This window comes from Brevundimonas sp. MF30-B, assembly GCF_004683885.1.
Lineage (GTDB): Bacteria > Pseudomonadota > Alphaproteobacteria > Caulobacterales > Caulobacteraceae > Brevundimonas.
Window position 1 is genome coordinate 771509 of the sequence record NZ_CP038440.1, and the last position, 111337, is coordinate 882845.

Genomic DNA, 111337 nt, shown 5'->3' on the forward strand with positions numbered 1-111337 from the left:
CAGGCGGCCAGATCATCCGGCGTCGCGTCGAACCATCCGGCGACGCGGCGGCGGTTTTCGATGACAGCGGCGGGATCGTCCTTGGATCCCACGCCCGTGTTCAGGCCCTCGTACAGGCCCTTCGAAACGCCGCCCCCGCGCGTGAAGAAGCCATGGCGAACGCCCGGCAGGTCGAGCAGCGGATGGGTGATCGGGTCCAGCATGATCGTCTTGTCCCATCCGCGTCCCGGTCGGGGCAAGCGCCGCCGCTCAGTCGAAGCCGGGAAGGGCCAGTCGGCTGGGGTGGAAGACAGCGGCGGCCTTGAACAGTTCGCCCATCTGGTCCGGCGCGGTCAGCCGTTCGACCTGGCGCGCCAGCACCAGCGCCGCCTCGGGCCGTGCGGCCGACAGGGCCTGGACCCGCGCCTCTACGCCAAGGCCGCGCAGGAAGTCGCCCTGACCGCGACATCCGGTGACGTCGGCGCCGGCGCGTACGGCGGCCTCAAGCACCAGCGGGAAATCGGCCCACTGGGTCAGGTCGGCCTGGCCCGGCTCGGCCAGGGGGTCGACCTTGGCGTGGCGTTTCAGCGCCTGCAGGGTGTCGCCCGCCTCGGGCCTTGCCCGCCCATAGTCGATCAACAGGGCCGCGCCGGAGGCCGCCCGCACCAGGGCCCCCAGGTCGCGGCCGAACAGCGCCTGCTGCTCGGACAGCTCGACCAACTGTCCAGGCTCGACCTCGAACGCGGGCGGGGCGAAGCCGCCCGTCACCGCCGTCAGGCCGAACACCAGCTCGCCGTCGTCCGACACCCCCACGCGCCGCTCGGCCCAGCCGCCGTCGGTGCGCACGAACTGGCGCGCCGGCAGGCAGTCCAGCACCTCGTTGGCGATCAGGATGACCGGCGTGTCGGTCTCGACCTGGGCCAGCGATCGGACCCAGCGCGGCGCGACGTCGGCGCTGGCCAGTCGCCGGGCCTGGGCGTCGCGCAGCGGAGGCGACGGCTCGATCAGCACCAGATCGCAGGCTTCCAGAAAGCCGGGCGCGACCCCGGCCGCACCGGCGGCCGCGCGCAGGGCGTCGTCCATCAGCGTCCCGTCGCCGGGCCCGACCTCGACCAGGCGGAACCGCTCGGGCGCGCCCAGGCGCAGCCAGACCTCGACCGCCCATAGGCCGATCAGCTCGCCGAACATCTGGCTGATCAGAGGCGCGGTGATGAAGTCGCCGCCCGGCCCCAGCGAGGGCCGTGTGGCGTAATAGCCGTCCCGGGGGTCGTGCAGACAGCGCGTGACATAGTCCGCCACCGTCATCGGCCCTGTCAGGGCGATCTCGCGCGCCAGCCGCGCCTTAAGACCCATCGGATCAGTCGGCGGCCACGGGTCGGCTGCGCGCCCGCCAGATCAGCCAGGCGCCGACCAGGATCATCGGGACCGACAGCATCATGCCCATGGTCAGGCCCAGCGGCAGGTTGTCCAGGCCGGCGTCGGGCTGACGCACCGTCTCCAGCAGCGCGCGCGACAGGCCGTAGCCGACCAGGAAGACGCCGGTGATCAGGCCCGGACGGGCCAGGGCCTTGCCCTTCCAGATCATGAACGACAGCACCGCCAACAGCAGCAGGCCTTCCAGCCCAGCCTCATACAGTTGGCTGGGGTGACGCGGCACGTCGCCGGCGGGGCAGAAGCCGTACATCTCGCGGATGCGGTCGTTGCAGAAGCGAATGGCCCACGGAACCGTAGTCTCACGGCCCCACAGCTCGCCGTTGATGAAGTTGGCGATGCGGCCGAACAGCAGGCCGATCGGGACCACCGGCGCGATCAGGTCGCCGACCTTGAGCATCGGCAGGCCGTTCCTGCGCGCGAAGATCACGATGGCTGCGACCACGCCCAGGAAGCCGCCGTGGAAGCTCATGCCGCCGGTCCAGAGCTGCAGAAGCTCGAACCGCTGTCCCAAGGTCTCGCCGGTGAACAGCTGGCCGAACATCTGGGGCTGATAGAACAGGGCGTAGCCGAAGCGGCCGCCCAGGATGATGCCGATCGCGATCCACAGCGCCAGGTCGTCCAGCTGCACCGGCGTCATCGGCGGCCGGCCCGGCAGCCAGAGGCGCTCGGTCTTGACCAGACGGGCGGCATACCACCAACCCAAGACGATGCCGCCGACATAGGCCAGGGCGTACCAGCGGATCGGCAAGGGACCGATCGAGATCAGGACCGGATCGAATTCGGGAAAGGGCACGGGCGCTCCGCTGGCGGTGATCGCTGAGCGGAACCCTTAGCAAGCGTCGCCGGCCTCGTCGCGGGGGTTTTGCACGGTCGCGGCACATCCGCGGCATGGACGGTAAGGTTTCGTTCACCATATCCGTCAGACCCTCGTTAACGGAATCGGCGTCGCCGAATCGGAGCCCTCCCATGCAGACCCGCAACCCCATCCTCGACGAGTTCGCCAAGCTGACCACCGGCGCCATGGGCCTGGCTCAGGCGGCGGGCGACGAGGCCAAGGCCGCCTTCCGCGCGCAGAGCGACCGGTTCGTGGCTGAGATGGACCTGGTCCGGCGCGACGAATTTGATGTCCTAAAGGCCGAGATCGCCGCGCTGCGGGCCGAAATCGCCACGCTGAAGGCGGCCGAAAAGCCCCGGAAAAAGCCTGAGACGGGAACGTCCACAGGCGCGGTTCCCCCTGCGGACGCAGCCGGTTGAGCCCGAGACCCGAACACCCTTACCGTCCGCTTAACCGTTCGTGAGTCGGGCGGTCCTTTAGTCAGGATTTTAATGCATGGACGCCGCCAGGCCTGAAGAGCTCGAGGCGCCGATGGACCCGCTCGATGTCGTCGAGCACGTCCTGACGGCCGAGAACCTGCCCTTCGACCGCACCGACGACGGCGACCTGGCCTTCGCCCTGGCCGGCGACTGGAAGGACTACGAGCTGTGGTTCGCCTGGCGGCCCGAAGGCGACTGCCTGCAACTGTGCTGCGCCCTGGACCTGCGCGCGCCCAAGAGCCGGCGCGGCGCGGCCTATGAACTGGTCGGCCTGATCAACCAGAAGGCCTGGATGGGTCATTTCGAGGTCTGGGCCGAGGACGGCGAGATCGTCTTCCGCCACGCCCTGGCCCTGCCGCACGGCGAGCGCCCGACGCTGGCCCAGGCCGCGTCCATGATCGACGCGGCCATCGAGGCGGCGGATCGCTACTACCCGGCCTTCGACTTCATGATCCGCGGCTCCAAGAAGCCCCAGGACGCGATCGCCGCCTGTCTGTTCGAGACCGTCGGCACGGCGTGAGCGTGGGCCGGCCCGTCATTCTGCTGGGCCACGGCCGGCTGGGCTCGGCCATCGTCGAGGGCTGGCTGTCGACCCAGACCCTTCGCCCTGCCGATCTGATCATTCTGGCGCGCAGCGACAGCCCCGCCCTGAGGGCCCTGTCCGCGCGCGGCGTGCGCGTGAACCCTGATGCCGCCGATCTGCCGGCCGACGCCGTGTGGGTTCTGGCCGTCAAGCCGAAGGTATGGCGCGTAGCCGTCGAGCCCTGGCGCGCCCATGTCGGGCCGCAAGCCGTGGTGTTGTCGGTCATGGCCGGCGTTTCCCTGAGCCAGACCGCCGAGCCGTTCGAGGCGCCCGTGGTGCGTGTCATGCCGACGACCGGCGTGGCGCAGGGCCAGGGGATCGCCTCAGCCTGGGCCGAGGACGAGCGCGGCTGGGCGGCGGCGCGCGCCCTGTTCCAGCCGATCGCCGATCTGGTCGAACTGTCGGGCGAGGACCGGATGGACGCCGCAACCGCCGTGGCCGGGTGCGGCCCGGCCTATGTGCTGGCGCTGGCGCAATCGATGGCGCGTGCTGGACAGGCGCAAGGGCTGACGGCCGAGGACGCCGACCGCCTGGCCCGCGGCGCCCTGCGCTCGGCCGCCGCCGTGCTGGACGGCGAAGGCGCGCTGGAAGAGATGATCGGCCGCATCGCCTCGCCGGGCGGCGTCACCGAGGCCGGACTGAAGGTCATGGCGGCGGGCGGCGCGCTCGACGACCTGGCCGCGCGAACGATCCAGGCCGCCGTCGACAAGGCGCGCGCGGTCTAGCGCGTAACGTAGCGCCCCGCCGCCAGGTTGGACGCCAGGCGGGAGAAGGCGCGGTCGGCGTCGGTCCAGGTGGAATAGCCGCGAACCTCCGCCAGATTGTGCGAATACCATGCGTAGCGGATCGGCTGCACCGAGCCGTCAGCGAGGGTCGCCTGCCCCTCTATGGTCGCCCCTCCGATGGATCGGCTGCGAAAGCCGTCCAGACCAGGAGTTCGCGACATCTGCTTGATGGTCGGACGGTTGGGTTTCAGCTCCGACAGCACCAGCTCGATCCGCGCGCCGTCCAGGGGCCCGTGGGACGCAAGGGCCCGCTGGACGGCCTCGCGCAGCCGTTCGGACTGTTGGGCGACTTCCCGCTCTCCCAGCCGCTCGGCCTGCTCTTGAAGCTTGGGGCCCCAAGTGACGGTGACGCTGTCGGGTTGGGCGCGCGCCACGCTCGTGACGGCCAGCAAGGCGGCCAGAGGGGCGGCGAAAGCGAGTGTACGCACAGCGCGTCTCCTTCATGCGATCCCTGTCCTGGCGAAAGATGGTCTCTTCGGACCGGATGCGCCAGAGGCCTCAGCCCGGCAGGCGCATCACCGCCTTCAGTCCGCCGAGGTCGCTGCGCCCCAGGCTGATGTCGCCGCCGTGGCCGCGCGCCACGTCCCGCGCGATGGCCAGCCCCAGGCCGACCCCCTTGCGGTTCTGATTGCGCGCCGCGTCCAGGCGCGAGAAGGGCCGGAAGGCCTCTTCGTGCATGTCGTCGGGGATGCCGGGTCCGTCGTCCTCGATCGCAATCTCCAGCCCGCCCGAGGTCAGGATGCGGGCGCTGAGCCGCACCTGCTCGCCATGCGACGCCGCATTGCCCGCCAGATTGGTCAGGGCGCGCTTCATCGCCAGGGGGCGGACCTGCGCGATCAGCTCGTCTGCGGCGCGGATCTCGACCTCGGCGCCGGCGCGGCGTGCGTCCTCGGCCACCGCCCCCAGCAGGGCTGCGATCTCGACTGGCTGCAGCGCCTCGCCCGCCTCGCCGCGGGCGAAGGCGAGGTACTCGTCGATCATGTGCTCCATCTCGTCCATGTCGGCGCGCATGGCGTCCTGGCGCTTGAAATGCGGAGCCAGGGCCAGCTCCAGACGCAGCCGGGTGAGCGGCGTGCGAAGGTCGTGGCTGACCGATGCGAGCAGCGCCGTGCGCTGGTCGATGTGTCGCTGGATGCGGTCGCGCATGGCCAGGAAGGCGGTCGCGGCGGCGCGAACTTCTCGGGCCCCGTGCGGCTTGAAACGCGGCACGGTCTCCCCGCGCCCGAAAGCCTCGGCCGCGTCGGCCAGCCGCTCGATGGCGCGCACCTGATTGCGGATGAACAGCACGGCGATGCCCATCAGCAGCAGAGTTGCGATCAGCAGCCACAGCACGAAGATGTGCGCCTGGGTCGCCACCGCCCGCTCGCGCGGGGCGATGATGCGCAACACTCCGCCTGGGGCCTCCACCCGGATGTCAATGTAGGCGGGATAGCGGGTCGTATCGAACCAGAAGGGTTGATCAAGCCGTGACTGAAGCGCCCGCTCGACCGCGCGATCAACCACGCCCAAAGCGCCGCGTCGCTGTTCCTCGGGCAGGGCGGCGCCCGGCTGAAGCGCGATCGACAGCGACAGGGTCCGTTCCGCCCGGCCTGCAATGAGAGACAGGTTTTCGGGCGTCGGGTCGTCGCCGTAGGTCTCGACCGCCCAGGCGATGTCGCCGGCCAGACCGTCCGACAGCCGAGCCGTCACCGTCTGCCAATGGGCGTCGAAGAAGGCCCAGGTCACCGCCACCTGCATGACCGCGACCGGCAGGACGATGATCAGCAGAGATCGGCCCCACAGCGAGGTCGGCAGCCGCCGCTTGAGGAAGCGCGGCCACAGATAGGCCGGCAGCAGCCTCACCGGCTCAGTCCGGGGCCAGCATGTAGCCGACGCCGCGCACGGTCTGGAGGTAGCGCGGATTCTTGGGGTCGCTCTCCAGCTTGCGGCGCAGGCGGGTCACCTGGACGTCAACCGCGCGGCCGGTGATGTCGGCCGTATCGGGCGACAGGCTCATGCGCTCGACCGGGGCGTGGGCGTGGATGGCCAGGGTCCTGAGCAACTGCGCCTCGGCCTCAGTCAGGCGCTGGGGCTTGCCGTCACGGGTCAGTTCCAGACGCTCCATGTCGAACACCACATCGCCCAGCTTGATCTCGCGCGGCGTCAGGGGCTTGCCGCCGGTTCGGCGCAGGATGGCGTCGATGCGCAGCGCCAGCTCGCGCGGATCGAACGGCTTGGACATGTAGTCGTCGGCGCCCCGCGACAGGCCCTCGATGCGGTCCTCGGCGTCGCCCTTGGCGGTCAGCAGCAGGATCGGCGTCTTGGAGGCCATCGCCTTCTCACGCACCCAGGTGGTCAGGTCGAAACCGGTCTCGCCCGGCATCATCACGTCCAGAACGATGAGGTCGAACTCGATCAGTTCAATCAGGCGCTTGGCCGCCGCCGCGTGGGCGGCGCCGGTGACGCGGTAGCCCTCGCGCGCCAGGAACTCCTTGAGCAGTTCGCGAATGCGGTCGTCGTCGTCCACGACCAACAGGTGACGACCGACACCGGGTCCGGCGACGGGCCCCGAACGGCCCGAGCCGCGCGAATCGGACGCGCTCATACGACCGCTCCGGCGTTGACGGACGTGTGAGGGCGGGGTCTAACCCCAGACCAGACGCAGGAGACGTTCTTCAATGGCCTTCGTTCCTTTCGACGATCGTGACGGTTGGATCTGGTTTGACGGTGATTTCGTGCCCTGGCGGGACGCGAAAACGCACGTTCTGACCCATGCCCTTCACTATGGCTCGTCGGTGTTCGAGGGTGAGCGTATGTACGGCGGCGAAATCTTCAAGCTGACGCCGCATTCGGAACGTCTGAAACGGTCGGCGGAACTGCTGGACTTCGAGCTTCCCTACAGCGTGGCCGAGATCGACGCCGCCTGCAAGGAAACCTGCGCCAAGATGGGCCTTTCGGACTGTTACGTCCGTCCGGTCGCCTTCCTGGGCGCCGAACAGGTCAGCGTGACGGCCAAGAATTCCAAGGCCCACGTCGCCATCGCTGCCTGGGAGTGGCCCAGCTATTTCGACCCCGAGGTCAAGGCGCGCGGCATTCGTCTGGAGTGGGCCAAGTGGCGCCGCCCCGACCCCGCCACCGCCCCCTCGGCGGCCAAGGCGGCGGGCCTGTACATGATCTGCACCATGTCCAAGACAGCGGCCGAGAAGCGCGGCTTCGCCGACGCCATGATGCTGGACTGGCGCGGCTATGTCGCCGAGGCGACCGGCGCCAACGTCTTCTTCGTGCAGGACGGCGTGCTGCACACCCCGCCGATCGACGCCATCCTGGACGGCATTACGCGCCAGACCGTGATCGAGATGGCCAAGGCCAAGGGCATCGACGTGGTTGTGCGCCACATCCGCCCCGAGGAGTTGTCGGACTTCAGCGAATGCTTCCTGACCGGCACGGCCGCCGAGGTCACGCCCGTCAGCGAGATCGGCGACTACCGTTTCAGCCCGGGCGCGCTCAGCCTGGGCCTGATGGAGGACTACGGCCGCCTTGTGCGCCGTCAGCTTTGATCGGCCAATAATCCGCTTGCAGGCGGCCCTGGCCTGGCGTTCAACGGGCCTCTAGGGGAGCCGTCCGCATGTTCAGCCTGCTCAATCTTCAGAGCCTTCTCGGCCTGGCCGTGATCGTCGCCGTGTGCTGGGCGATGTCGGAGAACCGGCGCGTCTTTCCGTGGCGGCTGGCGATCGGGGCGGTGGCGGTTCAGGCGCTGATCGTGCTGGGACTGTTCGCCATTCCCGGCTCGCAAGTCGTGCTGGCGGCCGTGACCGGGGCGGTGGACGGCCTAGCCCAGGCGACCAGCCGCGGGACGCAGTTCGTGTTCGGCTATCTGGCCGGCGGCGACCAGCCCTATGAGGTGACCAACGACGGCGCCCTGTTCACCTTCGCGTTTCAGGTGCTGCCGCTGATCCTGGTGATCTCGGCCCTGTCGGCCCTGCTGTGGCACTGGAAGATACTGAAGTGGATCACCCTGGGCTTCGGCCTGCTGTTCCAGAGAACCATGGGCCTGGGCGGCGCTTCGGCCCTGGCGGTGGCGGCCAATATCTTCCTGGGCATGATTGAAAGCCCGCTGGTGATCCGGGCCTATCTGGACAAGCTGACCCGGTCGGAACTGTTTCTTATGATGGTGGTCGGGCTGGCCACCGTCGCCGGCTCGACCATGGTGGCCTATGCGACCATCCTGGGCCCGGTGTTGCCCAATGCGGCGGGCCACGTTCTAGTGGCCTCCATAGTGTCTGCGCCGGCGGGCGTTCTGCTGGCTCGCGTCATGGTGCCGGAAAAGCCGGGCGGAGGCGGCGCGCACGCCGACTACAGCTCGGGCTTGAAGTACGACAGCGCCGTCGACGCCATCGTCAAGGGCACGTCCGACGGCCTGATGGTGGTGCTGAACATTTCGGCGGTGCTGATCGTCTTCGTCGGCCTGGTGGCCCTGGTGAATGTCATGCTGGGCGGCTTCTGGCTGTTCGACGGCCCGGTGACGGTCGAGCGGCTGCTGGGCTGGATCTTCATGCCGATCGCCTGGCTGACGGGGGTGGAATGGTCCGAGGCGGGCCGCGCCGGCTGGTTGCTGGGCGTGAAACTGACCCTGACGGAGTTCGTGGCCTTCATCGAACTGGGCAAGGTGCCGCCCGCCGAGATGAGCGAGCGGACCCGCATGCTGATGACCTATGCCCTGTGCGGCTTCGCCAACATCGGCTCGGTCGGCATTACGGTGACCGGGCTGTCGGTGCTGATCCCCGAGCGCCGCGCCGAGGTGCTGAGCTTGGTGGGGAAGGCGCTGTTTGCGGGATTCGTCTCCACCTTGATGGCCGCCTGCATCGTGGGGGTCTTGCCCGCCGCAGTGTTTGGGCAATAAGTCTCTGTGACCTACGGAGGTCGGCGTTGAAGCTCTACACCTCTCGCCTCGCGCCCAATCCGCGCCGCGTGCGCTGGGTTCTGGCCGAAAAGGCCGTGACGGACATCGAGATCGTCGAGATCGATCTTCTGGCTGGCGAGCACCGCACGCCCGAATATCGCGCCCGCGTCGGCGCGCCTCACGTGCCAGCCCTGGAATTGGACGACGGAACCTGCGTGTCGGAATCCATCGCCATCTGCCGCTATATTGAGGCGATCTATCCCGAGCCCAACCTGTTTGGCCGCGATGCGCGCGAACAGGCGATCATCGAAATGTGGACCCGCCGGTGCGAACTCTACCTGGCCAATCCGCTGATGCTGACGGTGCGTCACAGCCACCCCGCCCTGGCGGCGCTGGAGGCGCCGCAGCCGCAGATCGCCGACTATAATCGCGCGGGCGCTGAACGCTTCATGAAGACGCTTGACCGCCGCTTGGCGGACACCGAGTTCGTCGCCGCCGACCGTTTCACCATGGCCGACATCGTGGCCGTGACCGGCCTGGAGTTCGGCCGGCTGATCAAATACCGGCCGCCTCAGGAACTGACGCATCTCGCTCGCTGGCGGGACGCCTGCTTGAGCCGCGAGGCGGCTGCGGCTGGCGGCTGACAGAGCCCGACGCGCCTCTCGGTCAGCTTTCGAAAATCGGCTGAAAGCCGCCCCACATCATGCGCTTGCCGTCGAAGGGCATGTCCATGTCCGAGAAGTCGGGGTCGCTCTGCATCTTCTCCCAGCAGGCATCGGCGGTGGCGCGGTCTGGCCATGTAAGCCAGGAGAAGACCACGGCCTCCCCGTCTTCCAGCTTTACGGCCAGATCGAACCCGGTGACCTTGCCGGGAGGAATGTCCTCGCCCCAGGTCTCGACCTGCTCGAGGCAGCCGTATTTTTGGAACAGCGGCCAGGACTTCTTCGCCGAGGCGATGTAGCGGTCCTTGTCGACGATCTTCACGGGGGTCAGGAAGCCGGTGATGTAGGACATGTTAGTTCTCCTTCGGAGGTTGAGACCGCTGCTCGCCTCGCGGGGGTTCGCGACTTGAGGGGCAAGGGCGGCAGGGTCGGCGGTTCGGGAAGTATCCGCCTTGGTTCGACGCGACAGTCAGCCTGATTTATCGGCCGCAGCCTCCAGGGCGGCGATGTCGATCTTCCCCATCGTCATCATGGCCTCAAAGGCGGCCTTGGTGCGGGCGGGTTTCGGATCGGCGTAGAAGTCGAGCAGGCGGCGCGGCGTGATCTGCCAGTTGACGCCCCAGCGGTCCTTGCACCAGCCGCACTGGCTTTCCTGGCCGCCGTTTCCCACGATGGCGTTCCACAGGCGGTCGGTCTCGGCCTGGTCGTCGGTGACGACCATGAAGGACACGGCTTCAGTCTGCGGGAACATCGGCCCGCCGTTCAGGCCGACGTAGCGCCGACCGGCGAGGGTGAACTCGACGACCAGCTCTTCGCCCTCGGCCGCCGATGGGTTGTCGGACGGCGCCTTCCAGGCGTCCTCCACGCGGCTGTCTGGCAGACCGAGAGAGACATAGAACTCGGCCGCCTGTCGCGCCTGACCTTTGTCGTACCAGATGCAGGGAAGGATCTTGTCGCTCATGACGGCGTCTCCTGATTGGTGTTGACCATCCAGTCCTTGCCGAAGCGGTCGCGCACCATGCCGAAACCGGACGTCCACGAGGTCGGACCGAAAGGCATCTGGACGGTTCCGCCATCGGCCAGTCGGTCGAAGACGCAACGGGCTTGGTCGGCTGTGTCGAAGTGCAGGGCGACCGAGCCTTCGCCGGGTCGGGTCCCGCTTGCTTGGCCGTCAGCGCAGACGCCCGGCGGACTGTCGGAGCCCATGATGGCCTGGTCGCCGATCTGCAGCCATGCGTGTGCGACCCTGTCTTTCCAGTCGTCTCCGACCGGAGCATCGGGCATGTCGGCGAAGGTGATCAAATGAAGCTGATCCGCGCCAAGAATATCCGCATAGGCGGTGAAGGCTTCACGCGCCTGAGTTTCGAACATGAGATTGGGGGTGACCTTCATGAGGCCTGCTCCAGACGCAGCGCTACCTCGGCGAGTTGATCGGCCGCCTGACCCCAGCCCTGTTCGAACCCCATGTCGCGATGTGCGCTCACGGCCTTGTCGTCCCAGTGGCGGGCCCGCGCGATATAGCGCGTGCCCTCGCCTTCAGGCTCGAACGTGTCGATGCGCACGAAGTTCATGTCGCCGGACTGTGGAATCCAGCCCTCGGTCAAGGCGCCGGTGGTGACCAGCCGACGGCCGGGATCGACCTCCAGCACCACCCCGCGATAGGCGTGGCGTTCGCCCTCAGGCGACTGCATCGTCACATCGGCGCGGCCGCCGGCGCGCAGGTCGTAATCGACGCTGGGCGTGGTCCAGGGACGGGGGGTGAACCACTCCTCGGCGTGCTCGACATAGGCCCTCCACACGGTTTCCGGCCTGGCGGCGATGAAGCGGCTGACGCTCAGTTCATGGGACGTGCTCATGGCGATCACGCAGGTTGTGGTTCTGCGTAGGCTTCCGGACCAGCTGCGGCGGCCGCCGGGTCCATCCACATGATTTCCCAGATGTGGCCGTCGGGGTCGGCGAAGGAGCGGCCGTACATGAAGCCGTAGTCCTGGACCGGCGTGGGGTCGATCGCCCCGCCCGCCTGGCGGGCGCGCCCGGCCACGGCGTCGACAGCTTCGCGGCTGTCCTCGGAGACGCAGATCAGCACCTGGGCGCTCTTGTGCGCGTCGGGGATGGCGCGGTCGGTGAAGGTGCGCCACTTGTCATGCGTCAGCAACATGGCGTGGATGGTGTCGGAGAACACCATGCAGGCGGCGGTGTCGTCGGAGAACATCGGGTTCTTCGTTGCGCCGACGGCCTCGTAAAAGGCGACGGCGCGACGCAGGTCGGCGACGGGCAGATTGACGAAAATCATTTTGGACATCGGGCGTCTCCCTCATGGACGCTGGACGTTTTGCGCTCATGAGTTATGATAGTCAACTATGAAGTTAGAAAAAGTAACCACCAGGTCGGACGGGCGATCCTCCAAGCGCTACCACGACGCGTGCGGGGCGGCGCACGGCCTGGATCTAGTGGGAGAGCGGTGGGCGCTGCTGGTGATCCGAGAGCTGATGATGGGGCCGCGCCGGTTCAGCGATCTGCGCGGCGACCTGTGCGGCCTTTCGGCCAATGTCCTCACCCAGCGGCTGGAGGGGCTGGAGGCCTCGGGCGTGGTCCGGCGGCGCAAGCTGCCGCCCCCCGCCTCGGTCCAGGTCTATGAACTGACCGACTGGGGCTATGAGATCGAACCGGTCTTCATGGTGCTGGGCGGCTGGGCGGCGCGCTCGCCGCGACATGATCCGACCCTGCCGATCAGCGCGGTATCGGTGATGCTGTCTTTCAAGACGATGTTCGACCCTGCGCGAGCCAAGGGCGTCGACGTCTCGGTCGGCTTCGTCATGGGCGACGATCATTTCGTGGTTCGGATAAAGAAGGGCGTGCTGAAGGCCCGCCGTGGCGAGACTGACGCCTGCGACGTCGTGGTGCGCGCCATGCCGTCTGCGGTGGCGGCGGCCGTTTACGGCAAGGCGCCGATCGCTGAATTGGAAGCCGCAGGCCAGATGCGGGTCGAAGGCGAGGCCTCCGTTTTCGCCCGGTTCATCGACTTCTTCCATCTGCCGGAGAAAGCGGCCTCGCCGCAGGCCTGAAGGCCGCCTTCTTTCCGGTCGTTCGGTCAGCTGTCCAGGAAGGAGCGCAGCTTGCGGCTGCGGCTGGGGTGTTTCAGCTTGCGCAGCGCCTTGGCCTCGATCTGGCGGATGCGTTCGCGGGTCACCGAGAACTGCTGGCCGACCTCTTCCAGGGTGTGGTCGGTGTTCATGCCGATGCCGAAGCGCATGCGCAGCACCCGCTCCTCACGCGGTGTCAGCGACGCCAGCACGCGGGTCGTGGTCTCGCGCAGGTTCGATTGAATCGCGGCGTCGATCGGCAGGACGGCGTTCTTGTCCTCGATGAAGTCGCCGAGGTGGCTGTCTTCCTCGTCGCCGATCGGGGTTTCGAGCGAGATCGGCTCCTTGGCGATCTTGAGGACCTTGCGGACCTTCTCCAGCGGCATGGCCAGGCGCTCGGCCAGCTCTTCCGGCGTCGCCTCGCGGCCGATCTCGTGGAGCATCTGGCGCTGGGTGCGCACGATCTTGTTGATCGTTTCGATCATGTGCACGGGAATGCGGATGGTGCGCGCCTGGTCGGCGATCGAGCGGGTAATGGCCTGACGGATCCACCAGGTGGCGTAGGTCGAGAACTTGTAGCCGCGACGGTACTCAAACTTGTCGACCGCCTTCATCAGACCGATGTTGCCTTCCTGGATGAGGTCCAGGAACTGCAGGCCGCGGTTGGTGTATTTCTTGGCGATGGAGATCACGAGGCGCAGGTTGGCCTCGACCATTTCCTTCTTCGCCTGACGGGCCTCGCGCTCGCCCTTCTGGACGGTCTGGACGATGCGGCGATAGTCGTCGATCGGCAGGCCGGCCTCGGTGGCGACAGCGGCGACCTTGCTGCGGATGTCGGCGATCTGGGCGGCTTCGTTTTCGCTGAACTTGGTCCAGCGCACGCCCATGTCCTTGATCTGCTCGCTCCAGTTCGGATCCAGCTCCGAGCCGAAATAGGCCTTGAGGAATTCGGGCCGCGAAATACCGTAGCTGTCGGCCAGGCGCAGCAGGCGGCCTTCCAGCCCGATCAGGCGTTTGTTGATGGCGTACAGCTGCTCGACCAGCGCCTCGATGCGGTTGTTGTTCAGCTTCATCGTCTTCAGACGATCGCTGATGGCTGCGGTCAGGGTCTCGTAGGCCTTCTGATCCTTGGCGGTAAGGATCTCGCCCTTCAGGCGCGCCTCGACCAGCTTGTCCTGCAGCTTGCGGAAGCCGCCGAAATCGGCCGCGATGGCGTTCAGGACCTCCATGACGCCGTCGCGCAGCTCAGCCTCAAGCGCCGAGATCGACATGCCGCCGCCGTCGTCGAAGTCGTCCTCGTCGTCCTCGTCCTCAAGGCCGCGTTCGTCGGTCTCGCCGGCGGCCGCGGCCGCTTCTTCCTTTTCCTTCTGCGCCGCATCCTGATTGTGGGGCAGGGAGGCGGGGTTCAGCACCCCATAGGTCGCATCCAGGTCGATGACCTCGCGCAGCAGGATGCGGTTGTTCTCGAGCTCTTCGCGCCAGACCATGATGGCCTCGAACGTCAGGGCGCTTTCGCACAGGCCCGAGATCATGGCGTCGCGGCCGGCCTCGATGCGCTTGGCGATGGCGATTTCGCCCTCGCGGCTCAGCAGTTCGACCGAGCCCATTTCGCGCAGGTACATGCGCACCGGGTCGTCGGTGCGGTCGTAGGCGGCCTTGGCGGGGGTCTCGGCTACGGCGGTTTCGGCGGCGGCGGCCACTTCCGTGCTCTGAGACTCGGCGGCCTCTTCCTCGTCTTGGACGACGTTGACACCCATTTCGGACAGCATGGCCAGGGTGTCTTCGATGGCGTCGCCGCTGACTTCCTCGCTGTTGAGGACCTTGTTCAGCTCTTCCATCGTCACATAGCCGCGCGTCTTGGCCTGTTTGATGAATTTTTTGACGGCGGCGTCGGTCAGATCGAGCAGGGGCCCGTCAGTGGCGGCTTCGGTTTCCTGCGTCTCGGTCTGCGCGTTCATTCAGTTCAGTCTCCAGGTGGAGGGCTGATCAGGCCCGCCGCCAATACAAACGTGTGGCGAGGTCGTTGGTTACGAACTCGAGCTGTCTTCCCAAATTTCTCCGGTCTTAATCGCACGACGCAACGCATCCCGCTCGGCCTTCAGCCGGCGGAACACCTCGTCCTGCCCCGGCACGCTGCGCGCCGACGACAGAGCGTCTTCCAGGGCGGCGACACGAATCAACGCATCATACGCCTGCGACCATCGGATCCTCGCCTCGCCGAGGGGCTTGTCTGCAGCCAGGAATGGCGCGCCGGACTTCGCCGCCGCCTTCTCGACCTCGCGCATCAAGGCGTCATGACCCGATTGCGCCAGATGGCGTCGCAGGGCCGCAGAGTCAAGGCTCTGGCCCGAGAAGCGCAGCCGCACCAGCTCCTGCGCCAGCCCGTCCAGCGCCGGGTCGCCGAAGCCGTGAGAGGCTATGGCCTCCAGATGATCGTCCATCCGCTCGGGGTCGTCGATGGCTCCGTGCGCCAGGGCGGCGGGCACTGGCTCGATCGCGCGCGACAGGGACTGCATGGCCTGGGCCCCCTCGGCCGTCTGGCCCAGCACAGGCGGCGGCCCGAACCGGCCGCGTCCGCCGCCCTGACCGGGCGTCCAGGGGGCGCGCTGCGGCGCGGCGCGCGGGAACAGGGTGTCGAACCGTTCGAACAGGTCGCGGCGGTATTGCTCGGCCAGGTCCTTGTCCTGCACGGCGTTGGCCGCCTGACGCAGACGGCCCTTCAGCCCGGCCTTGCGCTCAGGCGTGTCCAGCGGTTCGGCTTCGGCCTCGCGGCGGAACAGGACCTCGGCGAAGGGACGCGTGTCCGACAGCGCCTGGCGCAGCGCCGGGGCGCCCTTGTCGCGCAGGATATCGTCCGGGTCCTGGCCGGCCTCCAGTAGGGTGAAGCGGAACGACCGGCCGGATTTTAGCAGCGGCAGGGCGCGTTCGACCGCGCGATAGGCCGCGCGTCGCCCCGCCGCATCGCCGTCGAAACACAGCACCGGCTCGGCCGAGACACGCCACAGACGCTCCATCTGCTCCTCGGTCAGGGCCGTGCCCATCGGCGCGACGGCCGGCAGGCCCGCCCGCTGGCAGGCGATGACGTCCATATAGCCTTCGACCACGACGATGCCCTGCTCGCCCTTGGCCTCGGCCCCCAGGATGCGCCGCGCCTCGGGCAGGCCGTAAAGGGTCGCGCCCTTGTGGAAGAGGGGGCTCTCGGGGCCGTTCAGATATTTGGCGCGGTCGTCGGGGTTCATGGCGCGGCCGCCAAACGAGACGATGCGGCCCCGCGCGTCCAGGATCGGGAACATCAGCCGGTCGCGGAACCGATCATACGGCTGGCCGCCGCCCTCAGGCGCGATCAGCAGGCCCGCGTCGACCAGATCGCCGGGTCGTGCGCCGCGCTGGATCAGCGCCTGCTTCAACCCCTCGCGGTCGTTGGGCGCATAGCCCAGGCCGAACCGCTCCCACTGATCCTCGGGCAGGCCGCGCCGCTCCAGATACTCTCGCGTCGCCTTGCCGGTGGTCCGGCGCAGGTTGGCGGCGAACCACTTCTGGGCCAGATCCATCCAGTCGGTCAGACCCTGGCGCTTCTGCTCGCGTTCGGCGGCGCGCGGGTCCTCGGCCGGCAGGGCCATGCCGGCCTCAGCGGCCAGCCGCTCGACCGCCTCGACGAAGCTCAGCCGCTCTGTCTCCTGCAGGAAGCTGATGACGTCGCCGTGCTTGCCCGACGAGAAGTCGTGGAAGAAGCCCTTGTCGTCATTGACGAAAAACGACGGCGACTTCTCTTTGGTGAAGGGGCTGAGGCCGACGTATTCGCGCCCCTGACGCTTGAGCTTCACCGTCCGTCCGATGACGTCGGACGGCCGAAGGCGGGCCTTCAGTTCCTCAATGAAGCGATCGTCGAAGCGCACCTCACAGCCTTAGCGAGGGCGGCCTCATCAAGCGAGAGCCCCAGATGATTCACCCCCGGCGCTCCACCGCCACGTTAAGACAATATTAACCATAATGGCCGGATCGGGGCGCTAAGGCGCTGATTAGAGATGACATTTTTCGGTCACTGAGCGGAACTATCCACAAGGCCTGTGGTTAACTGGCCATGAGCCGCCGGGCGCAGAAGCGCCGCTCGTTTTCACCGAAAGATTCAGATGTTCATCACCATCGCCCGTCGGGCGGTGGAGCCCAGAGGCCCCGACGCCGTCGCCGTCCCCGGCTCTCCCGCCATCGCCGAACTGACCCCGCGCGCCCTGCATGCGCGCCTGCTCGACAACGCCGCCGCACGCAGACGTCGCGGCATGGAGCGTCGCCTGTCTCAACGACTGGACGATGCGGCCTACTGGATTTCCGCCGCACCGGTGGCGGTGCGCAAGGCGTGCGAGTTGCGCACGCAAACGCCGCTGGCGACCCTGCCCTGAGGCGGATCAGGCCCTCATGAAGTCCGAGAAACGGTTGAACAGATAGAGACTGTCCGTCGGCCCGGGCGAGGCCTCGGGGTGGTGCTGCACGCTGAAGACGGGCCGGTCCTTCAGGGCGATGCCGCAGTTGGTGCCGTCGAACAGGCTGACGTGGGTCTCCATAACCGCCTCGGGCAGGCTGTCGCGATCGACCGCGAAGCCGTGGTTCATCGACACGATCTCGACCTTGCCGGTGGTCAGGTCCTTGACCGGATGGTTCGCGCCATGGTGGCCCTGATCCATTTTCACCGTCTTAGCGCCCAGAGCCAAGGCCAGCATTTGGTGGCCCAGGCAGATGCCCATGATCGGCTTGCCGCTGTCGACCAGCTTCCTGATCTCGGGCACGGCGTAGGCGCCGGTGGCGGCCGGGTCGCCCGGACCGTTGGACAGGATCACCCCATCGGGATTGCGCGCCAGGATGTCCTCGGCCGAGGTGGTCGCCGGCACCACCGTCACCTGGGCGCCGGTCGAGGCGATGGCGCGCAGGATGTTGCGCTTCACGCCGTAGTCGATGACCACCACCGACTTGTCGGCGGCGTCGACGCGGGGATAGCCCTGGGGCCAGTCCCACACGCCCTCGCTCCAGTCGAACGACTGCAGGGTCGAGGCGTCCTTGGCCAGGTCCAGCCCGACCAGCCCGGTCCAGGCGCGCGCCTGGGCGACCAGAGCGTCCAGGTCGAAGGCGCCGTTGGGGTCGTGAGCGATGACGGCATGCGGCGCGCCGGCGTCGCGGATGCGCTGGGTCAGGGCGCGGGTGTCCACGCCGGCCAGACCGACGACGCCGCGCCGCTTCATCCAGCCGTCCAGGTCGCCCCCCGAACGCCAGTTGGCCGGATCGGTCGGCGCGTCGCGGAAGATCGCGCCGCGCGCCGAGGTGCCGGAGCCGTCGCCCATCTGCTCGATGTCTTCGACGTTGACGCCAACGTTGCCGACGTGGGGAAAGGTGAAGGCCAGGATCTGGCTCATGTAGGACGGGTCGGTCAGGATTTCCTGATAGCCGGTCATCGCCGTATTGAAGACGACCTCGCCTAGCGCCGATCCGACGGCGCCGCAGCCGATGCCCTGAAAGATCGTGCCGTCGGCCAGGGCCAGCACGCCCGTCGCGCCGGGGAGAAGCTTCTGCGTCATGACGATCTCCTTGGCGCCGGATTCCGGCAAGCAAACGGCGGCGTGACTATAGGGGGCGAGGGGTCGGGTCAACGCGCCGGGCGGAAGTCTTTCTAACCCAGATCCACCCGACCGACGCCACGGCGAAGAGAACGGTCGCGGGAACGACGTTTCCGGGCGCCGCCGCCGCCACCGCGCCGACCGAGAACACCAGGCCGACCACGGCCAGCGCCCGCCAGCCCGGCGCGTGGGTGAACCGGAACAGGCTGACGCAGCACAGCGCGTAAAGGCAGATGGTCAGCACCGTGCAGGCGCCGATCAACGAGCCGAACTGATCGGCCAGCGTCGGCTGGATGCTGGCCAGCACCATGACGGCCATCAGCGCGCCGTTGATCAGCGGATTGGTCAGCGGCAGCCGCCCTGGCCGCGCCGAAGAGCCGAAGACGCCGGGCAGATAGCCGGCCTCGGCCGCGCTGCGCGCTGTCTCTCCGCCCAGCATGGTCCAGCCGGAGATGGTGCCTATCGCCTTGATCACGGCGCAGACCGCGACCAGGCCGGCGATCGAGGCGCCGAACACGCGCGCGGCCAGGTCGGCGAAGGGGCTGGTCGAGGCGGCCAGTTGGCCGGCCGGGATCACGCCGAACACCGCCGTCGTCGCCGCCACATAGACCACGAGCGCCAGACCCACGCCGGCGACGCTGGCGCGCCCGACGTCGCGGCCGGGGTTGCGGACCAGCTGCGACAGCGCTGCGGCGCTCTCCAGGCCCAGGAAGGACCAGAAGATCACCACCAGCGCGGCCGGAATGCTCTGGCCCAGGGGGAGGCCGGAGGTGTTCCACGAGGCGGAAAAGGTGTCGCCGCTGAAGGCCACGGCCCCGGCGGCGATGGCCAGGACCCAGGGGCAGCAGGCCGATCACCAGGGTCGCCGCGCCCAGCCGCGCCGCCACCTTCGCCCCCATCGCATAGGCGGTGGTGGTGACCGCGATCAGGATCAGGTTGCTGACCGCGGCCGGTCCCGGTTGGGCCAGGGCGGGGAAGAAGAAGGCGAGATAGCCCGTGCCGGCGATGGCCACCGCCACATTGCCCGTCAGACAGACACCCCAATAGGCGATGGCGGTCTGATAGCCGATGAACCGGCCCAGCCCGCGCCGGGTGAAGTCCGACAGGCCGTCTGCGTCCGGCTGAAACCGGCCCAAACCGGCGAACACGGCCGCCAGCACCATCGCTCCAGCGCCGCAGATCAGCCAGCCGATCAGGCTTGAGCTGCCGGTCGACGCCAGCGCGACCGGCGCCAGATAGACGCCCGACCCGATCATGTTGCCCGCCACCACCAGGGCGGCCAGGCCCCAGCCGATGCGGCGGGCGGGAACGGGCAGGATCTCGGTCTGGCTCATGATTTCCGCTTTACGCGGGAATTCGCGATCCGTCCCAGGCGAAGACGCCGCCGCTGTCGGCGGGCGTCAGGCCATAGATGACCTTCAGCAGATGGGCCGCAGAAACCTCTGGGGTGAAAAGCTTGCCGGGCGCCACCCCCCGCTGGAACGGCTGGCTCAGTTCGGTGTCCACCGTGCCCGGATGCAGCCCGCAGACGATCGTCTGCGGGTGCGTGCGCGCCGCCTCCACCGCCAGGGTCTTCAGGATCATGTTCAGCCCGGCCTTGGAGGCGCGATAGGCGTGCCACCCGCCCAGCCGATTGTCGCCGATCGATCCTACCCGCGCCGACAAAACCGCGAACACAGTCCGCCGGTCGCGCGGCATCAGCGGCAGCAGGTGTTTGGCGAGCAGGGCCGGCCCGACGGCGTTGATGCGGTAGTCGCGCAGCAAGTGATCCGCCGACAGTTCGCGCATCGACCGCTCCGGCTTGAAGGCGCCGTGAAGCACGCCGGTCGCCACGATCACCAGCTCCGGCGCACCGTCTCGGACCACGCTCGCGGCGGCGGTCTGAATTGAGCTCTCGTCCTCCAGGTCCAGGACGCCGGCCTGAGCGCCGTCCACGGCGGCTCCGCTTCTCGACAGGGCGTGGATCGTCTGGGACGGCTGGCGTGCGGCCAGGCTCCGCACCAGCGCTGCGCCCACCCCGCCCGAGGCGCCGACGATCACGGCGGGCCCACGCGGCGCCTGCGTTTCCCTGTCCATTCGTCCGAACCTGTCCTGGCGGTCTTGCTCAAGCGCGACACTGACGGCAAAGCCTCGCCATGACCATCACCACGGTCGGCCTCGATGCCGACGACACCCTCTGGCACAACGAGACGATCTTCCGGCTGACCCACGCCCGGTTCGTCGACCTTCTGGCCGACCACGGCGACGAGCCGACCCTGCAAGCCCGGCTGGCCGAGGTCGAGAGCCGCAATCTGCGTCTCTACGGTTATGGGGTGAAGGGCTTCACCCTGTCGATGATCGAGACGGCGATGGAGCTGACGAACGGCGACCTGCCGCCGCATGTGGTGCGCGAAATCCTAGCCGCCGGACGCGAGATGCTGGCCCATCCGGTCGAGACCCTGCCCGGCGTGGACGAGGCCCTGGCCGAACTGTCCGAAAAATACCGCCTCGTCCTGGTGACCAAGGGCGACCTGCTGGACCAGGAGCGCAAGCTGGCCGCCTCGGGCCTGGGCGATCTGTTCGCCGCCGTGGAGATCGTGTCCGAAAAGACCCGCGCCACCTACGACCGCGTCTTCGCTCGTCACGGCACCGGACCCGAAGAGGCCGTGATGGTCGGCAATTCGATGAAGTCCGACGTTCTGCCCGCGCTGGAGGCCGGCGCCTTCGCCGTCCACATCCCCTATGTGGTGACCTGGGCGCACGAACTGGCCGACGCACCGGAGAACCACCCCCGCTACGGCGCCCTGGAGGCGATCGACCGCCTTCCGGGCTGGATCGCGGCGGCAGAGCGGGGCTAGGGTCGCGGGTGCCATCTGGGGACCGCCATGATCACCGTCCATCACCTCGCCGATTCCCGCTCGCAGCGCGTGCTGTGGCTGCTCGAGGAGCTGGGCCTGCCCTATGAGGTGAAGCGTTATGAGCGCGATCCCAAGACCATGCTCGCGCCGCCGGAGCTGAGGGCCATCCACCCCTTGGGCAAGTCGCCGGTGGTGGACGATGGCGACATCCGCGTCGCAGAGACGGGGGCGATCGTCGACTACCTGCTGGACACCCACGGCCAAGGACGGCTGAAGCCCGCGCCGGGCACGGCCGAGGCGCGGCGGTTCACCTATTGGCTGCACTATGCCGAGGGTTCGGCCATGACGCCTCTGCTGCTCAAGCTGGTCTTCAGCCAGCTGCCCAAGCGCGCGCCAGGCCTGATGAAGCCGGTCGTCAACGCCATCGCCGCCAAGGCCCAGTCCGGCTTCGTCGACCCGCAGCTGAAGTCCCACGTCGACTATTGGGACGCTGAGCTGGGCAAGTCCGAATGGTTCGCAGGCGACGCCTTCACCGCAGCCGACATCATGATGAGCTTTCCGGTCGAGGCCGGGGCCAGTCGGGCGTTTCGCCGACAGGACAGGCCGCGCCTGGACGCCTTCCTGAAGCGCATCCATGACCGCCCGGCCTACCAGCGCGCCCTGGAACGTGGCGGGCACTACGCCTACGGTTGAATGCAACTCCGAGGCTTGTCGCCCGTTTAGGGGCCATGCGCCTGAAAACCATCCAAGTCATTGCCGGCCTGTTCGCCCTCGTCGCCTTCGTCCTGGCCTTCATGGCCGCTGGGGCCGCTCTGGCCTCGGGCCTGTTCATGCTGTTGGGCATGGCGGCGCTGGCCTTCGTCGCCTGGAGCCTTATCAGAAGCATGGTGTCGCGCGGCCGTTCGAGGCCGCCCGCGCCGACCGCCTGATCGCGCCTTGAAGTTTCGGCCGCCCGGCCTTAGCCTATCTGCCCCGCTGCGAGCGCCCCGCAGCGGGCTTTGTGTCGCTTAAACGTCTTCTTTCTCAGCTTTCGGGCGAAAATAGAAAACTCACGCTCAATGGAAAAAGTGCCGATGACGGCCGGGGGCTATCGCGCCCTCGACGATCAGTTGAAGCAATTGAAGTCGGTCGAACGGCCGGCGGTGATCGCGGCGATCTCCGAGGCGCGCGCGCACGGCGACCTGTCCGAGAACGCCGAGTATCACGCCGCCAAGGAGCGTCAGGGCTGGATCGAGGGCCAGATCGCCGAGATCGAGGACAAGATCAGCCGCGCCCAGGTCATCGACGTGTCGAAACTGTCGGGCAGCCAGGTTAAATTCGGCGCCACCGTCACCATTGTGGACGAGGACACCGAGGAAGAAGGCGCCTATCAGATCGTCGGCGAGCACGAAGCCGACGTGAAGGAAGGCCGCATCTCGATCGCCAGCCCGATCGCCCGCGCCCTGATCTCCAAGGAGGTCGGCGACGTGGTCGAGGTCAACACCCCCGGCGGGGTGAAGGCCTATGAGATCCTCAAGGTCGAGTGGAAATAATCCGATGACCGATCCGACCGGGACGCGTCCGCCTCTGGTGTCGCATGTCTCGGTCGGCGTCACCGACCTCAGCCGCGCCGGCCTCTTCTACGACGCGGTGCTGGCGGTGCTGGGCGCGCGCCGGCTGATCGAGCACGGCGTGGGCATTGGTTATGGGCGCGCCTTTCCCGAGTTCTGGGCGGCTTCGCCCCATGATGGCCGCGACGCCCGCCCCGGGAACGGGACGCATGTCTGCTTCAACGCCGAGACGCCCCAGGCCGTGGCGCGCTTCCATGCCGCAGGTCTGACGGCGGGGGGGCTGGACGACGGCGCGCCGGGGCCGCGGCCGACCTATGCGCCCGGCTATTACGCCGCCTTTCTGCGCGACCCTGACGGCAACAAGATCGAGGCCATGTGCTGGGTGCGTCGCGACGATCCTGCGTCGTGACCCGGCCTCTGCGCATTTGGGCCGTATCGGATGGTCGAGCTGGGATCGCAAACCAAGCGCTGGGCTTGGCCGAGGCTGTGGGACGCCTCGTTCCGTGCGCCGTCACGGCCAAGACTGTCCGCTGGCGCAGCGCGTTCGATTGGCTGCCCGCCGCGCTGAAGGCGCCGGCCATGCTGGACCCTGCTTCCGATCCGGTCGCCCCCCCTTGGCCCGACATCTGGATTGCGGCGGGCCGGGCCACCCTGCCGCTGTCGATCCGCATGAAGGGCCGCGGCCCCCTCGTCGTGCAGGTCCAGAATCCCCGTCTGGATCCCGCTCTATTCGACGTGGTGGTCGCCCCGGCGCACGACGGTATCCAGGGCGACACGGTTTTCGAGATCACAGGCTCGCCGCACCGCATAACTCCGGGCCGCATCGCGGACGAGGCCCAGGCGTTCGCCGCCCGGCTTGAAGCCCTGCCCCGTCCCCGCGTGGCCGCGCTGATCGGTGGGCGCTCGACGGCGTTCGACCTGCCCGATACCCACGCTGCGGACCTGGCCGCGCAGATCGCCCAGGCGGTCGAGGCGGTCGGCGGCTCGCTCATGCTGACCTTTTCGCGCCGAACGCCGGAGGCGGCCCGCGCGATCATGACCCGCCGCCTCGACGCGCTTCCCGGCTGGGTCTGGGACGGGACGGGAGACAACCCCCTGTTCGCCTTCCTGCATTTCGCCGACCACATACTGGTGACCGAGGACAGCGCCAACATGGCCGCCGAGGCCGCATCGACAGGTCGTCCCGTTCACGTCCTTCCGATGGTCGCGCGCGGTCCTTCGGGCAAGTTTGCGCGCCTGCACGCCGACCTGGCGGCGCGAGGCGCCGCCCGAGCCTTTGAGGGTGAGTTGGAAAGCTGGCGCTACGAACCGCTGGCTGAAACGGATCGGGCGGCGCGGGCGGTGATCGAGGCCTGGTCGGCGCGCGGACAGCCTCAGGTCGTCAGCGGCCGGTCGTGAGGCGCACGACGATGAGAGCGGTGGTTTCGACGATCGCCGCATCATCATCGGCCCGTCGCAACAGGCCCATGCCCGCCGCCACGCCTTCGACGAGGCTTGCGATCTCGTAGGAGGCCAGGCGCGCGCTCATCGCCTCGGGCAGGGCGCCGCTGGACTGGGCCTGGGCTATGCGGCGCTCCAACGCCAGGTGGAGGCGGCGCAGGCGCCGGATGCGGCATTCTCCGAAGGCCTCGTCTCCCTCGTCGGCGAGCATGTGCTCGATCCGAAGCACCGGTCCATGCTCGCGCCAGAGCTCGATCATGTCGGCGACGAGCGCCCGGGCCCCTTCGATGGCCCGATCGCCGGACCAGTCGCTCTGCAGGTGACGCGCCAGACGATCGCCCTCGACGGCGACCTGTTCGCTGAGCGCCAGAACCGGCTCCTCGACCGACTTGAAATAGGTGTAGAAGTTCGAGGGCGAAACACCGGCTTCGGCCGCCAGGTCAGCAACTCGGATTTCGCTGAAGCGCTGTCGGGTCAACAGACGGCGGGTCGCTTCCGTGATCGCTTGACGCGTGCGCCCGCCCCTGGCGCCGATCCTGTGTCCCAGCTTGTTCGTTTTTTCGAACATGCGCCTTCCGCGGACGAAGTGGTGCCGGTTGCAGGAATCGAACCCGCGACCTTCGGTTTACAAAACCGCTGCTCTACCAGCTGAGCTAAACCGGCGCCGGCTCTCGCGGACGAGGGTCTTATGATGGCGTCAGTCGCGCCGCGCAAGAATGTCGTAAGCCGATCACCGAACGACCGCCAAAGAGTGTCAGCGCCCCGCTGTTGCGGCCGCCGCCATCTCGCGCCCGCCCTCGAAGGCCTCTCGCGCTCCCTTGTAGATGAAGCCGTAGGTCGGATAGGCCGTGGATCCCAGGCCGTTGATCGGGTTGTACCAGACCTTGACGCTGCTCCAGTCGCCGGAAGGCGACACGTCCACGACGGTGACGTTCTCCTCCACCTTGCCGCGGCTGCCGCCCCAGTTGGCGTGGGTGACGCGGATCACGCGGTCGGTCAGCACGTCTGAGACAACGGCGACGTGGCCCCGGCTCATGCGGCCTTCGGGGCGGAACACCAGCACCGAACCGGTCTCAGGCGCCGAACCCGTGCGGAAGTTGTTCACGGCCTGACGCCACCAAGTCCAGGCGTCGCCGAAGATCTGAATGCCGGAGAACATGCGGGCGAAGGTGACGCACTGCCAGTAGGGGTCGCTGGCCTGGGCCGGCTGGGGCGTGGCGCCCAGCGCAAAAAAGCCAAGGGTCGCTGCAACCGCAGCGGCTGTGAGCCGTTTCGCCATACGCTGTATTTCCGACTGTTACGCCCTGTGACAGTCCTAGCCGATAGTTTCCGAGGGTTGAAGAACCCTTTCGCCTGCTGATTTTTCGCCCTTTTTCGCGCGACGGCGATCAGCCAGATCGCGCAGAGCCTTGCGTGCCGGGCGTTCGACCAGGTGGTAGGAGGCGGCGGCGACGAGCGGAATGGCCGCAACGACGATTAGCCACACGAAAATGTGAAGACGCTTGTCCTCCGCGCCCGTCAACTGCGCGGCGAGGTTCACGGCCGCCAGCTTCCACGGAATGCAGACCATGTAGACCGAATAGCTGATCTCGCCGAGATAGACGGCTGGCTTCGACGCCAAAGGCCCGGCCTCGGCGTTGGGCAGCGACGCCAGCGCCAGAATCAGCCCGCCCGCCAGCAGCACGATGGCGCCATCCCAGGCCATCACCGATGACGCCACGACCAGGGCGACAAGGAAAACCGCCGCCGACAGGCCCGGCCGATGCAGAGGCGCGCGGCGATAGGCCAGGTAGAGCGCGCAGCCCAGGGCGAAGCACGGCACGATGCGCAGCGCCCCCCAGGCGATGGTCGCCTGGGTCAGCGGGAAGCCCGCCAAGGCCTCGAACGCGGCGTAGAGGCCCAGCATCAGCGCCGCCGCGCCGGCGACGGCAGCCGTGGGGCGATGACGCAGTTTCCAGGCGGCGAAGGCGAAGACCGGGAACAGCAGATAGGCGAACCACTCCGCCGAGATCGACCACGAGGGATGGTTCCAGCCCGCCTCAGGCGCGAAGCCCCAGGCGTGCACCATCAGCAGATTGGCCGGCAGCGACTTCCAGCTCAGCACGCTGTCGTCCACCGCCATGCCGGCCATGGAGGCGCCGAACGCCAGGGTGCCGACGCCGATCAGGGTCGCCAGATGCAGCGGATAGACCCGCGCGATGCGGGCCCACAGGAAGCCGCCATAGCTGAACCGCTTCTCGCCCGCCGCCGCCAGATAGACGTGGCACAGGATGAAGCCGGACAGGACGAAGAACAGCTCCACCCCCAGATAGCCCTTGGCCACGATGTTGGGCAGGAAGCCGACATCGAGATTGGGCCAGTAATGGAACATCACCACCCACATCGCCGCGACGAACCGCAGAGAGGTGATGGAGCGCAGATCATCGGGCGTCTGGACGGGGGTCATGCCGCCACGATGCAGATGACAGCTGCAGATCGCGTTAAGCGTCGTGATTGACGAAAGGTGTCAGCCCGCGCCTTCGGGGAAATCAAGGTGGTGAGGCGCATCGCCCTTGAGGGCCTCGATCACGCCCTTCAAATTTTGAGCCTCGGACAGGTCGCAGACCAGAACGGCGTCGCGTTCGGCGATTATGGCCAGGTTTCGCACGCCAACGGCGGCCACGACCATTCCCTCCGCCGCACGCACCACGCACCCCTCGGCGTCCTGCAGGATGCGACGTCCGCCGCCGCCGCATTCGACCGCAGCCAAGGCGTCCCAGGCGCCGAGGTCGGACCACTGGAAGTGGACCTCCAGCACCGAAGCGAGGTCGGTCTTTTCCATCACGGCGTAGTCGATCGACAGTTTGGGCGCATCGGCGAAGGCTGGGCCGAGCATCTGATCACTCTCCGACACCGGAAGGGCGGCGGCCGTCGCCTCGGCCATGCCAGGCGCGTGGCGGCGCAGTTGTTCGATCAGAGTGGCGGCCCTGACGATGAAGTTGCCGCTGTTCCACAGATAGCCGTCCAGGATGTAGCGGCCGGCGGTCTGGGCGTCGGGCTTTTCCACAAAGGCCTCGACCCGCGACAGGCCCCGTCCTGCGGGCTTGATGTAGCCGTAGGCCGAAGCCGGCGATGTCGGCGCCACGCCCAGGGTGACAATGCGCCCACGCTGGGCTTCGGCGGCCGCTTCGGTCACGGCGGCGCGGAAGGCCGAGGCATCAGGGATATGGTGGTCTGAAGCCACGAAGGCGTTGACGCCCTCGGGATCGACGCGCTGCGTCCACGCGGCGGCGGCGGCCATTGCGGGGCCTGAGTCCCTGGCCTGCGGCTCCAGCAGTATCTGGGCCTCGACGCCGATCTCGGCAAGCTGGTCAGTGATCCAGCGCGCATGGGCTTGGCCGCCGACAACGATCAGCCGTCCGCCCTCCGCCAAGGGCGCGACGCGCAACGCGGTCTCCTGAAACAGCGACCGGTCGCCGGTCAACTTCAGAAACGGCTTGGGCCGCGACGGCCGAGAGGCGGGCCACAGACGGGTGCCGGCGCCGCCGCACATGATCACGGGATAAAGAGCCATGCCCTGTCATACCGCGCCGGGCCGGCGCCACAACCCGCTTGGCGCCTAACCGCCGCCGGTGCGCCCCACCGCCTTGCCCGAGCCCTCGCAGACCGGACAGGTCTCGCCGGACGGCAGAGCGCCGACGCCCTGACATTCCGGACACAGGGTCGGATCGGGGTGCTGATGCGCGGCCGGATCGGCGGGATCTTCCGGCGTCAGGCCGCGGTCGTCGATGTCGGTGTCGCTCATGCAAGCTGAACGACCGACAGCGCTCTGGGTTTCAGGGTGACTCGACGGCCGACGGACGCTATTTCGCGCCCGATGGAAGAGAACGAGCGCCAATCCGAGGAACGCAGCTGGGAGACGGCCAAAACGCTGGCCGAGGCCCTGCCGTACATCCAAGTCTATGACCGCGAGACCGTGGTCATAAAATACGGCGGCCACGCCATGGGCGAAAGCGCCGTGGCCAAGCAGTTCGCCGCGGATGTCGTGCTGCTCAAGCTCATGGGTGTGAACCCGGTCGTGGTGCACGGCGGCGGGCCGCAGATCAGCGCCATGTTGGACAAGGCCGGGGTGAAATCCAGCTTCGTGGACGGCCTGCGTGTGACCGACCCTGACACCATGCAGGTCGCCGAGATGGTTCTGTCGGGCGCGGTCAACAAGGAGATCGCCCACTGGATCACCATGGCGGGCAAGGAGGCCGACGTCCGTGGCGTGGGCCTGTCGGGCAAGGACGCCGGCCTGCTGACGGTCGAGAAAACGCGCCGCACCAAGCGCGATCCCGACAGCATGATCGAACATGAGGTGGATCTGGGCTATGTCGGCGAGCCCACCAAGGTGGACCCCAAGCTGATCGCCGGCCTGATCGCGTCCGAGACCGAGGACTGGGTGCCGGTCATCGCTCCGATCGGCGTCGCCGAGGACGGCCAGACCTACAACGTCAACGCCGACACCGTGGCCGGCGCCATCGCCGGATCGCTGGACGCCAAGCGGATGCTGCTGCTGACCGACGTGCCCGGCGTCAAGGGCGCGGACGGCCAGATCATCCGCCAGATGACGCTGGAGGAGGCGCAGGCGCTGATCGACACGGGCGTCGCCACCGGCGGCATGATCCCCAAGCTGGAGACCGCCATGGCGGCCGTTCGCTCGGGCGTCGAGGCCGTGGTCATCCTGGACGGCCGCCGCCCCCACGCCATGCTGGTGGAGTTGTTCACCCAGTTCGGCGCCGGCACCCTGGTGAAGGCGTCTTGACCGGTCTGGACCACGTCCGGACCTGGGTGTTCGACATGGACGACACCCTGTACCCGCGCGAACAGGGTCTGATGTCGCTCGTCCAGGCGCGGATCAACGGCTATGTCGTCGAGGCCGTCGGCATGGCGCCCGAAGAGGCCGGCGTGCTCCAACGCCAGTTCCTTGACGAACACGGCACGACCCTGGCCGGGCTGATGGCCAACTACACGATCGACTCCGACGACTTTCTGGAGGTCGTGCATGACGTGCCGCTGGACGGCGTCGAGCCCAATCCGCGGCTGGCCGATCAGCTGATGCGCCTGCCCGGCAAGCGCTACGTCTTCACCAATGGCGCGCGGAGCTACGCCCATCGCGTGCTGGACCGGATCGGCATCGCCCACTGCTTCGACGGCGTCTTCGCCATCGAGGACGGCGACCTGACGCCCAAGCCGGCGCCCTCGGCCTTTCGCCGCGTGATCGAACGCTTCGGTTTCGAACCGCGCTCGGCCTGCTTCTTCGAGGACACGCCCAGGAACCTGGAGCCGGCAAAGGCGATGGGGATGGCGACCGTGCTGATCGGCGACGGCCACGGCAAGCCGCTGGGCGACCACATCGACCACATCGCGCCCTATCTGCTCGATTTCCTGACCGATCTAACCTTCACCGAGGCCGCTGCATGACCGACCTGACCCATCTCGAATCCGTCATCGAGGCCGCGTGGGAAGACCGCGCCGCCGTGTCCGCCTCCACCCACGGCGAGGTCCGCGACGCCGTCGAAAGCGCGCTGGAACTGCTGGACTCGGGCCAGGCGCGGGTCGCCTCGCGCGGCGCCGACGGCGTCTGGACCACGCATCAATGGCTGAAGAAGGCGGTGCTGCTGTCCTTCCGCCTGAACGACAACGTCATCCTGCGCGCCGGCGACCGGGGCCCGACCAGCGCTGCTCCGGGCGTCGGTCCCTTCTGGGACAAGGTGCCCAACAAGTTCGGCGACTGGACCGCCAGCGACTATCGGGACGCCGGCTTCCGCTCGGTGCCTGGCGCGATCGTCCGCAAGGGAGCCTACGTCGGCCGGAACGTCGTGCTGATGCCCAGCTTCGTGAACATCGGCGCCTATGTCGACGAGGGGTCGATGGTCGACGCCTGGGCCACGGTCGGCTCGTGCGCCCAGATCGGCAAGAACGTCCACCTGTCGGGCGGCGCCGGCATCGGCGGCGTGCTGGAGCCCCTGCAGGCCAATCCGACCATCATCGAGGACGGCTGTTTCATCGGCGCCCGCGCCGAGGTGGCCGAGGGCGTGATCGTGCGCGAGGGCGCCGTCCTGGCCATGGGCGTCTATCTGTCGGCCTCGACCAAGATCGTGGACCGCGCGACGGGCGAAGTGTTCCGCGGCGAAGTGCCGGCCTATTCCGTCGTGGTGCCGGGCTCGCTGCCCGATCCCAAGGGCGGGCCGTCGCTGTACTGCGCCGTCATCGTCAAGCGCGTCGACGCCCAGACCCGGGCCAAGACCGGCGTCAACGAACTGCTGCGCGACTAGACCCCTTCAGGGAACCTCAGCCAGAAACTGGAATATGGCCGAGCGCGATTCGGCCTCGTCCAGCATGGGGGCGTGGCCGACCCCGGAAATTTCGGCGAAGACCATCTTGCGCGCGGCCTTGCGCATCTTGACGGCGATCTCCTCGCTCAGCAGGTCCGAGGACTGGCCCCGGATCAACAGCACCGGCCGCCCGCGCGTCAGGCGGCGGAACATCGGCCACAGGTTCGGGACCAGCGCCTTGGCGCCCGCCGCCTTGATCGGAACCGAGATGTCGGGGTCATAGTCCAGCACGGGCGCGCCCTCCGTCCCCTCGCGGAACGTCCGGCGCGCGAAGGCTTCCCAGTCCGCGTCGGTGTAGTGCGGCAGGGCGGCGGCGTTGATCTGTTTGGCGTAGGCGGCGGCGTCGGCCCAGGAATTGATCTCGACCGGCTTGCCGGCATAGGCGGCGATGCGCGCCAGGCCTTCCTTGGCCACTTCCGGTCCGACGTCGTTCAGGATGGCCGCAGCGATCACCTTCGAGCGCTGCGCCGCCAGCGCCATGGTGATCAGCCCACCCATGGAGGTGCCCAGGAACACCGCCCGCTCGATGCCCGCCTGCACCAGCAGGGACTGGATGTCCCGCGCGTAAATGTCGGGCGTATAGGTCATGGGATCCGGCGCCCGGTCCGAACCCCCCCGCCCACGCACATCCACCGCAAGGACGCGACGACCGCTCTGGGCGATCAGGGGCGCGATGACCTCGAAGTCAGCGGCGTTGCGGGTCAGACCATGGATCGCGATGACCGGCAGGCGGGCGGGACCGGCGGCCGGGGCGTAGTCTCGCGCGTGCAGGCTCAGGCCGTCATGAGACGTCCAGCGGCGATCGACGAAGGCGGACATGGCGAGGTCTCCGGGGTTCGGGGCGGCGGTCGGCGGCCGCGTCTGAAGGGGGCGACCTATGTGCTGCCCGAGGGCTGGGCAAGGATGCGGGCGACAAAGGCGTCCAGATCGCCGCCCTGAAACAGATGGCCCGCCACATCGGCGCGACGCGCGGCCTCCAGGTCGCTGGGCTGGTCGCCAATCATCAGCGAACGCGCGGGATCGAGATCATGATCCGCCACGGCGCGCAGGATCATGCCGGGGTTGGGCTTGCGGTCGGGATGGTCGGGGTGGCGCCACTGCGGGTCGGCCGCGTCGGCGTGGTAGGGACAGGCGTAGACGGCGTCGACCACGCCCCCGTCCTGAGCCAGCCGCTCCAGCAACAGGGCGTTGAAGGCCTGCATCTGCTCCAGGCTGAAATAGCCGCGCGCCACTCCCGACTGGTTGGTGACGATGACGGTGACATAGCCCGCCGCCTTCAACCGCGCGACGGCGGCGCCGGCCCCCGGGGTCAGGCGCAGCTGATCGGGGCGATGCGGATAGCCGACGTCCTCGATCAGGACGCCGTCGCGATCCAGGAAGGCGGCCGGGCGGCTCATGCGCGGGCCGGCTCTCGGATCAGGGCCGAAAAGGCGGTCATCAGATGATAGAAGGTCGAGGCGGGCACGGTGCGGTCGGCGCTGCGACCCTGAGCGTCGTAGCTGTCGGTCCACAACCCGGGAACCGCAGTGGCCAGATGGGTGGCGAACACGCCGTCGAACAGCGGCCCGAACCGCCCCTCGGCGCCTACGAGGGCGAGCGTGCGCAGGCCCTCGGTCTGGGCCCAAAGCCGACGCCCGCCGTCGATGACGTCAGCGCGTCGATCGATCTCGCGCACGACAAACCCCTGCGCGTCCAGGCCCCGCGAGAGGGCGGTCTCCAGCAGCGGCTGGTCGGCGTCGCGCACCGGCAGACCGGCCCGCCGCGCCCGGTTCAGCAGCCACACCCATTCGAAGTGATGGCCTGGCTCGACCACCTGGCCAGGCGCCCCCTGAGCCACGGCCAGGCGGGCGTCGAAATACTCTCCCAGCGTGCCTGTGCGGACGTCGAAGAAGCGCTGGTGAAACAGATCCAGAACCGTCGAGGCGTAGGCGCGCATAGTGTCGTCGGGCGCCATCTCGAGCCAGGCCAGCAAGGCCTCGAGCAGGTGCATGTGCGGGTTCTGCCGACGCGGCAGGACCGGCGGCAGGCATTCGCTCCAGCCGCCGCCGGGTTCGCGCATCACGGCGTCGATCGCGGCCAGGGTCTGGCGCGCCAGATCCAGCGCACGCGGATCGCCCAGCACCCGGTGCGCGGCGGCCAGGGCGAACAGCACGAACGCCTGGTCATAGAGGTCGGGGCGTTCGTCCAGCGCCTGGCCGGCGTCGTCCGTGGTCAGCCGCCACAGGCCGTCTTCGCGGCGACACGTCGCGATCAGCCCGTCCAGCCCGCGCCGGGCCAAGGGCTCGGCTTGGGTCCAGCCCAACGAAGCCGCCTCGCAGAAAACGTAGACCTGCCGCGCCTGAACGCGGGTCCGACGCGCGACGCCGGTGATGGGACGGCCGTCGAACTGCAGCGCCTCGTGAAAGCGGCCGTCCGCGTCGACGCCCCGGTCCGCCCACAGCGGCAAGGCCTGGTCGAACAACCAGGCGCGGGCCTTTTCGCGGGCGTCAGTCAGTGTCGTCACCGCTTTCGATTAGGCGGGCTTCCCGGCTTTGCCAAGCGGACGCATTGTTGCGAGACGCAACGCGAAGTGAGCCGCGCGGATTTGGTCTTCGTCGCCCGGCTTGCTAGCAAGCGCCCCCGACTTGCCTGCAAGCGAAGTTTCCGCGCCCGCGCCGACAGACGCGCCCCAGCCGCCGCCGGAGAAATCCCGTCATGACCCTGCCCTTCATCGACCTTCAGGCCCAGCGCCTTCGCCTCGGCGGCAAGATCGAGGCCGCCGTTCAGGAGGCCGTGGTCGGCGGCGCCTGGGTCATGGGGCCGCAGGTGCGCCAGTTCGAGGCCGACCTGGCCGCCTTCGGCCGCGCCAAGCACGCCCTCGGCTGCGCCAACGGCACGGATGCCCTGGCCCTGCCGCTGATGGCGTGGGGCATCGGCCGCGGCGATGCGGTCTTCGTCCCCAGCTTCACCTTCGCCGCCACCGCCGAGATCGTGCCTTGGTTCGACGCCGAACCTGTCTTCGTCGATGTCGACGAGAACACCTACAACATGGATCCGGCCGCTCTGGAGCGCGCCATCGACGGCATCAAGGCCGAGGGGCGACTGACGCCGCGCGTGGTTATCGCCGTGGATCTGTTCGGCCAGCCGGCCGAATATCCGGCCATCAAGGCGATCTGCGACAAGCACGGGCTGAAGCTGATCGCGGATTCGGCCCAGGGCTTCGGCTGCACCTTGGGCGGCGACCATCCGCTGAAGTGGGCCGACATCACCACCACCAGCTTCTTTCCGGCCAAGCCGCTGGGTTGCTACGGCGACGGCGGGGCGGTGCTGACCAATGACGACGAGTTGGCCCAGCTGATCGATTCCGTGCGCGTGCACGGCAAGGCCGTGGCGGTGGACCTGAAGGACCGCACCTTCGACCACGACCCCAAATACCTGAACATGCGCATTGGCCTGAACAGCCGTCTGGACACCATCCAGGCCGCCGTCCTGATTGAGAAGCTGAAGGTGTTCGCCGACGAGATCGAATGGCGCAACCGCATCGCCGCGCGATACAACGAAGCCCTGCGTCCGCACGTGGCCAAGGTGCCCGACGTGCCGGCCGGAAACGTCTCCAACTGGGCCCAGTACACGATCGAACACTCCGACCGCGACGCCCTGGCCGCGCACTTGAAGGATAAGGGCGTGCCCACTGCCGTCTACTATCCGATCCCGCTGCACCTTCAGCCGGCCTATGAGCACTTTCCGCGCGGCGAAGGCGGCCTGCCGGTGACCGAGCGTCTGAAGGACGTGGTCATCAGCCTGCCCATGCACGCCGATCTGGACGAGGCGACGCAGGCCCGCATCATCGACGCCGTCGCCACCTTCAAGGGACAAGCCGCATGACCCAGACCCCGATCAAGGTGGGCGTCGCCGGCGCCGGCGTCATGGGGCGCAACCACGCCCGGGTGCTGGCCGAGACCCGGGACTTCCGCCTGACCCACATTCTGGACGCCGACGCCGTGACGGCCGAAGGGGTCGCGGCCGCCTATGAGGCGACCGGCGTCGCCAGCGTCGAAGCCTTCGTCGACGCCGGGCTGGACGCCGCCGTCGTCGCCACGCCCAACCGCACCCACGCCGATCTCAGCGTCGCCCTGCTGGAAAAGGGCGTCCACGTCCTGGTTGAAAAGCCGATCGCCGCCACCGTCGCCGACGCCCAGCGCATGATCGACGCGGCCAGGGCCAACGACCGCGTGCTGATGGTCGGCCAGGTCGAGCGCTTCAACCCGGCGGTCGAGGCGGTCAAGCGCGCCATCGCCGACGAAGACGTCATCTCCATCCAGATCACCCGCGTCGGCCCGTTTCCGCCGCGCATGGGCGAGGTCGGGGTCGTCATCGACCTGGCGGTGCACGACATCGACATCATCCGCCACCTGACGGGGGCCGAGATCGTCGACGTCCAGCCGCAGCTGGCCCGCACCAAGGCCGAGCGCGAGGACACCGCCCTGCTGCAATTCCGGCTCGACAACGGGGTGATCGCCCACATCACCACCAACTGGGTCACCCCCTACAAGACCCGCACCCTGCAGGTGGCGACCAAGGGCAAGTTCGTCGTCGCCGACCTGATGACGCGCCAGGTCACCGAGTATTTCGGCCAGCAGCCGGACGGCAGCTATTCGACCCGCGGCCTGATGAGCTGGCCCAACGAGCCTCTGAAGAAGGAGCTCGAAGCCTTCGCCCACGCCATCCGCACCGGCGAGTCCCCGGCCGTGACGGGCGAGGACGGACTGCGCAACCTCGAGGTCGCCCTGCGCTGTCTGGGCGAAGCCTGATCGCCTGAACCCATGAGACGATCGGCGCCGGCCTTGATCATCTGGACGCTGATCGGGGGCGTTATGATCGCGGTCGGCGCGCAGCTCGACGTGCCCATGCATCCCGTGCCGATGTCGCTGCAGAGTCTCGCCGTCCTGGCGGCTGGCGTCCTTGGCGGCTGGCGCATCGGTCTGGCCGCCAGCCTGCTCTATCTGACGGCGGGCGCCCTCGGCGCGCCCGTGTTCGCGGGCGGATCGAGCGGCTGGCACGCCCTCACCGGACCGACGGCCGGCTATCTGATCGGCTTCCCCATCGCCGCCGTCGCGGCGGCCCTGATCGCCAGGAGAAAGCCGAGACGCCTCGCCTTCATCGCCGGCCTGGCTGGCCACGTCCTGATCCTGGGCCTGGGATGGGTCTGGTTAACTCAGACGATCGACGCTCAGGCGGCGTGGAGCGGGGGCGTTCAGCCCTTTCTGATCGGCGCGATCGCCAAGTCGGCGGCCTTGGCGCTCATCGCGCTTTTCACGATCCCGCGCGCTCTCTTGAAGACATAAGCATATCTTTATATGTCTGCGGGCCACGTCGACAGCAGGAGCCTGCCTTGGCCCGTACGTCCTTCCTCTTCACCTCCGAGAGCGTCTCGGAAGGTCACCCCGACAAGGTCGCAGACCGCATCTCCGATACGGTGGTGGATCTGTTCCTGGCCCGCGACCCGGAGGCCCGCGTGGCCTGCGAGTGCCTGACCACCACCAACCGCGTGGTCCTGGCCGGCGAAATCCGGGGCAAGGGCATCTGGGAGAACGGCACCTGGGCCGATGGCATCGAAGCCGAGATCGAACAGGCCGTCCGCGCCGCCGTGCGCGACGTCGGCTATGAGCAGGACCAGTTCCACTGGAACACCTTCGAGTTCTCGAACTATCTGCATGGCCAGTCGGTCGACATCGCCGTCGGCGTCGACGCCGCCGACAACAAGGACGAGGGCGCGGGCGACCAGGGCATCATGTTCGGCTACGCCTCGAACGAAACGCCCGAGCTGATGCCGGCGACCTTGGCCTACAGCCACAACATACTGAAGAAGCTGGCCGAAGTGCGCCACGCCGGCGGCACCCTTCTGGAGCCCGACGCCAAGAGCCAGGTCACGATCCTTTACGAGGACGGCAAGCCGGTGCGCGCCACCTCGATCGTGCTGTCGACCCAGCACGCCAAGGGCAAGGCCGACGCCGTCGCCGCCTTCGTCAAGCCGCTGATCCTGGAGGTCCTGCCCGAGGGCTTCACCGACGAGAAGACCGTCTGGCACATCAACCCCACCGGCATCTTCGAGATCGGCGGACCGGACGGCGATACCGGCCTGACTGGCCGCAAGATCATTGTCGACACCTACGGCGGCGCGGCGCCCCACGGCGGCGGCGCCTTCTCGGGCAAGGATCCGACCAAGGTGGACCGTTCGGCGGCCTACGCCTGCCGCTACCTGGCCAAGAACGTGGTTGCGGCCGGTCTGGCGGACCGCTGCACCATCCAGATCAGCTACGCCATCGGCGTGGCCGAGCCCCAGTCGATCCACGTCGATCTGCACCATACGGGCCGGATCGACGAGGCCGTGCTGGAGCGCGAACTGCTGGGCCTGATCGGCGGCGCCACGCCACGCGCGATCCGCGAGCACCTGGGCCTGAACAAGCCCATCTACGCCCGCACCGCCGCCTACGGCCACTTCGGCCGCGAGCCCGACGCGGACGGCGGCTTCTCGTGGGAGAAGACCGACCTGGTCGACAAGCTGAAGGCGCTGGCCTGAGCCCTCGCCTTCAGCCCACGCGCTATAGGATATAGCGGCTGAGATCGGCGTCCTTGGCCAGGTCGCCGATCTTCTCGCGCACCTTCTCGCCGTCGAAGACCAGGGTCTGACCTGACAGGTCAGAGGCCTTGAAACTGGTCTCTTCAAGCACGCGCTCGATCACGGTCTGAAGCCGCCGCGCGCCGATGTTCTCGACCGCGCCATTGGCCGCGACCGCCGCATCCGCCAGGGCGTCCACGCCGTCGGGCGTGAACTCCAGCGTCACGTCCTCGGTCGCCAGCAGCGCCTGGTTCTGGCGGATCAGATTGGCCTCGGGCTCGGTCAGGATGCGGCGGAAGTCGTCGCGCGTCAGGGCCTTGAGTTCGACCCGGATCGGCAGACGGCCCTGCAGTTCGGGCAGCAGGTCCGACGGCTTGGCCACATGGAAGGCGCCCGAGGCGATGAACAGGACGTGGTCGGTCTTCACCGGCCCGTATTTGGTCGACACCGTCGTGCCCTCGATCAGTGGCAGCAGATCGCGCTGAACGCCCTCGCGGCTGACATCGCCGCCCTGCGCGCCCTGGCGCGCGGCGACCTTGTCGATCTCGTCAAGGAAGACGATGCCCTCGTTCTCGGCCAGCAGCAGGGCCTCCTTGGTCAGGCTGTCCTGATCCAGCAGCTTGTCGCCTTCTTCGGCGACCAGGGGCGCGACCGCGTCGCGGACGGGGATCTTGACCGTCTTGGTCTTCTGCCCGCCCATCTTGCCCAGCATCTCGGACAGGTTGATCAGGCCGACGTTGCCGCCCGGAATGTCCAGTCCCTGCATGGGCGATGCGGTGTCGGCCAGGGCGATCTCGATCTCCTTGTCGTCCAGCTCGCCGGCGCGCAGCTTCTTTCTAAAGGCGTCGCGGGTAGCCGGCTGGCTGCCGGGTCCGACCAAGGAGTCCAGAATGCGGTCCTCGGCCGCCGCCTCGGCGCGGGCGCGCACGCCGGTCCGGCGCTTGTCGCGCACCATGACCAAGGCGCTCTCGACCAGGTCCCGCATGATCTGATCGACGTCGCGGCCGACATAGCCGACCTCGGTGAATTTCGTGGCCTCCACCTTCAGGAAGGGCGAGCCGGCGAGCCGCGCCAGGCGCCGCGCGATCTCGGTCTTGCCCACGCCCGTGGGCCCGATCATCAGGATGTTCTTGGGCGTGACCTCGTCGCGCAGGTCCTCGGGCACGCGCTTGCGCCGCCAGCGATTGCGCAGGGCCACGGCCACGGCGCGCTTGGCGTCGTCCTGGCCGACAATGAAGCGGTCCAGTTCGGAGACGATTTCACGGGGAGAGAGGTCGGTCATTTTGGAGTGGCCAGTGATGAGTGGCGAGTGGTGAGAAGGGGCGGAATGCAGGCGCTGAAACTGTGGGTCGGGCGTGACGGCTGAAGCGAGCGAACTCGCCACTCATCACTCGCCATTCGCCACGCCTCCCAACCGCTCCACCGTCAGGTTGCCGTTGGTGTAGACGCAGATCTCGGCCGCGATCTTCATGGCCTTGCGGGCGATGGCCTCGGCGTCCAGCTCGGTGTTCTCATCGATCAGCGCCCGCGCGGCGGCCAGGGCGTAGTTGCCGCCCGAACCGACGGCGGCCACGCCATGCTCCGGCTCCAGCACATCGCCGACCCCGGTGACGGTGAAGATAGAGTCCTTGTCGGCCACGAGCAGCATGGCCTCGAGACGACGCAGATAGCGGTCGGTGCGCCAGTCCTTGGCCAGGTCGACGCAGGCCCGCGCCAGCTGGCCCGGATACTGCTCCAGCTTGGCCTCAAGCCGCTCGATCAGGGTGAAGGCGTCGGCCGTGGCCCCGGCGAAGCCGGCCAGCACCTTGCCGCCCGAAAGCACGCGGACCTTGCGCGCCGCGCCCTTGACGATTGTCGGCCCCATGGAGACCTGGCCGTCGCCGGCGATGATGGTCTGGCCGTTCTTGCGCACCGCCAGGATGGTGGTGCCGTGCCAGCCGGGCGAAGCGGTGTCGGAAGACGTGATGCTCATAAGAGGCCAGATGGCGACCGGCCCGGCCTCTGGCAAGCGGCCCCGCCGCGACCTGGCGCCTCAGCGCGAGACGTAGATCCAGCGATCCACGTCAAGACGCGGCCCCGCCGCCTCGAAGTCAAACGCGTCGTCCAAGGCGATGGCCACGCAGACTTCCCGATAGACGCCTGTCAGCGGCAGGTCGGGCTTGGGGTCGTGGAGGTTCTGGTCGTAGGCGGCGGCTTCAGGGTCGGCGGTCAATGGAAGGATGCACTCGGCCATCGTCGTCGCTACGGGATGTCCATAGCCGATGCGAAAATCGCGCAGCACGCCTTGGCCCCTGAGCGCTCTTAGTACCGTATGGAAATCCAGCGTCGTCATGCGGTTGGGATGCGAAGCCCAGGTCGACCAGCTGAAGCGAAGGCCCAGCTCCAGCAGCCGCTCGTCCGCACCGAACATCGGCTGGCGCACATAGACCGCGTGACGCGAAGCCCGGCACGCCTTGGCCAGCACGGTCTCGGCTTCTCGCATCGACGGCAGATGCTCCAGGAAGTGATACAGAAACCCGGCCTCGACGACGGCCTCGCCGACCTCCACGGCCACCGCATCGGCCTCGATGATCACGTGGCCGCCCTGTCGCGCCATGCGGTTCTTGTCGGGACTGAGGTCGATCCCGACCACGAGGTCATAGCCGAAGCGATCGACGACATGGTCCATGGAGCCGCCCTTGCTGCTGCCCCAGTCGAGCGCCTGAAAGCCCCCCGCGCGAAGCCGGGCCAGGGTTTCATCGTCAGTCATCGATTTCGGCCTGACCGAGATGCTGGAACAGCGGGTGGGCGTCCAAGTGGTCGATGACGCCCTGGATGAACCGCGCGCCGTACCGCGCCTTCAGCGCGTCCATCGCCTGGGGGCGCAGGCGGCCCCGCTCCTCGGCGGCAAAGCTCTGAGACCGGAAGTGGACCGCGAAAATCCAGGGCGCGACGGCAGTGGTCCATCCTGCCTCCGCCAGGCGGAAGCACAGGTCGTCCTCCTCGCCATAGCCGCGAGGAAAGGCGTGCTCGTCAAAGCCGCCGGCCTCCACGACCGCCGACGTCCGCCAAAGCGCGCAGAAACCGTTGAGCGACGGGGCTGCGATCGGTCTGCGGCCGTAGGTCCAGGCCAGGCGAGTGCTCAGCACTTCGACGGCGTCGGCGATCTCGGCGTTTGACAGATGCAGCCAGGACCGGTCCGCTGCCAGGCGCACGCTCTGTACCTCGGCGTTGTTCGAAAGCGGCCCCAAGCTCGCCAGAAGCGGAAAGGCCCGGGCGGTCTCCAGCAGGGCCGTCACGTCCGGCGCGCGCACCAGGCAGTCCGAGTTCATCAGCAGGGTGAAGTCCGCGCCCGCCTGAAGGGCGAGGTTCGCCGTCGCCGTGTAGCCGCGGTTGAGGACGCTGCGCTCATAGGCGCCGCCGGCGGTCCTGACCCGGTGCGACAGGTCACGCCAGCCGGTGTCGGTCGATCCGTCATCGAAGACGGTCACGTTCTCGGCGCGAAAGCCGCTGTCGATCAGATAGTCGAACGCGCGCCGGGCCACGCCTATCGCATTGTGCACCGGAATGGCGACGAGCAGCCGGGGTTCGGATGAGGCGTTCATGGGGTCACCAGGCCGGATGCACCATCACGCCGGGCGTGTCGCGAAGGTTGGTGCGCCCTTCATTGAAGACCCGAACGCGCACCTCGGCGTCGCGCAGAGCCAGAGGCAAGGTCACCTGATCGCGCGCGATGTAACGGCGCGCCAGGCCGAAGACGCGGCACAGGGTCCGGCACAGGGTCGGCCCCGTCCGCATGCCCAGAACCCCGGTCTCGAACAGACCGCCATGGGCGGGAAAATCCTCGGCCCTGAGCCGCGCCTCATAGTCCGCCGCCTCTTCGGGCCTGGCGCGGTCCGCCGCGACGATGGCCTTCAGCTCGTCGTAGACGCAGTCCCGTTCGTAATGGTTGAAGACGCACAGGTCGGCGGCGTCCAGCTCGGCGGAAATCCGCTCCAGGACATCGGCCTCGACGGAAACGCGGGAATCCACCCAGATGAGCTTGGTCCCCTGCGGAAACAGGGACGGCGCGACATATTTGTGAAACAGAGCCACCCGTTTCGGAGCCGGATCCCAGTAAAGACTGGGCGCGAAGGTCCAGCCTTCGTAGTCCAGGGGCGTGTCGCCGAACAGACGCATGTCAGACCAGCGCGTCTGGTTCAGGACCATGGCCTGCCGTGATCCGGCCACGGCGGTGAAGACGACGGCCTGCGCGCCGCCCGGCTGCGGCGCCAGGGCGAAGTAGGGCTGGACGGGCGCGCGTGGCAGGCCTTCGGCGAGGGTCCGTCGCTCCGTCCATTCCGCCCGCATCCGCCGGGCTTTCGCGATGTCGGTGGTCAGAAGATGCAGGAAGGCGTTGTGCTCCCGCAACAGGCCCGCTTCGGCACGGTAGGCCTGGGTGTCGAACCAGGGCGCAGGCGCGCGGCCTTCGGTCTCGCCGTAGCGTATCCAGTGATCCAGCGAATCGACACCCGAGAGGACGACGTCGGGGTTGGCCCTCTCGTAGAATTCCACATCGAAGAAGCGGATCAGAAGTTCGATCTGGGCGTCGTCCACGAGATCTCCCGTCAGGCGCCGTAAAGACCGGGAGCGGCGCGCCGGTAGCGGCCCCGAGTGTCCACCAGCGCGGGCGCCTCGCTCAGGAGACGGTCGAAGTCGTAATAGTCGTGGTCCGTCACCAGCACTACGCAGTCGTAGCCTTGAGCGCCGACGACGGCGACATCCACCTGACGGAGATCAGACGGAACTTCGGTCCGGTTGAGTTCGGTGACGTAGCGATCGTCGAACTCCAGATGAGCGCCCAGCGCGCGCAGCTGATCGATGATGGGCAGCGCCGGCGACTTGCGAAGATCGTCCACATTCTTCTTGTAGGCGAGGCCGCAGACAAGAACCCGAGCGCCGCGCACGGAAAGGCCCTGGTCGTTCAGAGCCAGGGTCACCTTGCCGACGACGAAGCCCGTCATGGCCTCGTTCACCTGGCCGGCCAGTTCGACGAAACGGGTGTCCACCCCGTACTCGCGGGCCTTCCAGCTCAGGTAGTAGGGATCGATAGGGATGCAGTGGCCGCCGAGCCCGGGGCCGGGCCAGTAGGCGGTGAAGCCGAAAGGCTTGGTCGCCGCCGCCGAAATGACCTCGTGGACGTCCACGCCCATCCGGTCGGCCACCACCTTCATTTCATTGACGAGACCGATGTTCACGCAGCGGTGGATGTTCTCCAGCAGCTTGGTCATCTCGGCGGTCTTGAGGCTGGAAACGGGCACGACCTGCGAGCTTATCGCGCCATAGAAGGCGGCGGCGCGGGCCAGGCAGGTCTCCGTCAGGCCGCCGCAGACCTTGGGCGTGTTGTGAATCGAATAGGCCGCATTGCCGGGATCCTCGCGCTCGGGCGAATAGGCCAGGCAGACATCGCGCCCGGGGACCAGGCCCGCCGCCTCGATGATGGGTCGGAAATGCTCCTCGGTAGCCCCGGGATAGACGGTCGATTCCAGCACGATCATCTGGCCGGCCCGCAGGTGAGGACGCAGGCCTTGGGCGACCGCCTCGACGTGGCTCATGTCCGGAATGCGGTTGGCGGTGAGCGGGGTCGGCACGCAGACAATGATCACATCGGCCGTCGCCGTATCGGCATAGTCCGCGCCGAAACGGCATCCTGCGTCGATCAGGCCTTGCACTTCGGCGTCGGGAATATGCCTGATCGGCGACCGCCCGTCCGCGATCAGCGCCAGCCTTTCGGCGCTTGCGTCGAGCCCGAGGACGGGGAAGCCCAGGCCTCCCAGACGGATTAGCAGCGGCAAGCCCACGTAACCCAGACCTATTACGGCGATCCGCAGGTCGCGGCGATCGACGGCTTGACCGAAGGCGGCTTCCATCTCCTGCGATCGCCCCGAATTCATGCTTGCCCCGACTCAGCCTGCGGGGATGTTCGCACAGCCGTCGACCTGACGACAACCATAGGGAGCCGCGCCGGCACGCCGCTGTCCCCGGCGCGGCTCTTCAGACTGAAGCGGTTTCCTCCGGGCGCAGCAGTTCGAAGCCGAAGCGCGCGCGGGGGCTTGTCTGCAAGTTGCAGGACGTCGAAAGGGGGTGAGCTAGGTGCGCGGATGGGCCGCGGCATAGGCGTTCAGCAGATGTTCGGCGTCCACCGCCGCGTACTTCTGGGTGGTGGACAGGCTGGCGTGGCCCAGCAGTTCCTGGATCGAACGCAGATCGACCCCAGCGCCGAGAAGATGCGTCGCGAAACTATGTCGCAAGGCGTGCGGCGTGGCGCGTTCCGACAGGCCTAGCCGCCCGCGCAGCGTCTGCATCGCGGCCTGCACATGGCGCGGGCTCAAGGGCCCGCCGCGACGGGCGCGGAACAGGGGCTCGTCCGGCCCGACGGTGAACGGCAGCAGGGCGACATAGGCGTCGACCGCCTGAACCACCGCCGGCAGCACCGGGACCAGCCGCGTCTTGGAACCCTTGCCGAGGATGCGCAGGCTCTCGCCCAGCGGAACCTGGCCGCGCGTCAGCGACAGCCCCTCGGAAATGCGCAGGCCGCAGCCGTAGAGCAGCGTCAGCACCGCCCGGTCGCGCGCGGCTTCCCAGGGCTCGACGTCCGGATCGGCGTCGCTTTCGCCCAGCAGGCCGCGAGCCTGGTCCTCGCTGAGCGGACGCGGCAGGCCGGGCTTGACCCGCGGACCGCGCACCAGCCCCATTTGCGGCGTGGCCACCCCCATCCGCCGGTCGATGAAGGCGTGAAAGCCGCGGATGGCCGACAAGGTCTGCGACAGGGACCGTGCGTTCAACGGGTTTTCGCCCGAGCGGCGCACCGCCAGATGCGCGCGCACCTCGGCGGCGGTGACGGTGCCCAGGGCGGCCATAGACTGCGGCTCGCCCCGGTGGGCCTGCAGAAAGGCCAGCCAGGTTCGGCCGATGTGCCCGTAAACCTCCAGCGTGCGGGGCGACAGGCGGCGTTCGTGGGCCAGATGCTCGAGCCAGGCGAACAGGGCCTCGTCGGCCGTCATGGCGTCACGCGACGGGCGCGGGCCAGCGTTCGATCATCCGCTCGACCACGCGGGCGATGAAGGCGGCCAGTTCGCAGCCCATGTCGGGGGTGAAGCCCTCGGCCTCGGGCGAGCCGAAGGCGCACAGGGCCGGGCGCGGCGCATCCTCGCCCGGCAGATGCGGGTTCATGCGCACCAGGGCGACCGACCGCACCTCGTCTTCCAGCGCGCCGAACAGGCTCAGACCGGGGAAGACCGGCCCCAGCCAGGCCAGGCCGTCGTCGCCGAGCAGAGAATCGACGCCGCCCGCCTCCAGCAGACGCCAGCCGAACGGCGCCGCGCCCGGCTTTTCGATGGCGATCGCCGCCGAGGTCAGGCCGAACCGCCCCTGAACCGAGGCGTCCAGGCGCCGGGCCAGGTCGGAGTGATTTCGCGCCTCCATCAGATCCAGGATGGCGACGTGGGTCTGGGTCTGGGCGGCGAAGTTGGCGCGGGCGACGGCTTCGATCTGCTTGCGGGCCCCCGCCTCGCGCTCGACCACGGCCTCAAGCCGCGTCAGGGCGGCGCGGCCGAAGTCCACGACATTGGGGCCGGTGGTCTTGAGGCCCAGCTCCTCCAGCAGCGCCCGGTCCTCGACCAGATGCGCCGGATCGACCTGAAGCCAGGCGCGCACCTGCGGCCAGTGCAGCTCGGATGCGGGCTCGAAGAGGTCCGGAGACGGGTTCAACAGGACCTCTTGAGGGCTCGCGCTACAGGATGGACTGACCGGTCTTGCCCCAGTCCGCCAGGAAGGCATCAAGACCCTTGTCGGTTAACGGGTGCTTGACCAGCGCCTTGAAGGTGTCGGCCGGCAGGGTCGCGGCGTCGGCGCCGGCCAGGGCCGCAGCCGAGACGTGGCCTGGGTTTCGCAGGGACGCGGCCAGGATTTCGGTCTCGAAACCGTGGATGTCGTAGAGGGTGCGAATTTCCTCCAGCAGGCCGATGCCGTCGGCGCCGTGGTCTTCCAGCCGACCCACGAAGGGCGAGATGAAGGTGGCCCCCGCCTTGGCCGCCATCAGGGCCTGGGCGGCCGAGAAGCACAGGGTGACGTTGGTCTTTATCCCCTTGTCCGAAAACGCTCGCGCGGCGCGCAGTCCGTCCCAGGTCAGGGGCAGCTTGACCACGACGTTGGGGGCGATGGCCGCCAGCTTGTCGCCTTCTTTGACCATGGTCTCATAGTCGGTCGCCACGGCCTCGGCCGAGATCGGCCCCTCGACCAGGGCGCAGATTTCAGCGATGACCTCGGCGATGTTGCGACCGGATTTGGCGATCAGCGAAGGATTGGTGGTGACGCCGTCCACCATTCCGGTGGGGACCATGTCCTTGATGACGGCGACGTCGGCGGTGTCGAGAAAGAGTTTCATGGTCGCGGTCATACCCGAGCGGCTGACGCGGTGAAAGTCGCCTCTGTCCTCATCCCCCTGCCGGTGCCGGAGGCCTTCGACTACGAGGTCGCCGAGACCCTGGACTTGGCGCGCGGCGACCAGGTGGCCGTGCCGCTGGGCCCGCGCCTGATCCGGGGCGTGGTGTCGGAGGTGCGCGAGACCACAGGATCCAACCGACGGCTCAAGGCGGTCGACCACCGCCTGGACGATCCCGCCCTGCCCGAGCGCGTCGTCGACTTCGTCGAATGGGCCGCGCGCTGGACCCTCTCGCCCCCCGGCGAAATGGCGGCGGCCGCCCTGAAAGGCTTGCGCGCGCCTCGACCTCGGCCGGAGCGGCGGGTGCGCAGGGTCGGCGACCGAACACCCGCGCGCGCCACCCCGGCCCGCACGGCGGTGCTGGAGGCTCTCGGCCCGCGCGCCCTGCCCGGCGCCGACCTGGCCCGTCTGGCGGGCGTGTCGTCGGGCGTCGTCAAGGGCCTGATCGACGAGGGCGTTCTGGAAACCATCGAGATCGAGGCTGTCGCCGCCTTCGACGCGCCCGATCCCGATCACGCCCCGTCGGACCTGAACCCGGATCAGGCCGCGGCGGCCCAGGCCGTCGGCGTGGCGGCGGCCAAGGGCGGCTTCGCCCCCTTCCTGCTGGACGGGGTGACGGGGTCGGGCAAGACCGAGGCCTATCTGGAGGCGGCCGCCCAGGCGCTGCGGGCCGACCCGACGGCTCAGATTCTCATTCTGCTGCCCGAAATCGCCCTGACCCAGGCCCTGATCGCGCGCCTGACCGCCCGCTTCGGCGCGGCCCCGGCCGAGTGGCACTCCGGCGTCGCTCCGCCTCGCCGCCGCCAGGTGTGGGAGGCGGTCCGGGCCGGGCGCTGCAACATCGTGGTCGGGGCGCGTTCGGCTCTGTTCCTGCCGTTCGGCAATCTGCGCCTGCTGGTGGTGGACGAAGAGCACGACGGCTCGTTCAAGCAGGAGGACGGACTGGTCTATCACGGCCGCGACCTGGCCGTGGCGCGCGCCCGCATCGAGGGCTCGGCTGTGGTGCTGGCCTCGGCCACCCCATCGCTGGAGACGCTGTGGAACGCCCGCCAGGGCCGCTACGGCTGGCTGCGGCTGCGGGCGCGCCACGGGGCGGCGGTCCTGCCCCGCATCGACCTGCTGGACCTGCGCGACAGCCCGCCCGACCCCCAGACCTGGCTGTCGCAGCCCTTGCGTGAAGCCATCGGCGAAACCCTGCTGAAGGGTGAGCAGACGTTGCTGTTCCTAAATCGGCGCGGCTATGCGCCGGTGGTGCTGTGCCGCGCCTGCGGGCATCGGCTGACGGCGCCCGACACCGACAGCTGGCTGGTCGAGCACCGCTACACCGGGCGGCTGGTGTGCCATCTGACCGGCTTCACCATGGCGCGGCCCAAACACTGTCCGGCCTGCGGCGCCGAGGACAGCCTGGTCTCGGTCGGACCGGGCGTGGAGCGAGTCGAGGAAGAGGTGCGTCAGCTGTTTCCCGAAGCCCGCACGGCCGTTTTCTCGTCCGACACCGTGCCCGACGCAAAGGCCGCGCGCGCCCTGATCCAGGCCATGGCCGACGGCGAGATCGACATTCTCGTGGCCACCCAGGCGGCGGCCAAGGGCCACAACTTTCCGCGCCTGACGCTGGTGGGGGTGGTTGACGCCGACCTGGGCCTGCGCGGCGGTGACCTGAGGGCGGCCGAACGCACCTATCAGCTGCTGGCCCAGGCGACGGGCCGCGCCGGCCGCGCCGACCGACCCGGCCGCGCCCTGCTGCAGACCTGGACGCCCGATCATCCGGTTTTGCAGGCGCTGGCTGCCGGCGACCGGGAAGCCTTCATCGAGGCCGAGATGGCCGAGCGGGAGGCCGCGCAGTTGCCGCCCTACGGCCGGCTGGCGGGGCTGATCCTGTCGAGCGAGAACGCCGCGGCGGTCGAGAAGACAGCCAACGACCTGGCCCAGTCCATTCCCAACGCCGAGCGGCTGGAGGTCTACGGCCCGGCCGACGCGCCCCTGGCCCTGGTGCGCGGGCGGCGGCGCAAGCGGCTGCTGGTGCGCGCGGACCGTGACGTGGACCTGCAGTCCTTCCTGCGCGCCTGGCTGATGCGCGTGAAAATCCCCGCCAGCGTGAGACTGACCGTCGACGTCGATCCCTACTCGTTTCTTTGAACGAGCCTCAGAACGGCGAGAACCGCTCTGCCAGGGCCTGGGCGGCCGGGGGAGCCTGGACGCGGGTGATGTCGCCCCGGCCGCCGTAGCTGATGCGGGCCTCGGCGATCTGGGTGTGGTTGATGGTGTTGGCCGAGGAGATGTCCTCGGGCCGGACGATGCCGGCGACGGTCAGTTCGCGCACTTCGCGGTTGGTGCGAACCTCTTGGCGGCCCTGGATCACCAGATTGCCGTTGCCCAGCACGTCGGTGACGACCGCCGCGATGGTCAGATTGACCTTTTCGGCGCGATTGACGCTGCCCGACCCGTTCGAGGCGCTCTGGCCCTCCAGGTCGATCAGGCTGGAGGCGTCGAAGCCGCCGGGGAAGGCGCGGCCCAGGCTGCTTTCCAGGCCCAGCAGATTATTGATCCCGCCCGAGATGTTGTTCGAGCGCGTGCGCTGGGTGGCGTTCTGGGTCTGGGCGCGGTCGTCGATGTTGATGTTGATGGTCAGGATGTCGCCCACGCGGCGGGCGCGCTGATCGCCGAAGAAGGTGCGGGCGCCGGTGCGCCACAGGCTGTTGGCGCTGGCCGGGCGCGCGTCCGGGCCATGAACGCCCGGGGTCGGCAGATATTGCTGACTGACCGGCACCAGGGCGGCCGGATAGCCGATCGGCGCCAGTTCGGGGCCGCGCACGGCCTCGATGGCGGTAGAACAGGCCTGAAGCGACAGGGCCGAGAGGGCGGCGGTGGCGATGAAGACGAACTTGCGCATGACGAGGGCTCTCAGCGGGCGGCGAACTGTTGCGGGGCGGAGCGGGCGTGTTGGGCGGCAGGGCCGGCGACGGCGCGGCCGGGACCGGTGGCGACGGCGTCGATCATGCGGCCGGAGGTGGCGTTGACGATCGGCACGGCCTCGCCGATCGAGGCGTTGCGGGACGCCCGACCCGAGACCGTCAGCTTCACGCCACCGACCTCGTAGGAGACCTGAACCATGTCGTTGCGGGCGATGACCTGTGGCGAGGCCAGGTCGCGGGCCGAGACCGGCTGGCCGGCGCGCAGCGCGCGGCGGGCGGACAGACCGATCACCTGTTCGGCGTCCTGCGGTCCGCCGCCGGCCGCCAGATGGGACTGGACGCTGGACCAGACCACGTCGGCGGGCTGGATGACGTCGCCGGCGGCCAGGCTGCGGGCGTAGGTCAGGACCTCCACGGTGCGGCCCGGTCCGGCGGTCGCCGCGACGGGGCGGGCGGAGGCGTCGGCGGCCGGGGCGGAACCGCCTTCGCGCACCACGATGCGGCGCAGGCCGTTGGGGTTGGACCATTCCAGCCCGGCCTGACGCGCGGCGGCCTGGACCTGACCGGCCTCAAGCACTGCCATCGCTCCGGCGCGGCGGCCGACGACGACATTCGAGGCCGAACCGGCGCCCTCGAACAGTTCGCCGAGGGTGATGCGGCCGTCGTCGTCGACGATGTCGGCGCGCAGCGTGACGGGTCCGGCCAGAGCGGGACCGGCGATGAGGGCGAAGGCGATGGCGGAGGCGATCAGCTTCATGGCTCAGCTCTTCACTTGCGCGGCGACGGCCAGCATGTCGTCGGCGGTGGTGATGACCTTGGAGTTCATCTCGTAGGCGCGCTGGGCCACGATCAGGGCGCTGATCTCGGCCACGGCGTCGACGTTGGAGGACTCGGTGTAGCCTTGCAGCAGCTGGCCGAAGCCGACCTCGCCCGGCGCGCCGACGGTGGCCGGACCCGAGGCCGAGGTCTCGAGCAGCAGGTTGTCGCCGATGGCTTCCAGACCCGCCTCGTTGAAGAAGGTCGCCAGCTCCAGCTGGCCCACCACCTGCGGCTCGGCCTGACCCTGCAGGATCGCCTGCACCTGGCCGGACTTGGAGATGGAGACGTCCACCGCGCCCTGGGGAATGTTGATCGCCGGCTCGACCGCATAGCCGTCGTCGGTGACCAGTTGGCCTTCGCCGTTGATCGCGAAGTTGCCGGCGCGAGTGTAGGCCTGTTCGCCCGAGGGCAGGGTGATCTGGAAATAGCCCTTGCCGTCGATGGCCAGGTCGTAGGTGTTGCCGGTGCGGTTGGGCGTGCCCTGTTCGGTGATGCGGTAGACGCTGCCGGCCTTCACGCCCGCGCCGATCTGGATGCCGGTGGGGACCACCGTGCCCTGGCTGGACGACTGCGCGCCCATCCGCTCGACGTTCTGGTACAGCAGGTCTTGGAACTCGGCGCGCTGACGCTTGAAGCCCACCGTGTTCATGTTGGCGATGTTGTTCGAGATGACCTCGACGTTCAGGGCCTGGGCGGCCATGCCGGAGGCGGCGGTTCGCAGCGCTCTCATTTTGTCCACTCCGTGATCGCTACGCTCGGTCCGCGGGACCTCGCTGCTTGAGCGATAGGTTTGTTTCTGGTCGGGTCAGCGACCGGGTTTGCGTCAGACCTTGCCGAGGCGCTCGACGGCGCGCTTGGACAGGTCGGTGGTCTGTTCGATCATCCGGGTGATCCGTTCGTAGGACCGGCTGATCTCGATGAGGTTGGTGATCTCGAGGATCGAGTTGACATTGGAGCCTTCCAGCATGCCCTGGCGTACCTGAGCGTCGGTCGCGTCCAGCGGGGCCGTGTTGGAGGCGTTGCGGTAAAGGCCGTCGCCGCCCTTCTCGAGCACGCCCAGGGCGGCGAAGCGGACCACCGACAGGCGGCCGACAGGCTGGCCGTTCTGGCTGATGGTTCCATCGGCGGCGACCGCCGGGGCGCCCAGCGCCGGATCCAGCACGATCTCGCCCCCGTCGCCCTGAACCAGGGCACCGGCCTGGGTCATGAGCCGGCCCTCGGCGTCGGTGGTGAAGGCCCCGTCGCGGGTGAAGGCGTCGCGGCCCTGGCCGTCCTTCAGCGCGAAGAAGACGCCCTCGCCCTCAATGGCGAAGTCCAGGCTGCGGCCGGTCTGCTTCAGCGCGCCCTGGCCGAAGTCGCGTCCGACGCCGTGATCCATGACGAAGCTGACGCCGGGCCGCACGAAGGCGTTGCGGGCCCGGTCCCCGACCTCTTCACCCACCAGCAGCTGCTCGACCTTGAAGCCGGTCGTGTCGGCGTTGGCGATGTTGTTGGCCACGATGTCGAGCTCGCGGCGCAGCGTCATCTGGCGGGACAGTCCGATATAGGCGGCGTTTTCCACGGCGGGCTCCTTTCGTCCGAGTCCGTCGCAACGCCCGTGCCAACAGGGTGAATCCAGTCAGGGCGGGCGTTTGGCCGGGATCAGCCTCGACGGCGCCCGGCAGGATTTGCCGGTTCTAAACGGCTCGTTAACCAAACCCGGCGCAATTCGACCGTGAGACCCGAGTTTGGGGACTTGCGGGGATCGCCGGGGCGTCGCCATGCTGAAGCTGGGCAAGAAAAAGAAGAAGGGCGCGTCCGAAGAGGCCGCCGCCGAAGCCGAAGCCGCGCCTGCTCCCGAGAGCGAGGACGGAGCCGAGGGCGAGACGCCCAAGAAGAAGAAACTGCCGCTTCTGTTCATCATCATCCCCGCCGCGCTTGTCGTGCTGGGCGGGGGCGGGGGCGCGGCCTTCTTTCTACTGAAGCCCAAGCCGGCCGAGGCGGCGCAAGGCGAGGATGGCCACGCCGCCGCGCCCAAGAAGGCCGAGAAGGGCGGGGGCCACGGCGGCGGCAAGGAAGGCGAGGCCGACCCGGCGCTGGGCAAGATCAGCGCGGGGCCCGACGGGGTCACCTTCTACACCCTGCCCGACATGGTGGTGAACATTCAGTCCCCGGACGGCCGGCCGACCTTCCTGAAGCTGAAGCTGACACTCGAGACCAAGGACGCCGCCCTGGCCTCGCACCTGCAAAGCGAGATGCCGCGCATGCAGGACATGTTCCAGGGCTTCCTGCGCGAGCTTCGGCCTGAAGATTTGGCCGGCTCGGCCGGCACCTATCAGCTGCGCGCCGAGATCCTGCGCCGGGTCAATCTGATCGCCGCACCGGGCAAGGTCGACGCCGTGCTGATCGAAGAGATGCTGGTGCAATGACCGACACCATGGCCGACCCCTTCGGCGCGGACGAGACGGATCGCCCGGCCGCCTCCGAACGGGTGCTGAACCAGGACGAGATCGACAGCCTTCTGGGTTTCGACCTAGGCGACGACGACGGCTCCGAGCGATCCGGCATACGCGCCATCATCAACTCGGCCATGGTCAGCTACGAGCGTCTGCCGATGCTCGAGATCGTCTTCGACCGCCTGGTGCGGCTGATGACGACGTCCCTGCGCAACTTCACGTCCGACAACGTCGAGGTGTCTCTGGACAACATCTCGTCGATCCGGTTCGGCGACTATCTGAACTCCATCCCCCTGCCGGCCATCCTGGCGGTGTTCCGAGCTGAGGAGCTGGACAACTACGGCCTGCTGACGGTCGATTCCAACCTGATCTATTCGATCGTCGACGTGCTGCTGGGCGGTCGTCGCGGCACCGCCGCCCTGCGCATCGAGGGCCGCCCCTACACCACCATCGAGCGGGTGCTGGTGCAGCGGATGGTCGAGGTCATCCTGGCCGATGCACAGGCGGCTTTCGAGCCACTGACGCCGGTGCATTTCAACCTGGACCGGCTGGAGACCAACCCCCGCTTCGCCGCCATCGCCCGGCCGGCGAACGCCGCCATCCTGGTCAAGCTGCGCATCGACATGGAAGACCGCGGCGGCCGGGTCGAGCTGCTGCTGCCCTATGCGACGCTGGAGCCCATCCGCAAGATGCTGCTGCAGCAGTTCATGGGCGAGAAGTTCGGGCGCGACAACATCTGGGAAGGCCACCTGGCCACCGAGCTCTGGACCACCGGCACCGAGGTGCGCGCCGTGCTGGACGAGCAGCAGGTCCCGCTGTCGCGGGTGCTGGACCTGAAGGTCGGCGACACCCTGATGCTGAACGCCACGCCCGACAGCGACATTTCGGTGCGCGCGGGCTCGATTCCTCTGACCACCGGAAAGATGGGCCGCAAGGGCCGGCACATCGCCGTTCGCGTCGAAGGCCCGATCAGCGTCGACGCCGCATCCGCCCTGTCGCGAAGAGGAGCTTGAACCATGGCCGGACTGGTGATGGACGCCGTTCTGATGCTGCTGCTGGTCGCCGCCCTGGGTTATGGGGTGCGGCTGGAGAAGCGACTGCGGGCCCTGCGTGAGGGCCAGCTGGCCTTCGCCGGCGCCGTGACCGAGCTGAACCAGGCCGCCTCGCGCGCCGAGGCCGCCCTATCGGCCCTGCGCGGTTCGGGTCAGGAGACCGATCTGCTGCACGACCGCATCGTCAAGGCGCGCGAGGTCAAGCAGCAACTCGAAACCCTGATCGCGCGCGCCCCGGCCGCTCCGATCGCCGCCCGCGCCCCTGTTGAGATCGAGCCCGCAGTCGATCCCGCGCCGCGGCCCATGCCCGCGCCGCGCCCCCGCGAAACGGGCGGCGAGCCCGTGCTGAGCGGGTCGCGCGACCGCGACCGCTCTCTGTTCGCCGACCGCGCGCCCGAGCGGGCCCGTCTGCTGAATGAGGAGCAGGTAGAGCGCTTCACCCCGGTGCTTCAGGCCCTGGCCGCTAACCAGGCTGCGAAACAAAGCCTCAACCGCGCCCGGCGTAGCCTGGACGAAGACCTGTTCGCGGCATGACGCTGGCCCCTATGGACGACCGCGCGGCGGTCGTCCGGCTTGAGGGGCTGTCAGCCTTGATTCGAGAGTGAGCCGACAATGAGCCGACTGCCCCGCATCCTGCCCCTGATCGCCGTCGCCATAGGCGGGGTGGTGGTGCTGCGCGCCGCCGGCGCCGCGCCGGAGCTGTTTCAGGGCGCGCGCGCCTGGGCCGAGGAGGCGGTGCAGCCCGTCGGCGAAGCCGCCGCCGCAACGCCCGCCAAGCCGGCGCCCGCCGTCTGCGCCCTCACCCCGGAACAACTGGCCCAGCAGGCCGGCCTGTCCCCTGCCGAACTGCGCGTTCTGCAGTCGCTGTCGAAGCGCCGCGAGGATCTGGACGCGCGCGACACCGACTTCGCCACCATGCTGCCGTTGATGGCCTCGGCCGAGCAGAAGCTGGACGCCAAGCTGCAGGCCATGGAGGCGCTCAAGGCCGAGATGCAGGGACTGCTGGGCCAGGTCGACGAGCGCGAGAAGGCCGAGATCGATCGTTTGGTCCAGGTCTATTCGGCCATGCGGCCCAAGGAGGCCGCCGCGGTCTTCAATACACTGAACGACTCGGTCCGCCTGCCGGTCGCCGCCGCCATGCGGCCCCGTTCGCTGGCCGCCGTCATGGCCCAGATGCCGCCGGCCGCCGCCCGCGAGCTGACCGAGAAGCTCGCCCGCCGCTACGAGGCCCAGCAATTGGCCGCCCGCACGGCCACGGCCAGCGCGCCCCTCGCCGCCGCCGAGCCCGGCTCGGTCGCGACCGGCGCGACCAACGCCGCAGCCGCGCCTACGCCGGCCGCTGCGCCCCCCGCCGCCCAGCCGGCGGCGCAACCCGCCGCGCGCACCCGGCCGCCGGCGCAGCGCGCCGCCAACCGCCCAGCCAGCAGGACAACGGAAAGCCGCCCGGCGGCCGCTGCACCCACGCCCGCGCCTGAGCCCGCCGGCCCGCAGCCCTACCGCGCCGCGCCCGGCCCCGAGGCTCCCGCCGCGGCGCCGTCGCCGGGCCGTCAGCAGGTTCAGTAGGCCGGCGCTTCGCTCTCCGTTTCCGGAAGCGCCGCCCGCCTCTTGCATCGCGGCGCGTCTGGCCCTTTAAGCCGCGCGAACGCCTCCCCGCGTCTGGTGCAAGGATCCGCCCATGAGCTCGCCCGCCGAGAAGCCCGTCAAGAAGGTCGTGCTGGCCTATTCCGGCGGTCTGGACACTTCGATCATCCTGAAATGGCTGCAGACCGAGTATCAGGCCGAGGTCGTGACCTTCACCGCCGACCTGGGCCAGGGCGAGGAGCTGGGGCCGGCGCGCGAGAAGGCGCTGAAGCTGGGCATCAAGCCCGAGAACATCTTCGTCGACGACCTGCGCGAAGAGTTCGTGCGCGACTTCGTCTTCCCGATGTTCCGCGCCAATACCGTCTATGAAGGCCAGTATCTGCTGGGCACCTCGATCGCGCGGCCGCTGATCGCCAAGCGCCAGATCGAGATCGCCCGCCAGGTCGGGGCCGACGCCGTCTGTCACGGCGCTACCGGCAAGGGGAACGATCAGGTTCGGTTCGAGCTGGGCTACTACGCCCTGAACCCCGACATCCACGTCATCGCCCCCTGGCGCGAATGGGAATTCCGCAGCCGCGAGGCCCTGCTGGACTTCGCCGAAAAGCACCAGATTCCGATCTCCAAGGACAAGCGCGGCGAGGCGCCCTTCTCGGTCGACGCCAACCTTCTGCACTCCTCCTCCGAGGGCAAGGTGCTGGAGGATCCGGCGGTCGAGGCGCCTGAGTTCGTGCACCAGCGCACCATCGCGCCTGAAGACGCGCCCGACACGCCGACCATCTTCACCCTCGGCTTCGAAAAGGGCGACGCCGTCTCGATCGACGGCGAGGCTCTGTCGCCGGCCGAAATCCTGACCCGGCTGAACCAGTTGGGCCACGACAACGGCGTCGGCCGCCTGGACCTGGTCGAGAACCGCTTCGTCGGCATGAAGTCGCGCGGCGTCTATGAGACGCCCGGCGGAACCATCCTGCTGGCCGCCCATCGCGGCATCGAGTCCATCACCCTGGACCGCGGCGCCATGCACCTGAAGGACGAGCTCGCGGTCAAATACGCCCACCTGATCTACAACGGCTTCTGGTTCGCGCCCGAGCGCGAGATGCTGCAGGCGGCCATCGACCACTCGCAGCTGCGAGTGAACGGGACGGTTCGGATCAAGCTCTACAAGGGCAATGTCACCATCATCGGCCGCGAAAGCCCCGACAGCCTGTACGACCAGGATCTGGTGACCTTCGAAGAGGGCATTCAGGCCTATGACCACCGCGACGCGGCGGGCTTCATCAAACTGAACGCCCTGCGTCTGCGCGTTCTGGCGCGCCGCGACCAGCGCTGAGGGTCGAGGGGCGGGGCGCCGCATTGACGGCTTGCCCCCGCCCCATTCGCCCTTCACGGTGGCGTGATCGCAGAGCCAAGGAGCCCTTCATGCGTCTCGTCACCCTCGCCACGGCCACGGCCGCCCTCGCCTTGATGGCCGCCCCGGCCCTTGCCCAGGAAGCCCCCGCCGCCCAACCCGCGCCAGCCCAGGCCGCTCCCGCCGCCCCTTCGCCGGCCGAAGCCGCGATCCAGGCCGAGGCCGAGAAGTTCGAAGCCGGCGTTGAGCAGATGCAGGCCGAACTCGTCGCCCTGCGCACAGCCGCAGGCGCTGACGCCGCCAAGTATCAAGCGGACTCTCAGCCGGTCGTGGCGCGCTACCAACCTCAGGCCGACGCGTTCGCCGACGCCCTGACCGCCTTTGCCGCCGATCCAGCCTCGGGCGTCCCTGCCGAAGCCCAGGCCCAGATCGCCCAGGGGGTGGCTCAAATCCGCAGCGTGCCGACCATGATGCGCGACCAGATCGGCCAGGCGACGCCGGAGCAGCTGGCCGGCGCTCAGGCCCCGGCCGCCGCACCGCAGTAAGGCCGCCTTACCGCGATTTCACTTGTCGCGACGGCTGATCGGGCGGACCCTCTGCGGGCAATCGCAGGAGGTCCGCCCATGGCCCGCATATCCCTTGCCGCCCTCAGCGCGCCTGTCGCCGTCGCCGCGATCCTGATCGCCGCGCCCGCCTTGGCGCAATCCGCGTCCGCTCCCGCGCCGGCCGCCGAGACCCGGCTGGAAGCCGCCGCCGAAGCTTTCGGCAAGCGCATGGAGGCCTTCGCCGCCCAAGCCGAGGCTCTCGAAAAGAACCCGAGTCTCACAGAGGATGAACGCGAGGCGCGCATCAAGGCCCTGTGGACGGCGCAGGAACCCGCCTTGGCTGAGTTCACCACCCTGGCCGCTCGGTTGGGCGGCGAACTGAGCCGCGCAGCTCTGGCTGAGGCGGACGTCGCCAGGATCACCGGGGAGGCGCTGCAGACCGCCATGGCGCCCGCCCAGGGGATTATCGCCAACAGCGCCTGGACCAACCCCGACCCTGATCAGATGGTCACCTACGAACTTCTGGCCGACTACGGCCTGTCTCAAGCAGCCGACGCCATCGAGGCGGCGCACGCCGAAGCCGCCCGAGCCGCCCCAGCAGCTCCGCGGGCCGACTGAACATTCAATCCAGCGCTTCGATCAGGTCGATCCGGTCGTCGGACAGGCCGAAGTGATGACCGATCTCGTGGATCAGCACATGGGCGACGATCTCGGCCAGGCCGACATCGCCGCGCTCGCACCATTCATCCAGAATCGGCCGACGATACAGGAACACGCGCGATGGTTCCGGCGCCGGCCCAAGGCCTTCGCGGCTGGACAGGTCTACGCCGTGATAAAGGCCGGTCAGTTCGAACGGGTCCTCGATCCCCATTCCTGAAAGCGTGGCCTCGTCGGCGAAATCGTCGATGCGGATGACCACTTCGCCGGCCAGGCTGCGGAACGCCTCGGGCAGTTCGGCGAAGGCCTGTTCCGCCAGGCGGGCGAAGTCCTCGAGCGAGGGGGCTGTCTGATCGGACCAGGCGAAGGCGGTGTCGGCGCTGCTCATGGCCGTCCATATCGTCCGGGGGGCCGCCGTCCGCAATCCGCCCGTTCGCCGCAGGAAAACGAGCCCGCCCATTTCGTCGCGCCTTGCGTTATGGTGAACGCGAATCGCGGGGACACCGAGCGGGTAATGGCCGAAGCCGAGATCGCCTATGCCGCCACGGCCGGCGCCGCCGGCTTGGCCCTGGCCGTCAGCGCCTGGGCCTGGCGGCTGCGCGCCCGGCTGGCGGCGCGCGAGGCCGCTGTGACGATTCTGGACAATGACCGCCGCCGCGACCTGTTCGAGCGGGACGCGGCCTTGTGCGCCTTCGACGACGTGCGGCTGCCGATGAAAGCGGACGGCCGTCCGGGTGAGGCGCTGGGTTCGCCGGACGTGTTGGCCGCCGCCTGCCGCGATCTGATCCCCGGGGCAGCGCATCTCGGCGGCGATGGCCTGCTGGCGCGGCTGGAACAGGCCCATCCCGAACGACTGCGTGGCCTGGCGCTTGAGGGTCGGCCGTTCGACGCTCTTGTGGAGGGTCACTCGCAGGCCTGGCGGATCGAGGGGCGTGCGATCGGCGGCGCGGCCTGGCTGCGCCTCAGCCCCCTGTCGGTCGGCACGGAAACGGCGGTCGAAAGCGGTCTGGGCGCTCTGGCGGAAGCGTCTCCCGCGCCGACCTGGGTGCTGGACCAGGCTGGGCGGCTGGCCTGGGCCAACCGCGCGTGGCTGGAGGAGACGGGTTGCCCCAGCCTGGAGGCCGCGCTGGAGCAGGGGGCCAGCTTCGACCGCGCCGCCGACGCTCTCGCCCTCGAAGCACAGCGCCTGGGCGTGCGCCAGGAGGGCTTTCGCTGGACCACCGGCGGCGGCCGGCGCCGCGCCTGGCGCATCGTGGTCGAGCCTGCGGCTGGGCCGTCCGGCGCCGTCATCGCCTTCGCCCTGGATGTGACCGAGGCCGAAGAGACGCGCGACACCCTGCGCCGCCATGTCGAGGCGCATGACGAGACGCTGAACCATCTCGCCGACGCCGTGGCCATCTTCGGGCCGGCCCGGCGACTGGCCTTCCACAACACCGCCTTCCAGACCCTGTTCGACATCGACCCGGCCTGGCTGGACGAGCGGCCGACCCACGCCGAGCTGCTGGACCGGTTGCGCCAGCGCCGCCTGCTGCCCGAAGTCATCGACTATGCCGGGTGGAAGGCCAATGAGCTGGAGTTCTACGGCGCCGCCGAGGCCGCGCCGGACGACAGTTGGTCGCTGCCCGACGGCCGGACCCTGCGGGTCGTGCGCCAGCCACATCCGCTGGGCGGCGTACTGCTGATCTTCTCTGACATCACCGACGAGTTACAGCTGCGCAGCCGTTTCAACGCCCAGCTTCAGGTCCAGACCGCGACGCTCGACAAGCTGAATGACGCCGTGGCTGTGTTCGGCTCCGATGGGCGGATGCGGCTGCACAACGAGGCGTTCGAGGCCTTCTGGGGCGTGCCGGCCGAACGGCTGACCGCCGCCTCGGACTTCGACGCCGTGGCCGCCCTGTGCGAGCCGGTCCTGCCCGATCCCAGCCTGTGGCTGGGGCTCAAGGCGCGCGTGGCCGACCCCGATCCGGAAAGCCGCGTGCCGATCTCGGGCGAGGGGCGCACCGCCGACGGACGTTTCGCCGCCTGGCAGACCCGGCCGCTGCCGGACGGCGCGACCCTGGTGGCCTTTTCCGACGTCACCGCCCGTCGCGCCCTGGAGCAGGCCTTGGCCCAGCGCGAGGCGGCGCTGCAGGAAAGCCAGGCGCTGAAGCGCGAGTTCGTCGGCTCGGTCAGCTACGAGCTGCGCACGCCGCTGACCACCATCGTCGGCTATTCCGAACTGCTCGAGACCATGGGCGACCTGCCCGAACGCAGTCGCCAGCACGCCGGCGCCATCCGCATCGCCGCCAGCCAGCTGGCCCGTTCCATCGACGATGTGCTGGATATGAGCCAGATCGACGCCGGGGAGATGGAGCTGACGCTGGGCGATGTGCGGGTCTGCGACCTGCTGGACGAGGCGGCCGAAAAGGTGCGCGCGCGCGTCGAGGGCCGGGGCGCGACCCTGACCGTCAGCTGCCCGCCCGACCTCAGCCCGATCCGCGCCGACGCCCGCCGCATAGGGCAGGCCATCGACCATCTGCTGGAAAACGCCGCTCGCGCCGTCGCCGAAGGGGGCGAGGTCACGCTGAGCGCCGAGCGTGGCGCGTCGGAGGCCCGCATCCGCATCGCCGACACCGGTCGCGGCATCCCCTATCACCTGCAGCCCCACGTCTTCGACCGGTTCGTGCGGCGCGAGCGCGGCGGGCCGGGCGTGGGTCTGGCCCTGGTCAAGGCCCTGGTCGAGCTGCACGGCGGCTGGGCCGAGGTGGAAAGCGAGCCGGGAAAGGGCGCCGCCTTCATCCTTCACCTGCCGTTGCAGGCGGCGGGCGCCGCCGCCGCGCCAGAGCTTCAGCTGAACTGACGGGCCGCTTGGGCCACGCGCCAAGGCGCTGTAAGAGGCGGGCCGAACACGGAGCCCCGGCCCATGGCCCTTTTGAAGACCGCCCTCATCTACGACTTCGACGGCACGCTGGCGCGCGGCAATATGCAGGAAGTCACCTTCATCCCTTCGGTGGGCATGAGCATCGGCGACTTCTGGGGCGCGGCGGACGCCCTGACCCGCGACGCCGACGGCGACAACATCTTGATGTACATGCAGCTGATGCTGGCCCGCGCCCGCGAGAACGGCGCGCCCATCACCCGCAAGACGCTGCATGAGCACGGCCAGGACGTGAAGCTGTTCGACGGGCTGAAGTGGGACCTGACGGGCAAGGGCTGGTTCGAGCGCATCGACGCCATCGGCCGCGAATACGGGCTGGAGATCGAGCACTACATCATCTCCGCCGGCCTGGAGGAGATGATCGACGGCTGCCCGATCCGCGACGCCTTCCGCCACGTCTTCGCGTCCAAGTTCGTCTATGACGAGAACGGCGTGGCCATCTGGCCGGCGGTCGGGGTGAACTACACCACCAAGACCCAGTATCTGTTCCGCATCAACAAGGGCGTGCTGAACCACTGGGAGCACGAGCGGATCAACCGCTTCATGGCCGACGATGACCGGCCGGTGCCGTTCGAGCGGATGATCTTCCTGGGCGACGGCGACACCGACGTCCCGACCATGAAGATGATGCACACGAAGGGCGGCTTCTCGATCGCCGTCTACGATCCGCGCAACAGCGCGCGCGACCAGGAGAAGATCTACGGCCTGATCTCCGAGGACCGGGTGAACTTCGTCGCGGCCGCCGACTACCGCGAGGGCTCGGCGCTGGACCTGATCGTCAAGGGCCTGATCGGCCGCATCGCCATCAACGCCGGGACGATGCGCGCCATCGACTGATCCGGAGGCTCCCGCCCCCCCGTTTGACATCCGGGCCTTTTCTCGTCATTTTCGAGAAAATCATTGAGCGCTGAATAAAAGCGCCGTCGGGCTGGAATCAGAGATCGGGATCCAAATGAACAGACTTGTGAAGACCGCCCTTATGGCGGGCGCGGCCTGGACCGCGCTTGGCGGCGTGGCTGCGGCTCAGAGCGCACCGTCCGACCAACAGGCGACGACCGTCGGCGACATCATCGTCACCGCGCGCCGCACCGAGGAATCCCTGCAACGCACGCCTCTGGCGATCAGCGCCTTCTCTGGCGAGACCCTGGCGCGTCAGGGTGTGCAGCAGGTCACCGACATTCAGGGCGCGGTGCCGAATCTGAACATCGTTCAGGGCCGGGGCTCGTCGAACGCCACCAACATCTACATCCGCGGCGTGGGTCAGCCAGACGCGCTTCAGACCTTCGACCCGGCGGTCGGCGTCTATGTGGACGACGTCTACTACAGCCGCATCCGGGGCACCCAGTTCGACCTGCTGGACCTGGAGCGCGTCGAAATCCTGCGCGGACCGCAGGGCACGCTGTACGGCAAGAACACCATCGGCGGCGCCATGAAGCTGGTCTCGCGCCGGCCGGACGATCAGTTCCGCGCCCGCGCTTCGGTCAGCGGCGGAAACTATGACCTGATCGACGTGCAGGGCGCTGTCTCGGGCCCCATCGCCGAGGGCCTGGCCCTGGGTTTGTCGGCGCTGCACTCCGAACGGGGCGGCTATGTCACCGATCCGGTGACCGGCGCGGAATACAACGACAAGAACACCAGCGCCGTGCGCGCGGCCCTGGCCTGGGATCCTTCGGCCCTCGTGCGGGTGGATCTGACCGCCGACTACTCCAAGGACGACGCCGGCCTGACGGTCGGCCAGGCGCAGAACAGCCTGACCTTCCTGGCCGGCGGCGTCGCCCTGCCGATCGCCAGCCCGCCGCCGACCTATGATTTCCGCACGCGCACCACGCCGGGCCTGCCCAACGAGACGCGCCTGGAGACCTGGGGAACCTCGGCCCGCATCGCGGTCGACATGACCGACGCCCTGACCCTGCGGTCGATCACGGCCTATCGCGAGCTGAAGACGGACGACTACATCGACTTCGACGCAACCCAGCTCGAAATCGCGGACGCCCTGGTCGCGGTCGACCAGAGCCAGTTCAGCCAGGAGTTCCAGCTCACCTACGACAACGGCGGTCCGCTGACGGCTGTCGGCGGAGTCTACTTCCTGCGCGAGCACGTCTCGTCGCACCAGGAGAGCTACAACGACGATCTGCTGGGGCCGGCCTTCGGCAACTCGGGCTTCCTGCGGACCATCGACGACAATCTCAAGACCTCGTCGCGGGCCATGTACGCCAACGTCTCCTACGCGGTCACCGACGCTCTGCGCCTGTCGGCCGGTGTGCGCGGCACCGAGGAGAAGAAGGACTACTTCCGCACGACGTCGACCTTCTACAGCCTGCTGCCGGCCTTCAACGCCACCTACGTCTTCGAGCCGGGCCTGGGTCGATACGACGACACCTCGATCATGCTGTCGGCGGACTATCAGGTGACGCCCGACGCGCTGGTCTACGCTCGCTATGCGCAGGGCTTCAAATCGGGGGGCTTCAACGGCCGGGCCAACAGCGCGGCGGAATCGACCCAGTATCAACCGGAAACGGCCGACACCTACGAGATCGGCGCCAAGACCACCTGGCTGGACGGTCGTCTGCGTCTGAACGGCGCGGTGTTCCATACGCAGTACGAAGACTTCCAGGCGCGCGTTGCGGGGCTGGACGTCGACCCGGTCACCGGCCTGCCGGCCCCGGTTCTGAGCGTGCTCAACGCGGGCGAGCTGAAGATCCAGGGCGCCGAGCTCGAGGCGGTCCTGGCGGTGAACCCGAACTTCACCCTGGACGCCCAGGTCGGTTATCTGGACGCCGAGTACAAGGAGTTCGCCGACGATCGCTTCACCAGCTTCGGCGGCAGCCGCGCCTTCCAGGACCCGGCCTTCTCGCCCAAGTGGACGGCGCGCTACGGCGCTCAGTATGTCTTCGACTTGGCTGGCGGGGCGAACGTGACCTTGGGCGCCGCGGCCAAGTTCCGCTCGCGCATGGCCCTGGCGGTCGACAACACGGCGGTGAACTCCAACGTGCCGTTGGAGAGCATGTATCAGGACAGCTACTGGCTCTATGACGCCCGCGTGGTCTGGAACGACGCCTCGGACCGCTATTCGGTCGGCCTCTACGGTCAGAACCTGTCGGACGAGGTCTACAAGACCGACGCTCAGGAATTCTCGTCCATCGGCAGCATCCGGACCGCCTATTACGGTGCGCCGCGGACGTGGATGGTCAAGCTGACCGCGCGGTACTGACCGTCCCGAACCTCCTGAAAGCCTGATCCGAAAGTGATCCGGGCGGCGGTCCCGACGGGCCGCCGCCCTTTTTCTTGGCGCCGGTGGCCTGTCGCGCTTACCGTCGTCCGCAAGCGGCCCGCCAAGACGCCGCAACCGCATCCGAGGACACGCCCATGACCGCCGCCTCCGCGACCCCGCCCGATACGGCTCCGGCCTCGCCCGGCTATCGCTTCTACGTGCTGGGGATCCTGATCCTCGTCTACATGCTGAACTTTCTGGATCGGCAGATCATCGGCATCCTGGCCGCGCCGCTGAAGGCGGAGTTCGGACTTTCGGACAGCCAGTTCGGCCTGTTGGGCGGGATCGCCTTTGCCTCGGTCTATTCAACCCTGGCCATTCCGCTGGCGGCCCTGGCGGACCGGGCCAGTCGTGTGTGGATCATGACGGGCGCCCTGGCGGTCTGGTCCGGCTTCACCGCCCTGTGCGGCGTGGCGGGCTCGTTCGGCCAGCTGTTCCTGTTCCGAATGGGCGTGGGCGTGGGCGAGGCCGGCGGCGTGGCCCCGGCCTATTCGCTGATCGCCGACTATTTCCCGCCGAGGCAGCGCGCGCGAGCGCTGGCGGCGTTCGCCTTCGGCATTCCGCTGGGCACCGCCGCCGGCACCCTGGTAGGCGGCCTGCTGGCCGCGACCTACGGCTGGCGAACCGCCTTCATCGTCGTCGGCCTGATCGGCCTGCTGGTGGCGCCCATCCTGCGCCTGACCGTGCGCGATCCCAAGCGGGGCGGATCGGACGCGCCCAAGGTGATTCAGCCCGCCGCGCCCGTGGACGCCGCGCCGGTGGCGGCCCAGCCGCCCGTGACCGTTTCGGACCGCGTCGGCCGCATCGCCTCGCGCATCATGCTGGGCCTGGGTGCGGGCTGCCTCGTCCTGGCGGCGCTGGCGCAGTTCGCAGGCCTGGGGCTGAACCCGCTGGTCGCCGGCTTCGGCGGCCTGCTGGCCATCGTCATCGGCATATCGCTGCACGTCGCCCGTGTGACCGCCTCGGTGGTCATTCCCAAGAAGAGCTTCTGGCTGCTGGCTCTGGGCGCCGCCTCTTCGTCGGTGTGCGGCTATGGCGTGGCCGGCTGGCTGCCGCTGTTCTTCATGCGCAGCTTCGACCTGACCCTGGCCCAGACCAGCTGGTACTACGCCGGCATCGCCCTGATCGGCGGCCTGGTCGGCATCTGGATGGGCGGCATGATCGCCGACAAGCTGGCCAGCCGCGGCAAGGGCGCCTATCCGCTGACGCCCGCCATCGCCTTCCTGATCTCGGCGCCCTGTTTCATTCTGGCCATGAACTCGCCCTGGCTGATCGGCCTGGTCCTGCCGGGCGGTGGGTCGCAGGCGCAACAGCTGACGCTGGCCTTCCTGATCTTCCTGATCCCGACCGGGCTGAACCTGGCGTGGCTGGGACCGATCACGGCGGCGATCCAGCACATCGCGCCGGCGCCCATGCGTTCGACCGCCTCGGCCCTGTTCCTGCTGATCAACAACCTGCTGGGGATCGCGGTCGGCTTCTACTACTTCGGCTGGATGAGCGACCTGCTGGCGCCCCGCTTCGGCGACGAGAGCCTGCGCTGGGCGATCTACACCGGCATGGGCTTCTACGTGCTGGCGTCGATGCTGCTGATCGGCGCGTCACGCACTCTGAAGAAGGATTGGGTCGACTAACGGACGGCCCGTTCGCGCCCCCTGTTGCGCCTGCGAAGGGCCGACGCCTATAAGCGCCGCAACTCTCTCTCAAGCGGTCAGGGCGTCGGTCCATGAACATTCACGAATATCAGGCCAAACAGGTCCTCAAGGGCTTCGGCGCGCCGGTCGCGGCGGGCGTTCCGATCACCTCGGCCGACGAGGCCGAGGCGGCGGCGAAGCAACTGCCTGGCCCGCTCTATGTCGTGAAGTCGCAGATCCACGCCGGCGGACGCGGCAAGGGCAAGTTCAAGGAACTGGGCGCCGACGCCAAGGGCGGCGTGCGTCTGGCCTTCTCGATCGAGGAAGCCGTAGCCCACGCGAAGGAGATGCTGGGCAACACCCTGGTCACCGCCCAGACCGGCCCGGCCGGCAAGCAGGTCAACCGCCTGTACATCGAAGACGGCGCCGACATCGCCCGTGAACTGTACCTGTCGCTGCTGGTCGACCGTTCGGTCGGCCGCGTGGCCTTCGTCGTCTCCACCGAAGGCGGCATGGACATCGAGACGGTCGCCCACGACACGCCCGAGAAGATCCACACCATCGCCATCGACCCGGAAGCCGGCGTGACCGACGCCGACGTGGCCGCCATCTCCAAGGCGCTGGAGCTGACCGGCGACGCCGCCGAGGACGCCAAGTCCCTGTTCCCGGCGCTCTACAAGGCCTTCGTCGAGAAGGACATGGCCATGCTGGAGATCAACCCGCTGATCGTCATGGAGAACGGCCGCCTGCGCGTGCTGGACGCCAAGGTCAGCTTCGACGGCAACGCCCTGTTCCGCCACGAGGACATCCGCGCCCTGCGCGACGAGACCGAAGAAGACGCCAAGGAGATCGAGGCCTCCAAGTGGGACCTCGCCTATGTCGCCCTGGACGGCAACATCGGCTGCATGGTCAACGGCGCGGGCCTGGCCATGGCGACGATGGACATCATCAAGCTGTACGGCAAGGAGCCGGCCAACTTCTGCGACGTCGGCGGCGGCGCGTCCAAGGAGAAGGTCGCTGCGGCCTTCAAGATCATCACCGCCGACCCCAAGGTCGAGGGCATCCTGGTCAACATCTTCGGCGGCATCATGAAGTGTGACGTCATCGCCGAAGGCGTGGTCGCCGCCGTCAAGGAAGTGGGCCTGAAGGTGCCGCTGGTCGTCCGCCTGGAAGGCACCAATGTCGAGCTGGGAAAGAAGATCCTGAACGAGTCGGGCCTGGCCATCACCGCCGCCGACGACCTGGACGACGCCGCCCAGAAGATCGTCGCGGCGGTCGCCTAAGCGACCCGACCGCCCCAGACACGCACGAATTCAGAGCACAGACACATGTCCATTCTGGTCGACAAGAACACCAAGATCCTGGTCCAGGGCCTGACCGGCAAGACCGGCAGCTTCCACACCGAACAGGCGCTGGCCTACTACGGCACCCAGATGGTCGGCGGCATCCATCCGGCCAAGGGCGGCCAGACCTGGACGGGTTCGCACGGCGAGAGCCTGCCGATCTTCGCCTCGGTGGCCGAAGGCCGCGACGCGACCGGCGCCGACGCGACCGTGATCTACGTCCCGCCGGCGGGCGCCGCCGACGCCATCATCGAGGCCATCGAGGCCGAAATCCCCTTCATCACCTGCATCACCGAGGGCATCCCGGTCATGGACATGGTGCGGGTCAAGGCGCGGCTGGACCGCTCCAACTCGCGCCTGCTGGGCCCCAACTGCCCCGGCGTGCTGACGCCCGAAGAGTGCAAGATCGGCATCATGCCGGGCTCCATCTTCAAGAAGGGCTCGGTCGGCATCGTCTCGCGCTCGGGCACCCTGACCTATGAGGCGGTGTTCCAGACCACCAATGAGGGCCTGGGCCAGACCACGGCCGTCGGCATCGGCGGCGACCCGGTGAAGGGCACCGAGTTCATCGACATGCTGGAGATGTTCCTGGCCGACGACGCCACGGAATCCATCATCATGATCGGCGAGATCGGCGGCGCGGCCGAGGAAGACGCCGCCCAGTTCCTGATCGACGAGGCCAAGAAGGGCCGCAGGAAGCCGATGGCCGGCTTCATCGCGGGCCGCACGGCTCCGGAAGGCCGCACCATGGGCCACGCCGGCGCTGTCGTCTCGGGCGGCAAGGGCGATGCGGGCTCCAAGATCGAAGCCATGGAGGCTGCCGGCATCAAGGTCTCGCCTTCGCCGGCGCGCCTGGGCAAGACACTGGTCGAAGTGCTGAAGGGTTAAGACCCTTCAGCGGAGCGCTTCGCGCGAGCGCTATGCTCGCGATGCGGTCGCTCGCGGCTTGAGCGCTGTGAGTTTGGGGCGGTTTTGCTCCTTGAAACGCCTCCGGTTCGCGCCGGAGGCGTTTTTCTTTGCGGGATGCGACCAATTTCCCGCGGATTCGCCCCGCTTCGGTCATGACCCATAAGGAAACAGCGCCTATATGAGCACACCGCCTACGCGCAGACGTGCGCGTGCGGGTCCAAGGGACTGACGAGAACAATGGCTGACGACGCCGGACGGCTGAACCAGGTCTTTGCAGAGACCGCCTTCCTCTACGGCTCCAACGCCGCCTTCCTCGAAGATCTGCACGAGAAGTGGGCCGCCGATCCCGCCTCCGTGTCGGACGAATGGCGCGCCTTCTTCGACCAGCTGCGCGACAACGCCGACCAAGTGAAACAGGCCGCCGCCGCCGGCGCCTGGGGCCGTTCGGTCAACCGTGAGCCGACCGAAGAGACCGGCGTGTTCGACGGCCGCTGGCCCGAGCCCAGGCCTGACCCCAAGAAGTCCAGCGTCGCGCCGGCCAAATCCGCGCCCGCCTCGGCCGATGAGATCAAGGCGGCCGCCCATGATTCCATCCGCGCCCTGATGCTGATCCGCGCCTATCGCGTGCGCGGCCATCTGCAGGCGACTCTGGACCCGCTGGGCATCGAACTGCCCATCCGGAATCCCGAGCTGACCCCCGAGTTCTACGGCTTCACCAGCGCCGACTTGGATCGCCCGATCTATCTGGATGGCGTCTTGGGTCTGCAGACCGGCACCATTCGTGAAGTTCTGGAGATCCTGAAGCGCACCTACTGCGGCCACATCGGCATTCAGTACATGCACATCGCCGAGCCCGAGGAGAAATCCTGGCTGCAGGCGCGCTTCGAAGGTCCCGACAAGTTCGAGAAGAACGCCTTCACCAAGGAAGGCAAGCTGGCCATCCTGAACAAGCTGATCGAGGCCGAAGGCTTCGAACGCTTCCTGCACAAGCGCTTTCCCGGCACCAAGCGGTTCGGCCTGGACGGCGGCGAGGCCATGGTTCCGGCTCTGGAGCAGGTCATCAAGCGCGGCGGCCAGTTGGGCGTTGACGAGATCGTGCTCGGCATGGCGCACCGCGGCCGCCTGAACACCCTGGCCGCCGTCATGGGCAAACCCTACCGCGCCATCTTCCACGAGTTCCAGGGCGGCTCGACCGTCCCGTCGGACATCGAGGGCTCGGGCGACGTCAAATACCACATGGGCGCTTCGTCGGACCGCGAGTTCGACGGCAACAGCGTGCACCTGTCCCTGACCGCCAATCCGTCGCACCTCGAGATCGTCAATCCGGTCGTGCTGGGCAAGGCCCGCGCCAAACAGGCTTTCGACATCCGCGAGGCCAACGCTGGCAAGCCCGAGGCCGAATGGGTGCTCGACCGCACCAAGGTCGCGCCGCTCTTGATCCACGGCGACGCCGCTTTCGCCGGCCAGGGCGTGGTGGCCGAGTGCTTCGCCCTGATGGGGCTGAAGGGCTACCGCACGGGCGGCACCATCCATTTCGTGATCAACAACCAGATCGGCTTCACCACCAGCCCGCGCAACTCGCGCTCGTCGCCCTATCCGTCGGACGTGGCCCTGATGGTCCAGGCGCCGATTTTCCACGTGAACGGCGACGATCCGGAAGCGGTCGTCTTCGCCGCCAAGGTGGCCACCGAATACCGCCAGAAGTTCCACAAGGACGTGGTGGTGGACATGTTCTGCTACCGCCGCTTCGGCCACAACGAAGGCGACGATCCGACCTTCACCCAGCCGCTGATGTATTCGAAGATCCGGGCGCAGCCCTCGACGCGCGAGATCTACTCCAAGCGCCTGATCGAAGAGGGCGTCATCAGCCAGGCCGAGGTCGACGCCGAGATCGCACGCTTCGAAGCCTTCCTCGACGCCGAGTTCGACGCCGGCAAGAGCTTCGAGGCCAAGAAGGCCGACTGGCTGGACGGCCAGTGGCAGGGCCTCCAGGCGCCTAAGGAAGAACAGCGCGGCGAAACCGCCGTGTCGGCCGACAAGCTGCGCGACTACGGCCACCGCCTGACCACGCTGCCCAACGACGTGGACGCCCACAAGACGCTGAAGCGCGTGATCGACGGCCGCCGCGAAGCCATCGACAGCGGTCAGAACATCGACTGGGCCACCGCCGAGAGCCTGGCCTTCGCCTCGCTGCTGGACGAGGGCTATCCCGTCCGCCTTTCGGGCCAGGATTCTGTACGCGGCACCTTCTCGCAGCGCCACTCGGGCATCATCGATCAGACGACCGAGGCCCGCTACATCCCGCTGAACAACCTGCGCGACGGCCAGGCCCATTTCGAGGTCATCGACTCGGCCCTGTCGGAAGAGGCGGTGCTGGGCTTCGAGTACGGCTATTCGCTGGCCGACCCGAACAGCCTGGTGCTGTGGGAGGCCCAGTTCGGCGACTTCGTGAACGGCGCCCAGGTGGTGATCGACCAGTTCATCTCGTCGGGCGAGCGCAAGTGGCTGCGCATGAGCGGCCTGACCATGCTGCTGCCGCACGGCTACGAGGGGCAGGGGCCCGAGCACTCCTCGGCCCGTCTTGAGCGCTTCCTGCAGCAGTGCGCCGAAGAGAACATGCAGGTCGCCAACTGCACGACGCCGGCCAACTACTTCCACATCCTGCGCCGCCAGATGCACCGCTCGTTCAGGAAGCCGCTGATCCTGATGACGCCCAAGTCGCTGCTGCGTCACAAGAAGGCGGTCTCGACCCTGGCCGACATGGCCGAGGGCAGCGCCTTCCACCGCGTCCTGCACGACGACGCCCAGACGCGGCCCGAGGTCGCCGGCGTCAGCATCCGCCCCGACAAGGATATCCGCCGGGTCATCCTGTGCTCGGGCAAGGTCTATTACGACCTGCTGGACGCGCGCGAGAAACAGGGCGTGGACGACGTCTACATCCTCCGCCTGGAACAGTTCTATCCGTGGCCGATACAGTCGCTGCGCAAGGAGCTGGCGCGCTTCGCCAACGCCGAGCTGGTGTGGTGTCAGGAAGAGCCCAAGAACATGGGCGGCTGGACCTTCGTCGATCCGTGGCTCGAGCTGACGCTGGATAAGATGGACATCAAGGCCAAGCGCGCCCGCTATGTCGGCCGCCCGGCCTCGGCCTCGACCGCCGCGGGCCTGATGAGCCGACACCTCAAGGAACTCGAGGCTTTCACCACCGAAGCCTTCGCCCGATAATCACTCAGACGCCCCGACACAGACGCACCCGCACGAGACCGACGACATGGCCGACATCCTGACCCCCGCCCTTGGCGAATCCGTATCCGAGGCGACCATCGCCAAGTGGTCGAAGAAGGTCGGCGAGCCGGTCAAGAAGGACGAGGTCCTGGTCGAGCTGGAAACCGACAAGGTCTCGCTGGAGGTCGTGGCGCCGGCCGACGGCGTGCTGGGCGAGATCAAGTTTGACGAGGGCGACACGGTGACGCCGGGCGCGGTGCTGGGCTCGGTGTCCGAGGGCGGCGCGGCCGCTGCGGCCCCCAGCGCGTCGAAGGCCGAAGCCAAGCCGGCTGAGGCCGTCCCCGCCGCCTCCGCCTCCGCCGAGGCCGTCGCCATCAATGTCCCGACCATGGGCGAAAGCGTCGCCGAGGGCTCGATGGGCAAGTGGCTCAAGAAGAGCGGCGAAGCGGTCAAGAAGGACGAACTGCTGGTCGAGATCGAGACCGACAAGGTCGCGGTCGAGGTTTCGTCGCCGGTCGACGGCGTCCTGACCATCGAGGCCGACGAAGGCTCCACCGTCACGCCGGGTCAGAAGATCGGCTCCGTCTCGGCCTCGGGGGCGGCCACTGCCGCGCAGTCCGCTGCCCCGGCCAAGGCGGCCAACAGCGGCTCGGCCCAGGTTTCCGGCGACAAGCTGTCGCCCGCCGTCCAGCGCGTCGTCGCCGAGAACAACCTGGACCCCAAGGCCATCTCGGCCACGGGACCCAAGGGCAACATCACCAAGGGCGATGCGCTCGCCGCCATCGGCTCGGGCGCGACCGCGCCGGCGCCCAAGGCCGCAACGCAATCCGCGCCGCGTGAAACCGGGCCGCGCGAAGAGCGCGTGAAGATGACGCGTCTGCGTCAGACCATCGCCCGCCGCCTGAAGGAATCGCAGAACACCGCCGCCCAGCTCACCACCTTCAACGAGGTGGACATGACCAACGTCATGGCCCTGCGCGCCGCCTACAAGGACACGTTCGAGAAGCGCCACGGCGTGAAGCTGGGCTTCATGAGCTTCTTCACCAAGGCGGTCGTCGCCGCCCTGAAGGAGATCCCGGCCGTCAACGCCGAGATCGACGGCACGGACATCATCTACAAGAACCACTACGACATCGGCGTGGCCGTCGGCACCGACAAGGGCCTGGTCGTGCCGGTGCTGCGCGACGCCGACCAGCTGTCGCTGGCGGGCATCGAAAAGGGCATCGGCGCCCTGGGCAAGGCCGCGCGTGACGGCGACCTGACGCTGGACCAGCTGCAGGGCGGCACCTTCACCATCACCAACGGCGGCACCTACGGCTCGCTGATGTCGACGCCGATCCTGAACGCGCCGCAGTCGGGCATCCTGGGCATGCACAACATCGTCCAGCGCCCGATGGCGGTGAACGGCGAGGTGAAGATCCGCCCGATGATGTACATCGCCCTCAGCTACGACCACCGCCTGGTGGACGGCAAGGAGGCGGTGACCTTCCTGGTGCGCGTCAAGGAACTGCTGGAAGACCCGCAGCGCGCCTTGCTGGACCTCTAGGTCCCACGACATTCGAAACAAAGAAGCCCCGGGGTGATCCCCGGGGCTTTTTTTGTCGCCGCTTTTGGCGGCGGCCCATGAAAAAGGGCGGCGTCCGCGAAGACGCCGCCCTCGTTCTGAGTGAGAAGATGGACTTCTTAGAAGTCCATGCCGCCCATGCCGCCCATGCCGCCGCCCATGTCGGGGGCGCCGCCGCCGGAGGCCTTCTTCGGCGCATCGGCCACGGCCGCTTCGGTCGTGATCAGGATGCCCGCGACCGAGGCCGCGTCCTGCAGAGCCGTGCGGACGACCTTGGCGGGGTCGATGACGCCCATCTTGACCAGGTCGCCGTATTCTTCGGTCTGGGCGTTGAAGCCGAACGAAGCGTCGTTGTTCTCCAGCACCTTGCCGACCACGATCGAGCCTTCGACGCCGGAGTTTTCGGCAATCTGGCGGATCGGAGCCTGCAGGGCGCGACGGATGATGGCGATGCCGGCGTTCTGGTCGGCGTTGTCACCCTTGACGTCGGCCAGGATCTTGGAGGCCTTCAGCAGGGCGATGCCGCCGCCCGGAACGATGCCTTCGTCAGCCGCGGCGCGCGTGGCGTTCAGGGCGTCGTCGACGCGGTCCTTCTTTTCCTTCACTTCGACTTCGGTCGAGCCGCCGACGCGGAGCACGGCGACGCCGCCGGCCAGCTTGGCCAGACGTTCCTGCAGCTTCTCCTTGTCGTAGTCCGAGGTGGTGTCTTCGATCTGGCGCTTGATCTGGGCCACGCGGGCTTCGATGTCGGCCTTTTCACCCACGCCTTCGACGATCGTGGTGTCGTCCTTGGTGATCGAGACCTTCTTGGCCTTGCCGAGCATGTCCAGGGTGACCGACTCGAGCTTGATGCCCAGGTCTTCGGAGATGACCTGGCCGCCCGTCAGGATGGCGATGTCTTCCAGCATGGCCTTGCGGCGGTCGCCGAAACCCGGAGCTTTGACGGCGGCGACGCGCAGGCCGCCGCGCAGCTTGTTGACCACCAGGGTGGCCAGGGCCTCGCCTTCGATGTCCTCGGCGATGATCAGCAGCGGACGGCCCGACTGCACCACGGCTTCCAGGATCGGCAGCATGGCTTGCAGCGAGGTCAGCTTCTTCTCGAACAGCAGGATGAGCGGCTCTTCGAGCACGGCCTCCATCTTGTCGGCGTTGGTGATGAAGTAGGGCGACAGGTAGCCGCGGTCGAACTGCATGCCCTCGACGACGTCGACGGTGGTGTCGGCGGTCTTGGCTTCCTCGACAGTGATGACGCCTTCGTTGCCGACCTTGGCCATGGCCTGGGCGATCAACTCACCGATTTCCGAGTCGCCGTTGGCCGAGATGGTGCCGACCTGGGCGATCTCCGAGTTGTTCGAAACCGGCTTGGAGCTCTTCTTGATGTCTTCCAGCACCAGGGTCACGGCCTTGTCGATGCCGCGCTTCAGGTCCATCGGGTTCATGCCGGCGGCGACGGCCTTGAGGCCCTCTTGCACGATGGCTTGAGCCAGGACGGTGGCGGTGGTGGTGCCGTCGCCCGCCTTGTCGTTCGTCTTCGAAGCGACTTCGCGGATCATCTGGGCGCCCATGTTCTCGAAGGCGTCTTCCAGCTCGATCTCTTTGGCGACCGACACGCCGTCCTTGGTCGAGCGCGGGGCGCCGAAGGACTTCTGGATCACCACGTTGCGGCCCTTGGGCCCCAAGGTCACCTTGACGGCGTTGGCCAGGACGTTGACGCCCTTGAGCATCTTGTCACGGGCGTCGGTGTTGAAATGTACGATTTTAGCGGCCATCAGGGCAGCTCCTATCTATTTGGGATGTAAGGGAAACCGACCGGGCGCGTCTTACGACAGCACGCCCAGGACGTCGGATTCCTTCATGATGATCAGGTCGTCGCCGTCGATCTTCACTTCCGTGCCCGACCACTTGCCGAACAGGATGCGGTCGCCGGCCTTCAGTTCGAGCGCGTTGACCACGCCCTTGTCGTCACGGGCGCCGGGGCCGACGGAGACGACTTCGCCTTCCTGGGGCTTCTCCTTGGCCGTGTCGGGGATGATGATCCCGCCCTTGGTCTTGGACTCTTCTTCAACGCGCTTGACCAGCACGCGGTCGCCGAGAGGACGAAACGCCATCTGATTGCTCTCCCTTGGGATTTGACATTCGCTCGTGGGCCGCCTGTTTGGCAGCCGACCTGCACGAGTGCTAACGCAGGGGCAGGTAGGCTCGGCCAGCCCGGGCGTCAAGTCACAGGGCGCCGAAATCGGGGCGCTGCGATGAAGCGAAGATGAACGGCCGCCACCGGGCTTGTTCAGGGCGGGGCGCCTATAACGGTCTCATCAATCACCGGCCGCCGAAAGGAGCCGCATCATGAAGACCGTTTCGAAAATCGCCACGGGCGCCGTGGCCCTCACCCTTCTGGCCGCCACGCCTGCCGCCGCACAGTATCGCGATCGCGACAACACTGGCCGTGACGCTGTCATCGGCGCGGTGGTCGGCGGCTTGGCCGGTGCGGTCATCGGCAATGGCGACGGCCGCTATGTCGCCGGCGGCGCCTTGGCTGGCGCGGCGTTGGGCGCGGTGTCGTCGGATAACGACCGTCGCCGATACGATGATCGCTACAGGTACGACAACCGGTACTACGAAGGACGCCATTATCAGGGCCGGGGCTATTACCGGGACGGCCGTTTCTGGCGCAATCACGGCGAATGGCGCTCCTACCAGAACCGCTACGACAACCGTCGCGACTATCGCTACGACCGCCGCTGGTAAGCGGCGACATCAGGAAACGGGCGCTTCGGCGCCCGTTTTTTTACGCCAGTCGCTGCAGCAGGGTTCGCGTGGAGGGGTCGAGCGCCGCGCCTGGCGAGCCTGTCTCGACATCGCTCAGAATCGCCTTGGCCAAGACCTTGCCCAACTCCACGCCCCATTGGTCGAAGCTGTTTATGTCCCAGATGACGCCCTCCACGAAGGTCTTGTGTTCGTAGAGCGCCAAGAGAGCGCCGAGCGCCTGGGGTGACAGGCGGTCCATGACGATGGTGGTCGAGGGCCGGTTGCCTGGGAACGCCTTGTGCGGCGCCAGCCAGTCGGCTTCTTTCGCCGAGGCGCCCGAGGCCAGCAGCTCCTCGCGCGCCTGATCCTCGGTCTTGCCGATCATCAGGGCCTGGGCCTGAGCCAGGGCGTTGGCCCACAGCGGTGCCTCCACGGCGTCCCCCAGGGTGCGGCGCACGACCACGAACTCGGCCGGGACCGTCATCGGCCCTTGGTGGATTTGCTGGAAGAAGGCGTGCTGGCCGTTCGTGCCGGGCTCGCCGAACACGACAGGGCAGGTCTGACGCTGGACCGGCCGCCCGTCCAGCCGCACCCGCTTGCCGTTCGACTCCATCTCCAGCTGCTGCAGGAAGGCAGGGAGGCGGCGCAGGCCGTGGGCGTAAGGCGCGACCGTCCGCGCCGGCCGGTTCAACCCATCCACATTGTAGATCTGCGCCAGGGCCATCAGCACCGGGGCGTTCGCCTCGAGCGGCGCCTCCAGGAAATGCGCATCCATGGCGGCGGCGCCCACCAGCAGGTCGTGGAACGCGTCCCAGCCCAGGGCGATGGCGCAGGACAGGCCCACCGCCGACCACAGCGAATAGCGCCCCCCGACCCAGTCGCGGAAGCCGAAGGTGCGGCCGCAGCCAAAGGCCATGGCCTTGTCCGGGGCAGCGGTGACGCCAATGAAATGTCGATCCAGTCCTTCTTCCGGCAAGGCCGCTTTCAACCAGTCGCGCGCCAGCACCGCATTGGCCAGCGTCTCCTGGGTAGTGAAGGTCTTGGAGACGACCACCACCAAGGTCGTGCGCGGATCCAGCCCAGCCAGGGTCTCGGCCATCTCGCGTGGGTCGATGTTGGCCACGAAGCGCAGGTCCACCGCCGCGTCGATCGGACGAAGCGCGTCCCAGATCAGGCGCGGTCCCAGGTCCGAGCCGCCGATGCCGACATGGACGATGGCCTCGAAGCGCTGGCCCGTCGCGCCGCGCTCGGATCCGGTGCGCACGGCCTCGGCATAGGCGCGCATCTCGGCCCGCACGGCCTCGACCTGGGCCGAGACGGGCTCCCCCAGGGCCTTGAAGTCGGCCCCCGAGCCGGCTCGCAGCGCCGGATGCAGCACCGCGCGGCCTTCTGTCGGATTGACCGCTTCGCCGCCGAACAGGGCGGCTCGGCGGCCTTCCACGTCTGCGGCGCGCGCAAGGGTCAGAGCCGCCTCGAACCCCTCGCGGCTCCAGGACTGTTTCGACAAGTCCAGATACAGGTCCGCGGCCTCAACGCTGAACCGCGCTAGACGATCTGGGTCGGCCGCGAACTGATCCAGGATGGGCGTCCGCCCGTCCCCTTGCGCCGCCGCCGTCAGCGCGCCCCAGGCCGTGTCGATGCTCAAGGCGTTTGCGGTCGGGTCGGTCATGGTCGGCTCCAACGAAGTCGGGGAGGTCATAAGCCCTCGTTTACGGTCGAGGCGTAAGCCGGTTCAATCCGCAAGGCCGGATTCATTGGAAAGGTCTCGCCATGTCCTGCGCACTCGCCCTCGCCTCCGCTCTGCTACTGGCCGATCCGGTTGTGGCGACGGCCGCCGCCCAGCCCGCGCCCGCAGCCGCACCGGTGTCGGTGGCCGCAGAGCCCCTGTTCGCCGACATCATCGCCCGCTCGGCGCGGCTGAAGGCGGTCGTGGACGGCTGGAGCGCCTCGGGCGCCGCCGACGCCGCCGGCTTCGTCACGGGTCCCGACTTCACCGCTTTCAAGGCCCAGACGGTCGAACTGGCCGCCCTGGACATGCAGGGCCACGTCACCCTGCGCGAACGCGGGACGGACGGCGATCTGAAATGCATCCTGCGCGGCATCTCCGAAGACATGCCCAAGAAGGTCGCAGCAATCGAAAGCGCCACTGACGCCCACGCCCGCCATGCGGCGCTGGAAGAGCTTGCCTATCTGCTGAACGACAACGTCGAGGTCATCACGGCACCGCCTCAGCCGGAAGTGTAGGGGGTTTTTCTGGCGCTACGTTCGCCGCGCGGCGGCTCACCGCTTGAGCGCAAAAGAAAAGGGGCCGCGACTGTCGCGGCCCCTTTCTACGTTTCAGGTTCGTCGCTCCGTCAGAGCAGGCGCTTGCGCATGGCCTGGGACAGGAAGTCGATCAGGGTCACGGCGATCACGACGATGATCACCACGGCCGACACGTCGCGGAACGCAAAGGCGTTCATGCGGTCGAACAACACCTGGCCGATGCCGCCCGCGCCGATCAGGCCCAGCACGGTGGCCGAGCGGCTGTTGGATTCGAAACGGTAGAGGGCGAAAGATGTCCATAGCGGCGCGACCTGCGGAATGACGCCCCAGTTGATCTCGTGCAGCTTGGAGGCGCCGGTGGCGCGCACGCCCTCGACCGGACCCTTGTCGATCGACTCGACCGCTTCCGAGAACAGCTTGGCCAGAACCCCGGCGGTGTTCAGGGTGATGGCCAGAACGCCGGCCAGCGGCCCCAGGCCCACGGCGACCACGAACAGCAGGCCGATCACCAGGTCCGGGATCGAGCGCAGCAGGTTCATGACGATGCGGACCGGCTGAACCACCCAGACCGGCGCGATGTTGCGCGACGCCGCCAGGCCCATGGGCACGGCGAAGATCACGGCCAGGAAGGTGCCCCACAGGGCGATCTGGACCGTCTCCCACATCTTTTCGACGAACAGGCCCCAGTCGGCGAAGTTCGGACGCAGCAGCTCGGCGCCGAAGTTCTGGATGCTGGCCGAGTTGGTGACCAGATTGGAGATGTTGCCCAGGTCGACGGGGCCGAAGCTGATGATCAGCAGGACGGCCACGCCGCCCCAGATCAGAACGTCGAGCGCCCAGGCTCCGGCCGACTTGGTCGGCGGCTTGGGAATGGCGGTCGCGGCGACGGCGTCGGTCAAGGCTGGACCTCACGCAGGGCGCGCAGGCGGTTCAGCTCGGCCTCGGCGGCTGTGACCGCGGCGGCGTTGTTGCCGCGGCGCGCCTGCGACAGCGCCTGGTCGGCGATCAGCTCGCGCACCGGGTTCAGGTAGCTGTCGTCGGCGGGGTTGAAGCGCGAATAGTTGAGCCCGGCCAGCACCTGGCGCTGACGTTCGGCCTCGGCTCCCTCGCCCTGGCCATAGGTCAGGAAGAACTGGCGCACCTTCTCCTTGAGCGCCGGGTCCAGATCCTTGCGCACGACGATGCCAGATTCCGGGATCGGCGGGGATTCCCAGATCTCGACCAGTTGATCGGCGATGCGCGGGTTCTCGCGGCGTATGAAGATGGTGTTGACGCTGTTCGAAGTCGCCACATCCAGCACGCCCGAGGCGACCGAGAAGGCGTTGGCCTGGTGGTTGGCCGAGCGGACTGTGCGGAAGCAGCGCGACGGGTCGATATTGCGCGGATTGAACAGGAAGGTCAGCGGCGCCAGCGTGCCCGAGGTCGATTGAGCGTCGCCGATGCCGAAGTTGTAGCGCTGACCGCACGCAAGCACGCTGTCCAGGGTGATGCCCGAACCCTGACGCACGATCAGGGTGGACTTGTAGCTGTCGTTGCCTTCCGGATCGACGATGCGGGCGATGACCTCGGCGTTGGAGCGGTCAATGGCCTCCACAGCCGGCTTGGCCGAAAACCAAGCCACCTGGGTCTGATTGGCGCGCATGGCCTCCACCAGAACGGTGTAGTTGGAGCCGAAGTGCGGGCGCACGCGCACCCCGGTCGCCTTGGCCATGTCGTCCAGCAGGGGCTGCCATAGCGGACCGGAAGAGGCCTGACCTTCCGCGGACAGGATCGAGAAGGTGATCTCTGTCGGCGCGCCGCCGGCCGGAGCGCTTTCGCCCTGGCCGCACGACGTCAGGCCCAGCGCCAGCGCGCCGGCGGCCGCCAGGCCAAGGGCGCGGCGGGAGAAGGTGAAACGGCTCATGCCTTGGTTTCCCAAAAGGCGTCCTCGAACTCGGGACCGTAGATTTCGATAAGGCGCTTGGTGTCTAGGCCGGTCGATGGGCCGTCATAGACCACCTTGCCGCCCTGAAGCGCGATGACGCGGTCGCAGTAGCGGATGGCGTAGTCGACCTGGTGCAGGGTGACGATCACGCCCAAACCGTCGCGCTTGTTCAGCTCGACCAGCAACTCCATCACCTTGCGTGCGGAGACCGGGTCCAGCGAGGCGACGGGTTCGTCGGCCAGGATGGCCTTGGCGCCCTGGACCAGAGCGCGGGCGATGGCGCCGCGCTGCTGCTGTCCGCCCGACAGGGTGTTGGCGCGCTGGGCGGCGTAGTCGGACACGCCGACGCGGTGCAGGGCCGCCATCGCCGTTTCCTTGTCAGCCTGGGGCCAGACGCCGAAGAAGCCGCGCCAGCCCGGCAGCCGGCCCAGCGATCCCAGCATCACGTTGGAGAACAGGCTGAGCCGGCCCACCAGATTGAACTGCTGGAAGATCATGCCGAGGCGAGAGCGGGCGCGACGCACGGCGTTGGTCGTGCGGCCGTCCTTCTGGACGGTTTCGCCGAACACCTGGATCGTGCCGCCCGGGTCGATGGTTTGCAGGCCGGTGATCGAACGCAGCAGCGTCGACTTGCCCGAACCCGACGGCCCGATCAGGGCCACCATCTCGCCGGCGTCCACGGAAATGGAAACGCCGTTCAACGCCTTGCGGGCGCCGAAGGTCTTCGTCACGTCGCGCGCCAGGACTAGGCCCGGGCCGGCGGTGGCGGTTGCAGAACTCATGGACTCGCTAAGGGTCGGCTGCGGGTGGGGGCGCCGGATGACGCGAGAGCGGCGTTTCGGCAAGTCTTAATCGCACGCCTGCGTCGATCTCGTCCAGCCTTGAGGCTATCAGGCCGCAGCTTGGCGTACCCGCTCGCGGTCCTGCGGCTCGTCCAGCGAGCGCAGGGCGCGTTCCAGCGCCTCGTCCGCCAGGGCCCGCGCCGCTTGGCCGACCGAACCGGGATCACGCCCCAGGGACCGCAGGGTCTTCTGCACCCGCTCGGCCACTGCCGCGTCCGCCGAGCCGTAGCGGAGATAGGGCGAGAACAGATCATCCATGAGGTCCTGGGTCGACAGCGCCGGACCATAAAGGCGGTCGCAGGCCGCGGGCGTCGGCCGGTCGCAACCCTCGGCCCAGGCCTCGGCGGCGTGCAGGGCGCAGACCAGGACGGCGATCGCGGTCCCCGGATCGTTGATCGCCGGCGACAGGGCGCGCGACGCCACCTCGCCCAGCACGATCGCGCCATAGCGCGGGTCCTGATCGTACGACCGGTCGTCGGCGATGGCGAAGGCTGAGGCGATCCGCTTGACAACGGTGTCGCGCGGATCGGACGCATCGACGCGCGCCAAAGGCTCGCCACGTCGAACCAGGTCGCCGGGCTGGGCCAGGATGGCGATGCGGCCGTCGCATTGCTCGGCGCAGGCCTGAAGCCGGCGGGGGTCGACGTTCTCGACATAACCGGTGGCGGGGGCGGGAATGTCGACGCCGCTCTCGATCTCGCCCGCCGATCCGCCCAGGCGCGGCTGGCCCAGACGGTGCTCCATGGCCTCGACGGTCTTGGTCTCGATCGTCTTCAAGGTGTGACCCAGCCGGGCCAGGTTCGACAATCGGTCCACCCAGGCCAGCAGCCGGAAGGCCACCAGGCCGACCACCCCCAGGCTGACCAGGAAGATCACGGCCCGCCCCTCGGGCCCATAGTACTGCGCATTGACCGCCGTCAGTCCGACGATGGCGTAGAGGAAGGCCCCCACAAAGGTCGCCAGCGCCTTCTGGACCGCCTCATCGCCGGTCACCAGGCCCGCCGCGCGCGGCGTCGCCGAGGACGAGACCGAGGTGTAGGCCGTAACCATGGCGCCAAGCGAAAATGTGGCCACCGCAAGCAGGCTGGACGCCAGGACCGCCAGGATTTCCTCGACCGACTCGCCGCCCAGGCGCTCGGCCATCACGTCCGGCACCCACGGGCGCAGGAAGACGGCCGCCAGCGCGGTGAACACGCCCAGCGCCGCATACAGGCCGGCGCGCCACCACAGGCGGCGGCTAAGCTTGCGCCAGAAGAACAGCCAACGGCTCATGATCGCCCCTCGAACCCCGCGACCGGGGAAGTTTCTCGGAACGCCCCGGGGACAGGACGGTTCTCTTGAACGCATCCACCCACAGGCCCCGGCTGGCCGCGTCATCAAAATACCGCTTTACATGACGGCGACGCGACCCTAAATCGCGCGCTCCGGCGGACCCCGTGGTCTAACCGTTATGCGCTGCTAACGCCGGTCTGGGTTAACAATCAACAGGGGGTTACGTGAATTGCGCACGTACCAGCTTCCCCTGGACCTGGTCCGTGAGCGGCCTCCTGAACGTCCCGTCGCCCTCGTGCGGCCGCGTTCGGTTTCCGTAGCGGCGCGCTGGTTCCAGGACAATCTGAAAGCCGACGTCTTCTATGCGGTGAAGGCGAACCCGTCGCCTTGGGTCATCGAGACCCTGGTCGACGCCGGCGTCACCGCCTTTGACGTGGCCTCCATCGCCGAGATCGAACTGGTTCGTTCGGTCAGCCCGACCGCGCGTCTGGCCTTCATGCACCCGGTCAAGAGCCGCGCGGCGATCGCGCGCGCCTATTTCGACCACGGCGTGAAGACCTTCTCGCTGGACTGCCACGAAGAGCTGACCAAGATCGTCGAGGCCACCGATGGCGCCGCCGACCTGAACCTGGTCGTGCGCATGGCGGTCTCGGCCGACGGCGCGGCCTATACGCTGTCGGGCAAGTTCGGCGTGTCGTCGGATCAGGCGCCGGCCCTGCTGATGGCAACGCGCCAAGCGGTCAAGGACGGCCTGATGGGCGTATCCTTCCACGTCGGATCGCAGTGCATGCGCCCGTCCGCCTATGAGGCCGCCATGGCCCAGGTCGGCCGGTCGATCGCGCGCGCGGGCGTGTTCGTGGACATCGTCGATGTCGGCGGCGGCTTCCCCTCGGTCTATCCGGGCATGGTCCCGCCGGACATGAGCGAATACGCCGACGCCATCCATCGCGGCTTCAACGAGATGCCGGTGTCGGAGACGACCGAGCTGTGGTGCGAGCCCGGCCGCGCGCTCGTCGCCGAAAGCTCGTCGGTCCTGGCCCGCGTCGATCTGCGCAAGGGCGACGCCCTGTATCTGAACGACGGCTCCTACGGGTCGCTGTTCGACGCCACTCACTCGCGCTGGCCCTTCCCGACCAAGCTGGTCCGGGACGGTTCGTCGTCGAGCGAGCTGAAGCCCTTCCGATTCTACGGCCCGACCTGCGATTCCATCGACCACATGCCCGGCCCGTTCTGGCTGCCGGCCGATGTGCAGGAAGGCGACTTCATCGAGATCGGCATGCTCGGCGCCTATGGCGTGGCCATGACGACCGGCTTCAACGGCTATGGCGAGCACGACATCGCCGTGGTCGAGGACGCCCCGATGGCTTCGCTGTACGGCCTGGCGCCCCGCTCCATCCCGACCGTGCGCACCACGGCGGAAGAGCAGGCCCGCAAGGTCGTCCGCCTGTCACGGCCCAAGGGCAAGGCCGGCCAGCGCAAGAAGAGCCGGCGCTAAATCGTCACACTGCCCCTTTAAGGTTGGGGCGTTGTATCCAGCAGCGGCCCGTCGCTCCGTCCGGGCCGCTGCTTCTTTACTTTGGCGACGGGCGCTCACCTGTAAGGGAAACCAAACCGATGAACGCACCCGTCCAGTCGAACACCAAGGCCGAACTGCTGCAGAACACCGTCGAGCACATCGACATCACCAGCTTCGACGCCCGCCCGATCATCGACAGCATGCGCAAGATGTCGTTCTCGTCGCGCGACACCGCCCGCGCCGCCGACATCTTCAACATGGCGCTGGAAGACAAGAGCTGCTCGCCGTGGCTGATCCTCGCCGGCTCGACCTCGGCCGGCGGCTGCATGCACGTGTACCGTGACATGGTGAAGATGGGCATGATCGACGCCGTGGTCGCCACCGGCGCCTCGATCGTCGACATGGATTTCTTCGAGGCCCTGGGCTTCAAACACTACCAGGCCGCCGGCCCGGTGGACGACAACGTCCTGCGCGACAACTACATCGACCGCATCTACGACACCTACATCGACGAGGAAGAACTCCAGGCCTGCGACCACACCATCCTGGAGATCGCCAACCGTCTGGAGCCCCGCGGCTATTCCAGCCGCGAGTTCATCTGGGAGATGGGCAAGTGGCTGTCGGAGGGCAACGCCAAGAAGGAAGGCAGTCTGATCCAGACCGCCTATGAAGAAGGCGTGCCGATCTTCTGCCCGGCGTTCGTCGACTCGTCCGCCGGCTTCGGCCTGGTCAAGCACCAGAAGGAGCGCGCGGTCGCCGGCCAGCCCTACATGATGCTGGACGCCATCGCCGACTTCCGCGAACTGACCGACATCAAGATCGCGGCCGGCACCACGGGCCTGTTCATGGTCGGCGGCGGGGTCCCGAAGAACTTCGCTCAGGACACCGTCGTCTGCGCCGAGATCCTCGGCGTCGAGGCCGACATGCACAAATATGCGGTGCAGATCACGGTCGCCGACGTGCGCGACGGCGCCTGTTCGTCCTCCACGCTCAAGGAGGCGGCGTCGTGGGGCAAGGTCTCGACCACCTACGAGCAGATGGTCTTCGCCGAAGCCACCACGGTGGTGCCGCTGATCGGTTCGGACGCCTATCACCGCGGCGCGTGGAAGACCCGCGAGAAGCCCCGGTGGGCCAAACTGTTCGGAAAGGCCTGACGGCCTTTCCGATCTTTGTGGGCCGCGGTCAAAAGGCTCCGCCTTTTCGACCCGACGCGGCCGGAAGTTATGCTGAATGAAGAGCGCCGGGATTTCGATCCCGGCGCTCTTTTCATTTGGGAACCGTCGGCCCGCCGCGCCCGCTCTAGTCGGCGAAGGAGATCGCCATGACGGATCAAGACCGGACTCTAGATGCCCGAGAAGCTGACGACATCGGGGAAAAGCCCGATCTGGGCCGCAAGCCCGACGCCCTGTCAGAGGCCCTGAGCGGTTCGGACCTGGGGTCTGACACCCGCGCCGGATCGCTGCGAGGCGGCTCGGCCTCGGGCTCGGACATCGATCCCGATCAGAAGGCGATCAACGAGAGCCTGGCCAGCGAAGGCATGGCCTCGGCCGATGCTCATGCGGGTGAGGATAAGGCCCGCAACGATGGCGACGATCCCAAGACTGGCGGTGACGCCGACGCCGCCACGGGCTGATCAGCCGACTGCGCCGCTCTCGGCCGCCCTCAGGACGGCGGCGGTGGCGGCGGCGCAGCCGTTCAGCGTCTCCTGGCCGACCTCGATGCGGGCGGTGAGAGGATAGGTGCGGTCGCTCATTCCGTCCGAACATTCCGTCGCCATCAGGGTCACCGTCATCGAACCGTCGGTCGCCTGCCAGGTCGCCATCGTGCCCTGCACTTGCGGCCCGTCATGCGCGGCGCGCTGGGCCGTGATCTCTCCGGCCCGATCATAGGCCAACTGGTCTGGCCCGATCTCGACGCTCCAGAATGGCTCGGTGCCGAGCGCGCGGACCGGTTCGTTCAGATTGACCCCGCCCAGCATGGCCGGTCGAATGGCGGGCGTCTCGGACGTCGTCTCGGGCGCGGGGGCGGGGTCCGAGCAGGCGGCCAGGGCCAGCAGGCTGATCAGGGCGACAAGACGCATCGAAAGTCTCCGAAAAGGGGGCGGCGCAGGCGCATCATGGCTGAACGCGCGCAGAGGTCTATGGTGGCGAATCATGACGTCCACCGCCTTGCCCGACATGCCTGTCGCCTATGAGTTTTTCGCCGGCGGCGGTCTGGCCGGTCTGGGGCTCGAAGGCTTCCGCATCGCCTTCGCCAATGACTTGGATGAGATGAAGGCGGCGGCTTTTCGGACCAACCATCCCCGCACGCCCTTCCGAAGGGCCGACGTTTGGGATTTGACCCTGGCCGACCTTCCGGGCCGACCGGACCTAGTGTGGGCTTCGTCGCCCTGCCAGGACCTCAGCCTGGCGGGAACGCGCGGAGGGCTGAAGTCTGAGCGCTCGGGCGCCTTCTGGGGCTTCTGGCGCCTGGTCCAGCAGCTCCAGGCCGATGGCCGCAGCCCCCGCGCGGTGGTCCTTGAGAACGTCAGCGGTCTCCTGACGTCCAGCGGCGGCGCGGATCTGGCGGCTGTGTGCAAGGCCATGGCCGAGGCCGGCTATCGGGTCGGTGCGCTGGAGATGGACGCCGCCTGGTGGCTGCCCCAGTCTCGCCCTCGCCTGTTCGTCGTCGGGCTAAAGGGTGCGGAGCATCTGGTGGAACATGCGCCCGTCGCGCCGTTCCACACGCCGCGCCTGATCCGCGCACAGGCCGGACTGCCTCAATCTGTGCAGGAGGCCTGGGCCTGGTGGAGTGTCGCGGCCCCCGCCCAGCGCAACGCAGACCTCGATTCCCTCCTGAGCGCGGACGCCGAATGGATGGCCCCCGCTGAAACCGAAGCGCTGCTGTCATTGCTGTCTCCGCTTCATCGCGCCCGGCTGGAGGCGATCCAGGCCTCGGGCGAGCGCCGCATCGGGGCGGGGTTTCGACGAGTGCGGCGCGAAGGGAATGATAAGCGCCAGCGGCTGGAGCTGCGGTTCGACGGTTTGGCGGGCTGCCTGCGTACGCCCTCGGGCGGCTCGTCGCGGCAGTATGTCGTCGAGGTCGAGGGCGCCCGCGTGCGCGCCCGGCGCCTTACCGGCCGCGAGGCGGCGCGCCTGATGGGTTTGCCCGACGACTACCGACTGCCCGACCGCGACAACGCCGCCCTGAAGCTGACCGGCGACGCCGTGGCGGTGCCGGTGGTGCGGGCGTTGTCGGATCAGCTGCTGCTGCCAGCGCTGACGAACAAGGATGAAGCGCTCAAGCCGCGAGCGACCGCGTCGCGAGCATAGCGCCCAAAATTAGTGCCGGAAGACCCGCACGCCCGTGAAGGCCATGGCGATCCCCTTCTCGTCGGCGGCGGCGATGACCTCTGCGTCGCGCATCGAGCCGCCCGGTTGGATCACCGCCGTGGCCCCGGCGGCCACCGCTTCCAGCAGCCCGTCGGCGAAGGGGAAGAAGGCTTCGGACGCGCAGGCCGAGCCCTCCGCCAGCGACTGGGTCAGCCCCTTGGCCTCGCCGGCTTCCTTGGCGCGGATGGCGGCGATTCGGGCGCTGTCGCGACGGTTCATCTGACCGGCCCCGATCCCGGCGGTCTGGCCGTCCTTGGCGTAGACGATGGCGTTGGACTTGACGTGCTTGGCCACGGTGAAGGCGAACAGCATGTCCTGGATCTCGGTCGGCGTCGGCTGGCGCCGGGTGACGATCTTCAGGTCCGACGCCTTGATCAGGCTGCGGTCGCGCGACTGGACCAGGAAGCCGCCAGCGACCGAGCGGAACACCTCGCCCGCGTCGTGCGGATCAGGCAGGCCGTCGGTGATCAGCAGGCGCAGGTTCTTCTTGGCGGCGAAGACGGCCTTGGCTTCCTCGTCGGCGCCCGGCGCGATGACGACCTCGGTGAATATGCCGGTGATGGCGCGGGCGTCGTCGCCGTTCAGCGGGCGGTTGACCGCGATCACGCCGCCGAAGGCGGAGACGGCGTCGCATTCCAGCGCACGGGCGTAGGCGTCCGACAGATCCTTGCCGACCGCCACGCCGCAGGGGTTGGCGTGTTTGACGATGACGCAGGCCGGGGCCTTGAATTCGGCGACCAGCTCATAGGCGGCGTCGGCGTCGGCGATGTTGTTGTAGCCCAGTTCCTTGCCCTGGATCTGGGTCGCATAGGCCACGCCCGGGCGGCGTTCGCCGGTGCGGTAGAAGGCGCCGGTCTGATGCGGGTTTTCGCCGTAGCGAAGCGTCTGGGCCAGCGAACCGGCGATGGACTTGCGGGCCGGGGCGGCGTCTTCCAGCTGACCGGCGAACCAGGCCGATACGGCCGCGTCATAGGCGGCGGTGCGGGCGAAGGCGCGCGCGGCCAGCTGCTTGCGCAGGGCCAGGGTCGTGGCGCCGTCGGCCTTGAGGGCTTGGAGAATCAGGCCGATGCTTTCGCGGTCCACCGCCACCGCCACATGGCCGTGGTTCTTGGAGCCAGAGCGGATCATGGCCGGACCGCCGATGTCGATGTTCTCGATGGCGGCCTCGAACCCGCCGCCGGCCTCGACGGTCTTTTCGAACGGATAGAGGTCGATCCAGACGATATCGATCGGGCCGATGCCGTGGGTCGTCATGGCCTCGGCGTGGGCCGGCGCGTTGCGCACGCCCAGCAGGCCGCCGTGAACGACGGGATGGAGCGTCTTGACGCGGCCGTCCATCATTTCGGGAAAGCCCGTCAGGTCTGCCACGTCCTTGACCGGCAGGCCCAGCGCCGCGATCGCCGCCTTCGTGCCGCCGGTCGAGACCAGTTCAACGCCCAAGTCGTGAAGGGCGCGGGCCGCCTCATCCAGCCCCGCCTTGTCGGACAAGGAGATCAGGGCGCGCTGCGGCGCCACCCGGTCGGGAGCGGGCGGGAAGTCGGGGGCTGCGGGCATGGCGGCGTCCTAGGGGCGGGGAGGAGACGGGACGCCGGCGCCTCTAGCACGCGACGCCCGGTCTTTCACCCCGGCGGAAGCCTTTAAATCAGGCCTGGCCGGTTTCGTTGGGGCCGCGCGCGATCTGCTGCTGGCGCTGGACGTAGATGCCGGCGAAGTCGATCGGGTCCAGCATGAAGGGCGGATAGAAGCCGCCGTCACTGGTGGCGCGGGCCACGATCTCGCGGGCGAACGGGAACAGATAGCGCGGGCACTCGATCAGCAGCATCGGCTCGATGTCCTGCTCCTGCACGCCGTTCAGTGCGAACAGGCCGGCGTAGACCAACTCGACGTGGAACACCGCCATGGTCTCGGTTGACGCCTTCACCGAAAGCCGGACCTCGACCTCGAACAGACCGTCGGGACGGCCCTGGGCGGCCAGTTCGACACCCATGTCGATCTGCGGCTTGGCTTCGATGCGCAGGCTGTCGGGCGCACGCGGATTCTCGAAGGACATGTCCTTCACATACTGAGCCAGAATGCGGAATCCGGGGCCTTGCGGCTGGCCTTCGGTCGCGGCGCCATTCTGATCCGAAGGAACGGGGGCGTCGGCGGGGGGTGTGGCGTCGGTCATGGGGTGGATTGGATCCTGAACACGGGGGATCGCCTCACGCCGTTGCGCAAGGGATCGGAGGCCGCGCGACTAGCACGCCGGGCGCGGCGCTCGCAACGGCGCCGGCCCGCCGGCCGCAGCGTCTGCGGCCCTCTCGGCCTCGTCCACTCCCCGCTCGTAGTCCAGCTGCGCCTGGGTTGGCGACGTCTCATAGGCGCCGCAATAGCGCTCGATATGAACCGCATCGCTCAGCCGCGCCCTCAGGAAGACCTGTTGGGTCGCCGCTTCGTGCTCGCGGCCGAAATCTGACAGGGGCTGGAATGGGGGGCTCGGTCGCTGATAGGTCTGAAACGGGCTGAGCAGGTCCGCCGGATGCCCCGGCAGGACCAGGGCTACCACGAACGGAGCAAACAAGGCGGGCGAAATCATCCGTCCAAGGTGAAGCACACCCCGCGCCCGGCGCTAGTCGCTTGACGCGGAATGCGCGAAAACGTGATCGGTTCCGCATTGCGGCGTCGCCGCGTTGACACCGCGCGGTGACGGTCACTAAACCCTGATCTCACCCTCCCGAGGCTTGATTTTCCTCGCTTTTGAGAACGATTCGCATGTCGAGCAACGATGCGCGGGACGACCAGACCGGTCGGTTCGTCACGCAGCCCAACGGACGCATCCGGCCGCTGTCGCCGCATCTGCAGACCTGGCGTTGGCACATCACCATGGCGGCCTCGATCCTCTTCCGCGCGACGATCGGTGCCGCCTCGTTCGGCGCGCTCTTCGCCGTAGCCTGGCTGGCCGCAGCGGCCTTTGGTCCCGAGGCCTATTCGAATCTTCTGGTCTTCGCCGGATCGCCGCTGGGTCTGCTGATCGGCTTCGGCCTGACGTGGGTGCTGTTGTCCTTCCTGCTGAACGGCGGCCGCCATCTGTTGAATGATTTGGGCGAGGGCCTGACGGTCGAGAGCGCAAACCTGCTGGCTCACATCGCCGTGTGGGGCCCGGTGGTCCTGGCGGTCCTGTTCTGGATCGGGCTGTTCGCCTCGGGGAGGATTTCGCTGTGAGTCGTCAGGTGCGCTACCGCAACATGGTCAAGGTCTCCGAGCGCCACGGCGCCGGCGAGTGGCTGACCGAGAAGGTGCTGCTGGCCCTTCTGATGCCGCTGGGCCTGTGGGTGGCGTTCAGCGCCTGGGCCCTGGCGGGCGCCGGCTATGACGCCGTGCTGGCCTGGATCGCCAGCCCGCTGAACGCCGGCCTGGCCGCCGCGACGCTGCTGGTGTTCTGCGCCTACGCCAGCCTGGCCTGGAAGGTCATCATCGAGGACTACATCCATCGTCCGGGCAACAAGGGGCTGCTGATCCTCTTGTCCAACCTGATCTTCCTCGCGCTGGCGGCTGCCGGCGTCTTCCTCATCGTGCGGCTGGCGCTGGGCTCGGCGCCGCTGCCGGCTGGTCTCGGAGTCTGAACGCCTGATGGCTGCTTACGAATTCATCGACCACGAGTATGACGTCGTCGTCGTCGGCGCCGGCGGCTCGGGCCTGCGGGCCGCGCTCGGCGCCGCCCAGCAAGGCCTGAAGGTCGCCTGCGTGACCAAGGTCTTCCCCACACGTAGCCACACCGTGGCGGCCCAGGGCGGCATCTCCGCCTCGCTCGGCAACATGGGCGAGGACAGCTGGCAGTGGCACATGTACGACACCGTCAAGGGGTCGGACTGGCTGGGCGACCAGGACGCGATCGAATACCTAGTCAGGAACGCCCCCAAGGCCGTCTACGAGTTGGAGCACTGGGGCGTGCCCTTCAGCCGGACGGACGAGGGCAAAATCTATCAGCGCGCCTTCGGCGGCATGACCCGCAACTTCGGCGAGGGCCCGGTGCAGCGCACCTGCGCCGCCGCCGACCGCACCGGCCACGCCATCCTGCACACCCTGTACGGCCAGTCGGTCCGTCGCGAGGTGAAGTTCTTCGTCGAATATTTCGCGCTTGATCTGATCATGCAGGACGGCGCCTGCACCGGCGTCACCGCCCTGCAGCTCGACACCGGCCAGATGCACCAGTTCCGGGCCAAGATGGTGGTGCTGGCGACCGGCGGGTACGGCCGCGCCTATTTCTCGGCGACCTCGGCCCACACCTGCACCGGCGACGGCAACGCCATGGTGCTGCGCGCCGGCCTGCCGCTGCAGGACATGGAGTTCGTGCAGTTCCACCCGACCGGCATCTACGGCGCCGGCTGCCTGATCACCGAGGGCGCGCGCGGCGAGGGCGGTTATCTGACCAACTCCGAGGGCGAGCGCTTCATGGAGCGCTACGCGCCGACCGTGAAGGACCTGGCGCCGCGCGACATGGTCTCGCGCTCCATGACGCTGGAGATCCGCGAGGGCCGCGGCGTGGGGCCGAACAAGGACCACATCTTCCTGCACCTGGACCATCTGGATCCCAAGATCCTGCACCAGCGCCTTCCGGGCATCTCGGAATCGGCCAAGATTTTCGCCGGCGTCGATGTGACCAAGGCGCCGATCCCGGTCCTGCCGACCGTCCACTACAACATGGGCGGCATTCCCACGAACTATCACGGCGAGGTGCTGACGCTGCGCGACGGCAACCCCGACAGCGTGGTGCCCGGCCTGATGGCCGTGGGCGAGGCGGCTTGCGTGTCCGTGCACGGCGCCAACCGTCTGGGCTCCAACTCCCTGACCGACCTGGTGGTGTTCGGCCGCGCCGCCGGCCTGCGCTGCGGCGAGGTGGTGGACAAGGCCTCGGCGGTGCCCAGCGCCCCGGCCGCGACCACCGAGGCGCACCTGGCGCGTTTCGACCGCTTCCGCAACGCGGACGGCTCCACGCCCACCGCCAAGCTGCGCTTGGAGATGCAGCGCGCCATGCAGTCGGACGCCGCGGTGTTCCGCACCGGCAAGACGCTGGAGGAAGGCGTGGCCAAGCTGCGCGACATCCACGCGCAGGGCTCGGACATCAAGACCACCGATCGCGGCCTGATCTGGAACACCGACCTGATCGAGACCCTGGAATACGACAACCTGATCGACCAGGCGCTGGTGACCATCGAAGGCGCGCTGAATCGCACCGAGTCGCGCGGCGCCCACGCCCGCGAGGACTATCCGGACCGCGACGACGCCAACTGGATGAAGCACACCCTGGCCTGGAAGCGCCCGGACGAAAGCGTGCAGATCGACTACCGTCCGGTGCACAACTACACCATGTCCAAGGACATTGATTACATCGAGCCAAAGGCGCGAGTGTACTGACGGTGGGTCGCGGGCTGAGCATCCTTCACGTTCTGCTGTCCGACAACTTCGGGGGCTCGGAGCGATACTGCATGGATCTCGCCGCCCGGCAGATGACCGCCGGCCATCGCATCAGCCTGCTGCTTCGCCCGCGCAGACCCGAAGCCGGCGGCGCGGACGTGCACGCGTTCGTGCCTAAGGGCGCTACGGTGTCCGTATCGCGAAAGCCGTTCGACGCCTTGAACGTGTGGAGGGCGGCTCGCACGGCCCGCGCCGACATCATTCACGCTCACCTGGGCTGGGCTGCACGCGCGACAGCGGCCGCCCCGGCGCGGCCGCCGGCGGTGACCACCCTGCATCGCCACTATCGCGCCAAGGAAAGCGGCAGGCTGGAAGGCGTGATCCGCATCGCGGACTGGCAGAAGGCCGCCATGGCCGATCATCGCGGCCAGTCCGTCACCATCCGCAACTGGACGCCGAACCTGGCGCCCGCATCGCCGTACAGCATCGCCGAAGCCCGCGCCTCGGCCGGGGCTGGCCCCGATGACATCCTGGTCGGGTTCGTCGGCCGGCTGCACGAGGTCAAGGGCGTGGACCTTCTGGTCGAGGCGTTCCGGGCCTCGGCGCCCGAAAACGCCCGGCTGGTCATCGTCGGCGAAGGCCCATTGAAGGCGCAGCTGGCGGCGCTCGCATCCGGCGACGACCGCATCACGCTGGCGGGTTTCACGGCCAATCCTTCGGCCTGGTATCAGGCCATGGATCTGTTCGTGATGCCTTCAAGGTTCGAACCGTTCGGCCTGACCGCGCTGGAAGCCATGGAGGCCGGCGCGCCCATCATCGCTTCAGACGCCGACGGACCGCGCGAGATTCTGGAAGGCGTCGCCGTGCTGACGCCGGCTGGAGAGCTGGAGCCGTTGACCCAGGCGCTGGAGGCCTTCTTCCTGAGCCACACGTCGCGCCCTGCCAGAAAAACCTACGATCAGACGCCGTTCGATCCGGACCAGGCTGTGGCCCGGATCGAGGACTTCTATAATCAGGTCATCGCAGCCGAGAACACGCGCCGCTCCCAGCCGACGGGCCGCGCCGCATGATAGTTCCCAAAGAGAAATCCTCATGGTCCAACTGACCCTTCCCAAAGGCTCCAAGCCCGCCGCCGGCAAGGTCCACAAGGCCCCGCCGGGCGCCCAGAACGTCAAGACCTACAAGGTCTATCGCTACGACCCCGAGGTCGACGCGGATCCGCGCTGGGACACCTATGAGGTCTCGACGGACGACCACGGCCCGATGCTGCTGGACGCCCTGATCCACATCAAGAACGAGATCGACCCGACCCTGGCCTTCCGCCGGTCGTGCCGCGAAGGCATCTGCGGCTCGTGCTCGATGACGATCGACGGCCGCAACGCCCTGGCCTGCACCAAGGGCTGGGACGAGTGCTCGGGGAATTCGATCTCGATCGCGCCCCTGCCGCACCAGCCGGTGGTCAAGGACCTGGTGACCGACCTGACCCTGTTCTACGCCCAGTACGACTCCATCCAGCCCTACCTCCAGACCAACGACGAGGTGGAGCCCGAGAAGGAGCGTCTGCAGTCGCCGGCCGACCGCGAGAAGCTGGACGGCCTGTACGAGTGCATCCTGTGCGCCTGCTGCTCGACCTCGTGCCCCAGCTACTGGTGGAACCAGACGGAATACCTGGGGCCTGCCGCGTTGCTGCAGTCCTACCGCTGGATCGCCGACAGCCGCGACGAGGCTACGGACAAGCGCCTGGACGACCTGGAAGACCCGTTCAAGCTCTACCGCTGCCACACCATCATGAACTGCGCCCAGGTCTGCCCCAAGGGACTGAACCCGGCCAAGGCCATCGCGGAAACCAAGAAGCTGATGGTCTCTCCCAGCCGCAAGAAGACGGCGGCGGCCTGAGCATGGTGTTTCGCCCTATCGCTGCGCTACCTGAGGGCTGATGGCCAAGATCACCTACATCGAGCACGACGGCCGCGAGCACGTCGTGGAGGTCAAGACCGGCCTGTCCGTCATGGAAGGCGCGATCCGGAACAATGTGCCGGGGATCGATGCAGACTGCGGCGGCGCCTGCGCCTGCGCGACGTGCCACGTCTATGTGGACGAGGCGTTTCAGGACGTGACCGGCCGGGCTTCGGCGATGGAGGAGTCGATGCTCGACTTCGCAGAGAACGTTCAGCCCAACAGCCGGCTGTCGTGCCAGATCCGCGTTTCCGATGATCTCGACGGCCTCGTCGTCCGGCTTCCGGAAAGCCAGCACTGATCGCGTTGGCGCCGGATCGGGGTCGAGCGCGTTAGATCGTCTCCATGCCGTTTTTCGACCGAAGCCAAGATCGTCGCCAGGGCCTGCGCAAGGCGGTGAACCTGCGCGGCCTCATCGTGGCCCCGGGCCTGGAACTGCGCTGCGTCATCGTGGACCTCTCCGAGGGCGGGATGAAGGTCCGGCTGGACCGGGGCATGGCCCTTCCCGCCGAGATGACGATCGTCGATCTCGCAGCGGGCACGGCTCAAGCCGCCACACTCGCCTGGAGCAAGGGTCAGGAGGCCGGGCTGAGGATGAGCGGCCCCGCGACGGCCCTCGGCGGTCTCGTCTCGACGCGTTTTGCGCCGGCGCGCGACGCTTGGCGGCGCGCCGGCGGACGATGATCCAAACGGCCGTCGTCAGCGAACAGGGTGATGCCTGGTCGGCGAAAACGGTCTAGCCTGAGCCGATGACCGTTCGCGCCGCTCCTTCCGCCGCTGAGGCCCCAGCCGTCGATCTCGAGGGCGGCAAGCCGGCGCGTCGCGGACGTCCGCCCAAGGCCCAGGCGGCCCAGGCCGGCGACACCCGCGAATCCATCCTCGATGCGGCCGAGGACCTGTTTTCCAAACACGGCTTCTACGGCGTCACCATCCGCGAGGTTGCGCGGGAGGCCGGGGTGGATACGGCGCTCATCCACTATTACTTCGGGGCCAAACGCCAGCTGTTCGACGCCGTTTTCGTACGCCGCGCCCAGGTCTGGAACGACGAGCGGATGGACGCCGTCAACCGGTATGCCGAGACCCATTGCGACGCCATGACGCTGGAGGGGCTGCTGGAGGCCTTCCTGCGGCCGCCGTTCATGTGGTCGCTGAAGGGCGGGCCGGGCTGGAAGCACTATTCCGCCCTGGTGGCCCAGACCAACGCCAATCCGGCCTTCGGCGGCGAGACCATGGCGCGCTATTTCGACCCCGCCATCCGCCGGCTTATCGAACTGCTCAAGCGCGTGCTGCCCCAGGCGCGCGAGACGGACCTGTACTGGGCCTGGCACAACCTGTCGGGCGCCTTGACCCTGACGCTGGGCGAGACAGGCCGGCTGGACCGACTGTCCGGCGGACTGTGCCGGTCGGGCGATCTGGAACGGGCCTGCGCCTATATGGTCAAGTTCTCAGCCGCCGGCTTCCGCGCCGTCTGCGATCCGGAAACGCGGCCGGAATAGGCGGTCTCGCGCGACGGTCGATGTCGCCGGCGCCGCGCCGCGTGGACACGCGCAAATACGGCCAAGCTACCACTTTTGACTAGTCCAACATCGCTAACCGCCTTGGCGATGTTGCGGGCCCTGCGCGCCATGTAAATGGCGCCGTTGGGTCAACAGCCCGATAGCCGGAGCTGTTCAGGCGGGTCCGGATATTTCTGGAAATCAAATATTGGAGGCATTTTCATGCGTAGCTATATTCTTGCGACGGCCGCCGCCGCCGCTGCTCTGCTCGCCATCCCAGGCGTGTCTGCCGCCCAGACCAATGTGACCGTTTCGACCAGCGTGACCAACTTCTGCGGCATCGGCCTGGCCAATGTCGCGGGCGGCAATGTCGCGGTGGCCAACGGCGCGCGTCAGAAGGTCACCACCCTGCGGATGTCGTGTAATTCGCCTACGGGCGCCACTCTGACGTCCAGCGCGCAGAACGGCGACTTCAAGTCGGCCGGCGGCGTGCTGATCAACTATGACTGGGATCTTTCGGTCCCGGCCATTCCCAGCCTGGGCTTCGCTCCGGTCGACACCTGGCCCGGCAGCCCTGCGATCCTGACCAACTCAGGCGGCTACAGCCAGGCTCTGGCGGACGGCATCTTCGCCGATCTGTTCCTGAACCTTTGCTACAACGTTCCGGGCGGCCCCGGCGTGGGCGGCAGCCAAGGCGACAACTCCAATCCGGGGTCGTCGGGCTGCGCGGCGTCGCCGTCGGGCCCCGGCGCGGCTTCGGCTCCGGCGGGAACCTATACGGAGGTGTTCACCTTCGCGCTCAATCCGACCTAGCGGAATGAACGAGGGGCCGCCCTCGCGGCGGCCCCGCCTTTCTCGATGTTTCTGCAGGGGAGGATGCAGTCATGAGGTTCAGAGGTTCTATCGCCGTGCTTGCGGCAGCCGCAGTCGTCGTGGTTTCAGCCACGCTCAGCCAGGCGCTCGAGGTGTCGCCTATGGTGGCGAAGCTGACCCCGACCGGCGCCGGGTCCAGCTACCGCCTGACCGTGCGCAACAACAGCGCGACGCCGGCGACCGTCGAAATCGAAGTCTACCGCATGCAAGTCGACGAGTCCGGGGCGCGCAGCCTGACGCCGGAAGAGAACGACATCGCTGTCTTTCCTGTGCAGTCGGTGATTCCGGCCAATCGCGACCAGGTGGCTCAGATCCGCTATGTCGGGGACCCCGGCGCTCAGTCCGGCATGTATCTCGTGCGCGTCGGCCAGTTGCCGATCGACATGCAGACGATTGCCGGCGACGGAGAAGCGGGAGCGGACATCAAGGTCGCCTTCACCATCAACACCTATGTCTTCGTGGCGCCGGCCAGCGCGCGCGCCTCGGTGGAGGTGACCGGCCTGGACCGCGCGCCCAACGGCGATCTGCTGCTGACGGCGCACAACACGGGCCCAGGCTTCGCCCATCTTCGAGAGGCGCGGTTCACCTTGACGACCTCGGATGGACGGGCGCGCGAGGTGCCGGCCCAGTCGGTCGACGTCGGCGAGGTCAGCGTCATGCCTGGCGGCGCCAAGCGCCGCATCCGGATCCCGGCCGCCGTGATCGGCGCGCTGGACGGCCAGGTCACCGCGTCGATCGCCCTGCTGTGACGAAATGGCCCGCAAGACCTCAAGGGCCGCCCCGCGCCCGTACCGGCGGGCCTGGCGGCGCCTGGGCTGCGCCGCCTGCCTTGGCGGCCTGGCTTCGACGGCCTACGCCGCTCCGCCCGATGTCCATGGGGAGGTGATCCGCACCGCCCGGGACCACCCTCTCGCCGGCCGTGTCCACAAATGGGCTGCGACCGGTCCGATCGATCGAGGCGCGTCCTCCGCTTCGGTCGCCGTCGGCGCCGCGCCGGATGTTCCCCCCACGCCCGGCGCGGCGACCGACGGACCCCAGGATCAGGCGCCGCCAGCACGGCCGACCCCGGTCCTGACTCCCATTCAGGGACCGCTGACCCTGGACGGGGCCTATCTGGGGGACATCAGCGGTCTCGTCGACACTCAGGGCGAGGGCCTGATCGATGCAGCCGCACTGATGGACCTTCTGGGGCCGCGTCTGTCGCCCGAACTGCGCGACGGCCTCAACACGCGGATCGCCGGCCAGACCCGCGTCAACATGGCCGACCTTCGCAGCGAAGGCTTCTCACTGAGTTTCGACCCCTTCGCCCTGACCTTCGTCGCCGAACTGGCGCCGGGCGCCAGAGCGCGCCGCGACGTCAGCCTCGCGCGCAACGAGACGGTCGATCCTTCGGCGTACGACGCCCCGGCCCGCTTCGCCGCAGGCGCAAACATCGTCCTTGCTCAGCGATACTCTCATACCGAGGATGAGTTTTCGCCCCTTCAGGGCGGCGTCGATGTCTTCGCCAAGGTCGGCGGGTTCGACGGCGTCACCTTCACCGGCGGCTACGACTATGATGAAGGCGACGAACAGGAGCGTTGGCGGCGTCGCGAGTTCCGCCTGACCAAGGATCTGTTCCGGTCCGCCATCCGCCTCACCGCTGGAGAGTTCGCGCCGCCCGTCGAGAGTTTTCAGGGCTCCCGTCGCTTCCTCGGCCTATCGGCGGCGCGCGCCTATTCAACGATCCGGCCCTTTCAGAATGTGCGTCCGGCCGGACGCCGGCAGTTCATCCTGGACCGGCCTGCGCTGGTGGTCGTCGAGGTCAACGGGGTGGTGGTCGAACGGCTGAGGCTGGACGCCGGCCCCTATTCCCTGGGCGACTTCGCCTTCGGCCAGGGCGCCAGCACGGTGCGCCTGCTGATCGAGGACGACCAGGGTCAGCGAGAGATCGCCGTCTTCGATCTGTTCGGCGGCACGGGGCTGCTGGATCCCGGCATCGTGGACTTCGGCGTATCGGCCGGCGTGCTCGAGGAGGGCGGGCAGCTCGAGTACGGTTCGACCCTGGCGGCGTCGGGCTTCTTCCGCAAGGGCTTGAGCGATCGTCTGACGGTCGGGGGTTCAGCCCAGCTTGCGCGCGGCCGCGCCCAGATCGGCGCCTTGACCACCTGGGGCTCGCGCCTGGGGCTGGTCCAGTTCAGCGGCGCGGCCAGCCGGAACGGCGATACGGGCCGCACGGGCTATGTCGCATCGATCGACTACCTTCGCGAGGTGGCGCTGCGGGGCGACGTCGACCTGCGGTTCGTGGCCTCGGCTCAGGCGACCAGCCGCCATTTCCAGACCGCCTTCGACGACGCAGCCTTCAATCGGGAGCGCTGGCGTGTCGCCGCCCAGACCCTGATCCGCTTTCGCGACTATTCGGCCACCCTGGGGGCCGCCTTCGTAAAGGGACGCTTGCAGCGGGACCGGCACGATCTGAGTCTATCGGTCGGACGCAGCTTTCAGCGGTTTGGCGTCAATCTGGCGGTGCAGCGCGCGACGGACTTCGACGGCCGCGTCGACACCCGCTTCGGCTTCACCCTCACGACCCGGTTCGGCGGTCGATGGAGCGGCGTGGCTCGCTACGACAGCCGCAACGATCTGCGCGAGGCGGGCATCTCGCGGTCCTCCAGCGGTCGTCTCAACGACCTCAGCGGCGACCTGCGCTTCTCGCAGGATCGGATGAACCAGGCGATCGCGGCGGACCTGCGCTACATCAACAATCGGTTCGACGCCGAACTGGTGACCAATCGTCTGGTCTCGAGCCAGTCGGGCGACAACAGCCGGCTGGAATCGCTGTGGCGGGTCTCTACCCTCGTCGGTTACGCCGACGGCGCCTTCGGCATGGGTCGGACCGCGCGCGAGGGGTTCGTGATCGCGACCCGCCATCCGACCCTGAAGCGAACGCAGGTCAGCCTTACGGACGCGAGCGGCTATGCGGTCGCGCGCAGCGGCTGGTTCGGGCCGGCTCTGGCCGGGGTGGACCGCGCCTATGGCGTGCGTCGATACGAAATCCAGGTCGATCCGTTGCCTGCAGGTTACGACCTTGGCAGCGGCGTCATCAGCGCCTTTCCCGGCTTCGGCGACGGCTATCGCGTGGAGGTCGGCAGCGACGCCTCCCTGACGGCGCGCGGCGTCCTGATGACAGGCCAGGGCCCCCTGTCTTTGATCGGTGGCCTCATCGTCCCGCAGAGCGCTGAGGCTGACACGGCCGGCAAGCCCTTCTTCACCAATCGCAACGGGCGCTTCATCGCCGACGGCCTCGCGCCCGGCCGCTATCGGATCATGGTGCGTGGCGAGCGCGTCGGTGAGTTCGTCATCCCCGAGAACACGGAAGGCATAGTCGATGTCGGCGAAATCCTGGCCAGCCCGCCGCGCCCCTGAAAACCGCCGTTGCTGCAGATGGCTCGCCGCCGCAGCCGCCCTTCTTTCCACGTGGGGTCTGAGCGGACCTGCGGCGGCTTGCGACCTCGTCCTGGCTCAGGCGCCGGAACCTGTGCGCATCGCTTACAATCCGTTCGCGCCGGATGGAGCCGCGCCGGCGGCGTTGGACCTGCTGTTTCAGAACCGCTCCGACGCCGTCTGCGACCTTCGGCTCGCGCTCACCGACGCCGCAGGGCTTGAGGTTGGACAGCTGACCCTGGCCGGGGTCGAGGTCGAGTTCCGCGCCCGCGAGTCATCGGGACTGGTTGAGGCGCCGACTCAGCGAGGAGTATTCCACCTGTCTGTCGCCGGCGGATCGACGGGGCGGGCTCAGCTGAACGCGGTGGTGCTGAACGACGCGGTCGCCGAGGCGGGCGTGTACGAGGTCGAGCTGACGCTGTTGGTAAGAGACGCGGCCGGCCGTTCTCTGCTGGCGCCCGTTCCCCTGCGCGTGGCCCTTGTCTCAACGCCGCGTGCGCAGCTGAGCCTGGCCGGCGCCGCCGGAGCTTTCGGGTCGGGCTCCAGCGTGGAGGTCGTGGATTTCGGCGAGGCGGCGACCGGCGCAACCCGCCGCATATTCGTTCAGCTTAGAGCCAATGCGCCATCCAGCCTGATCATCTCATCCCAGCACCGCGGTGTCCTGAAACGCGTCGAGCCCTTGGAGGGCGCCCCCAGTCTGGCCTACCGCCTGGAGGTGGACGGGCAGGTCGTCGATCTCGCCACCCGCTGGTCCCGTCCAGTCGACCCGCCACGCGACAAGTCCGGTTTGTCCCTGCCCATGATCTTCACCCTGGGCGAGGTGAGGGGGCCCGCGGCGGGGCGCTACGAAGATGTGCTTACGATCGATATCTCACCAGATTAACCTTTGTTAACTTTGTGGATAGCAAGATCATGACTGTGGATCATGGAAATATATTTATATAAACTTCAAGAACGCAAGCTCTCGATTTTGGCTCCGGTTATCTATTCAATCATAGTACTCGAGTTATTGATAAGATATCGCGTGTCATAAACGCGTAGAAGGAAGTTCAAAAACTTTCATTTTCCAGGAAGCCATCTTGAATTCGCTCTTACATTGAGGAATGGTGATCGACGGTTTCAGACGGTCGGCAGATCGCGCTCGAAACCTTCAAAGAACCGCTCGGGCTGAGCGGTGAGGAGCTGGGGCCATGACGGTTTATGAGCTCAAGGAGTCCGCCACGGACGAGGCGAGGCGGCGGCGCCTTTTGAAGCCTATCGGCATATGGTCGGCTGGACGCAGATCCAACGCCGAGGTCGTTTCGGATGTCTGCGAGGGGGCAGACAGTCTCGAAACCTGGGCCTGGTTTGAGCATGACTGCGTGGCGCGGTTCGTCCTGGACCGCGACGGGCGAGTGCTGCGCGCCAACGGCAAGGGGCGCGAACTGACCGACGCCGGACTGGTGGGCGCGGGCGGCGTGTTTGTGCGCCCAGGTCATCGAAACCGTCCCGACCTGGACGTCCTTATGGCGCGCCTCGCCGACGGGGTGCAGTCTCACGGCCGCCTTTTGTTCAGGGCCGGCGACGACGACTGGTGCATCCTGAAATTGCTGGTGGCGCCGGAAACGCCGGACCGGGTCTTCGCCGCCCTATGTCCCATAAAGCCGATCCCTGCAGAGCGTATCGAAATGCTCCGCGCCGTCTTTGGCCTGACCCGATCGGAGACCTCGGTCCTGGTCCACCTCACGTCGGGCGAGGCCCCGAAGGAGATCGGTCGCCAACTCGACATGTCGGTCCACACCGTGCGCGCTCACCTGAGGTCGCTCTGCATGCGGATGGGGGTCAAGGGGATAAACGGCGCGCTCAGACTCAGCTTCCAACTGACGACTTGACCGCTCGGGCCGCGGGCCGCGTCAGGAGCACAGCCGCCCGTCCTCGGCCTCCAGGTGCAGATGGTCGTCATGCAGGCGGTTGTAGTCGGGCGACAGGGTCGTGCCGAAGATGGCGCAGGCGTCGTCGCGGATGCGGAGCAGGAAGCGGGCCTCGGGCGTGTTTCCATGCCAGTCGTTGGTGATGGTGATGCGCCGCCCGTCGCTCAGACGAACGCCGGCGATGTCGATGGCGGCGGCGCGGGCGTGGGCGCTGGGCCGGCCGGTCGCGGCGCTGTTCACATTGCGGCAGGCGTAGACGCCCATGTGGTCGATCTGATCGACGCGCGCGCCTAAAATCTCCATCGCTGCGGGCTCTACCGACTGACGCCGCCAGACGCTGAGCGCCACCGCCAGTCGGCACGTCATGACCGGCTGAGCCGGCGCCATGCGCGAGCGCACGCCATAGTCCGCGCCCAGCGTCCCGGCTCGCTCGATGCGGCAGACCTCGGTGTTGGCGCGGTCCGGCACGGGGGTGAAGGTCACCCGAGCGGCGCCCAGGACCGAGGCGCAGTCCTCGGGTCGCATGGCCGCCCGCGCCACGGCGCCGCGCGTGCCGCCATCGATGGGGGCGTCGATAGAGAACGCCGCGCCAGTCCCGACCCCCGCTCCGCTCCAGGGCGAAGGCGCCGATGACGGCGGTCCGTAGGGGCCCACGCGCGGCGCATCTGGGATCAGCCGACCGCAGCCTGCCGCGGCGAGGATGACGCCGCAGCACAGCAGGGATTTCAGGACGCGTGTTCGGCTCATCGTCATTCCCTAGCCGGATTCTTGCGACGCGCGCCTAGCGAATGTGTCGCAGTTACAAAGCCGAGCTTCGGCCCTAGACGTCCGCGCGTTTGATAGCCGTTCGCATTCGCATTCACCGAAGGTTCCTGATGTCTCTCCGCCCGTCTGCCGCCCTCTTGTCGGCCGTCTTGTGCTCGGCCGCCCCTGCCGCCCTGGCGAGCACGGATGTGGTGATGACCAATCCCGACAGCCCGCAGGTTGTCGAATCCATCGTCGTAGTGGGCTCGCGCGAAGCCGCGCGACGTGCCGGCGGATCCGCAGCCTTCATCGACACCACCGAGCTGAGGGTGTTCGACAACGCCGACGTCAACCGCGTCCTGCGCCAGGTTCCCGGCGTGGTGCTTCAGGAGGAGGACGGCTTCGGCCTGCGTCCGAACATCGGCATCCGGGGCTCGGGCACGGACCGCAGCGGCCGCGTCGCCGTCATGGAGGACGGCGTGCTGATCGCCCCGGCCCCCTACGCCGCCCCGGCCGCCTACTATTTCCCACGGATGGCGCGCATGAGCGGCGTCGAGGTGGTGAAGGGCCCGGGCGCGATCAAATACGGCCCGCTGACCACCGGGGGCGCGATCGGCTTTTTCTCCACGCCCATTCCCGAAGGCGAGGCGGGCGACTTCGCCGGCCGCGCCTCGATCCTGGTCGGGGACGACCGCGCGCTTCAGGCCCATGCCTGGGCCGGCGGCTGGGTCGGCGTGGGCGGTGGCTGGGAGGTCGGGGGCCTGATCGAGCTGCTGCACGAGAGCAACGACGGCTTCAAGCGACTGGACAACGGCGGCCCAACTGGCTTCGAGATCGACGACGCGGTCATCAAGCTGGGCCTGCGCGACGTCGGGGGCCGCCACGCCCTGACCTTCAAGTATCAGAACAACGGCGAACGGTCGGACGAGACCTATCTCGGCCTGACGCTGGAGGACTTCCGCGCCGACCCCTTCCGTCGCTACGCCGGCAGCCAGGTCGACGTCATGGACGTCGATCATGAGACCTTCCAGCTGACCTACGGTCTGGAGCTCACCGACCGCATCAGCCTGACCACCACCGCCTATCGCAACGAGACCAGCCGCGCCTGGTATAAGCTGAACGACGTGCGCAACGCCGCCGGCACGGGCTGGGTCGGCATCAGCGCGGTCCTGGCCGATCCGCAGACCTACGCCCCTGAGATGGCGATCCTGCGGGGCGCGCCCGGCTTCGTGAGCCCAGCCCAGGCCCTGCGCGTGCGCAACAACAACCGCGCCTATCTGGCCGAGGGCGTGCAGTCGGTCCTGACCGCCCGCTTCGACACCGGCGCGCTGGACCACACCCTCGAGGTGTCGGCCCGCTGGCACCGCGACAGCGAGGACCGCTTCCAGCGCGACGACGTCTATCGCATGGCCGACGGCGACATGATCCTGACCACGCGCGGCGTCGACGGCGCCCAGGAAAACCGCGTGGGCGAGGCCGAGGCCTGGGCCTTCTTCGTGCGCGACACCATCCGCGTGGGCGCGCTGACTGTCACGCCCGGCCTGCGCTATGAGACCATCGATTTGACGCGCACCAACTATCCGACCAGCCCGCCCAGCCGCGCGGCCCCGGCCTCTGTGGTCGAAAGCAATGTCGATGTCTGGATTCCCGGCGTCGGCGTCACCTTCGATCTAACGCCCGAGCTGCGCCTGGTCGCCGGCGCCCACCGCGGCTTCGCCAATCCGGGGCCAGGCTCCAGCGTCGATCCCGAGACATCCTGGAACTACGAGGCCGGCGCGCGGTTCGAGCGCGACGCCCTGTCGGTCGAGGCCATCGCCTTCCTCAACGACTACGACAATTTGCTGGGGACCTGCACCGCTTCCACCGGCGGGGGCTGCGCCATCGGCGACCAGTTCTCGGCCGGCGCGGTCGAGGTGCGCGGGATCGAGGTCGCGGGCCGCTGGGACGCGGGCCGGTCGCTCGGTCTGTCGTTCGGCGCGCCTCTGTCGCTGGTCTACACCCTTAGCGACGGCGAGTTCGGGACCAGCTTCCAGTCCAGCTACGGCCCCTGGGGGTCGGTTCAGTCGGGCGATGAGTTGCCCTACCTGCCGCGCCACCAGCTGACCCTGAACGCCGGCGTGGATTTCGGCCGCTGGGGCGTCAACGTCTCGGCCAACCGCGTTTCGGCCGCGCGCGCGGAGGCCGGCTCGGGGGCCATCGCCGAGGATCAGCGCATCGACGCCCGCACCCTGATCGACGCCTCCGCCCGCTTGGAGCTGACCGATCGGGTCGAGCTGTTCGGCCGCGTCAACAACCTGACCGACGAGGTCTACAACGTCGCCTTCTCCCCCGCCGGCGCTCGCCCCGGCGCCCCGCGTCAGGTCCTGGCCGGCGTGCGCATGACCTTTTGACGGAGACGATCTGGGCGCGCGCAACCCGCCGCCCGTTCCGCGCGCTCTGGCGAGAGGCCCTTGCTCGTCCTAGATTGTGTTCATGAACCGTTCTTCCGCTCCGAAGGGCTCCGCGCCCCGTCTGACCAAGCCCGTGCACGTGCCCGGCAAGGTGGCCGAGGCTCCGGCCGCCTTTCTGCGCGACGACGATGGCAACAGCGCCAAGGCCGCACCCAAGACGCCGCACATGCCGATGTTCGCGCCCGTCACCGGTCCGCGGCTGACGCCCGAGGAGGCGCCCGGCGCGCCGACGGACTGGGTGCCGCACCGCCCCTCGCGCGCCCTGGACAAGAAGCGCCAGAAGTTCCGCCTGCAGACGACCTACACCCCCGCGGGCGACCAGCCCGCCGCCATCGCCGAACTGGTCGAACAGGCCAAGGCGGGCGAGCGCGACCAGGTGCTGCTGGGCGTCACCGGCTCGGGCAAGACCTTCACCATGGCCAAGGTGATCGAACAGACCCAGCGCCCCGCCCTGATCCTGGCGCCGAACAAGACGCTGGCGGCTCAACTATACTCGGAGTTCAAGAGTTTCTTTCCAGACAATGCGGTTGAATACTTTGTAAGCTATTACGACTATTATCAACCTGAAGCATATGTTCCCCGAACTGACACTTACATCGAAAAGGATAGCTCGATAAACGAGCAGATCGACCGGATGCGCCACTCGGCGACGCGGGCTATTCTGGAGCGGGACGACGTTATCGTCGTGGCCTCGGTCAGCTGCATCTACGGCATCGGGTCGGTCGAGACCTATACGGCGATGACGTTCACGCTGAAGGCGGGCGATCAGATCGACGAGGCGAAGCTGCGGGCCGACCTGATCGCGCTGCAGTACAAGCGCAACGACATGACGTTCGAGCGCGGCATGTTCAGGAAGCGCGGCGACACGCTGGAGATCTTCCCCGTCCACCTGGAGGACCGGGCCTGGCGCATCAGCCTGTTCGGCGACGAGATCGAGGCGATCCAGGAGTTCGACCCCCTGACCGGCAAGAAGACCGCCGATCTGGACGAGGTCACCGTCTACGCCGCCAGCCACTATGTCACGCCGCGCCCGACGCTGAACCAGGCCATGACCGGCATCAAGGCCGAGCTGAAGGAGACGCTCGACTGGATGGTCGAGAACGGCAAGCTCCTGGAAGCCCAGCGCCTGGAGCAGCGCACGCGCTTCGATCTGGAGATGATGGAGGCCACGGGCTCGTGCGCCGGCATCGAGAACTACAGCCGCTGGCTGACCGGCCGCGCGCCCGGCGAGCCGCCGCCCACCTTCTTCGAATACATCCCCGACAACGCCCTGCTGTTCGTCGACGAGAGCCACGTCACCGTGGGCCAGATCGGCGGCATGTACCGGGGCGACTACCGCCGCAAGTCGACGCTGGCGGAGTACGGCTTCCGCCTGCCCAGCTGTATCGACAACCGCCCGCTCAAGTTCGACGAGTGGAACGCCATGCGGCCCCAGACGGTCCACGTCTCGGCCACGCCCGGCAAGTGGGAGATGGAACAGACCGGCGGCGTCTTCGTCGAACAGGTCATCCGCCCCACCGGCCTCATCGACCCGCCGGTCGAGGTGCGCCCCGTCTCGGGCAAGACCCGCAACCAGGTCGACGACGTCATCGACGAGGTGAAGGCCACGACCGCGCGCGGCTACCGCTCCCTGGTCACCACCCTGACCAAGAAGATGGCCGAGGACCTGACCGAATACATGCACGAACAGGGGGTGCGCGTCCGCTACATGCACTCTGACGTCGACACGCTGGAGCGGATCGAGATCCTGCGCGACCTGCGCCTGGGGACCTTCGACTGCCTGATCGGCATCAACCTGCTGCGCGAGGGGCTGGACATCCCCGAGTGCGGCCTGGTCGCCATTCTGGACGCCGATAAGGAGGGCTTCCTGCGCTCCGAGACCTCGCTGGTCCAGACTATCGGCCGTGCTGCGCGCAACGTCGACGGCCGCGTCATCCTGTACGCCGACCGCATGACCGGCTCGATGGAGCGCGCCATGGGCGAGACCGAGCGCCGGCGCGAGAAGCAGCAGGCCTACAACGCCGAACACGGCATTACGCCCGAAAGCGTGCGCCGCGACATCAAGGAGATCCTGGAAAGCCCCTACGAAAGCCGCGAGCTGGACCGCCTGACCCGCCCCGGCGTCGCCGAGGCCGCCAAACCCTTCGTCGGCTCCAACTTCCAGGCCACCCTCAGGGACCTGGAGGCCAAGATGCGCGAGGCCGCGTCCAACCTGGAGTTCGAACAGGCCGCCCGCCTGCGCGACGAGATCAAGAAGATGAAGCTGCTCGACCTGGAGTTCGCCAACGAGGCCCTCACCGCCTCAGGCGAAGAGGTCGACAAGTCCGCGCCGAAGCGGTGGCGCGCGGAAGCGGCGGCCGAGAAGGCGGAGCGGTTCAGGAAGGGGCGGTAGGGGAGACTACATCACCTTGAACGCTGGAGCGTCGTCCGCGCGCTTGAAGCCGGTGATGCCACCATCCTGAGACACTTTGATACCTAGGCCAAACTCCGCTAGGGCTTTTGCAGCCGCTAGGCGGCCACCGCCCGTAGAGCCGCCTTCGATTTTAAGGATCGCACCGACAGCGAGTATATCGCCCTTGTGAGAAAGAATGAGGGCACCGTCGATCGCAACAAGCTCTTGTCGAATCCTGCGATCTAAATCTTGGAACTTACTCCCTGATATAGCGGCTTTGACTGATCTTGCTTTAACGCTCCTTCCTGTCGCTACACGGTCGTCTGCCGATACAATTTTTTTCCAAGCGTCTGATTTTCCGATCTGGACAACACCAATACATGCTCCTGTCCTAGCAAAAGATGCATCAAGGCAGGTTTCGTATATTTTTTTTCGGATTTCTGTTTTTCTTGGCAGATTCATTTGCGTCACTACCGGTATGTGCGTCATAAAATTCCACCTTCCTGATCTTCTTGCAAAAACCATTTGGTGGTCATGATATATCAATATCTCGCCAAGCCTGTTTAAGGAGAGGGCTATCCTTCTTTCATGCTTCGTCGTCCATTCGGCCACTTGGGCTTGTCGAAGCGGGCAGTAAGAAGGGAGATCTTTCTTGAGCTCGAGCGCTTCGTGACCTAGAAGCTCCCCCTCATTCAATGTGAATGTTAGAATAGTGTCGTGGCCATTGCTGAGCACAGCGCCAAAGTCATGCTTTGCAACTGCACGCATGTCGGGACGCCGCCCTGGCTGATCAATATTGACATGCCGCAATCCAAGAGCTGCCGATACCGGCGCCCCTTCATAAAGGCGAGAACTCCAATCAGATAGCTGATCGATCGCGTTAAGGATCGTGCTTCGCCATGCCGCCTTTTTGTCTTTTGGAGCATTCGCTACCAACGCCCGAGCGATGACTCTTCGCTGAAACCCGGCAAGAAGATCATCTATATACTCCGTGCCAACGTGATCTTTTATTTCTATAAGGGCCTCAACAAAAGATTCTATTACAGTACGCTCGGGTATTCTGTCCTTTGATGACTTAACAAAGGCCTGCGGTCGCGATATTACCAATCTATAATCGTCCGATGCTTCAACTTTGAATGCAATACTGCACGGACCGGTTATTGCCACCAGCTGATGGTGACGCACAGATGGCTTTGCTTTCTCCTCGATTTTCGCACCTGAGAAAAACGGCAGCAGAAAGCGGTCAGCCAAATCCCGAAGAACAAGCTCGTCCATGACCCCCCCGAATCTGATTGGTGACATACATATGAAACCAACGATTGTCGTAGTTCAACTGACGGGCGCAATCGTTGGAAGACCGGCAGGGCTGTATGGCCAGCATCGCGCATTCTAAAGCTTCCGCAAGGCCTAGTCGGTGCCACGGAGCAGAGGATACATAACCATTTTGCCGTCTCGCTAGACGGTAGGCCCTGAATGACCCGCTTCCGCCAAGCCCGCCACGTGAACGAGGATGACATTCAATGGAGCCCGCTCAGCTTCGCCGAGAAACAAGCGGATTTTAAAAGGCCCGACCCAGAATGTTCGCGCACTAAGCTAAGGCTGGGTTGCGGCGCATATGTTCTGTCCGGCCTGCGGCGCGGAGCGGCTGCGGTGTTGCCGAACAGTTCGCCGGTCGGACTTCGTTTGCGCCTGCGCCGAAGAATTCGAGCTCAAGGCCAAGAAGGATGCGCTGGGGCGGTCGATCCCGGACGGCACTCTCGGCGCGATGACGGTGCGGCTGACGGGGCGCATCAATCGCAGCCTGTTCGCCATGAGCTATGACCGGGATCACGTTGGCGGGCCTAACCCCACGTCCGATCCTGACGCGCCGGCGCGCTATGCCTCTCCTCCATGGAGTATCGCCGTCAGCCCAAGATCCGCTCTGAAGAGACCTGGCACGAGATCCGGCGGGCGTGGGAGCGGGGCGAGACGGGGGCGTCGCTGGCGCTGCGGTATGATGTGGGGCTGGCGAACCTGTGGCGGCGGCGCGCCTCGGAGGGGTGGCGCAGGCTGAGGACGGGCGAGGAGCCGCCGGTCGAGCCGGTGGAGGGCTGGGCGCGATATGCACGGCGCCAGCGCGAGGCCTTCGACCGGCGGCTGGAGGACACGCGCGAACTGGCGGAATGCCTGATGAAGGCGGCGCAGGACGAGCGGCTGAGCCTGGCGCCGACCTTTCACATTCCGTGGCTGTATCACTGGCGGGCGGATCATCTGGGCGCCGAGGCCGCCGCGCGGGATCGGGCGCGGGCGCGCGAGGCGGGGCATCCGTGGGCCGAGGTCTTCTGGCGCGAGGACGGCACGCTGCGGCCGCTGGAGACGCTGGACGAGGAGATGGCGCGGCTGGAGCCCGAGGAGCTGCGCGAGGCGCTGGGCCTGCCGCCGGGGGTGGCGCTGGACTGAGGGCGGCGCCTGTCGGTGCGCTGCGCGCGCATCGCTCCGTCGGCATCGTCCGGCCGGTCACGTGTTTTCAGGGACTTGCCGCGCGGCCCGCGTGTCGTCGGGCGTGGTTGCCCGCCTGGGTCGGGGGTCGGGGCAGGATGACGGGGCCGGCGCCGGACCGGATTTCACACCATTCACACCATTCACACCCTGTTTTTCGGCGCAGAGCGTGAAGCGGGCCGGGGGCCGCGGGGCCGCCCTCTGATCGCGGAGGGGCGCTAGCCGGCGCGCAGCTCGAAGCCGCCCTCCAGCCCCGTCTCGGCCGAGGGGGCGATCCAGACGGCGAAGCGGCCCGGTTCGGCGATCCACGTCAGGTCGCGGCCGACGAACTCCAGATCCCGGCGGGTCAGGGTGAAGGTCACGCGGCGGCTTTCGCCGGGCTGGAGCGCGACGCGCTGGAAGGCCTTCAGCTGGCGGATCGGGCGCGTCACCGAGGCGGCGCGGTCGTGGATGTACAGCTGCACGACCTCGTCGGCCGCGCGCGCACCGGTGTTGGACACCTGGGCCGACACCTGCAGCGCGCCGTCCCAGGCCAGGACGCCGTCGCCCACCTCCAGATCGGCGTAGTCGATGCGGCCATAGGTCAGGCCGTGACCGAAGGGCCAGGCGGCGATGTTCAGCGTCTCGCGATAGCGCGCCTTGAACTCCTCGCCATGCTCCAGGCTGAGCGGTGGGCGGCCGGTGACCTTGCGGTCGTAGTAGAAGGGCGACTGGCCCGTGTGGCGCGGGAAGCTGACCGGCAGGCGGCCCGACGGCGCATGATCGCCGAACAGGATGTCGGCCACGGCGTGGCCCGTCTCGGCGCCCAGGAACCAGGCGCACAGGATGGCCTCGGCCGACTGGGCCGCGCCGTCCAGCACCAGGGCGCGGCCGGACTTCAGGATCAGGACGATCGGCTTGCCGACGGCGGCGACCGCCTCGACCAGGGCGCGCTGCGGCGCCGGCAGGCCGATGTCGAGGCGCGACTGGGCCTCGCCCGACATGCGCTCGCCTTCGCCCACGACCAGAACAACGACGTCCGACGCCTGGGCCGCCTGGACCGCCGCCTCGATCCCGCCGTCGATGGCGCTTTCGGCGTCGCAGCCTTTGGCCACCTTCAGCGCCTGCGGATCGGCCAGGGCCGCGCGCAGGCCGTCCTCGATGCTGACGGCGTATTTCGGATGGCCGAACAGGACCCAGGGGCCGTTCAGGTGGTCGGGTCCGTCGATAAAGGGGCCGATCAGGGCGATGGCCTTGCCGGACTTGGGCAGGGGCAGCAGGTCGCCCCGGTTCTCCAGCAGCACCATGGAGCGCCGCCCGGCCTCGCGCGCCAGCTCGCGGTGCGCCGGCTCGTCGGTCGTTTCGGCCAGCGCCGGCGTCATGCGGTTGAACGGGTCGTCGAACAGGCCCAGCGCCTGCTTCAGCTTGAGCACCCGCCGCACCGAGGCGTCGACCTCGGCCTCGTCCACCTCGCCCGACCGCACCAGATCAGGCAGGTGCTCGGCGTAGAAGCCGGACGACATGCTCATGTCCACGCCGCCGTTGAAGGCCAGGCGCGCCGCGTCGCGCGCATCCTCGGCGAAGCCGTGGGCGATCAGCTCCATGTCGCCGGTGAAGTCCGAAACGACGAAGCCTTCGAAGCCCCATTCGCCGTGCAGCACCGTCTTGGTCAGCCAGGGATTGGCGTGGCACGGCACGCCGGCCAGGTCGTTGAAGGCCGCCATGGTCGACAGGGCGCCGGCCCTAAACGCGGCCTGGAAGGGCGGGAAATAGACCTCGCGCAGCGTGCGCTCGGACACGTCGACGGAGTTGTAGTCCAGGCCCGCCACCGCCGCGCCGTAGGCGGCCAGATGCTTGGGGGTGGCCAGCATGGACTGGGCGTCGGAAAGGCCCTTGGCGCCCTGGAAGCCGCGCACCCGCGCCTCGGCCAGGATGCAGCCCAGAAGCACGTCCTCGCCCGCCCCCTCCACGCCGCGCCCCCAGCGCGCGTCGCGCGAGACGTCGACCATGGGGGCGAAGTTCCAGGCGATGCCGGCGGCCGTCGCCTCGACCGCCGCCGCGCGCGCCGTGCGCTCGGCCAGGTCGGCGTCGAAGGCGGCGGCCTCGGCCAGGGGCGTGGGGAAGATGGTGCGGAAGCCGTGGATCACATCGGCGCCGAACAGCAGCGGAATCTTCAGCCGCGATTCCTCGACGGCGACGCGCTGCATCTCGCGGTGCCAGGTCGCGCTGTCGCCGTTGAACAGGGCGCCGATGCGGCCTTCGCGGACGGCCTGGGCCTGTTCCTCGATCGAGCCGGGCACAGCCTCGGGGTTCGCCGCCGTAGCCGGCGCCGGCGCAAGGGCCGCCGGCATGACCGTGAGCTGACCCGCCTTTTCCTCCAGCGTCATGCGCGCGATCAGGTTCTCGATCGGATCGAGCCCGGCGTCAGCGGCGATGGCGGGGGAGGACGAGTGGGTCATGAGGCAGGCACGCGGATGTAAACGGTTACAGCCGCTATCGACCATCCCCGGCGCGCAAAGGCAATCGCCTTTTGAGTGTAGGCC

General features: G+C 67.9%; 110 protein-coding genes, 1 tRNA gene and 3 pseudogenes (1 of these 114 only partly in view). 60 read left to right on the forward strand and 54 right to left on the reverse strand.

Annotated elements, in window-relative coordinates:
- The 3 genes in view from pgeF to lgt are tightly spaced (at most 46 nt apart) and all read right to left on the reverse strand, a layout consistent with a single transcriptional unit that may run on beyond the window.
- Positions 1-203 carry the 5' end (the start) of a peptidoglycan editing factor PgeF gene (pgeF, locus tag E4M01_RS03930; RefSeq protein ID WP_135062140.1) on the reverse strand. The gene continues 565 nt to the left of window position 1, outside the view, so the window shows 203 of its 768 coding nt (coding positions 1-203); its start codon is at positions 201-203; the stop codon falls past the left edge of the window.
- A 46-nt stretch (positions 204-249) separates the two neighbouring features.
- Positions 250-1332 (reverse strand): class I SAM-dependent methyltransferase, encoded by a 1083-nt coding sequence (locus E4M01_RS03935; protein ID WP_135062139.1) that lies wholly within the window; start codon positions 1330-1332, stop codon positions 250-252.
- 4 nt (positions 1333-1336) lie between these two features.
- Positions 1337-2206: a prolipoprotein diacylglyceryl transferase gene (gene lgt / locus E4M01_RS03940; protein ID WP_135062138.1), complete on the reverse strand. Its 870-nt coding sequence runs from the start codon at positions 2204-2206 to the stop codon at positions 1337-1339.
- Between the two features lie 173 nt (positions 2207-2379).
- Here lgt and E4M01_RS03945 point away from each other — a divergent pair, with 173 nt between their 5' ends.
- The 3 genes from E4M01_RS03945 (at position 2380) to E4M01_RS03955 (ending at position 4035) form a co-directional block, all read left to right on the forward strand.
- Positions 2380-2667: an accessory factor UbiK family protein gene (locus E4M01_RS03945; protein ID WP_135062137.1), complete on the forward strand. Its 288-nt coding sequence runs from the start codon at positions 2380-2382 to the stop codon at positions 2665-2667.
- Positions 2668-2743: 76 nt separating this feature from the next.
- On the forward strand, positions 2744-3247 hold the full coding sequence (locus E4M01_RS03950) for a YbjN domain-containing protein (RefSeq protein ID WP_135062136.1): 504 nt from the start codon (positions 2744-2746) through the stop codon (positions 3245-3247).
- A 2-nt stretch (positions 3248-3249) separates the two neighbouring features.
- Complete coding sequence (locus E4M01_RS03955; protein WP_135062135.1) at positions 3250-4035, forward strand: pyrroline-5-carboxylate reductase; 786 nt, start codon at positions 3250-3252, stop codon at positions 4033-4035.
- Here the strand turns inward: E4M01_RS03955 and E4M01_RS03960 are convergent.
- The 3 genes from E4M01_RS03960 to E4M01_RS03970 form a co-directional block, all read right to left on the reverse strand.
- Positions 4032-4523: a hypothetical protein gene (locus E4M01_RS03960; protein WP_135062134.1), complete on the reverse strand. Its 492-nt coding sequence runs from the start codon at positions 4521-4523 to the stop codon at positions 4032-4034. The two genes, E4M01_RS03955 and E4M01_RS03960, sit on opposite strands and share 4 nt — an antisense overlap.
- Positions 4524-4593: 70 nt before the next feature.
- Positions 4594-5937 carry an ATP-binding protein gene (locus E4M01_RS03965; RefSeq protein WP_135062133.1) on the reverse strand — a complete coding sequence of 448 codons (1344 nt, stop codon included), beginning with the start codon at positions 5935-5937 and terminating at the stop codon, positions 4594-4596.
- A gap of 4 nt (positions 5938-5941) precedes the next feature.
- Positions 5942-6679: a response regulator gene (locus tag E4M01_RS03970; protein WP_135062132.1), complete on the reverse strand. Its 738-nt coding sequence runs from the start codon at positions 6677-6679 to the stop codon at positions 5942-5944.
- 73 nt (positions 6680-6752) lie between these two features.
- Between E4M01_RS03970 and E4M01_RS03975 the strand changes: the two genes are divergently transcribed.
- The 3 genes from E4M01_RS03975 (at position 6753) to E4M01_RS03985 (ending at position 9618) form a co-directional block, all read left to right on the forward strand.
- On the forward strand, positions 6753-7631 hold the full coding sequence (locus E4M01_RS03975) for a branched-chain amino acid aminotransferase (RefSeq protein WP_135062131.1): 879 nt from the start codon (positions 6753-6755) through the stop codon (positions 7629-7631).
- A 68-nt stretch (positions 7632-7699) separates the two neighbouring features.
- A complete protein-coding gene (locus E4M01_RS03980; RefSeq protein WP_135062130.1) occupies positions 7700-8974 on the forward strand; it encodes a NupC/NupG family nucleoside CNT transporter in 1275 nt (424 codons plus the stop codon).
- Between the two features lie 26 nt (positions 8975-9000).
- The gene (locus E4M01_RS03985) at positions 9001-9618 is read left to right on the forward strand and encodes a glutathione S-transferase family protein (protein WP_135062129.1); all 618 of its coding nucleotides are present in this window, start codon (positions 9001-9003) and stop codon (positions 9616-9618) included.
- A 22-nt stretch (positions 9619-9640) separates the two neighbouring features.
- Here the strand turns inward: E4M01_RS03985 and E4M01_RS03990 are convergent, their stop codons facing one another.
- The 5 genes from E4M01_RS03990 to E4M01_RS04010 form a co-directional block, all read right to left on the reverse strand.
- On the reverse strand, positions 9641-9988 hold the full coding sequence (locus tag E4M01_RS03990; RefSeq protein WP_135062128.1) for a DUF1428 domain-containing protein: 348 nt from the start codon (positions 9986-9988) through the stop codon (positions 9641-9643).
- A 117-nt stretch (positions 9989-10105) separates the two neighbouring features.
- The gene (locus E4M01_RS03995) at positions 10106-10597 is read right to left on the reverse strand and encodes a VOC family protein (RefSeq protein WP_135062127.1); all 492 of its coding nucleotides are present in this window, start codon (positions 10595-10597) and stop codon (positions 10106-10108) included.
- Complete coding sequence (locus E4M01_RS04000) at positions 10594-11028, reverse strand: VOC family protein (protein ID WP_135062126.1); 435 nt, start codon at positions 11026-11028, stop codon at positions 10594-10596. Before E4M01_RS04000 ends, E4M01_RS03995 begins: the two co-directional genes overlap by 4 nt.
- Positions 11025-11492 (reverse strand): SRPBCC family protein, encoded by a 468-nt coding sequence (locus E4M01_RS04005; RefSeq protein WP_135062125.1) that lies wholly within the window; start codon positions 11490-11492, stop codon positions 11025-11027. The genes E4M01_RS04000 and E4M01_RS04005 overlap by 4 nt, the downstream gene beginning before the upstream one ends.
- A 5-nt stretch (positions 11493-11497) precedes the next feature.
- Positions 11498-11938, reverse strand: coding sequence for a VOC family protein (locus E4M01_RS04010; RefSeq protein WP_135062124.1), 441 nt, complete (start codon positions 11936-11938; stop codon positions 11498-11500).
- A 58-nt stretch (positions 11939-11996) separates the two neighbouring features.
- On the opposite strand from E4M01_RS04010, the gene E4M01_RS04015 reads away from it, so the two are divergent.
- Positions 11997-12701, forward strand: coding sequence for a winged helix-turn-helix transcriptional regulator (locus E4M01_RS04015; RefSeq protein ID WP_135062123.1), 705 nt, complete (start codon positions 11997-11999; stop codon positions 12699-12701).
- A 26-nt stretch (positions 12702-12727) separates the two neighbouring features.
- Here the strand turns inward: E4M01_RS04015 and rpoD are convergent, their stop codons facing one another.
- Positions 12728-14677: an RNA polymerase sigma factor RpoD gene (rpoD, locus tag E4M01_RS04020; protein WP_135062122.1), complete on the reverse strand. Its 1950-nt coding sequence runs from the start codon at positions 14675-14677 to the stop codon at positions 12728-12730.
- Between the two features lie 69 nt (positions 14678-14746).
- Positions 14747-16615, reverse strand: a complete 1869-nt coding sequence (dnaG, locus tag E4M01_RS04025; RefSeq protein WP_135062121.1) for a DNA primase — start codon at positions 16613-16615, stop codon at positions 14747-14749.
- A gap of 234 nt (positions 16616-16849) precedes the next feature.
- Here dnaG and E4M01_RS04030 point away from each other — a divergent pair, with 234 nt between their 5' ends.
- The gene (locus E4M01_RS04030) at positions 16850-17116 is read left to right on the forward strand and encodes a hypothetical protein (RefSeq protein ID WP_135062120.1); all 267 of its coding nucleotides are present in this window, start codon (positions 16850-16852) and stop codon (positions 17114-17116) included.
- A 6-nt stretch (positions 17117-17122) separates the two neighbouring features.
- On the opposite strand, the gene carA is transcribed toward E4M01_RS04030, so the two are convergent.
- From carA to E4M01_RS04045, 4 genes and pseudogenes are all read right to left on the reverse strand, one after another.
- Positions 17123-18283 (reverse strand): glutamine-hydrolyzing carbamoyl-phosphate synthase small subunit, encoded by a 1161-nt coding sequence (carA, locus tag E4M01_RS04035; protein WP_135062119.1) that lies wholly within the window; start codon positions 18281-18283, stop codon positions 17123-17125.
- A 46-nt stretch (positions 18284-18329) separates the two neighbouring features.
- Entirely contained in the window at positions 18330-19133 is an 804-nt protein-coding gene (locus E4M01_RS14480) for an amino acid permease (RefSeq protein WP_245161286.1), read from the reverse strand.
- A gap of 85 nt (positions 19134-19218) precedes the next feature.
- A pseudogene (locus tag E4M01_RS14485) lies at positions 19219-19656 on the reverse strand (amino acid permease); the annotation flags it as partial.
- Positions 19657-19666: 10 nt separating this feature from the next.
- A complete protein-coding gene (locus E4M01_RS04045; protein ID WP_135062118.1) occupies positions 19667-20398 on the reverse strand; it encodes an SDR family NAD(P)-dependent oxidoreductase in 732 nt (243 codons plus the stop codon).
- 59 nt (positions 20399-20457) lie between these two features.
- Here E4M01_RS04045 and E4M01_RS04050 point away from each other — a divergent pair, with 59 nt between their 5' ends.
- From E4M01_RS04050 to E4M01_RS04075, 6 genes are all read left to right on the forward strand, one after another.
- Positions 20458-21159 (forward strand): HAD family hydrolase, encoded by a 702-nt coding sequence (locus E4M01_RS04050; protein WP_135062117.1) that lies wholly within the window; start codon positions 20458-20460, stop codon positions 21157-21159.
- Positions 21160-21186: 27 nt separating this feature from the next.
- The gene (locus tag E4M01_RS04055) at positions 21187-21852 is read left to right on the forward strand and encodes a glutathione S-transferase (RefSeq protein WP_135062116.1); all 666 of its coding nucleotides are present in this window, start codon (positions 21187-21189) and stop codon (positions 21850-21852) included.
- Positions 21853-21887: 35 nt separating this feature from the next.
- On the forward strand, positions 21888-22088 hold the full coding sequence (locus E4M01_RS04060) for a hypothetical protein (RefSeq protein WP_135062115.1): 201 nt from the start codon (positions 21888-21890) through the stop codon (positions 22086-22088).
- 129 nt (positions 22089-22217) lie between these two features.
- Positions 22218-22691 carry a transcription elongation factor GreA gene (gene greA, locus E4M01_RS04065; protein WP_135062114.1) on the forward strand — a complete coding sequence of 158 codons (474 nt, stop codon included), beginning with the start codon at positions 22218-22220 and terminating at the stop codon, positions 22689-22691.
- Between the two features lie 4 nt (positions 22692-22695).
- Positions 22696-23118: a VOC family protein gene (locus E4M01_RS04070; RefSeq protein WP_135062113.1), complete on the forward strand. Its 423-nt coding sequence runs from the start codon at positions 22696-22698 to the stop codon at positions 23116-23118.
- The gene (locus E4M01_RS04075) at positions 23115-24107 is read left to right on the forward strand and encodes a mitochondrial fission ELM1 family protein (protein WP_135062112.1); all 993 of its coding nucleotides are present in this window, start codon (positions 23115-23117) and stop codon (positions 24105-24107) included. Before E4M01_RS04070 ends, E4M01_RS04075 begins: the two co-directional genes overlap by 4 nt.
- Here the strand turns inward: E4M01_RS04075 and E4M01_RS04080 are convergent.
- The 6 genes from E4M01_RS04080 to E4M01_RS04105 form a co-directional block, all read right to left on the reverse strand.
- Entirely contained in the window at positions 24091-24717 is a 627-nt protein-coding gene (locus E4M01_RS04080; protein ID WP_135062111.1) for a TetR/AcrR family transcriptional regulator, read from the reverse strand. The two genes, E4M01_RS04075 and E4M01_RS04080, sit on opposite strands and share 17 nt — an antisense overlap.
- A 19-nt stretch (positions 24718-24736) precedes the next feature.
- Positions 24737-24812 (reverse strand) — tRNA-Thr (locus E4M01_RS04085).
- Positions 24813-24903: 91 nt separating this feature from the next.
- Positions 24904-25428: a CHAP domain-containing protein gene (locus E4M01_RS04090; RefSeq protein ID WP_135062110.1), complete on the reverse strand. Its 525-nt coding sequence runs from the start codon at positions 25426-25428 to the stop codon at positions 24904-24906.
- A gap of 36 nt (positions 25429-25464) precedes the next feature.
- The gene (locus tag E4M01_RS04095) at positions 25465-26595 is read right to left on the reverse strand and encodes an acyltransferase (RefSeq protein ID WP_135062109.1); all 1131 of its coding nucleotides are present in this window, start codon (positions 26593-26595) and stop codon (positions 25465-25467) included.
- A 60-nt stretch (positions 26596-26655) separates the two neighbouring features.
- Positions 26656-27702, reverse strand: a complete 1047-nt coding sequence (locus E4M01_RS04100; protein WP_135062108.1) for a mannose-1-phosphate guanylyltransferase — start codon at positions 27700-27702, stop codon at positions 26656-26658.
- 45 nt (positions 27703-27747) lie between these two features.
- Positions 27748-27933 carry a hypothetical protein gene (locus E4M01_RS04105; protein WP_135062107.1) on the reverse strand — a complete coding sequence of 62 codons (186 nt, stop codon included), beginning with the start codon at positions 27931-27933 and terminating at the stop codon, positions 27748-27750.
- A gap of 72 nt (positions 27934-28005) precedes the next feature.
- On the opposite strand from E4M01_RS04105, the gene argB reads away from it, so the two are divergent.
- Genes argB through dapD form a run of 3 tightly spaced genes read left to right on the forward strand, consistent with a single transcriptional unit; the run spans position 28006 to position 30448 of the window.
- On the forward strand, positions 28006-28935 hold the full coding sequence (gene argB / locus E4M01_RS04110; protein WP_135062106.1) for an acetylglutamate kinase: 930 nt from the start codon (positions 28006-28008) through the stop codon (positions 28933-28935).
- Positions 28932-29594 carry a pyrimidine 5'-nucleotidase gene (locus tag E4M01_RS04115; protein ID WP_245158179.1) on the forward strand — a complete coding sequence of 221 codons (663 nt, stop codon included), beginning with the start codon at positions 28932-28934 and terminating at the stop codon, positions 29592-29594. The genes argB and E4M01_RS04115 overlap by 4 nt, the downstream gene beginning before the upstream one ends.
- Positions 29591-30448: a 2,3,4,5-tetrahydropyridine-2,6-dicarboxylate N-succinyltransferase gene (gene dapD, locus E4M01_RS04120; RefSeq protein ID WP_135062105.1), complete on the forward strand. Its 858-nt coding sequence runs from the start codon at positions 29591-29593 to the stop codon at positions 30446-30448. The genes E4M01_RS04115 and dapD overlap by 4 nt, the downstream gene beginning before the upstream one ends.
- 6 nt (positions 30449-30454) lie before the next feature.
- Here the strand turns inward: dapD and E4M01_RS04125 are convergent, their stop codons facing one another.
- From E4M01_RS04125 to E4M01_RS04135, 3 genes are read right to left on the reverse strand one after another with little or no spacing between them, the layout of a single operon-like run.
- Entirely contained in the window at positions 30455-31327 is an 873-nt protein-coding gene (locus E4M01_RS04125) for an alpha/beta fold hydrolase (RefSeq protein WP_135062104.1), read from the reverse strand.
- 56 nt (positions 31328-31383) lie between these two features.
- Positions 31384-31905, reverse strand: a complete 522-nt coding sequence (locus E4M01_RS04130; RefSeq protein WP_135062103.1) for an HAD-IIIA family hydrolase — start codon at positions 31903-31905, stop codon at positions 31384-31386.
- Positions 31902-33011, reverse strand: a complete 1110-nt coding sequence (locus tag E4M01_RS04135; RefSeq protein WP_135062102.1) for an AGE family epimerase/isomerase — start codon at positions 33009-33011, stop codon at positions 31902-31904. Before E4M01_RS04135 ends, E4M01_RS04130 begins: the two co-directional genes overlap by 4 nt.
- A 191-nt stretch (positions 33012-33202) precedes the next feature.
- Between E4M01_RS04135 and E4M01_RS04140 the strand changes: the two genes are divergently transcribed.
- From E4M01_RS04140 to metK, 4 genes are read left to right on the forward strand one after another with little or no spacing between them, the layout of a single operon-like run.
- Positions 33203-34372, forward strand: a complete 1170-nt coding sequence (locus E4M01_RS04140; RefSeq protein ID WP_135062101.1) for a DegT/DnrJ/EryC1/StrS aminotransferase family protein — start codon at positions 33203-33205, stop codon at positions 34370-34372.
- Positions 34369-35298, forward strand: coding sequence for a Gfo/Idh/MocA family protein (locus E4M01_RS04145; RefSeq protein ID WP_135062100.1), 930 nt, complete (start codon positions 34369-34371; stop codon positions 35296-35298). The genes E4M01_RS04140 and E4M01_RS04145 overlap by 4 nt, the downstream gene beginning before the upstream one ends.
- Positions 35299-35331: 33 nt before the next feature.
- Entirely contained in the window at positions 35332-35832 is a 501-nt protein-coding gene (locus E4M01_RS04150; protein WP_167765275.1) for a biotin transporter BioY, read from the forward strand.
- A gap of 47 nt (positions 35833-35879) precedes the next feature.
- On the forward strand, positions 35880-37067 hold the full coding sequence (gene metK / locus E4M01_RS04155; RefSeq protein WP_135062098.1) for a methionine adenosyltransferase: 1188 nt from the start codon (positions 35880-35882) through the stop codon (positions 37065-37067).
- Between the two features lie 22 nt (positions 37068-37089).
- Here metK and hslU read toward each other — a convergent pair whose 3' ends face one another.
- From hslU to fsa, 9 genes are all read right to left on the reverse strand, one after another.
- Positions 37090-38388: an ATP-dependent protease ATPase subunit HslU gene (gene hslU, locus E4M01_RS04160; RefSeq protein ID WP_135062097.1), complete on the reverse strand. Its 1299-nt coding sequence runs from the start codon at positions 38386-38388 to the stop codon at positions 37090-37092.
- Between the two features lie 105 nt (positions 38389-38493).
- Positions 38494-39078: an ATP-dependent protease subunit HslV gene (hslV, locus tag E4M01_RS04165; protein WP_135062096.1), complete on the reverse strand. Its 585-nt coding sequence runs from the start codon at positions 39076-39078 to the stop codon at positions 38494-38496.
- 60 nt (positions 39079-39138) lie between these two features.
- Positions 39139-39855, reverse strand: coding sequence for a hypothetical protein (locus tag E4M01_RS04170; RefSeq protein ID WP_135062095.1), 717 nt, complete (start codon positions 39853-39855; stop codon positions 39139-39141).
- Positions 39848-40690, reverse strand: a complete 843-nt coding sequence (locus E4M01_RS04175) for a glycosyltransferase family 2 protein (protein WP_135062094.1) — start codon at positions 40688-40690, stop codon at positions 39848-39850. The genes E4M01_RS04170 and E4M01_RS04175 overlap by 8 nt, the downstream gene beginning before the upstream one ends.
- Positions 40691-40694: 4 nt before the next feature.
- On the reverse strand, positions 40695-41681 hold the full coding sequence (locus E4M01_RS04180) for a glycosyltransferase domain-containing protein (RefSeq protein ID WP_135062093.1): 987 nt from the start codon (positions 41679-41681) through the stop codon (positions 40695-40697).
- 11 nt (positions 41682-41692) lie between these two features.
- Entirely contained in the window at positions 41693-42994 is a 1302-nt protein-coding gene (locus E4M01_RS04185) for a nucleotide sugar dehydrogenase (protein ID WP_135062739.1), read from the reverse strand.
- 219 nt (positions 42995-43213) lie between these two features.
- A complete protein-coding gene (locus E4M01_RS04190; protein WP_135062092.1) occupies positions 43214-44128 on the reverse strand; it encodes a tyrosine recombinase XerC in 915 nt (304 codons plus the stop codon).
- Between the two features lie 4 nt (positions 44129-44132).
- The gene (locus E4M01_RS04195; RefSeq protein ID WP_245158178.1) at positions 44133-44834 is read right to left on the reverse strand and encodes a DUF484 family protein; all 702 of its coding nucleotides are present in this window, start codon (positions 44832-44834) and stop codon (positions 44133-44135) included.
- A gap of 22 nt (positions 44835-44856) precedes the next feature.
- Positions 44857-45510, reverse strand: a complete 654-nt coding sequence (gene fsa / locus E4M01_RS04200) for a fructose-6-phosphate aldolase (RefSeq protein WP_209316072.1) — start codon at positions 45508-45510, stop codon at positions 44857-44859.
- A gap of 21 nt (positions 45511-45531) precedes the next feature.
- On the opposite strand from fsa, the pseudogene E4M01_RS04205 reads away from it, so the two are divergent.
- Positions 45532-47703: pseudogene (locus tag E4M01_RS04205) on the forward strand (primosomal protein N'); the annotation flags it as partial.
- Between the two features lie 7 nt (positions 47704-47710).
- Here the strand turns inward: E4M01_RS04205 and flgH are convergent.
- From flgH to flgF, 4 genes are all read right to left on the reverse strand, one after another.
- A complete protein-coding gene (flgH, locus tag E4M01_RS04210) occupies positions 47711-48457 on the reverse strand; it encodes a flagellar basal body L-ring protein FlgH (RefSeq protein WP_135062088.1) in 747 nt (248 codons plus the stop codon).
- 11 nt (positions 48458-48468) lie between these two features.
- On the reverse strand, positions 48469-49236 hold the full coding sequence (gene flgA / locus E4M01_RS04215) for a flagellar basal body P-ring formation chaperone FlgA (protein ID WP_135062087.1): 768 nt from the start codon (positions 49234-49236) through the stop codon (positions 48469-48471).
- Positions 49237-49239: 3 nt separating this feature from the next.
- On the reverse strand, positions 49240-50028 hold the full coding sequence (gene flgG / locus E4M01_RS04220) for a flagellar basal-body rod protein FlgG (RefSeq protein ID WP_135062086.1): 789 nt from the start codon (positions 50026-50028) through the stop codon (positions 49240-49242).
- 93 nt (positions 50029-50121) lie between these two features.
- Positions 50122-50859, reverse strand: a complete 738-nt coding sequence (gene flgF / locus E4M01_RS04225) for a flagellar basal-body rod protein FlgF (protein WP_135062085.1) — start codon at positions 50857-50859, stop codon at positions 50122-50124.
- Between the two features lie 199 nt (positions 50860-51058).
- Between flgF and E4M01_RS04230 the strand changes: the two genes are divergently transcribed.
- The 7 genes from E4M01_RS04230 to E4M01_RS04260 all read left to right on the forward strand — a co-directional run bounded on the left by E4M01_RS04230 (position 51059) and on the right by E4M01_RS04260 (position 56874).
- Complete coding sequence (locus tag E4M01_RS04230) at positions 51059-51706, forward strand: flagellar basal body-associated FliL family protein (RefSeq protein WP_135062084.1); 648 nt, start codon at positions 51059-51061, stop codon at positions 51704-51706.
- The gene (fliM, locus tag E4M01_RS04235; RefSeq protein ID WP_135062083.1) at positions 51703-52746 is read left to right on the forward strand and encodes a flagellar motor switch protein FliM; all 1044 of its coding nucleotides are present in this window, start codon (positions 51703-51705) and stop codon (positions 52744-52746) included. Before E4M01_RS04230 ends, fliM begins: the two co-directional genes overlap by 4 nt.
- Positions 52747-52749: 3 nt before the next feature.
- Positions 52750-53319 (forward strand): DUF6468 domain-containing protein, encoded by a 570-nt coding sequence (locus E4M01_RS04240; RefSeq protein ID WP_135062082.1) that lies wholly within the window; start codon positions 52750-52752, stop codon positions 53317-53319.
- Between the two features lie 78 nt (positions 53320-53397).
- Entirely contained in the window at positions 53398-54348 is a 951-nt protein-coding gene (locus E4M01_RS04245; protein WP_135062081.1) for a MotE family protein, read from the forward strand.
- 112 nt (positions 54349-54460) lie between these two features.
- A complete protein-coding gene (locus E4M01_RS04250; protein ID WP_135062080.1) occupies positions 54461-55693 on the forward strand; it encodes an argininosuccinate synthase in 1233 nt (410 codons plus the stop codon).
- 89 nt (positions 55694-55782) lie between these two features.
- Positions 55783-56256, forward strand: a complete 474-nt coding sequence (locus tag E4M01_RS04255; RefSeq protein ID WP_135062079.1) for a translation initiation factor IF-2 — start codon at positions 55783-55785, stop codon at positions 56254-56256.
- Positions 56257-56334: 78 nt separating this feature from the next.
- Complete coding sequence (locus tag E4M01_RS04260; RefSeq protein ID WP_135062078.1) at positions 56335-56874, forward strand: hypothetical protein; 540 nt, start codon at positions 56335-56337, stop codon at positions 56872-56874.
- A gap of 4 nt (positions 56875-56878) precedes the next feature.
- Here E4M01_RS04260 and E4M01_RS04265 read toward each other — a convergent pair whose 3' ends face one another.
- Complete coding sequence (locus E4M01_RS04265) at positions 56879-57301, reverse strand: metallopeptidase family protein (protein WP_135062077.1); 423 nt, start codon at positions 57299-57301, stop codon at positions 56879-56881.
- Positions 57302-57427: 126 nt separating this feature from the next.
- Between E4M01_RS04265 and E4M01_RS04270 the strand changes: the two genes are divergently transcribed.
- The 8 genes from E4M01_RS04270 to odhB all read left to right on the forward strand — a co-directional run bounded on the left by E4M01_RS04270 (position 57428) and on the right by odhB (position 71752).
- Complete coding sequence (locus tag E4M01_RS04270) at positions 57428-59752, forward strand: ATP-binding protein (protein ID WP_135062076.1); 2325 nt, start codon at positions 57428-57430, stop codon at positions 59750-59752.
- Positions 59753-59815: 63 nt separating this feature from the next.
- Complete coding sequence (locus tag E4M01_RS04275; RefSeq protein WP_135062075.1) at positions 59816-60667, forward strand: HAD family hydrolase; 852 nt, start codon at positions 59816-59818, stop codon at positions 60665-60667.
- A gap of 115 nt (positions 60668-60782) precedes the next feature.
- Positions 60783-63041 carry a TonB-dependent receptor gene (locus tag E4M01_RS04280; RefSeq protein WP_135062074.1) on the forward strand — a complete coding sequence of 753 codons (2259 nt, stop codon included), beginning with the start codon at positions 60783-60785 and terminating at the stop codon, positions 63039-63041.
- Positions 63042-63196: 155 nt separating this feature from the next.
- Positions 63197-64732 (forward strand): MFS transporter, encoded by a 1536-nt coding sequence (locus E4M01_RS04285; protein WP_135062073.1) that lies wholly within the window; start codon positions 63197-63199, stop codon positions 64730-64732.
- Positions 64733-64824: 92 nt separating this feature from the next.
- Positions 64825-66015, forward strand: a complete 1191-nt coding sequence (sucC, locus tag E4M01_RS04290; protein ID WP_135062072.1) for an ADP-forming succinate--CoA ligase subunit beta — start codon at positions 64825-64827, stop codon at positions 66013-66015.
- Between the two features lie 45 nt (positions 66016-66060).
- Positions 66061-66963: a succinate--CoA ligase subunit alpha gene (sucD, locus tag E4M01_RS04295; RefSeq protein WP_135062071.1), complete on the forward strand. Its 903-nt coding sequence runs from the start codon at positions 66061-66063 to the stop codon at positions 66961-66963.
- Between the two features lie 258 nt (positions 66964-67221).
- Positions 67222-70206: a 2-oxoglutarate dehydrogenase E1 component gene (locus E4M01_RS04300; RefSeq protein WP_135062070.1), complete on the forward strand. Its 2985-nt coding sequence runs from the start codon at positions 67222-67224 to the stop codon at positions 70204-70206.
- 46 nt (positions 70207-70252) lie between these two features.
- Positions 70253-71752 carry a 2-oxoglutarate dehydrogenase complex dihydrolipoyllysine-residue succinyltransferase gene (gene odhB, locus E4M01_RS04305; RefSeq protein ID WP_135062069.1) on the forward strand — a complete coding sequence of 500 codons (1500 nt, stop codon included), beginning with the start codon at positions 70253-70255 and terminating at the stop codon, positions 71750-71752.
- Between the two features lie 137 nt (positions 71753-71889).
- On the opposite strand, the gene groL is transcribed toward odhB, so the two are convergent.
- Both groL and E4M01_RS04315 read right to left on the reverse strand, forming a co-directional pair.
- Positions 71890-73539, reverse strand: coding sequence for a chaperonin GroEL (groL, locus tag E4M01_RS04310; RefSeq protein WP_135062068.1), 1650 nt, complete (start codon positions 73537-73539; stop codon positions 71890-71892).
- Between the two features lie 51 nt (positions 73540-73590).
- Positions 73591-73878: a co-chaperone GroES gene (locus E4M01_RS04315; RefSeq protein ID WP_135062067.1), complete on the reverse strand. Its 288-nt coding sequence runs from the start codon at positions 73876-73878 to the stop codon at positions 73591-73593.
- A 235-nt stretch (positions 73879-74113) separates the two neighbouring features.
- Here E4M01_RS04315 and E4M01_RS04320 point away from each other — a divergent pair, with 235 nt between their 5' ends.
- Positions 74114-74515 (forward strand): hypothetical protein, encoded by a 402-nt coding sequence (locus tag E4M01_RS04320; RefSeq protein WP_135062066.1) that lies wholly within the window; start codon positions 74114-74116, stop codon positions 74513-74515.
- A gap of 40 nt (positions 74516-74555) precedes the next feature.
- On the opposite strand, the gene pgi is transcribed toward E4M01_RS04320, so the two are convergent.
- Positions 74556-76184 carry a glucose-6-phosphate isomerase gene (pgi, locus tag E4M01_RS04325; RefSeq protein ID WP_135062065.1) on the reverse strand — a complete coding sequence of 543 codons (1629 nt, stop codon included), beginning with the start codon at positions 76182-76184 and terminating at the stop codon, positions 74556-74558.
- A gap of 101 nt (positions 76185-76285) precedes the next feature.
- Between pgi and E4M01_RS04330 the strand changes: the two genes are divergently transcribed.
- Positions 76286-76759: a hypothetical protein gene (locus E4M01_RS04330; RefSeq protein WP_135062064.1), complete on the forward strand. Its 474-nt coding sequence runs from the start codon at positions 76286-76288 to the stop codon at positions 76757-76759.
- A 110-nt stretch (positions 76760-76869) separates the two neighbouring features.
- On the opposite strand, the gene phnE is transcribed toward E4M01_RS04330, so the two are convergent.
- The 4 genes from phnE to E4M01_RS04350 form a co-directional block, all read right to left on the reverse strand.
- Positions 76870-77679 (reverse strand): phosphonate ABC transporter, permease protein PhnE, encoded by an 810-nt coding sequence (gene phnE, locus E4M01_RS04335; protein ID WP_135062063.1) that lies wholly within the window; start codon positions 77677-77679, stop codon positions 76870-76872.
- On the reverse strand, positions 77676-78683 hold the full coding sequence (phnD, locus tag E4M01_RS04340) for a phosphate/phosphite/phosphonate ABC transporter substrate-binding protein (RefSeq protein ID WP_135062062.1): 1008 nt from the start codon (positions 78681-78683) through the stop codon (positions 77676-77678). The genes phnE and phnD overlap by 4 nt, the downstream gene beginning before the upstream one ends.
- On the reverse strand, positions 78680-79486 hold the full coding sequence (phnC, locus tag E4M01_RS04345; RefSeq protein WP_135062061.1) for a phosphonate ABC transporter ATP-binding protein: 807 nt from the start codon (positions 79484-79486) through the stop codon (positions 78680-78682). The genes phnD and phnC overlap by 4 nt, the downstream gene beginning before the upstream one ends.
- A 108-nt stretch (positions 79487-79594) precedes the next feature.
- Positions 79595-80818, reverse strand: coding sequence for a DUF2254 domain-containing protein (locus tag E4M01_RS04350; RefSeq protein ID WP_135062060.1), 1224 nt, complete (start codon positions 80816-80818; stop codon positions 79595-79597).
- 229 nt (positions 80819-81047) lie between these two features.
- Here E4M01_RS04350 and E4M01_RS04355 point away from each other — a divergent pair, with 229 nt between their 5' ends.
- The 3 genes from E4M01_RS04355 (at position 81048) to E4M01_RS04365 (ending at position 83967) form a co-directional block, all read left to right on the forward strand.
- Positions 81048-82313: a type III PLP-dependent enzyme gene (locus tag E4M01_RS04355; RefSeq protein WP_135062059.1), complete on the forward strand. Its 1266-nt coding sequence runs from the start codon at positions 81048-81050 to the stop codon at positions 82311-82313.
- A gap of 119 nt (positions 82314-82432) precedes the next feature.
- Positions 82433-83488, forward strand: coding sequence for a deoxyhypusine synthase (locus E4M01_RS04360; protein WP_135062058.1), 1056 nt, complete (start codon positions 82433-82435; stop codon positions 83486-83488).
- Between the two features lie 167 nt (positions 83489-83655).
- Positions 83656-83967, forward strand: a complete 312-nt coding sequence (locus E4M01_RS04365; protein ID WP_245158177.1) for a ribonuclease — start codon at positions 83656-83658, stop codon at positions 83965-83967.
- Here the strand turns inward: E4M01_RS04365 and E4M01_RS04370 are convergent, their stop codons facing one another.
- Entirely contained in the window at positions 83968-84414 is a 447-nt protein-coding gene (locus E4M01_RS04370) for a COG3650 family protein (protein ID WP_135062057.1), read from the reverse strand.
- Positions 84415-84487: 73 nt separating this feature from the next.
- Here E4M01_RS04370 and E4M01_RS04375 point away from each other — a divergent pair, with 73 nt between their 5' ends.
- A complete protein-coding gene (locus E4M01_RS04375) occupies positions 84488-85645 on the forward strand; it encodes a DNA cytosine methyltransferase (protein ID WP_135062056.1) in 1158 nt (385 codons plus the stop codon).
- A 9-nt stretch (positions 85646-85654) separates the two neighbouring features.
- Here the strand turns inward: E4M01_RS04375 and purH are convergent, their stop codons facing one another.
- From purH to E4M01_RS04390, 3 genes are all read right to left on the reverse strand, one after another.
- Positions 85655-87259, reverse strand: a complete 1605-nt coding sequence (gene purH, locus E4M01_RS04380) for a bifunctional phosphoribosylaminoimidazolecarboxamide formyltransferase/IMP cyclohydrolase (RefSeq protein ID WP_135062055.1) — start codon at positions 87257-87259, stop codon at positions 85655-85657.
- Positions 87260-87347: 88 nt separating this feature from the next.
- The gene (secB, locus tag E4M01_RS04385) at positions 87348-87872 is read right to left on the reverse strand and encodes a protein-export chaperone SecB (protein ID WP_135062054.1); all 525 of its coding nucleotides are present in this window, start codon (positions 87870-87872) and stop codon (positions 87348-87350) included.
- A 69-nt stretch (positions 87873-87941) separates the two neighbouring features.
- Positions 87942-88265 (reverse strand): hypothetical protein, encoded by a 324-nt coding sequence (locus E4M01_RS04390; protein WP_135280313.1) that lies wholly within the window; start codon positions 88263-88265, stop codon positions 87942-87944.
- A gap of 191 nt (positions 88266-88456) precedes the next feature.
- Here E4M01_RS04390 and sdhC point away from each other — a divergent pair, with 191 nt between their 5' ends.
- From sdhC to E4M01_RS04455, 13 genes are all read left to right on the forward strand, one after another.
- Complete coding sequence (gene sdhC / locus E4M01_RS04395) at positions 88457-88906, forward strand: succinate dehydrogenase, cytochrome b556 subunit (protein WP_135062052.1); 450 nt, start codon at positions 88457-88459, stop codon at positions 88904-88906.
- The gene (sdhD, locus tag E4M01_RS04400) at positions 88903-89307 is read left to right on the forward strand and encodes a succinate dehydrogenase, hydrophobic membrane anchor protein (protein WP_135062051.1); all 405 of its coding nucleotides are present in this window, start codon (positions 88903-88905) and stop codon (positions 89305-89307) included. The genes sdhC and sdhD overlap by 4 nt, the downstream gene beginning before the upstream one ends.
- 7 nt (positions 89308-89314) lie before the next feature.
- The gene (gene sdhA / locus E4M01_RS04405) at positions 89315-91099 is read left to right on the forward strand and encodes a succinate dehydrogenase flavoprotein subunit (RefSeq protein WP_135062050.1); all 1785 of its coding nucleotides are present in this window, start codon (positions 89315-89317) and stop codon (positions 91097-91099) included.
- Between the two features lie 2 nt (positions 91100-91101).
- Positions 91102-92169 (forward strand): glycosyltransferase, encoded by a 1068-nt coding sequence (locus tag E4M01_RS04410; protein ID WP_256359989.1) that lies wholly within the window; start codon positions 91102-91104, stop codon positions 92167-92169.
- Positions 92170-92191: 22 nt separating this feature from the next.
- Entirely contained in the window at positions 92192-92995 is an 804-nt protein-coding gene (locus E4M01_RS04415; protein WP_135062048.1) for a succinate dehydrogenase iron-sulfur subunit, read from the forward strand.
- A 40-nt stretch (positions 92996-93035) separates the two neighbouring features.
- Positions 93036-93356, forward strand: coding sequence for a 2Fe-2S iron-sulfur cluster-binding protein (locus E4M01_RS04420; protein WP_135062047.1), 321 nt, complete (start codon positions 93036-93038; stop codon positions 93354-93356).
- A 44-nt stretch (positions 93357-93400) separates the two neighbouring features.
- Positions 93401-93739, forward strand: a complete 339-nt coding sequence (locus E4M01_RS04425; RefSeq protein ID WP_135062046.1) for a PilZ domain-containing protein — start codon at positions 93401-93403, stop codon at positions 93737-93739.
- Positions 93740-93804: 65 nt separating this feature from the next.
- Positions 93805-94551, forward strand: a complete 747-nt coding sequence (locus E4M01_RS04430) for a TetR/AcrR family transcriptional regulator (protein WP_135062045.1) — start codon at positions 93805-93807, stop codon at positions 94549-94551.
- 222 nt (positions 94552-94773) lie between these two features.
- On the forward strand, positions 94774-95364 hold the full coding sequence (locus E4M01_RS04435) for a hypothetical protein (protein ID WP_135062044.1): 591 nt from the start codon (positions 94774-94776) through the stop codon (positions 95362-95364).
- A 71-nt stretch (positions 95365-95435) separates the two neighbouring features.
- Positions 95436-96173 carry a hypothetical protein gene (locus tag E4M01_RS04440; protein WP_135062043.1) on the forward strand — a complete coding sequence of 246 codons (738 nt, stop codon included), beginning with the start codon at positions 95436-95438 and terminating at the stop codon, positions 96171-96173.
- Positions 96174-96177: 4 nt separating this feature from the next.
- Complete coding sequence (locus E4M01_RS04445) at positions 96178-98823, forward strand: fimbria/pilus outer membrane usher protein (protein ID WP_135062042.1); 2646 nt, start codon at positions 96178-96180, stop codon at positions 98821-98823.
- 112 nt (positions 98824-98935) lie between these two features.
- Entirely contained in the window at positions 98936-99724 is a 789-nt protein-coding gene (locus tag E4M01_RS04450; RefSeq protein WP_135062041.1) for a hypothetical protein, read from the forward strand.
- A gap of 307 nt (positions 99725-100031) precedes the next feature.
- Positions 100032-100712: a helix-turn-helix transcriptional regulator gene (locus E4M01_RS04455; protein ID WP_135062040.1), complete on the forward strand. Its 681-nt coding sequence runs from the start codon at positions 100032-100034 to the stop codon at positions 100710-100712.
- 21 nt (positions 100713-100733) lie between these two features.
- On the opposite strand, the gene E4M01_RS04460 is transcribed toward E4M01_RS04455, so the two are convergent.
- Positions 100734-101498, reverse strand: coding sequence for an extensin family protein (locus E4M01_RS04460; protein ID WP_135062039.1), 765 nt, complete (start codon positions 101496-101498; stop codon positions 100734-100736).
- 128 nt (positions 101499-101626) lie between these two features.
- Here E4M01_RS04460 and E4M01_RS04465 point away from each other — a divergent pair, with 128 nt between their 5' ends.
- Complete coding sequence (locus tag E4M01_RS04465) at positions 101627-103885, forward strand: TonB-dependent receptor domain-containing protein (protein ID WP_135062038.1); 2259 nt, start codon at positions 101627-101629, stop codon at positions 103883-103885.
- An 82-nt stretch (positions 103886-103967) separates the two neighbouring features.
- A complete protein-coding gene (gene uvrB, locus E4M01_RS04470) occupies positions 103968-106337 on the forward strand; it encodes an excinuclease ABC subunit UvrB (protein WP_135062037.1) in 2370 nt (789 codons plus the stop codon).
- A gap of 6 nt (positions 106338-106343) precedes the next feature.
- Here uvrB and E4M01_RS04475 read toward each other — a convergent pair whose 3' ends face one another.
- A complete protein-coding gene (locus E4M01_RS04475; RefSeq protein WP_135062036.1) occupies positions 106344-107612 on the reverse strand; it encodes a hypothetical protein in 1269 nt (422 codons plus the stop codon).
- A gap of 337 nt (positions 107613-107949) precedes the next feature.
- Between E4M01_RS04475 and E4M01_RS14665 the strand changes: the two are divergent.
- Positions 107950-108156, forward strand: a pseudogene (locus E4M01_RS14665) (DpnI domain-containing protein); the annotation flags it as partial.
- A 71-nt stretch (positions 108157-108227) separates the two neighbouring features.
- Positions 108228-108776: a hypothetical protein gene (locus tag E4M01_RS04485; RefSeq protein ID WP_245158176.1), complete on the forward strand. Its 549-nt coding sequence runs from the start codon at positions 108228-108230 to the stop codon at positions 108774-108776.
- Between the two features lie 257 nt (positions 108777-109033).
- On the opposite strand, the gene bglX is transcribed toward E4M01_RS04485, so the two are convergent.
- Positions 109034-111253: a beta-glucosidase BglX gene (bglX, locus tag E4M01_RS04490; protein ID WP_209316073.1), complete on the reverse strand. Its 2220-nt coding sequence runs from the start codon at positions 111251-111253 to the stop codon at positions 109034-109036.
- Between the last annotated feature and the right edge of the window lie 84 nt (positions 111254-111337).

Bases quoted from the DNA above. Each gene is read 5' to 3' on its own strand.
- E4M01_RS03935 (WP_135062139.1), bottom strand. From the start codon at position 1,332: ATGGGTCTTAAGGCGCGGCTGGCGCGCGAGATCGCCCTGACAGGGCCG.
- E4M01_RS03945 (WP_135062137.1), top strand. From the start codon at position 2,380: ATGCAGACCCGCAACCCCATCCTCGACGAGTTCGCCAAGCTGACCACC.
- E4M01_RS03950 (WP_135062136.1), top strand. From the start codon at position 2,744: ATGGACGCCGCCAGGCCTGAAGAGCTCGAGGCGCCGATGGACCCGCTC.
- E4M01_RS03970 (WP_135062132.1), bottom strand. From the start codon at position 6,679: ATGAGCGCGTCCGATTCGCGCGGCTCGGGCCGTTCGGGGCCCGTCGCC.
- E4M01_RS03975 (WP_135062131.1), top strand. From the start codon at position 6,753: ATGGCCTTCGTTCCTTTCGACGATCGTGACGGTTGGATCTGGTTTGAC.
- E4M01_RS03980 (WP_135062130.1), top strand. From the start codon at position 7,700: ATGTTCAGCCTGCTCAATCTTCAGAGCCTTCTCGGCCTGGCCGTGATC.
- E4M01_RS03990 (WP_135062128.1), bottom strand. From the start codon at position 9,988: ATGTCCTACATCACCGGCTTCCTGACCCCCGTGAAGATCGTCGACAAG.
- E4M01_RS03995 (WP_135062127.1), bottom strand. From the start codon at position 10,597: ATGAGCGACAAGATCCTTCCCTGCATCTGGTACGACAAAGGTCAGGCG.
- E4M01_RS04000 (WP_135062126.1), bottom strand. From the start codon at position 11,028: ATGAAGGTCACCCCCAATCTCATGTTCGAAACTCAGGCGCGTGAAGCC.
- E4M01_RS04005 (WP_135062125.1), bottom strand. From the start codon at position 11,492: ATGAGCACGTCCCATGAACTGAGCGTCAGCCGCTTCATCGCCGCCAGG.
- E4M01_RS04010 (WP_135062124.1), bottom strand. From the start codon at position 11,938: ATGTCCAAAATGATTTTCGTCAATCTGCCCGTCGCCGACCTGCGTCGC.
- E4M01_RS04015 (WP_135062123.1), top strand. From the start codon at position 11,997: ATGAAGTTAGAAAAAGTAACCACCAGGTCGGACGGGCGATCCTCCAAG.
- rpoD (WP_135062122.1), bottom strand. From the start codon at position 14,677: ATGAACGCGCAGACCGAGACGCAGGAAACCGAAGCCGCCACTGACGGG.
- E4M01_RS04030 (WP_135062120.1), top strand. From the start codon at position 16,850: ATGTTCATCACCATCGCCCGTCGGGCGGTGGAGCCCAGAGGCCCCGAC.
- carA (WP_135062119.1), bottom strand. From the start codon at position 18,283: ATGACGCAGAAGCTTCTCCCCGGCGCGACGGGCGTGCTGGCCCTGGCC.
- E4M01_RS04045 (WP_135062118.1), bottom strand. From the start codon at position 20,398: ATGGACAGGGAAACGCAGGCGCCGCGTGGGCCCGCCGTGATCGTCGGC.
- E4M01_RS04050 (WP_135062117.1), top strand. From the start codon at position 20,458: ATGACCATCACCACGGTCGGCCTCGATGCCGACGACACCCTCTGGCAC.
- E4M01_RS04055 (WP_135062116.1), top strand. From the start codon at position 21,187: ATGATCACCGTCCATCACCTCGCCGATTCCCGCTCGCAGCGCGTGCTG.
- E4M01_RS04060 (WP_135062115.1), top strand. From the start codon at position 21,888: ATGCGCCTGAAAACCATCCAAGTCATTGCCGGCCTGTTCGCCCTCGTC.
- greA (WP_135062114.1), top strand. From the start codon at position 22,218: ATGGAAAAAGTGCCGATGACGGCCGGGGGCTATCGCGCCCTCGACGAT.
- E4M01_RS04070 (WP_135062113.1), top strand. From the start codon at position 22,696: ATGACCGATCCGACCGGGACGCGTCCGCCTCTGGTGTCGCATGTCTCG.
- E4M01_RS04080 (WP_135062111.1), bottom strand. From the start codon at position 24,717: ATGTTCGAAAAAACGAACAAGCTGGGACACAGGATCGGCGCCAGGGGC.
- E4M01_RS04090 (WP_135062110.1), bottom strand. From the start codon at position 25,428: ATGGCGAAACGGCTCACAGCCGCTGCGGTTGCAGCGACCCTTGGCTTT.
- E4M01_RS04095 (WP_135062109.1), bottom strand. From the start codon at position 26,595: ATGACCCCCGTCCAGACGCCCGATGATCTGCGCTCCATCACCTCTCTG.
- E4M01_RS04100 (WP_135062108.1), bottom strand. From the start codon at position 27,702: ATGGCTCTTTATCCCGTGATCATGTGCGGCGGCGCCGGCACCCGTCTG.
- E4M01_RS04105 (WP_135062107.1), bottom strand. From the start codon at position 27,933: ATGAGCGACACCGACATCGACGACCGCGGCCTGACGCCGGAAGATCCC.
- argB (WP_135062106.1), top strand. From the start codon at position 28,006: ATGGAAGAGAACGAGCGCCAATCCGAGGAACGCAGCTGGGAGACGGCC.
- dapD (WP_135062105.1), top strand. From the start codon at position 29,591: ATGACCGACCTGACCCATCTCGAATCCGTCATCGAGGCCGCGTGGGAA.
- E4M01_RS04125 (WP_135062104.1), bottom strand. From the start codon at position 31,327: ATGTCCGCCTTCGTCGATCGCCGCTGGACGTCTCATGACGGCCTGAGC.
- E4M01_RS04130 (WP_135062103.1), bottom strand. From the start codon at position 31,905: ATGAGCCGCCCGGCCGCCTTCCTGGATCGCGACGGCGTCCTGATCGAG.
- E4M01_RS04140 (WP_135062101.1), top strand. From the start codon at position 33,203: ATGACCCTGCCCTTCATCGACCTTCAGGCCCAGCGCCTTCGCCTCGGC.
- E4M01_RS04145 (WP_135062100.1), top strand. From the start codon at position 34,369: ATGACCCAGACCCCGATCAAGGTGGGCGTCGCCGGCGCCGGCGTCATG.
- hslU (WP_135062097.1), bottom strand. From the start codon at position 38,388: ATGACCGACCTCTCTCCCCGTGAAATCGTCTCCGAACTGGACCGCTTC.
- hslV (WP_135062096.1), bottom strand. From the start codon at position 39,078: ATGAGCATCACGTCTTCCGACACCGCTTCGCCCGGCTGGCACGGCACC.
- E4M01_RS04170 (WP_135062095.1), bottom strand. From the start codon at position 39,855: ATGACTGACGATGAAACCCTGGCCCGGCTTCGCGCGGGGGGCTTTCAG.
- E4M01_RS04175 (WP_135062094.1), bottom strand. From the start codon at position 40,690: ATGAACGCCTCATCCGAACCCCGGCTGCTCGTCGCCATTCCGGTGCAC.
- E4M01_RS04185 (WP_135062739.1), bottom strand. From the start codon at position 42,994: ATGGAAGCCGCCTTCGGTCAAGCCGTCGATCGCCGCGACCTGCGGATC.
- E4M01_RS04190 (WP_135062092.1), bottom strand. From the start codon at position 44,128: ATGACGGCCGACGAGGCCCTGTTCGCCTGGCTCGAGCATCTGGCCCAC.
- fsa (WP_209316072.1), bottom strand. From the start codon at position 45,510: ATGAAACTCTTTCTCGACACCGCCGACGTCGCCGTCATCAAGGACATG.
- flgH (WP_135062088.1), bottom strand. From the start codon at position 48,457: ATGCGCAAGTTCGTCTTCATCGCCACCGCCGCCCTCTCGGCCCTGTCG.
- flgA (WP_135062087.1), bottom strand. From the start codon at position 49,236: ATGAAGCTGATCGCCTCCGCCATCGCCTTCGCCCTCATCGCCGGTCCC.
- flgG (WP_135062086.1), bottom strand. From the start codon at position 50,028: ATGAGAGCGCTGCGAACCGCCGCCTCCGGCATGGCCGCCCAGGCCCTG.
- E4M01_RS04230 (WP_135062084.1), top strand. From the start codon at position 51,059: ATGCTGAAGCTGGGCAAGAAAAAGAAGAAGGGCGCGTCCGAAGAGGCC.
- fliM (WP_135062083.1), top strand. From the start codon at position 51,703: ATGACCGACACCATGGCCGACCCCTTCGGCGCGGACGAGACGGATCGC.
- E4M01_RS04240 (WP_135062082.1), top strand. From the start codon at position 52,750: ATGGCCGGACTGGTGATGGACGCCGTTCTGATGCTGCTGCTGGTCGCC.
- E4M01_RS04245 (WP_135062081.1), top strand. From the start codon at position 53,398: ATGAGCCGACTGCCCCGCATCCTGCCCCTGATCGCCGTCGCCATAGGC.
- E4M01_RS04250 (WP_135062080.1), top strand. From the start codon at position 54,461: ATGAGCTCGCCCGCCGAGAAGCCCGTCAAGAAGGTCGTGCTGGCCTAT.
- E4M01_RS04255 (WP_135062079.1), top strand. From the start codon at position 55,783: ATGCGTCTCGTCACCCTCGCCACGGCCACGGCCGCCCTCGCCTTGATG.
- E4M01_RS04260 (WP_135062078.1), top strand. From the start codon at position 56,335: ATGGCCCGCATATCCCTTGCCGCCCTCAGCGCGCCTGTCGCCGTCGCC.
- E4M01_RS04265 (WP_135062077.1), bottom strand. From the start codon at position 57,301: ATGAGCAGCGCCGACACCGCCTTCGCCTGGTCCGATCAGACAGCCCCC.
- E4M01_RS04270 (WP_135062076.1), top strand. From the start codon at position 57,428: ATGGCCGAAGCCGAGATCGCCTATGCCGCCACGGCCGGCGCCGCCGGC.
- E4M01_RS04275 (WP_135062075.1), top strand. From the start codon at position 59,816: ATGGCCCTTTTGAAGACCGCCCTCATCTACGACTTCGACGGCACGCTG.
- E4M01_RS04280 (WP_135062074.1), top strand. From the start codon at position 60,783: ATGAACAGACTTGTGAAGACCGCCCTTATGGCGGGCGCGGCCTGGACC.
- E4M01_RS04285 (WP_135062073.1), top strand. From the start codon at position 63,197: ATGACCGCCGCCTCCGCGACCCCGCCCGATACGGCTCCGGCCTCGCCC.
- sucC (WP_135062072.1), top strand. From the start codon at position 64,825: ATGAACATTCACGAATATCAGGCCAAACAGGTCCTCAAGGGCTTCGGC.
- sucD (WP_135062071.1), top strand. From the start codon at position 66,061: ATGTCCATTCTGGTCGACAAGAACACCAAGATCCTGGTCCAGGGCCTG.
- E4M01_RS04300 (WP_135062070.1), top strand. From the start codon at position 67,222: ATGGCTGACGACGCCGGACGGCTGAACCAGGTCTTTGCAGAGACCGCC.
- odhB (WP_135062069.1), top strand. From the start codon at position 70,253: ATGGCCGACATCCTGACCCCCGCCCTTGGCGAATCCGTATCCGAGGCG.
- groL (WP_135062068.1), bottom strand. From the start codon at position 73,539: ATGGCCGCTAAAATCGTACATTTCAACACCGACGCCCGTGACAAGATG.
- E4M01_RS04315 (WP_135062067.1), bottom strand. From the start codon at position 73,878: ATGGCGTTTCGTCCTCTCGGCGACCGCGTGCTGGTCAAGCGCGTTGAA.
- E4M01_RS04320 (WP_135062066.1), top strand. From the start codon at position 74,114: ATGAAGACCGTTTCGAAAATCGCCACGGGCGCCGTGGCCCTCACCCTT.
- pgi (WP_135062065.1), bottom strand. From the start codon at position 76,184: ATGACCGACCCGACCGCAAACGCCTTGAGCATCGACACGGCCTGGGGC.
- E4M01_RS04330 (WP_135062064.1), top strand. From the start codon at position 76,286: ATGTCCTGCGCACTCGCCCTCGCCTCCGCTCTGCTACTGGCCGATCCG.
- phnD (WP_135062062.1), bottom strand. From the start codon at position 78,683: ATGAGCCGTTTCACCTTCTCCCGCCGCGCCCTTGGCCTGGCGGCCGCC.
- phnC (WP_135062061.1), bottom strand. From the start codon at position 79,486: ATGAGTTCTGCAACCGCCACCGCCGGCCCGGGCCTAGTCCTGGCGCGC.
- E4M01_RS04350 (WP_135062060.1), bottom strand. From the start codon at position 80,818: ATGAGCCGTTGGCTGTTCTTCTGGCGCAAGCTTAGCCGCCGCCTGTGG.
- E4M01_RS04360 (WP_135062058.1), top strand. From the start codon at position 82,433: ATGAACGCACCCGTCCAGTCGAACACCAAGGCCGAACTGCTGCAGAAC.
- E4M01_RS04365 (WP_245158177.1), top strand. From the start codon at position 83,656: ATGACGGATCAAGACCGGACTCTAGATGCCCGAGAAGCTGACGACATC.
- E4M01_RS04370 (WP_135062057.1), bottom strand. From the start codon at position 84,414: ATGCGTCTTGTCGCCCTGATCAGCCTGCTGGCCCTGGCCGCCTGCTCG.
- E4M01_RS04375 (WP_135062056.1), top strand. From the start codon at position 84,488: ATGACGTCCACCGCCTTGCCCGACATGCCTGTCGCCTATGAGTTTTTC.
- purH (WP_135062055.1), bottom strand. From the start codon at position 87,259: ATGCCCGCAGCCCCCGACTTCCCGCCCGCTCCCGACCGGGTGGCGCCG.
- secB (WP_135062054.1), bottom strand. From the start codon at position 87,872: ATGACCGACGCCACACCCCCCGCCGACGCCCCCGTTCCTTCGGATCAG.
- sdhC (WP_135062052.1), top strand. From the start codon at position 88,457: ATGTCGAGCAACGATGCGCGGGACGACCAGACCGGTCGGTTCGTCACG.
- sdhA (WP_135062050.1), top strand. From the start codon at position 89,315: ATGGCTGCTTACGAATTCATCGACCACGAGTATGACGTCGTCGTCGTC.
- E4M01_RS04415 (WP_135062048.1), top strand. From the start codon at position 92,192: ATGGTCCAACTGACCCTTCCCAAAGGCTCCAAGCCCGCCGCCGGCAAG.
- E4M01_RS04420 (WP_135062047.1), top strand. From the start codon at position 93,036: ATGGCCAAGATCACCTACATCGAGCACGACGGCCGCGAGCACGTCGTG.
- E4M01_RS04425 (WP_135062046.1), top strand. From the start codon at position 93,401: ATGCCGTTTTTCGACCGAAGCCAAGATCGTCGCCAGGGCCTGCGCAAG.
- E4M01_RS04430 (WP_135062045.1), top strand. From the start codon at position 93,805: ATGACCGTTCGCGCCGCTCCTTCCGCCGCTGAGGCCCCAGCCGTCGAT.
- E4M01_RS04435 (WP_135062044.1), top strand. From the start codon at position 94,774: ATGCGTAGCTATATTCTTGCGACGGCCGCCGCCGCCGCTGCTCTGCTC.
- E4M01_RS04440 (WP_135062043.1), top strand. From the start codon at position 95,436: ATGAGGTTCAGAGGTTCTATCGCCGTGCTTGCGGCAGCCGCAGTCGTC.
- E4M01_RS04445 (WP_135062042.1), top strand. From the start codon at position 96,178: ATGGCCCGCAAGACCTCAAGGGCCGCCCCGCGCCCGTACCGGCGGGCC.
- E4M01_RS04455 (WP_135062040.1), top strand. From the start codon at position 100,032: ATGACGGTTTATGAGCTCAAGGAGTCCGCCACGGACGAGGCGAGGCGG.
- E4M01_RS04460 (WP_135062039.1), bottom strand. From the start codon at position 101,498: ATGAGCCGAACACGCGTCCTGAAATCCCTGCTGTGCTGCGGCGTCATC.
- E4M01_RS04465 (WP_135062038.1), top strand. From the start codon at position 101,627: ATGTCTCTCCGCCCGTCTGCCGCCCTCTTGTCGGCCGTCTTGTGCTCG.
- uvrB (WP_135062037.1), top strand. From the start codon at position 103,968: ATGAACCGTTCTTCCGCTCCGAAGGGCTCCGCGCCCCGTCTGACCAAG.
- E4M01_RS04475 (WP_135062036.1), bottom strand. From the start codon at position 107,612: ATGGACGAGCTTGTTCTTCGGGATTTGGCTGACCGCTTTCTGCTGCCG.
- E4M01_RS04485 (WP_245158176.1), top strand. From the start codon at position 108,228: ATGGAGTATCGCCGTCAGCCCAAGATCCGCTCTGAAGAGACCTGGCAC.
- bglX (WP_209316073.1), bottom strand. From the start codon at position 111,253: ATGACCCACTCGTCCTCCCCCGCCATCGCCGCTGACGCCGGGCTCGAT.